Origin of the sequence: Roseomonas genomospecies 6 (assembly GCF_008365375.1) — a bacterium.
Classification (GTDB): Bacteria; Pseudomonadota; Alphaproteobacteria; order Azospirillales; family Azospirillaceae; genus Azospirillum.
Genome location: NZ_QOKW01000013.1, coordinates 55,905 through 168,332, shown reverse-complemented (window position 1 = coordinate 168,332; position 112,428 = coordinate 55,905). Strand labels below are relative to the sequence as shown.

Here is a 112,428-nt window from a genome sequence, read left to right as displayed (position 1 = left end):
CCAACAACCGGCGCGTCGCCAACCGCCCGGAGCTGGATGCGCTGATCGCCGCCATCTTCCGGACCATGGACCACGCCGAAGCCGTCCGCCGCCTGAACCGGGCGCGCACGGCCTTCGGTTCGCTGAACGAGGTGGCGGACCTGTCCACCCACGCGCAATTGCGCCGCGTCGCCGCCGGAACGCCGGGCGGGCCGGTGGAGGTGGTGGCGCCGCCGGTGCAGGTGCGGGGCCGCCCCTTCGTTTCCGGCGACGTGCCGGCGCTGGGCCAGCACACCGACACCGTCCGGCGGGAATTCTTCCAATAAGGGGGCATCATGGGCATGGACCATCTGCGCGACTGGATCGGCACATCGGAAAGCGCCGAGGACATCGCCGCCCCCGCGGCGCTGGCGGGTCTGGCCGCGACCCTCGACCACGACGCGCCGCTCTGGCCGGCGGGCGAGGTGCCGCCGCTGGGGCATTGGCTGTATTTCCTGCCGCGGGCGCCGCAACGCGACATCGCCGCGGACGGCCATCCGCGCAAGGGGGGCTTCCTGCCGCCGGTGGACCTGCCCCGCCGCATGTGGGCCGGGGGCAGCCTGACCTTTCATCGGCCCATCCGCAGCGGCGAGGCGATCACCCGCCGCTCCACCATCGACGATGTCGCGCCGAAGGAAGGCCGGTCGGGCCGGATGGTGTTCGTGAAGGTCCGGCACGAGATCGCCACCGCCGCCGGCCTCGCCGTCACCGAGTTCCACGACATCGTCTACCGGGAGGCCGCCAAGCCCGGCGAGGCCCCCGCTCCGGGCGAGCGCCCGCCCGGAGAGCCGGCGTGGCGGAGGCGCATCGTGCCCGATCCGGTGCTGCTGTTCCGCTTCTCCGCCCTGACCTTCAACGGCCACCGCATCCATTACGACCGCGACTATTGCCGCGACGTGGAGGGCTATCCGGGGCTGGTGTTCCACGGGCCGCTCAGCGCCACGATGCTGGTGGACCTGTTCCTGCGCGAGAATCCGGGGGCGCGGGTGACCGGCTTCCGCTTCCGGGCGAAACGGCCCCTGTTCGACATCCACCCGCTGACCCTGTGCGGCGCGCCGGGCGGCACCGGCGCCCGGCTGTGGGTGACCGATCACGAGGGCTTCGTCGCCATGTCCGCCGAGTTGGACGCCGAGCGGGCGTGACGGCGGCGCCGGGAAGACATAAGTCCTGGAGCCGGGCCCCCACCCAACCTCCCCCGCCTTCGGCGAGGGAGGGGCTTTTCTCAATTCCCTCTCACGACCGGAAACGCGGAGTGACGGTGATCGAGGAGGGATGGCAAGCTCCGGGCGCCCCCGGCGCGGTTCATTTCTTGACGAGCGGGCAATCGCTCTGCGACAGCGGACGGAACGCCTCCTCGGCGGGGATCGTGGCGCGTAGGTTGTAGTAGTCCCAGGGATACTTGGACTCGGAGGGCTTCTTCACCTGCATCAGGTACATCTCGCGCATGAGGCGCCCGTCCTCGCGCACCCAGCCGTCCTTCACGAAGGCGTCGTTGATCTTCATGCTCTTCAGCTTCTCCATGACCGGCCCGGCCTCGTCGGTGCCGGCGGCCTCGATGGCCTTCAGATAGGCGAGCGTGGAGGAGTAGACACCAGCCTGCCCCATGTTCGGCATGATGTTCACCCGCTCGTGGAAGCGCCGGGCGAAGGCCCGGGTCTCGTCGTCGCGGTCCCAGTAGAAGGCGGTGGTCAGATACATGCCCTGCGTCGCTTCCAGGCCGAGGGCGTGAATGTCCGTGTCGAATAGGAGAAGCCCCGCGAGCTGCTGCCCGCCCTGGGTCAGGCCGAATTCGGAGGCGGCCTTGATGGCGTTGCGCGCGTCCATGCCGGTGGTGGCGAGGCCGACGATCTTTGCTCCGGACGCCTGCGCCTGCGTCACGTAGGACGCGAAATCCAGGTTGTTCAGCGGGAAGCGCACCGCGCCCAGGACCTTGCCGCCGTTCTCCTGCACGATCTTCGCGGTGTTTTCCTCCAGCCCGTGGCCGAAGGCGAAATCGACGGTGAGGAAATACCAGGTATCGCCGCCCTGCTTGATCGTCTGCGCCCCGGTGCCCTTGGCCAGCGCATAGGCGTCGTAGGCGTAGTGGATGGTGTTGGGCGTGCATTTGTCGCCGGTCAGGCGGGTGACGGACGGGCCGTTGAAGATGGCGATGCGGTTCTTGTCGCGGACGAGGTCCGCCACAGCGAGCGCGAGGCCGGAATTCGCCACGTCCTGGATCAGGTCCACGTTCTGCGCGTCGATCCACTCGCGCACGACGGCCGAGCCGACATCCACCTTGTTCTGGTGATCGGCGGACAGCACCTCCACGGGTTTGCCCAGCACCTTGCCGCCGAAATCCTCCACCGCCATCTGCGCGGCGGCGACGGAGCCGCGGCCGCTCTGGTCGGAGAAGACGCCGGACAGGTCGGTGATGACTCCGATCCGCACCGTGTCGTTCGAGATCCTCGGTGCTGGCTGCCCGCCCTGCTGGGCCGCCGCCGGCAGCGCGCCAGCCAGCAGCAACGCGGTCCCGGCCAACAGCGCGGTGCTCATCGGACGCTTCATCGTTTCCTCCCTGGATTGCGCCGTCCCGGCGTGCCTGCGCCGAAACCCGTTGCCACACCGTCCCTCCCCGTGATCGACTCCACAACGGCGTCCGATCCGGGTCATGGGTAAAATGGGGAAAAACGATCCGTTTGCCGTGCAAATCGTTCCGATCCTCCTCCACTCGGCGGAGTTGCCAGAAACCGCAGGGGAGCGGCTGTTCTGCCCGGCCTTCGCCGGGCATCCGCCGGACCGTGCCGAGTATCTCGCCCTGCTTCCCGTGCAGGACAGCAATGGGCGCCTGCTCGCCGCCCTCGCCGAACTTGCGGAGGGCGTGCCAGAGGGCGTGCCAGAGGGCGTGTGTGTCGGCGTGCTGGCGGTGGACCCCTTCCGCCCGGCGGGTCCGTTCCTGGAATCCTTGCGCCGCGCCGGTGTGAGGGCGGTCGCCAACTTCCCGACCACCGCGCTGTTCGACGGGGAGACCGGCGAAACGCTGCGCGGCGTCGGGCTGGGCGCGGAGCGGGAAGCCTCGTTCCTGGCGCAGGCCGCCCAGGCGGGGTTCGCCGTCACCGGGTTCGCCGCTGACGCCGCGACGGGCCGGCGGCTGCGGGCGGCGGGCGCCTCGCGCCTCGTGGTGCATCCGGGTGCTGCGACCGGCGATCCGTCGCGCGACGCCGAGGCGGCGGCGAACGCCTCCATGACCGCCGCCACGCTGCGGCGGGAAGGCGGCGGCCCGGTCCTCGTCTACCGGCCCGCGGGGTTCGAGGAGCATCACGGCATCCTGGCGCGCGAGGCCGACGGGCTGGTGCTGCTGCCCAGTAAGGATCACTCCAGCAGCCCGTAGAGCCGCATCTTGTTGTAGAGCGTCTTGCGCGACAGGCCGAGGTAGCGGGCGGTTTCCCCTCGGCGGAAGCGGTGCCGCCGCAGGCCGTCCAGAATCCAGTCCCGTTCCGATTGCGTCGGCGAGCGGTCGCCGGGGGCGTCCGGACGTGGGCGGCCCGGTCTCCGACCGTCCAAAGACGGCAAAGCCTCCGCCTCGATCACGTCGCCGCCGCCGTGCAGCGCCTGTTCCACCACGGTGCGCAGTTCGCGGAGGTTGCCCGGCCAGTCGTGGGCGATGAGCAGCCGGAACGCCCGCGGCGAGAGGCGCACCGGCCCCGCCGCGAAATGCTCCACCAGCAGCGGAATGTCGTCCAGCCGCTCGCTCAGCGGCGGCAATACGATGCCCCGCCGGTCGAGCCGGCGCGCCAGTTCGGGGACGAGCGCCCCGCTGCGGGAAGCGTCCTCCAGGCCCGCCGTCGCGATCAGGATGATCCGGGCGCTGGAGCGCAGGCTTTCCTGACCGCCCCGGCGGCGGAAGCCGCCGCGCTCCAGGAAGGCCGCGAGTTCCGCCTGGGTGTCGGGCGGCAGGCGCTCCGCGTTCTCGATCACCAGCGTCGTCCCGTTCGCCGCCTCGATCCAACCGAGGCGGCGGCGCCCGCCGTCCGCCGGCTCGGCCCCGAACAGCCACCCGCCGTCCAGATGCCGCGCGTCGACCACCATCGGCGGGCGCTGGCGCTGGGGACCGCGCCCGTGCAGCAGATGCGCCACCAGCGACCGCCCGCTGCCGTCCGGCCCGGCGACCCACACCGGCCCGCCGTCCGCTCCCAGATGCTCCAGCCGCGCCCGCGCCTCCACCAGGGCGTCGGTGCGGCCCAGAAGGCCCATCCCACGCCCGCTCTGGTCGAGCCGTCGTTCCAGGCTGTCGATTCGCCGTTGCAGCGTGGAGACCAGCTTGAAGGCGGCGGTCATCTCCTCCATCGAGCTTTCGGAGGGCAGGCGGTCGATGGTCGAACCGCCGATGTAGCCGTCGGCCCGCGCCTCGCGGCAGGCCTCGTGCATGTCCTGCGGGGTGGTGATCGGCCCGCCCTCGATCACGCACAGTGCGCCGGGATGGACGGTGCGTATGGCCTTGATGAGGCCCCGCGCGCGGTTGCCGACCTGAAGCACCGTTTCGCCGCTGGGCACGCCCACGGCACCCCCGGCGTTCCACCCGATGTTGAAGCAGTACAGGTCCACCCCCGTCCGGGTGAGTGCCAGCGCCTCCTCCCGGCGGCGGAAATAGCCGATGGTGGCGAGGCCTGCGGCCCGCGCCGCCTCCAGCATGCGGACCTCGCGCGCGAAGCCCAGGCCGGTGCGCTCCAGCGCCTCGCGGAAGCGCCCGTCCACATGCGCCACGGTGGGGAAGTTCACCACCCCGGCGAAGCCCCACGCGCGCAGCCGCTCCATGAAGGGCGCCAGGTCCTCCTCCGCGATGCCCCAGGCGCTGGCGCCGAAGAAGACCGGGACGCGCGTCGCGTGGACGATCTCCGAGCAGGCGAAGTCGGCGACGAAGGCGTTGCTGTCCCGGAGCGCCAGCATGGTGGCGATGGACGACGCCCCCATGGTGCGGAAGCGCCCCGCGGCGAGCGCCAGAAGGATGTCGGCGCCGCCGCGCGCCGCCGCGCGGGCCGCAAGGCCGGTGCCGATGGCGGCCCCCACCAGCAGCGTGTGGCGGCCCGAGCAGGCGCGCCGCAGATCGTCGAGCAGGCGGTTCCGATCATGGGTCATGCCAACCATTATACCCAAGATTACCCGCTCCGCCGCAACGCTCCGGTTGTTGCGCCCCTCCGCCGGGATAAGCTTTCCGGAAAAGACGGGAAAGGGAGGCCCGGCCATGGCGGATGCGGCGCGGCGCGCGGCGACGGTCTACGTCGTCGGCTGTCACGACACCAAGGGTATGGAACTGGATTACGTGCGGGGGCTGATCGCGGCGGAGGGATTGAGCGTGTTGACCGTGGATGTGGGAACCCGCTCCCCGGAGGTTCCCGCCGACATTCCGGCGCGCGAGGTCGCGGCCTTCCACCCCGACGGGGCCGACGCGGTGCTGGGCACCGACGACCGGGGACTCGCGGTGTCGCGCATGGCGGAGGCGTTCCGGCGCTTCGTCCGGCAGCGCTCCGCCGTCGAGCACTCCGACGTCTCGGGGATGATCGGGCTGGGCGGGTCCGGGGGCACGGCCATCATCGCGCCGGGCATGCGGGAACTGCCGGTGGGAACACCCAAACTGCTGGTGTCCACCGTCGCGTCGGGCAACGTGGCGTCCTATGTGGGCGAGACCGATCTTTGCATGATGCCCTCGGTTACCGACGTGGCGGGCCTCAACCGGATTTCGCGCCGCGTGCTGGGTAACGCCGCCCATGCGATGGCCGGCATGGTGGCGCGCGCGATCCCCGCGACGGATGCCAAGCCGGCGCTCGGCCTCACCATGTTCGGCGTGACGACCCCTTGCGTCACGCAGGTGACGCGCGCGCTCGACCCCGCCTACGACTGCCTGGTCTTCCACGCCACCGGCACCGGCGGGCGGGCGATGGAGAAGCTCGTCGCCTCGGGCCTGCTCGCGGGTGTTCTGGACGTGACGACCACCGAGGTCTGCGACCTGCTGATGGGCGGCATCTTCAGCGCCGGGGAAGAGCGGCTGGACGCCGTCGCGCGGGCCGGCGTCCCCTATGTCGGGTCCTGCGGCGCGCTGGACATGGTGAATTTCGGCCCCCGCGACAGCGTGCCCGACCGCTACCGCGACCGGCTGTTCTACCTGCACAACCCACAAGTCACGCTGATGCGCACCACGGCGGACGAGAACCGGGCCATGGGCGCCTGGATCGGCCGCAAGCTGAACGCCTTCACCGGACCCGTCCGCTTCCTCATCCCCGAGGGGGGCGTGTCGGCGCTCGACGCGCCGGGCCAGCCGTTCCACGATCCCGAGGCCGACGCCGCCCTGTTCGACGCGCTGGAGCGCACCGTCGAGCAGACGGACGCGCGCCGGCTGGTCCGCCTTCCCCACCACATCAACGACCCCGCCTTCGCCGCCGCGCTCGTCCGGGCCATCCGGGACATCGCCGCGACCGGCCATGGCGCGACCCCATAAGGAGCCTTTGCCGATGCCCCGCATTCCCCGTCAGCAGATCCTCGACCGGTTCCGCGGCATGATCGCCCGCGACGAACCCATCGTCGGCGGCGGTGCCGGCACCGGCCTGTCCGCCAAATGCGAGGAGGCGGGCGGGATCGACCTGATCGTCATCTACAACTCCGGGCGCTACCGCATGGCCGGGCGCGGCTCCCTGGCCGGGCTGCTGGCCTACGGCAACGCCAACGAGATCGTCGTGGACATGGCGCGCGAGGTGCTGCCGGTGGTCCGGCACACCCCCGTGCTGGCCGGAGTCAACGGCACCGACCCCTTCATGATCCGCGATCAGTTCCTGCGGCGGCTGGCCGATCTGGGTTTCTCGGGCGTGCAGAACTTTCCCACCGTGGGGCTGATCGACGGCACCTTCCGCGCCAACCTGGAGGAGACGGGGATGAGCTACGGGCTGGAGGTGGACATGATCCGCGCCGCGCGCGGGCAGGACCTGCTGACCACGCCCTACGTCTTCTCCGAAGGGGAGGCGGAGGCGATGGCCCGCGCCGGGGCCGACATCATCGTCTGCCACCTGGGCCTGACCACCGGCGGCAGCATCGGGGCGGAGACGGCGTTGTCGCTGAAGGACTGCGTGCCGAAGATCGACGCCTGGGCGGAGGCGGCGCTTCGGGTGCGCAAGGACGTGATCGTGCTGTGCCACGGCGGCCCGATCGCGACGCCGGAGGATGCGTCCTTCATCCTGGGCGAATGCGCGGTCTGCCACGGCTTCTACGGCGCCTCCAGCATGGAGCGCCTGCCCACCGAGACCGCGCTGACCGAGCAGACGCGCCGCTTCAAGGCCATCACCAAGCAACGCTGAGGGGAGGAAAGCATGCCACGGGTCTACGTCAGCGCCGTCATCGACGCGCCCATCGGACAGGTCTGGGACAAGGCGCGGGACTTCAACGGCCACCACGCCTGGCATCCCATCATCGCGGACAGCCACATCGAGGACGGGCTGCGCAGCGACACGGTCGGGTGCGTCCGCAATTTCGGGCTCACGCCCGGCGGGCGGCTGCGCGAACAGCTCGTGTCCTTCAGCGACCGCGAGCACTTCTACACCTACACGATCCTCGAATCCCCCCTGCCGCTCACGGACTATGTCGCGACGTTCCGCCTGCACGAGGTGACGGAAGGGAACCGGACCTTCGGCGAATGGTGGGCCGACTTCGACTGCCGGCCAGAGGACCTGCCCACGTTGCGCGAGCAGGTGGGCCGGAACACCTTCGCCGCCGGGTTCCGGGCGCTGGCGGAGCTGTGCCGCGCCGGATGAAGCGGACGTGGAGGGGGCACCGGACGGCGCGCCCCTCCCTGGCCATCACTTCACGAGGGGACAGCCGCTGTCCTTCGGATCGATGTAGGCCTGCTCGCCCGGAATGGTCTTGAGGATCTTGAAGTAATCCCAGGCCCCCTTCGACTCGCCGGGGGTCTTGATCTGCGCCAGATACATGTCGTTGAAGATCCGCCCGTTGTCGGCGATCCTGGCGTTCTTCATCATCATGTCGGTGATGGGCATGCCGCGCATCTTGGCGGCCACCGTGTCGGCGTCGTCGGTGCCGGCCTCCTGCACGGCCTTCAGGTAATGCTTGACCGCCGAATAGACGCCCGCCTGGTTCATCGACGGCTTGCGCCCGGTGCGCTCCTCGAACGTCTTCGACCAGGCGCGGGTTTCGTCGTTCATGTCCCAGTAGAAGGAGTTCGCCAGCATCAGCCCCTGCGCGGTGTCGAGGCCCAGCGCGTGGATGTCGTTGACGTTCAGCAGCAGCCCCGCCAGCGTCTGCCCGCCCTGGGGGATGCCGAACTCGGCGGCCTGCTTGACCGCGTTGATGGTGTCGCCCCCGGCGTTGGCGAAGGCGACGACCTCCGCGCCCGAAGCCTGGGCCTGCAGCAGGAAGGACGAGAAGTCGGAGGTCGCCAGCGGATGGCGCACGCCGCCCTTGATGGTGCCGCCGAGCTGCTTGACGGTCTTCGCGGCCTCGGACTCCAGCGAATGGCCGAAGGCGTAATCGGCGGTGACGAAGAACCAGCTCTTCCGGCCCTGCTCGACCAGCGCGCGCGCGGTGGAGGACGCCACGGCGTGGTTGTCCCAGGTCCACAGGAAGCCGTAGGGGCTGCAATCCTTGCCCGTCAGGTCGGTGGAGCCGGGTCCGGACATCAGGAAGATGCGCTTCTTGTCCCGCGTGATGCCCTGCACGGCCAGCGCCGCGGCGGAGTTGGGCACGTCGGCGACGACGTCCACCTTCTCCACGTCGATCCACTGGCGCGCGAGGTTGGCCGCGATGTCCGCCTTGTTCTGGTGGTCGCCGACGATGATCTCGATCTTCGTGCCGTTGATGGCGTTGCCGAACTCCTCGGCGGCCAGCCGCGCGGCCACCGCCGAACCCTCGCCGTTGATGTCGGCGTAGATGCCGGAGCGGTCCGACAGCATGCCGATCTTGATGACGTTGTCCGACATCTGGGCCTGGGCCGTGCCGGACACCAGGGCGGCGCAGGCGGCGCCGGCGAGAAGGCCCGACAGAAGGATGCTGCGCATGGTTTCACTCCCTATGGTGATTGTTCTTGATGGTTGGGGCGGTCGTCCGACCCCCGAAAGCGGACTCAATGGGTCGTGTAGCCGCCGTCCACGGGGATGGCGGCGCCGGTGATCGACGCGGCGGCGTCGGAGCACAGGAAGGCGATGGCCGCCGCGACCTCCTCCGGCGGAACCAGCCGGCCCGTGGGCATCCGGTCGAGGAACACCGTCTGGAGCACCCGCTCCTCCGGCAGGCCGGTGACCTGCGCCTGCTGGGCGATCTGCTTCTCGATGATGGGGGTCAGCACGGTGCCGGGGCACACCGCGTTGCAGGTGATGCCGTGCCCGGCGACCTCGATCGCCACGGACTTGGTCAGGCCGATGACGCCGTGCTTCGCCGCGACATAGGCCGGCTTGTGCGGGGCGCCGACCATGCCGAGGACCGACGCCGTGTTGACGATGCGCCCCCAGCGGCGTTCCCGCATCGCCGGAAGGGCCGCCTTGATGGTGTGGAAGGCGGCGCTGAGATTGACCGCGAGCAGCAGGTCCCATTTGTCGTCGGGAAATTCGTGCATCGCCGCCACATGCTGCACCCCGGCGTTGTTCACCAGGATGTCGATGGGACCCAGCGCCGCCGCCGCGTCCGCCATCATGGCCCGCGCCTCGTCCGGGCGGCTGAGGTCGGCCCCCGAATAGACGACCCTCGTGCCGCTCTGCGCCGCGATTTCGGCGCACAACCGGTCGATCTCCGCACGGTCGCCGAAACCGTTGAGCATCACATGGCAGCCGCGGCCGGCGAGTTCGCGGGCGGTCGCCAGTCCGATGCCGGTGGTGGAACCGGTGATGACGGCGTTTCTGTTTCGCATCTCTGTCCCTCTGTGGGCGTTGGGGGGCGTTGGAGCGTCTTGCCGTTCAGAAGGCCACCCGGTCGGCGCCCTTGAGGGCGAGCATGGCACGCGCCTCGGCGGGGGTGGCGACCTCCAGCGACAGTTCCTCCAGAATGCGGCGGATCTTTGCCACCTGCTCCGCGCTGTTCCGGGCCAGCCGGCCCTTGCTGAGGTACAGGCTGTCCTCCAGCCCGACCCGGACGTTGCCCCCCATGACGGCGGCCATGGTCGTGAAGGGGATCTGGTGACGGCCCGCCGCCAGAACCGACCATTCGTAATCCGTGCCGAACAGCCGGTCGGCGGTCTCGCGCATGAAGAGGAGGTTGCGCTGCTCCGCGCCGATGCCGCCGAGAATGCCGAAGATCGTCTGGACGAAGAAGGGCGGCTTCACCAGCCCGCGATCCACGAAATGCGCGAGGTTGTACAGGTGCCCGACGTCGTAGCACTCGAACTCGAACCGCGTGCCGCAGCCCTCCCCCAGATGCTCCAGGATGTAGGCGATGTCGCGGAAGGTGTTGCGGAAGATGAAGTCGTCCGTGCCGCGCAGATAGGGCTCCTCCCAATCGTGCTTCCAGTCCTTGTAGCGGTCCGCCAGCGGGAAGATGCCGAAGTTCATCGAGCCCATGTTGAGGGAGCACATCTCCGGCTGGGCCTGGAGCGGAGCGGCGAGGCGCTCCTGCACCGTCATGTTCAGCGACCCGCCGGTGGTGATGTTGAGCACCGCGTCGGTCGACTGCTTGAGGCGCGGCAGGAACTGCATGAACACCGCCGGGTCCGGCGTCGGCTGGCCGGTGCGGGGATCGCGGGCGTGCAGGTGCAGGATCGCCGCTCCGGCTTCGGCGGCGCCGACTCCCTGCTCGACGATCTCGTCGGGCGTCACCGGCAGCGCGTCCGACATGGTCGGGGTGTGGATCGACCCCGTCAGCGCGCAACTGATGATGACCTTCTTCTGTGGTGCGGCCATGTGTGGGTTTCCTGTGTGTCCGGCACGAATAGGATGAGGGGGTGAGGGTCCGGCGGTCGCCCGGTCACGCGCGCTCGATGTTGTCCAGCCGCCGGAGGTGGGCGGACAGGCGTGCGTGGGTCTCGGTCCGCTGCGCGTCCGTCCAGGTCCGGAAGCCGGCGCCGGATTTCATGCCGAGCCGCCCCGACGCGACGAGGTCGCGCAACAGGGGCAGCGGTCCGGGCGTCCGGTCGAGGTCCGGCAGGACGTGCCCATGCACCGCGAGGGTCAGATCCGTGCCGACGAGGTCGGCGTTCTCCAGCGGCCCCAGAACGGCAAGGCGCCGCCCGAAGCTGGCCTTGACCACGGCGTCCACCGTCTCGGCGTCGCACACGCCGTTTTGGACGAGGGCGATCGCCTCGCGCCAGAGCGCGTGTTGCAGGCGGTTGCCGATGAAGCCGGGGACGTCCTTGCGCACATGCACCGGCATCTTGCCGACCGAGGCCAGGAGACCGATCATCGCGGCAACCGCCGCGTCGTCCGTGTCGGCGGTCTGGATCACCTCGACCAGCGGGATCTGGTAGGGCGGATTCCACCAATGGGTGCCCATGGCGCGTGACTTGTCCCGGAGCGGTTCCATGATCCGGGTGATCGGGATCACCGACGTGTTGCTCGCCAGGAGCGCATGGGGCGGTGCCACGGCCTCGACCGCCGCGAAGATCCGCTGCTTGAGCTCCAGGTCCTCCGGAACCGCCTCGATGACGACGTCCGCGTTTGCGACCGCATCATCCAGCGTTTCGCAGGGCCGAATCCGCTCCGCGGCGGCGATGTCCAAACCCAGCCCCTGGAGGTTGCGGCGGACATGATCGACGATCCCGGCCCGCCGGTCGGGATCGGGCTCCTGCACATCGACGCGGTGACCGGCGGCGGCGAAGACCTGCGCGATCCCGTGCCCCATCAGCCCGGCGCCGATGATTCCAATACGCTGGCGTGCCATGCCCTGTGCTTTCCTCCCTGAAGGGATGCGGCGTCAACGGCTGCGTGGCCGATTGTCCGTCAAGCCCATATTTTCTTGAAGCAACAATAGCAAGGGGCGTGCCAGGAGTGAAAATCGTTGCTATGGAAAGGGTTGCGCCAGCCGGGCGGGCATGTCGGCAAGCGGAATGGTCGTGATTCCGGACATCGGACCACCCCGAACCGCGCTCAGCCCGACAAATCAGGGCTTTCGCCGTGTGCGGAATTTTGACAAAGAGTGTTCAGAATATTGACAGAGCGTGGATCGACCGGGAGATGGGCCATGCCGGCGGGACGGGACGAGCACTTCGCTGCGGCGCGCGCGCTGATGGTGATGATCGACGAGATGATCGACGGCGCCATTCTGGTCGACAAGGACGCGCGCATCGTCTGGTCCAATGATAAGCATGTCTGGTTCGATGACAAGCGGAAGGCGCTGCTGGGAATCCGCTCGCTGGCCGAGGTGGTGGGGCAACCCATCGAGCGCGTCATTCCGCACAGCCAGATGCGCGACGTGGTGGAGACCGGCCGCTCCTTCCCGCTCGACATCATGCGGTATGGGGAGCACACGCTGTTGGTGAGCCGCCTGCCCCTGCGCGACGAGCGGGGGGAGATCATCGGCGCCCTCGCCTTCGCCCTGAAGAACAGCCTGACCTACCTCCGGCCCATCGCCGACCGCTTCAACAAGCTGCAATCGCGCCTCGCCCGCATGGAACAGGAACTCGCCGCCAGCCGGGTGCCGAAATACACGGTCGAGAATCTGGTCGGCTTCAGCCCCGCGATGCTCCAGGTGAAGCGGCTGGTGCGCAAGGCGGGCCAGTTCAACTCGGCGGTGCTGCTGCTGGGCGAGACGGGGACTGGAAAAGAGCTGGTGGCGCAGGCGATCCACGCGGCCTCGGACCGGGTCGACCGCCCCTTCGTCGGCGTCAACGTCGCGGCGGTTCCCGAGACTCTGCTGGAAGCGGAATTCTTCGGCGTCGCGCCGGGCGCCTACACCGGCGCCGGGCGCCAGCCGCGTCCCGGCAAATTCCAGCTCGCCCACGGCGGCACGCTGTTCCTCGACGAGATCGGCGACATGCCGTTGCCGCTCCAGGCCAAGCTGCTGCGCGTTCTGCAGGAGCGCGAGGTCGAACCGCTCGGGTCAAACCAGGTCATCAAGGTCGATGTCCGCATCATCGCCGCGACCAGCCGGCCTCTGCCGGACATGGTGCGCGGCGGGACCTTCCGGTCGGACCTCTATTACCGGCTCAACGTCTTCCCGATCCACCTGCCGGCGCTCCGCGACCGCAGGGAGGATCTGGAAATCCTCGCCTCCCTCTTCTCGGAGCGGATGGCCGTGAGCCTCGACCAGCCGATGCGCGATCTCACGCCCGCGGCGCTGGACAGTCTGCACGCGCATGATTGGCCCGGAAACGTCCGTGAACTGGCCAACGTCATCGAGCAGGTTTATGTGCGCACCGAAGGGGAACGCATCCTGGCCGAAGACTTCGCGGACATCCTGCCGGGCGCCGCGGACCACCGCCCGCCGGCGTCGGCCCGAAAGCGTCCACTCGCCGAAGCCGTGGACGCGTTGGAGCGGTCGCTCATCCTCGCCGCGCTCGACGAGGCGAAGGGCAACAAGCTCGAAGCCGCGAGGAGCCTCGGCCTGTCGCGCACCAACCTCTACGCGAAGCTGCGCAAGCACGGAATCACCGCGGAGACGGACGGGTGACCGCGCGCTCCGGCGCCGGGACGGTCACAGCAGCGTCAGTTGATCGCCGGGCGCCGGAGGGGGCCTGAAGTCGGCGCAGTTCAGATCGGCATCGCGGGCGTTCAGGCCGAGACGCTTGCAGGCCAGCTTGAAGCGTTTGGACAGCAGTTCGGCGACCGGGCCTGAGCCCTTCATGCGGGTGCCGAACCGGGATGTGTACAGTTCGCCCTCCCGGCACTGGCGCATCAGGCTCAGCACGCGGTCGGCGCGGTTGGGGGCATGCTCGCGCAGCCACTCCTCGAACAGATCGGCGATCTCCAGGGGCAGGCGCAGCAGGATGTAGTTGGCCTGGGTCGCCCCGGCCTCCGCCGCCGCGGTGAGGATCGCTTCCAGCTCGTGGTCGTTCAGCGCCGGGATCATGGGGCTCGCCAGCACGGCTACAGGCACCCCGGCGGCGGTGAGTTCCCGCATGGCGTCCAGCCGCCGGGCGGGCGTGCTGGCCCGCGGCTCCAGCCGGCGCGCCAGATCGCGGTCGAGCGTGGTGATGGACAGGGCGACGTTCAGCAGCCCCTTTTCCGCCATGGGCGCCAGTATGTCCAGGTCGCGCAGGACCAGCGCCGACTTCGTGATGATCATCACCGGCTGGTTGAAGTCGCGGCAGACCTCCAGCACCGCGCGGGTGATGCGCTGCTCCCGCTCGATGGGCTGGTAGGGATCGGTGTTGGCCCCCAGCGCCAGCGGCTGGCAGCGGTAGGACTTGGCGCGCAGCTCCGCCGCCAGAAGCTCCGCCGCCCGGGCCTTGCGGAAGATCTTCGTCTCGAAATCCAGCCCCGGCGACAGGCCGAGATAGGCGTGGGTCGGGCGGGCGAAGCAATAGACGCAGGCGTGCTCGCACCCCCGGTACGGATTCACCGACCGTTCGAAGATGACGTCGGGCGAGTTGTTCCTGGACAGGATCGAGCGGGCCGTGTCGTCGAAGACCTGCGTCGGGACGGTCTCCGTCACGGCGTCGTTCTCACCCCAGCCGTCGTCCGCCAGCACCCGCGTCTCCCGCTCGTAACGGGAGGTCGCGTTGCTGATCGCCCCCCGTCCTTTCAGGGCCTGTCGCGGGATCTCATCCATAAGGGGGAGGATACCGGCGGAATGAAGGAACGTAAAGAGAACGTTTACGCTCTTCCTGCCACTTTGAAAGGCACGAGTCCCTTGACGGCACGCCGCCGGATGCCTAGCTTTCCCGCCATGACGACGCGCCCGCACCACGCCTGCCGCTATTATACGCTGCTCCCATAGGGCGGCGCGTTCGGTCTTGACCAATTGAACCATGCCGCCGCGGACCGGCGGCATGTGCTTCGACAGATGATCTCCGGGACGCGGCCCTTCCCTTCCGGAGATTTTCGAGATGGCGACCCTCGCCGCTTCCAGTCCCTTCCAGTCCGACTTCCTGCGCGTGCTCGACGAGCGCGGATTCCTGCACCAGGGCAGCGACCTGTCGGGCCTCGACGCCCTGCTGCGCCAGGGGCCGGTCGGCGCCTACATCGGTTTCGACGCGACGGCGGACAGCCTGCATGTCGGGCATCTGATGTCGATCATGGTGCTGCGCTGGTTCCAGAAGACCGGCAACCGGCCCGTCGTGCTGATCGGCGGCGGGACCACGCGCATCGGCGATCCCAGCTTCCGCGACACCAGCCGCCCCATGCTGGACGATGCCCAGATCGCCGCCAACATGGCCGGCATCGGGCGGGCCTTCGCCCAGTACCTGTCGTTTGGCGAGAAGCCGACCGGGGCCGTCATGGTCAACAACGCCGACTGGCTGGACGAGCTGCGCTACATCCCCATGCTGCGCGACATCGGGCGGCATTTCACGGTCAACCGGATGCTGAGCTTCGATTCCGTCAAGCTGCGGCTGGACCGCGAGCAGCCGCTGACTTTCCTGGAGTTCAACTACATGATCCTCCAGGCCTTCGACTTCCTGGAGCTGTCTCGCCGCCAGGGGTGCCGGTTGCAGATGGGCGGGTCGGACCAGTGGGGCAACATCGTCAACGGGATCGAGCTGGCCCGCCGCGTGGACGGGACCGAGCTGTTCGGCCTGACCACCCCCCTGCTGACCACCGCGTCGGGCGCCAAGATGGGCAAGACGGCGGCGGGGGCGGTGTGGCTGAACGCCGACCGGCGCAGCCCGCACGACTTCTGGCAGTTCTGGCGCAACACGGAGGACGCGGACGTGGGCCGCTTCCTGCGGCTGTTCACCGAACTGCCGCTGGACGAGATCGCCCGGCTGGAAGCGCTCCAGGGGTCGGAGATCAACGAGGCCAAGAAGATCCTCGCCCATGAGGCCACCACCCTCTGCCACGGGGCGAAGGCCGCGGTCCAGGCCGGGGAAACCGCCCGCCGCGTCTTCGAGGAGGACGGAGCCGGCGGCGGTCTGCCCACGGTGGAGATCGCCCGCGCCGATCTCGCCGCCGGGGTCCGGCTGGCCGATCTGCTGGCCGCCGCCGGGCTGGCCGATTCCAAGGGGGCGGCGCGGCGGCTGATCCGCGACGGAGGCGCGCGGGTGAACGGCACCCCGGTCACCGACGAGGCGGCGCTGCTCACCCTGACGGACCTGGGCAGCGCAAACCTGGACAGCGAAGGCCGCATCCGCCTGTCCGCCGGGCGCAAGCGCCACGCGCTGGTGCAGGCCCGGTAGGCGACACCGCAGGAGCCGGGAGGAGCCGGGACGCCCTCAGCGGCGCCCGGCTTCGGCCACCACCTGCTTCAGGTGATGGGACGACACCGGCTTGTGCAGGATGGCGAAGCCGCTGCGCTGGGCCTCCACGATGCGCTCGGGGGCGGTGTCGCCGGTCAGGATGATGCTGGGGATCGGCGTCCGGCAATGGGCGTGAATGGCGCGCAGGGCCTCCGGCCCGGTCTTGCCGTTGCGCAGCCGGTAATCGGCCAGGATCACGTCGGGGCAGCGCCCGGCCTTCTCCAGCAGGCCGATCGCCTCATCCCCCGCGGTGGCGGCGATGACCTCGTAGCCCCAGCCCTCCAGCATGGCGCGCAGCCCCATCAGGATGATGACCTCGTCGTCGATCACCAGGACGAGGCGAGACCCGCCGCCCTCCGTCATGCCAACCGCGGGAACCGTCGCCGGAACGGGACGGGGAGGCTCGGCGGCGGGCACGGTGACCAGGAAGACGGAACCGTGGCCGGGCCGCGACCGCAGGGCGACGGGATGGCCGAGAAGCGCGCACAGCCGCCGCACGATGGCGAGGCCGAGGCCCAGCCCCTTCTCCCGGTCGCGCTCCGGGTTGCCGAGCTGGGTGAACTCCTCGAAGATCTCCTCCTGGCGGTCGGGCGGGATGCCGGTCCCGCTGTCGCACACGGCGAGGTGGAAGCGGCGGCGCGACCGCCGCACGCCCAGCAGCACCCCGCCCCGTTCCGTGTAGCGCAGCGCGTTGTCCAGAAGGTTGCGGACGACCCGCTCCAGCAGCATGGGGTCGCTGCGCGCGTGCAGCGAGGTCGGAACGACGCGCAGGGTCAGGCCGCGCCGCGCCGCCTCCGGCGCGTATTCGGCGGCCAGACGTTCGAGGATGGGCTGGATCGGAACGGTGGTGGACACCGGCTCCACCACCCCGGCGTCGAGCTTGGAGATGTCCAGCAACCCGTCGAGCAGGCGTTTCAACGCCTCCAGCGCCTGCTGCATGGTCTTCAGCGTGCCGTGGCCGGAACTCCCGCGGGTCTGTTCGGCCAACGCGGAGGTGAGGAAGAACAGCGACTGCACCGGCTGTCGCAGGTCGTGGCTGGCGGCGGCGAGGAAGCGCGACTTGGCCCGGTTGGCCCGCTCCGCCTGGTCCTTGGCGCGGCGCAAGGCCGACTCGGTGCGCTTGCGCTCGGTGATGTCGCGCAGGATGGCGGTGAAGAAGCGGTCGCCGCCGTCGCTCCAGGCCGACAGCGACAATTCCAGCGGAACCGTCAGGCCGTCGCGGCGGCGCCCCTCCACCTCCCGCGCGGCGCCCTCGGCCAGCCCTTCCGGCGCCAGCTTCTCCGGAAGGAGGCCGTCCGGAATGAACCGGCGCACGTCGCTGCCGACCGCATCGGCGGGGCTGTGGCCGAAGATGCGCTCCGCACCGCGGTTGAAGGTGTGCACCGTGCCGTTCGCGTCCACCAGAAGGATCGCGTCGGCGGCGGTCTCCAGCAGGGAACGGTGGCGCTCCACCGCCCGCCGGATCGCGCGTTCGTCCTGCTTGCGGCGGGTCACGTCCTGGATATAGACGGCCAGCCGGTCGCCGGTGGCGAACAGGCGCAGCGCGTGCCATTCGTCGCCGCCGTCCAGCCGGATTTCAAGTTCCTCCGGCTCACGCCGGTCGAGCGCGTCGCGCAGACGCTCCGTGAAGGGCTCCACGGCACCGGCCGGCAGCAGGCCGGCGAAGGAGCGGCCCGACAGGTCCCCGCCGTCGCCGAACAGGCGTGCGGCCCGCTCGTTGGCGAAGGTCACGCGGCCCTCGCGGTCCAACTCCACCACCGCGTCGGTGGACGCGGCGAGGATCGCGGCCATGCGGTGCTCGGCGGCGTGGGCGGCGTCGCGTGCGTGCTCCCGCGCCTGAAGCTCGTCCGCCATGGCGTCGAAGGCGCGGCCCAGCGCGCCGATTTCCGACCGGTCCTGCGGACGCCCGATCCGCGCCTCCCGGTCCCCGGCGCTCCAGCGCTCCACCACCCGCTTCAGCCGGGCCACCGGGCGCAGCACGAACAGGCGCACCCCGATCCAGGCGGCGGCCAGCGACAGCGCGGCGGCCAGCGCCAGCAGGAAGGCGCTCCGCTGCGCCGCCGCGGTGACGGGGAGCAACGCCTGCCCCCGGTCCAGCCCGACCGCCACGAACAGGTCGCGGACCTTCTGATCCACCGGGGCGTAGGCGAGTATCCGCGCCTCCCCGTCCAGGCCGGGCATTTCGGCCACGCCCTCAGACGGCGCCCGCAGCAGGCCCATCAGCGGTTCGGGAAGCGGTTGCCCCACCCGCTGGTCGCCGCCGGGGAAGTGGCCCAGCAAGGTGCCGTTGCGGTCGGCCAGCACCAGCATGGCGTTCGGCGGCAGCGGCTTTTCCGCCAGATAGTCGCGCAGCCAGCCGGCGTCCAGCGCGATCGACACCACCCCCGCCATCCGCCCCGCCGCGTCGGTGTAAGGAGCCGCGAAGGGCAGCACGGGGCGCCCGTCCAGCCGCCGCACCGCGTAATCGCCGACGACGAACCTCTGCCCGTGCAGCGCCATGCGGATGTGCGGCATGGCGGCCACCTCCAGACCGTTCATCTTGGCATCGCTGGCGCAGCGGACGGAGCCGTCGAGATCGGTCAGCGCGATGCCCTTCACCCGCGGCAGCCGGTTGCGCAGCCGGTCGAGGATGCTGGAGCACTGCTGCGGATCGGTGGCGAGCCTCGGGGCCATTTCGGCCACCGTCACCAGCACGCCGCGCATGCCTTCCACCACACGCTGCTGCTCGTCCTGGATCAGCGTCAGAAGGCGGCGGGCCTCCGTCTCGGCCTGCCGTTCGCCCGCCTCGATCGCGGTCAGGCTGTTGTGCGCCAGCAGGCCGATGGCCGGAAGGCTGGCAAGGAGAACAAGCAGGACGAGGCGTGTGAGAATGCTCATCGACAGCCCGGTGATGCGCGGCGGAAGGGGACGGCGCCCCGGGTTGGATGCAAGCCGCCCCATTCGCGGCAACGGTGCCCCGCCACCCCGCCGGCCACATCCTTACCTTGCATTTACCAAATGGACGAGCGCGCCTCAACCGACTATTTCGCATACGAATCATAACGGCGCCGGAGCACGGATCGTCCGATGCTCCGGCGCCGCGGAATCCGCGACCGTTCTCCGATCGTGGACATTCGAAGGCGCCTCAGGCCGCCTCGGCGATGACCTCGACGCTGCCGTCCAGAGCCATCAACAGCAACTCCACCTCCAGATCGGGGTGACGCGCCTTGATCTCGGTGCCGAGCGCACGGAGTTGTGCCGCGTGGACCGCGGTTTCCTTCCCCGGGTCGGACGCCACGTCCGGCCCCAGGAAGACGCGGTAGGCGCCGCAGTCGCGATGGTCCAGGACCATCACGCGCTTGATCCGGTGCAACTGCCTGGCGACCGCCACATGATCCCAGAACGCTTCGCCCCACGCCTTCTTCCGATCGGTCAAGGCGCCGAGCGATGCGCCGGCCAGAACCACATGGTCGTAATTGTCGGTCAGCCCGCGCCCGTCCATGTAGCGGGCGGTGTCGTCCACCAGCCGGTAATCCATGCAGGAGAGCAGCAGCGCCTCGACATTGCTGCCCGCACGGGCGGGGACGGGGATCAGGGGCGCCATCAGAGCGGCGCCGGCGCCCAGGCTGGCGATCTTCAGAAAGGTCCGGCGGGAATTATGCCGAGGGCTGCCGCAACAGGCCGCGCCGAAACCGTTCTCGTGTTCATGGTGAGTCTGCAAGAGTACCTCCACGCCGTTGACGCTTCGTGGGGCCGAACGCCCGTGGAGACGCGGTACATCACCGCTGGATTCGCGGCACTCCTTGCGGCGAAATCTTTCGCGAGACAGAAGCGCACAGCTTGATTACAGGAAAGTCTCGATATCCTGACGCCGCGTCTTCGGCTTTCCCCGCAAAGGCGCCAAAAAGAAAACGGGCCGTCCCCCGGTGTGGGGAACGGCCCGTTCGGCATGGTGCTGCCGGTGCATCGTTGCGGTTATCAGCCGCGGGTGCTGCCCGGTGCCCGGTCGCCGGTGGCGACCGTATCGCTGGCCGGCTTCTGCGTTCCGGCGCTGGCGCTGTGGCTGGAGGAGCACTCCGCGCTGGCGATCCCCGCCGTCAGGAGGGCGGCGAGACCGAACAGGACGGCTACCGGCTTGGCTCCATGAGACATTGGATCACCTCCTTTCAAAACTGTTGAACACCGCAACAGCATGTGAGGATGATGAAGCGCGAGTCAACGCCCTATACCGCCCGTACAGGGTGCGCCGCGAATCGGAGCGCGGGCTTCAGGCACCGGTCTCCAGGGCCTCGCGCATGGTGCGGAACAACTCCGCCTTGTCCTCGAACCCGATGCCGGGCAGGGCCGGCAGACGGACGCGCCCGTCCTCCACCGCGATGCTGTCGGCGAAGCCGCAGAAGGGCTTGAACACGTCCGGGTAGGATTCGTTGCCGCCCAGATGCAGACCGGCGGCGATGTTCAGCGACATCTGATGCCCGCCGTGCGGCACCACGCGGCGGCTGGACCAGCCGTTCTCCGCCAGCATGTCCAGCGTGCGCATGTACTCCACGAGGCCGTAACTGAGCGCGCAGTCGAATTGCAGCCAGTCGCGGTCCGGGCGCATGCCGCCGTGGCGGATCAGGTTGCGGGCGTCCTGGTGGCTGAACAGGTTCTCGCCGGTCGCCATCGGCCCGTCATAGTGGTTCGCCAGTTCGGCCTGGAGCGCGTAGTCGAGCGGGTCGCCGGCCTCCTCGTACCAGAAGAGATCGTAGGGCTTCAGCGCCTCGGCGTAGGCGACGGCGGTCTTCAGGTCGAAGCGCCCGTTGGCGTCCACGCAGAGGTTCCGCCCGTCGCCGACCACCTCCAGCACCGCTTCGATGCGGCGCAGGTCGTCCTCCAGCGAGGTGGCGCCGATCTTCATCTTCACGACCTTGTAGCCGCGGTCACGGTAGCTGCGCATCTCGTCCTGGAGCGCCTCCACCCCCTTGCCGGGGTAGTAGTAGCCGCCTGCGGCGTAGACCCACACCGACTCGTCGGCGACTCCGCCGCGGTAGCGGTCGGCCAGCAGGCGGTAGAGCGGCTTTCCGGCGATCTTCGCCACGGCGTCCCACACCGCCATGTCGATGGTGCCGACGGCGACGGACCGCTCGCCATGGCCGCCCGGCTTCTCGTTGGTCATCAGCCGCGCCCAGACCTTGAACGGGTCGAGGTTGCCGTCCGCCTCGTCGATCAGGCTGTCGGGGGTGGCCGACATCAGGCGGGGGATGAAGCGCTCCCGCATCAGGCCGCCGGCGCCGTAGCGTCCGTTGGAGTTGAAGCCGTAGCCGATCACCGGCTTGCCGTCCCGCACCACGTCGGTGATGACCGCCACGGTGGAGCAGGTCATCTGGCTGAAGTCGATGTAGGCGTTGGCGATGTCGGACTTGATGCCGACGGTCTTTTCCCGGATCTCCACGATGCGCATGGCGCCGCTTCCCCTTGGCTCTCTGTCGCTGTTCCGGACCGGACGATAGGGATGGACGGGCGCGCGCGGCCAATGCCAGTTTCAAATCGCATGATGCGCGTTCGGCATGGGCGGATGAATGGGCGGATGAACGGGCGGATGGATCGGCGATGGAACTGAACTGGCTTGAGGATTTCCTCGCCCTGGCGGAGTGCGGCAACTTCTCCCGCGCGGCGGAAGGGCGCAACCTGACCCAGCCGGCCTTCAGCCGCCGCATCCGCGCGCTGGAGGACTGGACCGGAACGCCGCTGTTCGACCGCAGCATCCAGCCGGTCGGGCTGACCGAGGCCGGGCGCCGCTTCCGCCCCTTCGCCGACGAGACGGTGCGCCGCCTGTTGCAGGGGCGGGAGGAAGCCCGGCTGGCTGGCGGGGCGGCGGCCACGGCGCTGCGCTTCGCGGCGACCCACGCGCTGTCGCTGACCTTCTTTCCGAACTGGCTGCGGATGCTGGAGGGACAGGCGCGGCTGGGCGCCATCCATCTGCTGTCCGACAGCATGCAGGCGTGCGAGCAGGTGATGATGCAGGGGCAGGCGCAGTTCCTGCTGTGCCACGCCCACGCGGCGGCGCCGTCCCGGCTGGAGGCCGGGGCCTTCCGTTCGGCGGCGGTGGGGAGCGACCGTCTGGTCCCGGTGTCGGCGCCGGACGGGACCGGCGCACCGCAGCACGCCCTGGGCGGCAGCGGAACCCCCCTGCCCCATCTGGCCTACAGCCCCGAATCCGGCATGGGACGCATCGTCACGGCGGCGCGCGGCGGCTTTCCCGGACCGGTGGCCCTGGAGACGGTCTTCACCTCGCACCTCGCCGCCGTGCTGCGCACGCTGGCGCGCGACGGGCGTGGGGTGGCATGGTTGCCGGAAAGCCTGATCGCGGAGGATTTGGCGCAGGGAACCCTGGCGCGGGCCGGCGGGCCGGAGTGGGACGTCGCGGTGGAGGTGCGCCTGTACCGCCCCCGCGCCCGCCAGAGCCCGGCGGCGGAGACCTTCTGGGCGCTCGCCGCCGGATCGGCAAATCAAGACGGGAATGAGCGGGAATGAGCGGACGGGCTGCCGCGCCATAGGCGGCGGTCTAGCCAAAGCCGACGCACCACCCCACTTCTCGAGTCATGCCGCGCGACGACAGCCAGCCCCGCTTTCCCGCCGTCCCGTCCGACCACTGGGACGGGCGCCGCTTCTTCAACCCGCACGCCGACACGGACAAGACCCCGCGCGACCTTTGGCGGCTCTACAAGGCGCGCGGCCCCCGCTGGTCCCCGCCGGAGCCGGAGCCGCACCGCCCCTTCCGCCCGGTCGCCCCGGCGCGGGGGGAGGTGGCGGTCACCTTCATCGGGCAGGCGACCTTCCTCATCCAGATCGGCGGGGCGGCCTTCCTGACCGACCCCGTCTATTCGGAGCGCGCCGGCCCCTTCGGGCGGCTGGGACCGAAGCGGGTGCGCCCGCCCGCGGTGCGGATGGAGGATTTGCCGACCATCGACGCGGTGCTGCTCAGCCACAATCACTACGATCACCTTGACGCGCCCACGCTCCGCCATCTGGCGCGGCGGCGCGGTGTGCCGCGGGTGATGACGGGGTTGGGCAATGGGCCGATGATGCGCCGCGCCGGGTTCGACGCGGTGCACGAGCTGGACTGGTGGGACAGCCTGCCCGGCCCGCACGGCACCCGCATCACCTTCGTCCCGGCACAGCACTGGTCCGCCCGCGGCCCCTTCGACCGGCGCAAGACCCTGTGGGGCGGCTTCGTCGTGGAGACGCCGGAAGCCGCCGTCTATTTCGCGGGGGACAGCGGCTATTGCCCGCATTTCCGGGAGATCGGGCGGCGGTTCGGCGCCATCGACGTGGCGCTTCTGCCCATCGGCGCCTACGAGCCGCGCTGGTTCATGGCCGCCCAGCACATGAATCCGGCGGAGGCCGTGCGGGCGCACCGTGATCTGGGGGCGCGGCAGAGCGTCGCGATGCATTTCGGAACCTTCCAACTGACGGCGGAGGGCATCGACGCCCCCGTCCAGGCGCTGCATCACGCCCTGGCCGAACAGGCGGTCGATCCCGCCCGTTTCGCCGTCCCCCGCTTCGGCGAGCCTCTGCGCTTCCGGAGAGTCTATATCTAGTGGAGAAACCGCCTTCCCCACCGACCTATGGCGCAAGAGTCGTGGACGGGATCGGCGGGCCGGGTTAACGCCTTAAGGGACAGCCCTCACCACCAACGGCGGAGACCGGCGTAAATGCAGTTGGAAATCAATGCCTTCGTCAGTTCCCTCGGCAATGAATCGGAGCATGGCCCCGAGGCGCTGGACCGGGTGCGGGACAGCATCCGGTCCCTGGCGGACACGCTCGCCGCGCTGAACCTGGGCATCGTTCTGGAAGTGCGCGACGTGCAGCGTCTGCAGACCGTCGCCCGCATCGTCCAGGCCGACGCGCCGAACCGGTAACCGTCCCCTTACCGGCGCAGCGGGCAGGCCCGGCGCGCCAGACGGGCGTTCAGATCGCCGGGCTCCACCACCGGCTCGCCCTGGCTGCGCATCACGAAGCCGAAGGTGTCCATCACGCGGTCCAGGACGATTTCCTGATCGTCCGGGCGGCGGCTGACCATCACCACGGCGTAGCCGGCGGAGCGGGCCACCGCCGGTTCGCCGCGCAAGCCCCGCACGCCCCAGCCGGCCAGCGCGGTCTTGCAGCGGAACAACTCCACCGACAGGCCGGCGCCGCCGGTCGCCCCGGCCACCACATAGCCGGCGGCCACCGCCAGCGGAGCCAGCAGCCCGTCCCAATCCAGGCAATCCTCCCGCGACAGCCACATGCCGCCGACCGAGCAGGGGGCGGCGCCGATGGCCTCGCCGATCCCGGCGCGGAAGGCGCGCAGCACCTCCACGGCTTCCGCCGCCGGCATCGGCTCCACCCGGTTTCCGTCGGGCATCAGCATCAGGCGCCCGGCCCACTCGGTGGAGGGGGGAAGCTGCTCGGTGAGGCGGGCGAGGAGGGCTTCGCGCGCCTGGGCGAAGGGAACGACCTTGGACATGGGGAGCGGGGACCAGCGGCAGGAGACGGGACCGGGGCCGGAAGGAAGCGAAAGCAGGGCCGCGTGTCAACCGGTGCGCGAGGCTTTCGCCACATTCCGGCCCCATTGTCACGGCCCTGCGTCGCTCCGGCGGGCACGGCAGGGAAAATCCAACGGGTGGTTCGATTTCCCTTGCCAGCCCCCGGAAAGGGGCTTATAAGCCGGCCTCCGTTCCGGATTAGCTCAGTCGGTAGAGCAGCGGACTGTTAATCCGCGTGTCGCTGGTTCGAGTCCAGCATCCGGAGCCATATTGCGGGTGTAGCTCAGTTGGTTAGAGCGCCGGCCTGTCACGCCGGAGGCCGCGGGTTCAAGTCCCGTCACTCGCGCCACCTTCCCTCATCGGTGGCCTCGTCTTTCTCTCCCCTTATCGCATCTCCCCTACCGCATCACGGTGATCGCAGCGGCCTCCGTCCGGCGGATCACAACCTCGTCGCCGCGCTTCACCGTTTCCAGCCCCTGCACCTCCGGCGGCACCGGGACCGTGCGAACGCGGCCCTGCGGCCCGCGCAGGGTGACCGTCCGCCTCCCCAGATCGACGGCATCGACGACCTCCGTCACCTGGGTCGTGGTCACCGCCGACGCGCGCGGCATCTCGCCGACCGCGGCGCGGTCCACGCTGCTCCGTTCGACGACGCCCGGCCCACCGCCCGGCGGCTGGGTGACGATGTTCGTCAGGCGGACATATTCGGTCTGCACCGTATCCCCCACCTTGATGCGGTCGAAGTTCCGCACCTCGTCCCCGGCGGTCACCGCCTCCTCCCGCCCGTCTGGGAATTGCAGGATCACGGTCCGCGCCGCCTTGTCGATTCCGCGGACCTTGGCGGCGGAGCGGACGTTCTCGACCATGGACAGCCGCGGCGTCGCTTCGACACCCGTGGGCGCCGCGGCGGACGGCGTCATTGACGGCGGCGTTTCGGAAGCCGGCGTGCAGCCGGCCAGAGCCGCGCCGGTCAGAAGCACCGCGAGGAAGGCACGGACTCTGCGTTGCATGGCGATCTCTCCGCGACAGGGGACAAGACAAGGAATTTTGTCGGCGACAGTACACGGGCATCCGGCACCCCCGGCACGGCGGCGGGCGTAAGTTACCGTAATCGGGCCGGGCCAGTGGGGCGGGTTGGAACGGTAACTAACCCCGCCGGACCGCTTTGCGGCGCCGGCCTCCGCTAAGCTGCTTTCCTGCGACGGACGCCCCGGTGAAGGACGCCCCTGTGAAGGACGAGGACCAGCGACAGGAGAGCGCCATGCCATCCACGCGCCCGCACCACAGCGCCCGGAGTTCCCTGCCCCGGAACTCCTTGCCCCGGAACTCCTTGCCCCGGAACTGCTTGCGCGGTCCGGCCCTGCTCCTCGTCGCGGCGCTGATGCTGAACGCTCCGGCGGCCTGCGCGCAGCCGGTGTCGCAAGGCTCCGGCGCGGCCGCCGCCACGGACGGCGGAACCCCGCTGACGGCGGCGCAGTTGCAGACTCTGGTGGGCCGCGTCGCGCTCTACCCGGACGACCTTCTGGCCCTCGTCCTGCCCGCCGCCACCCAGCCGCTTCAGATCGTGGAGGCGCAGCGCTTCCTCGACAAGCGCAGCACCGACCCGAAGCTGACCCCGCCCAAGAAGTGGGACCCCAGCGTGGTCGCCCTGCTGAACTATCCCGACGTCGTCCGCCTGATGAACGACGACCTCGACTGGACACAGCAGCTCGGCGAGGCGGTGGTGCGCCAGCAGGAGGACGTGATGGCCGCGGTGCAGAGCTTCCGCCGCGCCGCACGGGACGCCGGGAATCTGGCGTCGGACGAGAAGCGCGTCGTGACCACGGAGACGATCACGGAGAAGGAGACCATCGTCGTGCGCTCCGCCGACCCGGAGGTGGTCTACGTGCCCAGCTACAACCCGACGACGGTCGTCTACGCGACGGCCCCCGGCGCGCCGCCGCCCTACTACTATTCTCCGCCCTACCCCTACTATTACAGCCCGGCGGCCACCTTCTTCACCGGGGCGGTGTTCGGTACGGCGTTGGGCTATGCGCTGTCCTGGAACGACAACGGCATCTACCGCGGGGACGTGAACGTCAACCGCAACGTCAACATCAACAATCAGAACCTGAACACCCGCATGAACCGCGTGTCGCAGAACAGCGAGAACCGCTGGCGGGCCAACAACACCGAGATCGGACGGCAGGAGGTCCGCCGCACCCAGGCGGCGGCGGGCGGACGGGCGGTGAACGCGCCGGTCAACTCCGCGCAGATCCGGCAGGGGCTGTCGCAGACGCCGAACCAAGGCGCGCGCCTGGATCAGCAGCGCGGCGATCTGCAACGCGCCGACCGCCCCCGAGCCGAGCAACCGCGTGTCGATCAACAACGCGCCGACCAACGGCGTGCCGATCAGCCGCGCGCCTCCGGCCTCGGCGACACCTCCACCCAGCGGTCGGCGGACCGGCGGACCGGCACCATGGACCGTCCCGATCCGGGGAGCGGCCGCAACGCCTTCTCCAGCATCGACCAGGGATCGCTCGCCAGCCGCCAGAGCCAGCGTGGGCACCAGAGCCTCGCCAGCTCCGGCCGGGCGGGCGGCTTCGGAGGCGGCGGGGGCGGCTTCAGCGGTGGAGGCCGGGGCGGCGGCGGGGGTGGCTTCCGCCGGTGACCGCGCGAATGAGGAAGGACGACGCACGATGCGAAAAGCTGACCTGTTCCGGGCGGTTTCCGCCGGCCTGCTCGCCGCCGTCCTGACGCTCGGCGGTGCCTGGGCGCAGACGGACCCAGCGCAGACGGACCTGTCACGAACTGACTTGGACCGCCGCAGCTTCGCCACGCCGGAAGCGGCGGCGGAGGCGCTGCGGACGGCGCTGACCGCCGACGACACGGCGGAGCTTCTGGCCATCTTCGGTCCGGAAAGCGCGGAGATCATCGACGGGCCGGACCCGGCCAGCGCCCGCATCGTCCGCCGGCAGGCGGCGAAGGCGGCGGCGGAGGGCATGATCCTGCACCGGCACGGCCCTGCGGACGCGCCGGATGGCGCGGAGCTGGTCATCGGCCGCGACGAATGGCCCTTCCCGATCCCGTTGCTGCGGACCGCCCAGGGCTGGATCTTCGACACGGAGGCCGGGGCGGACGAGATCTACGCGCGCCGCATCGGCGCCGACGAGTTGGACGCCATCGCCGCCCTGCGCGCCATGGTGCGGGCGCAGCAGGATTATGCGGCCCGGCACAAGAAGCGCGTCTACGCCCGCTACATCCAGAGCACGGCGGGCCGCAGCGACGGGCTGTGGTGGGACGCCGAGACGGCGAAGAAGGCGGGGCAGAGCCCGCTGTCCGCCTTCGTCGAGAAGCAGAAGGCCTTCCTGGAGGGCCGCCAGCCCGGCGACCCCTACCGTGGCTACACCTTCCGCATGCTGACCGCGCAGGGACCGGGCGCACCGGGCGGCGAGCGGAGCTTCTCCGCCAAGGACCCTCTGGCCGAGGACCATCTGGAGGGCGGCTTCGCCATCCTCGCCTGGCCCGCCGATTACGGGCAAAGCGGCATCATGACCTTCCAGGCCGGGCCGGACGGGCGCATCTGGCAGAAGGACCTGGGCGAGGACACCGAAGCCCTGGCCCAGACGATCTGGGCCTTCGACCCCTCCGACGGCTGGGAGCCGGTGAAGGAGCCCTGAGGCACCCGGCCCCCAGAGGCACCCGGTCAGGGTCGGATGCGCTGCCGGATGGCGGCGAACTCCTGCCGGTCGAGCGTGGAATCGTGGTTGGTGTCCGCAATGCGGAACGCCTCGTCGATGACCGTGATGAATTCCAGGCTGTCGATCCGCCCGTCCGGCCCGGCGGCTTCGGCGAAGACCTCGGGCCGCAGCGGCGTTTCGTCCGGCGTCAGCACGAGGTCGCGGTTGCGGTCCCAGACATAGAAGACCAGGATCTTGTTGTTCTGGAACTCCGCGTTCGAAATCCGCCCGTCGTGGTTCTCGTCGAACAGATCGAACACGTCGGCCCCCTGCCCCGTCCGGTCCGGCATCTCGGCGGCCATAACAGGTGCGGCAAGGGTTGCGAGGAGGATGGCGACCGGACCGGTGCTGCGGAACATGCTGTTGCTCCCGCTTCGTCGATGGTTCGCGCAACCATGCCGTCAAGGAAGGGGGCCGGCGCAGGTACCGTACCGAAACATACCGGCTGCGGCGTCAGAACTTGAACACCGCCTCCAGCCCGACGAAGCGGATCGTCTCCGAAGGTCCGGTATCCTCGCGGAAAGAGCCGGGCCGGAACAGCGAGTAGGACAGCAGCCCTTCGACCGTACGGCCCGTGGCACCGCCTTATGAAGCCTTTTCCGCACCGTGCTCCAGCGCCAGGAGATGCGACACCCGCGGCGGTCCGTCGCCGCGGTGGAAGACCAGCGCCTCCTTCTGCACATCCGCGTCGGCGTTCGACACGCGGCGGTGCTGGCGCTGGTGCTCCGCCCAGGATTCCACGAAGAACCACTCCAGCACCCGTTCCGGATCGCCGGAATCCTGGCTGACGCCCCAGGCGTAGGCGCCGTCCCGCCGCCGCGCCTCCGACAGGCGGAGGAGTGCGGCGTGGAAGGCGGGCTGGTCGGCGGCCACCACCCGGTACTCGATGGTGATCAGCACCGGGCCTCGGTCGTTGCGCACCGGTTCGGCGGTCAGCGGCTCCGGCCAATGGTTGGACGGGGTGAGGTCGGCCTCGCCCTCCGGCAGCGGCACGGCGCGGGAGAGGACCGCCACGGCGAGCAGCCCGGCGGCGCTGACCCACAGCGTGGCGGGCACGCCGATCCCGTCGGCCAGCGCGCCCCAGCCGAGGCTGCCCGCCGTCAGGGCGCCGTTGAAGACCGTCAGGTACAGCGCCAGACCGCGCCCGCGCACCCAGTTGGGCAGGATGGCCTGCGTCGTGGCGCTCAGCGTCGTCAGGACGGCGATCCAGGCCGCCCCGGCGGCCAGCAGGACCGGCAGCGCCAGCCAGCGCGGCGGGGCCAGCGCCAGGATGCCCATCACGACGGCGGTGACCAGCGCCGCCGCAAGCATGAGGCCATCCGCGCCCAGACGCTCGCGGACGCGCGGCAGGACGATCGCTCCGCCGATGGCCCCCGCCCCCACGGCGCCCAGCAGCAGCCCGTAGAAGCCCGGCCCGCCGCCCAGGATCGGCCCGGCCACGATGGGCAGCAAGGCCCACAGGGCGCTGGCGCAGGCGAAGAACAGCCCGGCGCGCAGGAAGACGCGGTGCAACTCCCGGCTGGCGCGGGCGTAGCGCAGCCCGGCGCGGAGCGCACCGCCGAACTGCTCCGACAGCGCGTCGCGGGTGTCTGGGGTGCGCCGCCACCACAGCAGGGCGGCCACCACGATGACGTAGGAGGTCACGTCCACGGCGTAGGTGGCGGCGGCCCCCGCGGCGGCCAGGATCGCACCGCCCGCCGCAGGGCCGATGGCGCGGGCGATGTTGATGCCCAGGCTGTTCAGCGCCACGGCGCCCTTCAGTTCGCCGCGGGGCACCAACTCCGGCACGATGGACTGCCAGACCGGCGCCATCAGCGCCGCCCCGACCCCACCCAGGAAGGTCAGCCCGGCGATGGAGGCCACGGTGGCGACCCCCAGCGCCGCCTGGATCATCAGCGCGGCGCTGACGCAGGCCAGCAGGCACTGGATGACGATCAGCATCCGCCGCCGGTCCATGATGTCGGACAGCACCCCCGCCGGGATCGCCAGCAGGAAGATCGGCAGCGACCCCGCCGCCTGGATCAGCGCGACGGTGGAAGGCGATCCCGACAGGTCGAGCACCAGCCACGCGCTCGCCACGTCGCGCATGAAGGTGCCGACGTTGCCCAGCACCGCCGCCACCCACAGAACGGCGAACAGGCGGTTGCGCAGAGGCGCGAAGGCGCCGGTGCGCCGCGTTTTGGGTGGCGGCGTGGCGCCGGGGGACGGAACGGCGTCGGCGGTCATGTCCTGCGCGTCCCCCCTCACACCGCCCAGCAGCCGCAGCCGAACACGCCCCAAAAGCTCCGCGCGTCCGCCGTGGGCACATCGGCGCCCAGCGCCGCCGCGTGGTCGTGTCCGTGCACGGCGCAGCCGGAATGGCATCCGCACTCCGCGGCCTGCTTTTGCGCGGCCTTGGGATCGCGGTGATAGCCGCCGACCGTGGCGACCGGCGACCAGTCGGGCATCGGCTTGGGCAGCGGCGGGGCGAGGCTGCCGTAATCGCCCTCTCCATGCACAACCGCGCCGCCCAGCAGGGTCAGGACGGAGCGGATGTGGGGGATGCGGTCCTCCGGCACGGTCATGCAGTCGTCGCTGAGCAGCGCCGCGTCGGCGAGTTGCCCGGCTTCGATCCGGCCCTTCTTCCCCTGTTCGTTGGAGAACCAGGTGTTGGCCTCCGTCCACAGGCGCAGCGCGGTCTCGCGGTCCAACCGGTTCGCCATGGGATAGAGCGACAGCCCGCCCACCGTCTTGCCGGTGATCAGCCAGGACAGCGAGACCCAGGGGTTGTAGCTGGCGACACGGGTGGCGTCCGTCCCGGCACCCACCGGCACCCCGGCGGCCAGCATCTTCGCGATGGGCGGCGTGGCCTCCGCCGCCTTGGCGCCGTAGCGCTCCACGAAATACTCGCCCTGATAGGCCATGCGGTGCTGCACGGCGATGCCGCCGCCGAGGGCCGCGATGCGGTCGATGTTGCGCTCGCTGATCGTCTCCGCATGGTCGAAGAACCAGTTCAGCCCTTGCAGCGGGATGTCCCGGTTGACCTTCTCGAACACGTCCAGCGCCCGCCCGATGGTCTCGTCGTAGGTGGCGTGCAGCCGCCAGGGCCAGCGCCGCTCGGCCAGCAGGCGCACCACCGGCTCCAGGTCCGTTTCCATGTTGGGCGGCATCTCGGGGCGGGCGACGCGGAAGTCCTCGAAGTCGGCGGCGGAATAGACCAGCATCTCGCCCGCCCCGTTCAGGCGGTAGCGGTCGTCGCCGTCGCCCGGCTTGACCTTGTCCGACCAAGTGGCGAAGTCCCGCAACTCCTCCTTCGGCTTCTGGGTGAACAGGTTGTAGGCGATGCGCAGCGTCATCTCGCCGTCGGCGTGCAGCTTCTCGATGATCGCGTAGTCTTCGGGATAGTTCTGGAAGCCGCCGCCCGCGTCGATCACGCTGGTCACGCCCAGACTGTTCAGCTCCCGCATGAAATGGCGGGTGGAGTTGACCTGATACTCCTCCGGCAGCTTCGGCCCCTTGGCGAGGGTGGAGTACAGGATCATCGCATTGGGCAGGGCCAGCAGCAGGCCGGTCGGGTTGCCCGCCGCGTCGCGCTGGATCTCGCCGCCCGGCGGGTTCGGCGTGTCCTTGCCGTAGCCCACCGCCCGCAACGCCGCCCCGTTCAGCAGCGCGCGGTCGTAGAGGTGCAGGATGAAGACCGGCGTGTCGGGGGCGGCGGCGTTGAGTTCCTCCAGCGTCGGCAGGCGCTTCTCGGCGAACTGGTGCTCGGTGAAGCCGCCGACGACGCGCACCCATTGCGGAGCCGGCGTGCGGGCCACCTGGGCGCGCAGCATCGCCATGGCGTCGGCCAGCGTCGGCACGCCGTCCCAGCGCAGCTCCATGGTGTAGTTCAGGCCGCCGCGGATGACGTGGATGTGGCTGTCGATCAGGCCGGGGATCAGGCGGCGCCCCTTGGCGTCGATCACCGCGGCATCGGGAGCCACGGCGGCGCGCACTTCGGCCTCCCGCCCCACGGCGAGGAAGCGCCCGTCGCGGATCGCCACGGCGTCGGCCTGCGGGTTGGTGCGGTCGAGGGTCGTGATCCGGGCGTTGACGATCAGAAGGTCGGAAGACGGCATGGCGGCACTCCCAAGGCGGGACATCAGGGGCGAGGCGAGCAGCGTGGCGGCGGCGGTACCGGCGATGGCGCCGCGCCGTCCGATCCCGGTCATGCCCGGCCTCGCGGCGCGGCATCCGGCGCCGGCTGGTTTGCGGCGCCCGCGTCCGGCGCGGCGGCGGTACCGGCCTGCGGCCCCAGGATGTGGCGGGCGCAATCGTTCTGGATGAAGGCCAGAACCGGCTGCCCGGCAAGCAGCCGCTTGACCACCGGCACGGCCTGTTCCCCGACCAGCATGCCGAGCAGACCGATCAGGGCGATGGTGGGCGGTGCGGGGGAGCGGACGCCGAGCAGCGCGTAGAGAATGCCGACCAGGACACCGGCGCCGAGGGAAAGCAGATAGGGCATCATGGCAAACCCGTCCTTCGTCCGGATAGGCGGAAAGGGCGGACCGCCCCGGGGAGGGTGCGGGGCCGGTCCGCCGCGACGCCGAAGGTCAGGCGGCGGCGCTGTGGCCGCCTTCCGACGCGCCGAACATCGTCTTGGCGTAGATGATGCCCAGACCGTAGGAGCCGCCGTACTTCCTGGCGATGCCGGTGGTCAGCTCGTAGGTTTCGCCGCGCGCCCAGTCGCGCTGGAGTTCCAGCATGTACTGGAGCGCGGTCATCGGGCGCACGCCGGCCTGGACCATGCGCTCCATGGCGCGCTCGTGCGCCTCCGCCGACACGTCGCCGCAGGCGTCGGCGATGACGTAGACCTCGAACCCCTGGTCGATGGCCGACAGGGTCGGCCCGACGATGCAGACCGAGGTCCACAGCCCGCAGAAGACCAGCCGGGTCTTGCCCAGCGCGTTCACCCGCCTGATGACGTTCGCGTCCTCCCAGGTGTTCATGGAGGTGCGGTCGGTGATCTCCGCCTCCAGGAAGGCCTCGGTGATCTCGGAGAAGATCGGGCCGGAGAAGCTCTTCTCCGCGACCGTGGTCAGGATCGTGGCGACGCCGAAGCCGGCGGCGGCGTGGGCGACCAGGGCGGTGTTGGTGCGCAGGGTCGTGGCGTCGATGGAATGGGTCGCGAAGGCCATTTGCGACTGATGGTCGATCATGATCAGCGCGTGGTCCTTCGGCGACACCAGGGTCTTGCCCGGAGTCGCGGTTGCGGTGATGGTCATGTCTCGTCCTCTTCTTTTTTGGGCGTCGGCGATCGGTCCAACGATGGAGCGAAGCATCGGCCAGGGACGGAGGGCCGCGACATTGAACTTGCGTTTGCCAGCGCTATACCTTGGTATATCAGGCCAAGGCGCCGCCCGACGCCGGTGCCGGACAGGGTAAAGGGAACGATGACCCGACGGCCGGTCGAGCGACGGTGATGCGCACGAGCGATTCTTCCGGACTTCATCAGCCAGGAGACCAGCGCCAGGGAGACCAGCGGTTTCTTCTGGCGACCCTGCCGCCCGGGGCGGGGCAGACGCGGCTTGCCGCCGGCACGGTGCTGGGGCTGCTGGCCGCGCTTGCCGCCGCGGCTCCCTTCGCCCGCCTGCCGCTGGACGGAACGGCGGTCCTGCTGCCCGCCTACGCCACCGCGGTCCTGCTGACGGAGCTGATGACCGCCGTCCTGCTGTTCGCCCTCTACGCCACGCAGCGCACGCCGGCCCTGCTGGCGCTCGCCGCCGGCTATCTGGTCACGGCGCTGCTGATCGTTCCCTGGGCGCTGACCTTCCCCGGAGTCTTCGCGCCGACCGGTCTGCTCGGCGCCGGGATGCAGAGCACCGCCGTCGTGGCCGCAGGGCGCCGCATCGGCCTGCCGCTGTTCTTCCTGATCTACGCGCTTCTGAAGGCCGCGGAGAGCGGCCCGCGCGAGGCGCACCGCCCGGCCCTGCCCGCCATCGCGGGAACCATGGCGCTGGCGGCGGGGCTGGCCGGAGGCCTCATGGTCCTGGCGCTCGCCGGGGACGCCGTGCTGCCGCGGTTGATGGCCGACACCATGCGGGAAGCGCCGCTGTGGCGGGTCGTCCCGGTGACGGCCCTGGCGCTCTGCGCCGCCGCGCTGGCCGTCCTGTGGCGGCAGCAGCGCTCTGTCCTGGATCTCTGGCTGATGGTCGTGCTGACCGCCTGGGCCATCGAGACCTGCCTGCTGAGCTTCATCAGCGGAGGGCGGTTCAGCGCCGGCTGGTGGTCGGGACGGATCTTCGGGCTGGCCGCCTCCAGCGTGGTCCTGCTGGTGCTGTTGGCGGAGATGACGACGCTGTACGGGCGGCTGGTCCGCTCGGTCGCGGCGGAGCGGCGGGTGCGCGACGCGCGGCTGGCCAGCCTGGAAGCGCTCTCCGCCTCCATCGCGCACGAGGTCAACCAGCCGCTGGCGAGCATGGTCACCAACGCGGGCGCGGGGCTGCGCTGGCTGGACCGCCCGTCGCCCGATCTGGTGGAGGCGCGGGCCGCGCTGAGGCGCATCTCCGACGACGGGCACCGCGCCGCCCGGGTGATCGCCTGCATCCGCGCCACCTTCCGCAAGGCCCCACCAGAGCGCCGCCGGCTGGACGTCAACGGCGTGATCCAGAGCGCGCTGGACCGCACGGAAGGCGAACGGCGGCTGAACCGGATCGCGCTGCGCACCGACCTTCAGCAGCGCCTGCCGCCGGTGAACGGCAGCCCGGTGCAGTTGGAACAGGTGCTTCTGAACCTGATCGCCAACGCCGACGACGCCATGAGCACCGTCACCGACCGTCCCCGCGTGCTGAGCATCCGCTCGCGCCGCCACGGTGCCGCGGACATCCTGGTGTCGGTGGAGGACACCGGCACCGGCCTGCAGGCGGACCATGGAGAACGGCTGTTCGAACCCTTCTTCACCACCAAGGAGCATGGTATCGGCATGGGCCTGACGATCTGCCGGTCGATCGTGGAGGCGCATGGCGGGCGGCTGTGGGGAGACGCCAACCACCCGCAGGGCGCCGCCTTCCGCTTCACGCTTCCCGCCGACGACGAACCGGAGCGTCCGGCGGCGGAGGCCGTCCTGGAGCGCCCTCCCCTGGAGCGGACGCCCCTGGAGCGAATGCAATGACCGACCGCGGCTTCGTCACCGAGGGCGCGCCCTTCGTCGCCATCATCGACGACGATCCGTCCATCCGGGAATCGCTGGTCAGCCTGCTGCGCTCCGTCGGCCTGGCCGCCCTGCCCTTCGCCTCGGCTCAGGAATTCCTTCAGCACCGCCTGCCCGACGCGCCGGGCTGCCTCGTGCTGGACGTGCGGCTGCCCGGCCAGAGCGGGCTGGAGTTCCAGCGGGAGCTGACCGGAGCGGGCATCCATCTGCCGGTCGTCTTCATCACCGGCCACGGCGACATTCCCATGTCGGTGACGGCGATGAAGGCCGGCGCCATCGAGTTCCTGGCCAAGCCCTTCCGCGACCAGGACCTGATCGACGCCGTCCACACCGGCATCGAGCGCGACCGCGGCCGCCGCCGCGCGCTGGACGCCCTGTCCGACCTGCACGGGCGTTTCCGAAGCCTGACCCCGCGCGAGCGGGAAGTGATGCGGCTGGTCGTCGCGGGGCAGCTCAACAAGCAGATCGCCGCCGAACTGAGCCTCAGCGAAATCACCGTGAAGGTCCACCGCGCCAACGTGATGCGCAAGATGCAGGCGAAATCCCTGCCCCATCTGGTGCGCCTCGCCGACAAGGCGGCGCCCGGCGGCGACTCCTGACCGCCGCCCCCGGAGTTCGTGAAAGACAGCGTGCCGTCCTTGTCGGCCCCCCGCGCTCCGGTTTCCGTCATTCTTCGGAACCGCGGGAATGCGCGGTCGCCGGCACGCCGGCCAGCACGCCGGCCAGCACGCCGGGAAGAATGCGTTCCAGCGACAACCGGTCGAACGCCCACTCCCGATGGGCGGCCCGCAGCCTCTCGCGGCGATCCGGGTCGTCCCGCAGCGCCGCCAACCGTTGCACGGCTTCCTCCCCGTCGCCGAAGGTCAGATCGGCCTCGAGGGGGCCGAACAGCGGGCCGCTGCCGGCGTGCCGCCAACTCACCAGCAGCCCGTCGCGCTTCAGGATCTCCAGGGTGCGCGGAAAGATGGCCGTGTCGTAGGCGAGGCTTCCGAAATCCAGGCAGGCCGCAGCCTCGTGATAGAGGGTGCGCGGGTGCGGGGACACCGGGTGCGCCGCGATGCCATGCCGGTCCCAGCCATCCCCCCACAGGGCGAAGGTCTCACCGAAGGCGTCGCGCAGGGCGGTGGCGAAGCGCCGGCGATTCTCCACCGCGAAGACCGCGGCGAAGGCCCGGTTGAAGCCCAGCGTCCAGGCCGGGTCGGCGGACGGCCCGGCCAGCCCGCACAGATCCATGGCCGCCGTCCGGTGCAGCGCCGGCTGCGCGCGCATCGCCTCGGCGACGGACTCGGCGGCGCGCAGGACGGAGGGTTCGGCGGGCTCCGCCGGAGAGCAGCCCTGCCCGAGATAGACGAAGCGTCCGGCGACCCGTGGCCTCTCGTCCCGGTCCCCGGCCTCCCCCGTCATGGCACGGTAGGGGTAGCGGACCAGCCCGGGCTCGGCCTGCGACATCCAGCGCTTGTAGAGATGCACCATGCCGCCGCTGTCCCGCAATGCGCAGATCCAGGGATGCACCCCCAGCGGGGCGTGGAACACCCGCGTCAGGCCCAGCCGCCCGCACTGTTCCGCCACGCCGGGGCACATGCACCACATCCGGACATTCTGGCGCGCCATCCAGCGGTCCGCCTCCGCCACCGCGGCGGGGGTGGCGGCGCCGATCTCCTCCAGCGGGTGCTTCAGGCAGATGTGGACGAGCGCGGGGCGCTTCCCGAAGGACGCCACGTAGGCGGTCAGCATCTCCACCGTGTCGCGCGGAATCTCGAACAGGTTCAGCGCCAGAATGGCGTCGATGGGCCGGTCGATCACCTCCTGCGAGATGTCGGGAAGCGCCAGCACCGACTCATGGCCCAACGCGATCAGGGCGGCGTGGATGGACCAGAGGATTTCCGACGTTCCCTGACCGCAGAGGAGAACGCGCATCGCCGCCTCTCACGCCCTCTGGCGGTACAGGGCCACGGCCTCGTCCAGCAGGGCGGCGAGGCGGGTGGCGTCGCCGCCCTCCCCCTGGACCGCCGCGAAGCGGGCACGGGCGGCGGCGCGGGCCTGCTCCAACCGCTCCGGAGAGGCCGCCAGCGCCGCGGCGCGCGCGACGAAGGCGTCCTCCTCCGCCACCAGGAAGTCCGGGCCGGCGACGCTCGCCACGTCGCCGCCGGGAAAGGACAGGATCGGCACGCCCGCGGCCAGCGCCTGCGCGGCGCTTGCCCCGCCGCCGGTGCGGCGCGGGTTCAGGCAGAGGCCGCACAGCCCCAGCAGCCCGTCCATCCGCTCCACCCAGCCCAGGCAACGCAGCCGCCCGGCGTGGCGGGAGGCGGCGATCCGCCCGGACAGCGCCCCGGCGTCCCCGGCGAACAGGACGACGGCGCTCGGGATCGCGTCGAGAAGCCGCTCCAGGAGGGAGAGGAAATCCGCCCCCACCTCCGCGTCCAGGCGGTTGCCGATCACCACGCAGGGAAAGGCATCCTCGGGAATGCCGAAATCCGCGCGCACGGCGGAGGGGGCGCCTTCGTCCCGGCGCAGCGACAGGCCCAGCCGGAAGGGCCGCCACGCGCGGGCGAAGCGTCCCCCTTCCGGCGGCGGGGTGGTCCCGCCGAAGTCCAGCGCGATGTCGGCCAGCGAGACGGGCGTTCCCGTGGTCGTCGGGATGCACAGCAGCGGGCGCGCCGCCCACAGCAGGTCGGCCAGCAGCACCGAACCGCCGAAGCCGATCACCACGTCCGGGTCGAACGCCTCGACCGCCGCCAGGAACCCCGTCAGCTTGCCCGCCGTCAGCCCCGGCTCGACCGAGGAGACGAGGCGGAAGCGCCGGTCCTCGAAGGCGATGAGCTGTTCGCCGTTCAACTGCGCCTCGATGGCCGCGGCGAAGGGCGGCACGAAGGGGCTGTGGTAGCGGTCCGGCATCATGTTGGTGTTGAGGATCAGCACCTCCCGCCCGGCGCCGCCCTGCAGCAGCGCCGCCTGCCGCAGCAGGTCGCGCGAGGGCTGGTGGTAGGCCGACAGGAGCTGGTTCGTGACCATCACCACCCGTCCGGTGTCCGGCGCCCCGGCGGGCCGGCGGGCCGGGCGCAGGTCCAGGCGCCGCGCCACCTCGCCCAGGAAGCGTTCGTAGAAGGGGAAGAGGCGGGCCGTGAAGAAATCGGGCATGGTCGCCGCGTCCATGCGCGTCAGGAAGATCTGGCGCTGCATGGACCAGTAGATCTGGTTGACGCCCTCCAGCGGCGCCAGATCCAGCACATTCTCCACCATGTCCAGGATGCGGGCGAAGCGCCGCAGGTCGCCGGAGATGTGGGCCAGCGCGGATTCCCGCAGGATCGGATCGGCCCCGGCTGCCGCCGCGTCCAGCGCGGCCATCAGCGCCGGGTCGGCGCCCAGCCCCGCGGCCCGCGCTTCCTCGCACAGGTCGGTGATGGCCTTCAGATCCTCCCCCGTGCCCGCGGGCCCGCACAGGCGCGCCGCGACCTCCCGGAGGAGGCTGGACATGCGGCTGGAGTCGTTCGGCATGACGGTGCTCCGGATCGGACGGGGAGCGGAAGCGGCGGAAGGGTCGGCGGGCTGCCTCCGCGTGCGCCCATCTCCTTTTAGGAGTGTGGTCCATCGCCGTCAATTCATCGCATGCGGGAGAGGGCGACGGGACCGATCGTCCGATGGTAGAAATATTTCAATATTTCAAAGATTTGCAGCGCCTCCCAATGAAGACGGGCGTCCTTTGCATCTTCCGGAAGGGCGGGGCATCGTTTATCGTTGGGGTTCGGTGGGCACGGGGCCTATCCATCTGGGAAATAAACAAAGCCGTTTCTTGGGGGAGTAGAGCTTGCGGACGCTCGTCGCCGTGGCCGGTGAACTGCGCAGGCACAGCCGCAGTGTTATCGTCCGTCTTATGCTGTTCGGCCTAGCCCTGGTCTTGATTGGCGCGGTCGCGCGCATTGCGGTCCTGTCCTCCTTTCTGGAAGGCAAGATCAAGGACCTGACCTCGGCGCAGCAACTTTCGATTGCCTCCTACGTCGCGCATGACATCGACGAAAAGATCAAGGCGCGGCTCGACCTGTTGCGCCGCACCGCCGACAACCTCCCGCCGGCGCTGCTCGGCGATCCCGCGGCTCTGCGGGACTGGCTGAAGCGGCACCAGGACATCGCGCCTTTGTTCTCCCGCGGGCTGATCCTGGTGAAGCCGGACGGGCGCGGGATCATCGCCGGCTATCCGGAACACCCCGGACTGCCGAACCTCGACCTGACGGGCCGGGACTGGTTCCGGGCGGCGCTGGCGACCCGCGACCCGGTGATCGGACGGCCCGCCCGCGCCGCCACGGACGGGGTGCCCATGATCGTCATGGCGATGGCCGTCACCGATGCCGCCGGTACGCCGCGCGGGGTCCTCGCCGGGGCCACCGACCTCTCCTCGCCCGGCTTCCTCAATCTGGTCCAGGGCAACCGGATCGGGCGCAGCGGCGGCTTCCTGCTGGTCTCCCCCGGCGACCGGCTGTTCGTGTCGGCCAGCGACCATGACATGATCCTGACCTCCACCCCGCCGGAAGGGGTGAACCCCCTGCACGACCGGGCCATGGCCGGCTACCGCGGCACCGGCATCACCGTCAACGCGGCGGGGGTGGAGGAGCTGTCGGCCATGGTGACGGTCCCGACGCCGGGCTGGTTCCTGGTCGCCCGGCTGCCCACGGCGGAGGCGTTCGAAGGGGTGCGGGACCTGCGGACCTTCATCGTCACCAACAGCCTGCTGATCGCCACCGTCGCCACGCTGGTGCTCTATTTCGGGATGCGCCGCTTCTTCCGCCCGTTGACCGACGCGGCGCGGCGGATGCACCAGATGGCCGACGGCCATGTGACGCTGTCGCCCCTGCCGGTCCACCGCATGGACGAGGTTGGGGAACTGGCGCAGGGCTTCAACTATCTGCTGGGCAAGCTGCGGGAGCAGGAGGCGGCCCTGCGGGCGAACGAGGCGCGCATGGCCCATATGGCCCACCACGACGCCCTGACCGGCCTGCCGAACCGCGTCCTGTTCCACGAGCGGCTGCAACAGGCCATCGACCGCGCGGAGCGCGGCGGCACCCTCTTCGCGCTTCTCTACATCGATCTGGACGGCTTCAAGCCGATCAACGACACCCACGGCCACAGCCGGGGGGACGAGGTGCTGCGCGTGGTGGCGCGCCGGCTATCCGGCCTGCTGCGCCGATCCGACCTGATCGCCCGCATCGGCGGCGACGAGTTCGCCGTCATCCTGGAGGTGGACGTGACCCGCGCCGGGGCGGAGATCGTAGCCGGCAAGTGCCGGACGGCGCTGGAGGAGCCCATCACGATCGACGGGCTGCGGTTGCCGCTCGCCCTGTCGATCGGCGTCGCGGTCTATCCGGAGGACGGGCGGGATTCCCAGCAGCTCATCGCCCACGCCGATCAGGCCATGTACGCGGTCAAGAGAAGCGCAGCCCGCGTCTCCGCCTTGTAGTCCCGCCCGCCCGGCGCCCTGCCGGGATCAGGGCTTCGCCGGAGCGGCCGCGCCCTTCGCCTCCCCCTTGGCATCGCCCTTGGCCGCGGGGGCGGGCGCCCGGGCGGAGCGGTCCAGATTGGCCTGCGCGGTCTTCGCCGCCCCGCTGTCCGGCGCGTTGCGGACGATCTGCCCCCAATCCTCCCGCGCGCCGGCCAGATTGCCGGCCTGCGCCTTGATGTTGGCGCGCAGAAGCAGGGCGTCGGGATCGCCGGGCCGCAATTCCAGCGCGCGGTCGATGTCCGCGACGGCCTGCCGGTCGTTGGCCAGCGCCTTGTGGGCGGCGGCGCGGTAGAGATAGGCCTCGGGCCGGCGCGGGTCCTTTTTCAGCGCCGCGTCCAGGTCGGCCACGGCGTCCCAGAAGCGTTCCGCCTCCGCCCGCGCGATGGCGCGGTCGATCAGCAGATCCACGTCGTCCGGCTGGAGCGCCAGCGCGCGGCTGTAGGCCCGCTCCGCCCGCGCGTTGTCCCCGGCGCGCAGCCACGCCCAGCCGGCCCGCCCCAGGATCGAGGCCCCGGCCTTCGGATCGTCCTTGCCCAGCACGGGCGCCAACTCCTCCAGCCGCGCCCCGGCGGTGGTGAAGTCGCCCTTGTGGAACAGCGCCAGCGCCTGGCACAGCCGCGCATGGTCGCCGCCGCCGCGGTTCAGCCAGGTTTGCGCGCTTTCCAGCGCCTCGGCCGGGCGCTTTTCGGCCAGCGTCAGGCAGGCCTGGAACTCCCGGTTGTGGTCGATGGCGGGAGCGGCCGAGGCGGGAATGGAGAAGGCCGTGCCGGTCGCGAGAAGCGCCAGCGCGGCCGCGATGAGGTAAGCGTTGCGTCGGTTCATGGCGGCCTTACACTCCGTCATTGCCGCTTCCGACGCAAGGACCCCGCAAGACATGGCCTCACCCCGTCTGTTCGTCTTCGGCCTGGGCTTCACCGCCCGCGTGTTCGCCGACCGGCTGAAGGCCGAGGGTTGGCGGATCGCCGCCACCTGCCGCGGCGAGGACAAGCGCGCCGCCCTGGAGGCGCAGGGAATCGAAGCCTTCCTGTTCGACCGGGGCCGCCCGCTGGAGGACGCCCGCACAGCACTCGACGGCACCACCCATCTGCTGGTCAGCGTGCCGCCGGACGGGCGGGGCGACCCGGTGCTGGACCAGCACGCCGCGGATCTGGCCGACCTGCGGACGCTGGATTGGGCCGGCTATCTCTCCACCACCGGGGTCTACGGAGACACCAAGGGGGAGTGGGTGGGCGAGGCGGCATGGCTGCGCCCCACCGGCGACCGGCAGAAGCGCCGCGTCGAGGCGGAACGCGGCTGGCTGAACCTGTACCGGCAGTACGGCGTCCCGGTTCACGTCTTCCGGCTGGCCGGAATCTACGGGCCGGGGCGCAGCGCGCTGGACAACGTGCGCGACGGCACCGCCCGGCGGGTGGACAAGCCCGGGCAGGTGTTCAGCCGCATCCATGTGGAGGACATCGCGGCGACGCTCCGCGCCTCGATGGACAAGCCGACGCTGGGCGCCGTCTACAACGTCGCCGACGACCTGCCCTCCCCCTCGCACGAGGTGGTGAGCTACGCCTGCGGCCTGCTGGGTGTGGAGCCGCCGCCCCTGGTGCCGTTCGAGGAGGCCGGCCTGTCGCCGATGGCCGCCAGCTTCTACGCCGACTGCCGTCGGGTGAAGAACGACCGGATCAAGCGCCAGTTGGGGGTGGAATTGAAGTACCCCGACTACCGCGCCGGTCTGGACGCGCAGTTCGCGGCTGAATTCGCGACGGAAAACGGGAGTTCGTGAGGGCTCCCCGCTCATCGGCATCCTCGATCATGCCATTCGATGCGGAATGCTCAAGGCTAGGCTGGCATCCGGCTCCGCGGTGCGGCATAACCGGCCCATGAAGCAGATCGACACCAGCATCGCGATCGACGCGAGTCCCGCCATCGTGTGGGGCGTCCTTGCCGATTTCGCCGCGTACCCAAGCTGGAACCCCTTCATCACGCGCATCGAGGGGATCGCCGGGGCCGGCGAACGCCTGACCATTCGCGTCGTACCGCCCGGGCAGAAGGGCATGGCGTTTCGTCCCCTTGTCCTTGTTGCCGAGCCCGAGCGCCAACTGCGGTGGAAGGGCCGCCTGATCGTCCCCGGACTGTTCGACGGCGAGCACATCTTCCGCATCGAGCCCGTTGCCGACGGTGTCCGTTTCCATCACTCGGAGCGGTTCACCGGCCTGCTTCCCCGCATGATGCCTGCGTCATCGTTCGAAGCCGTACGCAAAGGGTTCGAGGCGATGAACGGCGCGTTGAAGCAGCGGGCCGAGGCCCGCAGGCAGCACTGATCCGCACCGTCGGGTCATCGCAGGCCGCGCCGGAGAGTCTCCGCGAGGCGAATCGGCCCCCGCGCCGCTTCCGCCGCAATCCCCCTACGGCGGTGCCCCGCGGGGGCGTCACGGACCTCCGGACGGGCCGGAATCGTCCTTTCCGGCGACCGCGGCCCCCTCCCGAACGAATTTGGTTCGGCAAATCCGACGTTGTGGTATCATGCGCGCCCGTTCCGGCCCGTTGGACTGTGGCCGGACCGGCATGGGTACGCCTGCAAACCGCACAAAAACACGACCTGCCGAGACGACGACCAGCATGAACATCATCATCGAACGCGCCGCCCTTCTCCGGTCCCTTGGTCATGTGCAGAGCGTGGTGGAGCGCAGGAACACCATTCCGATCCTGTCCAACGTTCTGTTGCGGGCGAATGACGGCGAGTTGTCGCTGGCCGCCACCGACATGGACCTGGAGATCGTCGAAACGGTCCCGGCCACGGTGACCCGCGCGGGCGGCACCACCGCCCCGGCCCACACGCTGTACGACATCGTGCGCAAGCTGCCCGACGGCAGCCAGGTGGAGCTGGACATCGGCGGCGACGGCACGATTCTGACGCTGCGCGCGGGCCGGTCGCAGTTCAAGCTGTCCTGCCTGCCGGTCGAGGATTTCCCGCAGCTTTCCGGCGGCGACCTGCCGCACCGTTTCGATCTGACGGCGGGCGACCTGCGGGCGCTGGTGGACCGCACCCGCTTCGCCATTTCGACCGAAGAGACGCGCTATTACCTGAACGGCATCTATCTGCACGCCGCCAAGGCCAAGGCGGGCGGGTCCGAGCTGCCGGTGCTGCGCGCCGTGGCGACCGACGGCCACCGTCTGGCGCGGGTCGAGATGCCGCTGCCGGAAGGCGCCGCCGGCATCCCAGGCGTGATCGTTCCGCGCAAGACCGTGAACGAGATCCGCAAGCTGATCGACGAGGCCGCCGACCGCATCGAGCTGTCGCTGTCGGACAACAAGATCCGCTTCGCCTTCGATTCGGTGGTGGTGACCTCCAAGCTGATCGACGGCACCTTCCCGGATTACGAGCGGGTGATCCCGGTCGGCAACGACAAGACCATGGAGGTGGACGCCAAGCTGTTCGCCGCTGCCGTGGACCGCGTCGCCACCATCTCCACCGAGAAGAGCCGGGCGGTGAAGCTGTCGCTGACCCGCGGCACGCTGACCCTGTCCGCCACCAGCCCCGAAGCCGGCAGCGCCACGGAGGAGTTGGAGGTCAATTACCAGGAAGGCCCCCTGGAAATCGGCTTCAACTCTCGCTATCTGCTTGATATCACGCAGCAGATCGAGGGCGAGGGCGCGCGCTTCTCGTTGGCCGACGCCGCATCGCCGACCATCGTGCGCGACGTTGCCGACTCCACGGCCCTTTACGTGTTGATGCCGATGCGTGTGTGACCGGTCCCGACGGATCGGCGCTTTTCGGGCCGACGCTCCCAGGACCCCGTCTTCGTGGGGTGCGGTGGCCCGGTTCCCGCATCCCGGATCGGACGCTTTGCTCGAAGCCAGACAGACCTTCACTCCTTCCGCCTTTCCCGCGGACACACCCGCCGCCCTGGCGGTGACGCGCCTGACCCTGACCCGCTTCCGCGGCTATGACGGCGCGCGCCTGGAGCCCGACCGCCGCCCGGTGGTGCTGACCGGGCCGAACGGCGCCGGAAAGACAAACCTGCTGGAGGCCGTCAGCTTCCTTGCCCCCGGACGCGGCCTGCGCGGCGCCAAGCTGTCGGAGGTGGAGCGGATCGGGCCATCCTCCGGCGCGGGTTCCTCCGGCACCGGCTGGGCCGTCGCCGCCGTGCTGGACACCCCCACCGGCCCCGTGGAGATCGGCACGGGCCGCGAGATCGGCATCCAGGCGGCGTCCGGAGCCGAGCGCGACCGCCGCGTCGTCCGGGTGGACGGCCACCCGGCCAAGGGCCAGACCGTGCTCGCCGAGCATGTCGCCATTGTCTGGCTGACCCCGCAGATGGACCGGCTGTTCCTGGAAGGCTCCAGCGGGCGCCGCCGCTTCCTCGACCGTCTGGTCTTCGGATTCGACCCCGCCCACGCCGGTCGGCTCAGCCGCTACGAGCACGCCCTGCGCGAGCGCGCCCGCCTGCTGCGCGAGGGGCACCGCGGCTGGAACGGCGACGAGGGCTGGCTGAGCGGGCTGGAGGACCAGATGGCGACCACCGGAGTCGCCGTGGCCGCCGCCCGCCGCGACGTGGTGCAACGGCTGCGCGCCGCCTGCGGGCGGGCCGTCGGACCCTTCCCCGGCGCCGACCTGTCGGTGCAGGGCACGGTGGAACGCTGGCTCGACGAAGGCCCGGCCCTGGCCGCCGAGGACGCGCTGCGCCGTTCCCTGCGCGACAGCCGGCGGGCCGATTCGGACAGCGGCGGCGCCACGCTGGGGCCGCACAAGAGCGACCTCGCGGTGCGCCATGCCCAGAAGGACATGCCGGCGGCGCTGTGCTCCACCGGGGAGCAGAAGGCGCTGCTGATCGCCATCATGCTGGCCAACGCCCGCCTTTTGGCGGCGGAGCGCGGGGCCGCCCCGCTGCTGCTGCTGGACGAGGTGGCCGCCCATCTGGACCCGCAGCGGCGCGAGGCGCTGTTCGACGAGATCCTGGCGCTGGGCGCCCAGGCCTGGATGACCGGCACCGACGACGCCGTCTTCGGACCGCTGGGCGGCGCCGCCAAACGCTTCCACATCGAGGATGCGACCGTGACTCCGGCCTAGCCCCCGAAAAAGGGCAGAAATGCCCAGAAAATCGCATACCGAAGAACGGTATTCCGCCGAAACGCAACGCAGTCTGCTATAGTCGCACCATGGCACAGGAAGCACTGAAGAACGACCTCCCGCAGCAGGATTACGGCGCGGAATCGATCACCGTCTTGCGCGGGCTGGACGCCGTGCGCAAACGTCCGGGCATGTACATCGGCGATACCGATGACGGCTCCGGCCTGCACCACATGGTCTACGAGGTCGTGGACAACGCGATCGACGAGGCGCTGGCCGGCTACTGCGACGCGGTCGTGGTGCAGCTCAACGCCGACGGATCGGTCACGGTGCGCGACAACGGGCGCGGCATCCCCACCGACATCCACCCCGAAGAGGGCGTGTCGGCGGCGGAGGTCGTGATGACCCAGCTCCACGCCGGCGGCAAGTTCAACCAGAACTCCTACAAGGTGTCGGGCGGCCTGCACGGCGTGGGCGTGTCGGTGGTGAACGCCCTGTCGGAGACGCTGGATCTGCGCATCTGGCGCAACGGGCGCGAATGGTTCATGCGCTTCCGCCACGGTGTCGCCGACGAGCGGCTGGCCGACGTCGGCCCAGCTCCGATGGTGGATGACGGCAATGGTGGGCAGAAGCTGCTCTCCGGGACCGAGGTCACCTTCCTGCCGTCGAAGGACACCTTCACCAACACCGAATTCGATTTCGCGACGCTGGAGCACCGGCTGCGCGAACTGGCCTTCCTGAACTCCGGCGTGCGGCTGGTGCTGACTGACGCCCGCGGGGTGGAGCCGAAGGTGCAGAACCTGCATTACGAAGGCGGGTTGGAAGCCTTCGTGAACTGGCTGGACCGTTCCAAGGTGCCTCTGCACAAGCCGGCCATCTCCATCAAGGCGGAGCGCCCGACCGAACATGGCGGCGTGGTCACCGTGGAATGCTCGCTCCAGTGGAACGACAGCTACCACGAGACGACTCTCTGCTTCACCAACAACATCCCCCAGAAGGATGGCGGCACCCACCTCGCCGGCTTCCGCGCGGCGCTGACGCGGGCGATCAACAACTACGCCAACGAGTCGGGCATCGCGAAGAAGGAGAAGGTCAACCTCTCCGGCGACGACGCGCGCGAGGGGCTGACCTGCGTGCTGTCGGTGAAGGTGCCCGACCCGAAATTCTCCAGCCAGACCAAGGACAAGCTGGTCTCCTCCGAAGTCCGCCCGGTGGTCGAGGCGGTGGTGGGCGAATGCCTCGCCCAGTATTTCGAGGAGCATCCGGCGGACGCCAAGCGCGTCGTCCAGAAGGTGGTCGAGGCCGCCGCGGCCCGTGAGGCCGCCCGCAAGGCGCGCGAACTGACCCGCCGCAAGGGTGCGCTCGACATCGCGTCCCTGCCCGGCAAGCTGGCCGACTGCCAGGAGCGCGACCCGGCGCTGTCCGAACTCTTCATCGTGGAGGGCGATTCGGCGGGCGGCTCGGCCAAGCAGGGCCGGTCGCGCCAGTTCCAGGCCATCCTGCCGCTGCGCGGCAAGATCCTGAACGTGGAGCGGGCGCGCTTCGACAAGATGCTGTCCTCGGCGGAGATCGGCACGCTGATCGCGGCGCTGGGCACCGGCATCGGGCGCGACGAGTTCAACCCGGACAAGACGCGCTATCACAAGATCATCATCATGACCGACGCGGACGTGGACGGCAGCCACATCCGCACGCTGTTGCTGACCTTCTTCTTCCGCCAGATGCCGGAACTGATCGAGCGCGGCTATCTCTACATCGCCCAGCCGCCGCTCTACCGCATCAAGCGCGGCAACGCGAAGGAGCGGTACCTGAAGGACGACCGGGCGCTGGAGGAGTATCTGATCGAGGCGGCGCTGAGCGACCTGTCCGTGCGGCCCGCCGACGGCTCCCTGCTGATCGGCGACCCGCTGCGCGAACTGGTCGAGCAGGCCCGCAGCGCCCGCCTTCACATCGAGACGCTGGTCCGCAAGGCCGGCAGCCTGTCGGTGGTGGAATCGGCGGCGGTGAGCGGCGCCCTGTCGGTCGCCCTGGCCCAGGACTCCGCCCTGGCGCAGCGGGCGGCGGAGACGGTGGCCGCCCGTCTGAACGCGCTGGACGTGGAAGGCGGCTGGCGCGGCGAGAGCCTGCCCCAGGGCGGCTATTCGCTTGTGCGGACGCGCCGCGGCGTGACCCACCGCCATCATCTGGACGCCGACCTTCTGAAGAGCGCCGAAGCCCGCAAGCTGGACGCCATCGCGGCGGACCTGAAGCGCGCCTACGCCGATCCGGGCCGCGCCTTTGAAAAGCAGAAGGAAAGCCGCAGCCTGACCGGCCCCGTCGCCCTGTTCGACACGGTGATGGAGTTGGGCCGCCGCGGCGTGACGATCCAGCGCTACAAGGGCCTTGGCGAGATGAACCCCGACCAGCTCTGGGAAACCACGCTGGACCCGGTCAAGCGCTCGCTGCTGCAGGTGAAGGTCAACCACGCCGACCAGGCGGAGGAGGTCTTCTCCACCCTGATGGGCGACATCGTCGAACCACGCCGCGAGTTCATCCAGGAGAACGCCCTGAAGGTCGCAAACCTGGACGTGTGACCGTGGTTGTTGTCGCCTGACGCATAATCTGCGAATTGTGACACATAAAGTGTGAACGGGCGGGGCCGAAAGGCTCCGCCCGTTTTCTATGTTCCACGCCCCGCCCCTCGGTTGTTTGGGGCGACCGCTCCGGGCCGTTCCTCAGCGCGGTGCTTCCCCAGCATCAGGCGGCGAGACGCTCTCAACGCCTTCTCGGCGGAGAGCAAACGTTCTCTGGACCGGTCGAGAAGGCGCTGTCTCCGCTCCAGCGTCTCCCGGACTGCCGACTGCAAAGCAACGATTTGCTCCAGGGTCTCCATGCCCCGTCAACAGGCGGTTCCGGCAACCCGCTTCGGCGGGCCGAACGGAGTATTCGAAAAGAGCAGGAGGAGGCAAGCGGGACGGGGCCGCTCCGGTGGTTGCGGCGAGCGTCGAAGGGGGTCCTTCCTTCGATAGGGGGTGGCAGCCCGATTCCCTGGCTGGCGGGAGGCGGACAAGGCCGGTAGGGTGACCGCTCATTGCAGCGGGCCCGCGGCCGGCCCGAGCGAACCAAGCTCCGACAGAGGAGTGGGCCGCCCATTTCTTCACGTTCGCGCCGAACCTCAGGCCAAACGTCAATCGGCCCCGTCGCGCATCAGATCGCCCAGCTTGGCGAGCAGGTAGTCCAGATCCTCCGCCGCCAGATCCTCGTACTGGGTCAGGATTCGCTCGATCACCCGGCGGCGGTGGCGTTCGATGTCGTGCGCCTCGCCGTCGTAAGGCGTTTCCTTCAGCACGTCGAGCGCGATCCGGCAGGCGGGCAAAAGGGCCGGCGGCTGCTTCGCCTTGTCGTAGATGGATTTCAGCCCCAGCCGCCCGGCGTCATGAATCAGCAGGCGGGCGTTGGTGAGCGGCACGTTCGCCAGATGGGACAGAGCCGTCTCGAAAAAGGCCGCATCCCCCATGCACAGCGCCCGCACCAGCAGCGAGGGGGTCAGCCGCCCGCTGCGCGACAATTGCGCGACCAGCCGTTCCAGCGCGCCCTCGTCGCTTTCCCCCGTGAAGAGGGACACGGTGGCGCGTTCGCGGCTTTGCAGGATCAGATCGGCGGCAACCTTGGCCGGAAGATCGTGGTTGGTCACCAGATGCTGTTGCAGCTTTTCCGAGACCAGGGCGACCAGCCGTTCGGCGATGGTGATCGGCAGGCGGGCCCGCTGGACCAGCGGTTCCTGCACGGCTTCGCTGTCGGCGAAGCGCTCGATGACGCGGTTGAGCGTGCGCTCGCCCAGATCGGCGCCTTCGTTGGCGATCAGAGCCGCCACGGCCCCTTCCGATGCCGTGTCGATCAGCGCATCGGCGACGCTGGCCGACAGGGCCGGCCGCTGCGCGATGGCGGTGTGCTTGGCGTCCGTGCCCGTCCGCACGATCTCCACGAGATCGGCGTCGGTCAGCACGGTGGACACGCTGAGGACCGGGATCGCCACCGCCTCCACGTCGCGCGCCAGCATCAGAGCGACATCGCGCGGCAGCGCCGGGTTGGCCTTGAGATTTTCGGCCAGCGATTGGCGCACGCGCACCACCGCGTCGCGGGCCATGAAGCGGATGATGTCCTCGGCGAGCTTGCGTTCGCTGTCCGACAAGGCGGGGGCGGAAAACTGCTTGGCAACCTTGACCGCCAGTTCGGAGCGGCTGTTCGGAGACGGGTCCGACAGCAGCCTGGCAACGTCGTCCTTGGTGAGTTGGTCGCTCAGTTGGTCGCTCATGGGTCCCGGACCCTTTCCTGCCCTGCCTCGCCCCCCGTGCGCCGGTGCCGTGCATCAGAGGGAGCGAATGTATTCAGGTCATGATCGGACCAAAGCATTGAGCCTTTGTTAACGACGATTTCCGCCAAAGGGCGGGGTCCGGCGCCGCCCGGCCCTCACCACCAGCCGCGCCGATGATGAGGGTGGTGGGGGCGGCCGTGATGACGGCCACGATGACCGTAGGAAGGGGGGACATGGACGACGGGCGGGCCGTAATGGCGGTAGTGCGGACGCTCGTAATACCCATACCCATAGGAACGGTGCCCGTACCCATAGACGGGGCCGGGCGTCCCGGCGGCGACGTAGCAGCCGGACAGCAGAAGGACGGACAGGACAAGAAGGGACAGCGAGCGGAGCGTCATCGTGGGCGTTCCCGTGCCAGGATTCCCGGCCCGGTGGGCGGGCCGTACTGACGGGATGAACGCCCGCAGCAGGGAAATTATTCCGCCCCAAATGACGCCGCCGGCGGTCAGCGCCGGGCGCGTCGCCCCTGCTTCTTCGGAGCGCCTTCGGGGATGCCGCGGCCCTGCCGGGCGGAGCTGATGCCGATGCTGCCCGGCTGCTCCAGCCCGAGGTCCATCGCCTCCAGCCGGCGGAGTTCGTCGCGCAGGCGGGCGGCCTCCTCGAACTCCAGATCGGCGGCGGCGGCCTTCATGCGCTTCTCCATGTCGGCCATGACGGACTTCAGATTGTGGCCGACCAGCTCCGTCGCGTTCAGGCCGGTCTTGACGGTGACGTGGTCGCCGCGCTCGTACACGCTCTCCAGGATGTCGCCGATGGCCTTCTTCACGGATTCCGGCGTGATGCCGTGCTCCAGGTTGTACGCCTGCTGCTTCTCGCGGCGGCGGGCCGTCTCGTCGATGGCGTACTGCATGCTGCCGGTGATCCTGTCGGCGTAGAGGATCGCCCGGCCCTCGACGTTTCGCGCGGCGCGCCCGATGGTCTGGATCAGCGAGGTCTTGGAGCGCAGATAGCCTTCCTTGTCCGCGTCCAGGATGGCGACCAGCGAGCATTCGGGGATGTCCAGACCCTCGCGCAGCAGGTTGATGCCGACCAGCACGTCGTAGGCGCCCAGCCGCAGGTCGCGGATGATCTCGATGCGCTCCAGCGTTTCCACGTCGGAGTGGATGTAGCGCACGCGCAGCCCCGCCTCGTGCATGTATTCGGTCAGCGCCTCCGCCATCTTCTTGGTCAGGGTGGTGACGAGCACGCGGTTGCCCCTCGCGACCACCTCCTTGCACTCGTGGATCAGGTCGTCCACCTGGGTTTCGGTGGGGCGGACGATGACTTCCGGGTCGATCAGGCCGGTCGGGCGGACCACCTGTTCGGCGAAGACGCCGCCGGTGCGCTCCATTTCCCACGGGCCGGGGGTGGCCGAGACGAAGACCGTCTGCGGGCGCATGCCCTCCCACTCCTCGAACTTCAGGGGGCGGTTGTCCATGGCGCTGGGCAGGCGGAAGCCGTATTCCGACAGCGTTTCCTTGCGCATCCGGTCGCCGCGGTACATGCCGCCGATCTGCGGCACCATGACGTGGCTCTCGTCCACGATCAGCAGCGCGTCGCCCGGCAGATACTCGAACAGCGTCGGCGGCGGTTCGCCCGGCGCGCGGCCCGTCAGATAGCGGGAGTAGTTCTCGATGCCGGCGCAGGCGCCGGTGGCGGCCATCATCTCGATGTCGAAGGTCGTGCGCTGCTCCAGCCGCTGCGCCTCCAGCAACTTGCCCTGGGCGTTGAACTCCTCCAGCCGGACCTTCAACTCGCGCTTGATCTGCTCGATGGCCTGATTGAGCGTCGGCTTGGGCGTCACATAGTGGCTGTTGGGGTAGATGCGCACGGCCTCAAGGGATGCGACCTTCTCGCCGGTCAGGGGGTCGATCTCGTGGATGCCCTCGATCTCGTCGCCGAACAGCGAGATGCGCCACGCCCGATCCTCCATGTGGGCCGGGAACAGTTCCACCGTGTCGCCGCGCACCCGGAACAGGCCACGCCCGAAGGCCGCGTCGTTGCGCTTGTACTGAAGCTCGGTCAGCTTGCGCAGCAGGTCGGGCTGGGCGATCACCTCCCCCTTGCGCAGGTCGACGGTCATTTCCGAATAGGTCTCGACCGAGCCGATACCATAGATGCAGGACACCGACGCGACGATGATGACGTCGTCCCGCTCCAGCAGGGACCGCGTGGCGGCGTGGCGCATGCGGTCGATCTGCTCGTTGATCGAGGATTCCTTCTCGATGAAGGTGTCGGTGCGCGGAACATAGGCTTCCGGCTGGTAGTAATCGTAGTAGGAGACGAAGTATTCCACCGCGTTGTTCGGGAAGAAGGACTTCATCTCTCCATAGAGCTGCGCCGCCAGCGTCTTGTTCGGGGCGAGCACCAGGGTCGGGCGCTGCACATGCTGGATGACGTGCGCCATGGTGAAGGTCTTACCGGACCCCGTGACGCCCAGCAGCACCTGGTCCTTCTCCCCCGCGCGCAGTCCCGCGGTCAGTTCCCCGATGGCCCGCGGCTGGTCGCCGGAGGGGGTGTAGTCGGACACCAGTTCGAACTTCTTGCCCGCCTCCAGCTTGGGCAGGGACTTCTGCGGGAGGGCGGTCAGGACGGGATGGGACATGCGGGTGCGCTCGCGCCAGGGGTACGGAACGGGAACCGAGTATATGGCCCACCCCACCCCCGCTGTCGAGCGTGGGCTTGTCCGGAGTGTTTGCTGACGCTTGCTCCCTCCCCCGCTGCGCAGGGGAGGGAGAGCGAAGGCTCCCTGTTACCCGCGCACCAGCGCGTCGTAGTCCTTCACCAGCGTCTCGCAGACGGGGCCCGGCGTGAAGCGGTAATCGCCGATCTGACCGACCGGGGTGACCTCCGCGGCGGTGCCGGTCAGGAAGACTTCCTGGGTGTTCGCCAGCTCTTCCGGCTGGATGTGGCGTTCGATCACCTCGATGCCGCGGGTCTTGGCGAGGTCGATCACCGTGCGGCGGGTGATGCCGTCCAGGAAGCAGTCGGGCTTCGGGGTGTGGATCTTGCCGTCCATCACCAGGAACAGGTTCGCCCCGGTCGCCTCGGCCAGATAGCCGCGGTAGTCGAGCATCAGCGCGTCCTGATAGCCCTCCGCCTCCGCCGCGTGCTTGGAGAGCGTGCAGATCATGTAGAGGCCCGCCGCCTTCGACGCGGTGGGGGCGGTGTCCGGGGCCGGGCGGCGCCAGGGCGCCCAGGTCAGCTTGATGCCGGCCATCTTGGCCTCGGGGCTGAAATAGCTCGGCCACTGCCAGACGGCGATGGCGACGTGGATGCGGCTGGACTGCGCGGCCACGCCCATCATCTCGCTGCCGCGCCACGCCACCGGGCGGACATAGGCGTCGGTGAAGCCCATCGCCTTCACCGTCTCGTTCGTCGCCGCGTCGATCTCCGCCACCGTATAGGGAAGCTCGAAGCCCAGGATGCGGGCGGAGGCGGCCAGACGCTCGCTGTGCTCGGTCAGCTTGAAGACCTTGCCGTTGTAGACGCGCTCGCCCTCGAACACGCAGCTCGCGTAATGCAGGCCGTGCGACAGGACGTGCAGATTCGCTTCGCGCCACGGCACCAGCGCGCCGTCGTACCAGATCACGCCGTCGCGGTCGTCGAAGGGAAGGATGGACATGGCGGTTCCTACCTCGGTCTTTGGCCCGTTGCTCGGGGCTTGGAATGGAATTGTCGAAAGCCGCCCTTGTTTCGCGGCCTTTGTTCGTTTATGTCTGTCTTATTGACCCATTTGTAACGAATCTCACAGATCACGTCAACATGGCTGACATAAAGGCGGGCGTGAACCAGCTTTTCCTGCGCGAAGAGGAACTTCGCACGGGCATGGAGCTGCTGTTCTACGCCTATCGGGAATTCACCGCGGAGCCGGACGAGATCCTGGCGCAGATCGGCTTCGGCCGGGCGCACCACCGCGTCATCTATTTCGTCGGGCGTTACCCGAGGATCACCGTGTCGGAGCTTCTGGCGATCCTGAAGATCACCAAGCAGAGCCTGTCGCGCGTTCTGGGGGAACTGGTCCGGCAGGAATTCATCCAGCAGCAGACGGGCGTGCGGGACCGGCGGCAGCGTCTGCTGGAACTGACCGAAAAGGGCGTGGAGCTGGAACGCCAGCTTTCCGAAACGCAGCGGCAGCGGATCGCCCGCGCCTACCGCATGGCCGGGGCGGAAGCCGTGGAGGGCTTCCGCAAGGTGATGCTGGGCATGATGGACGAGGAGGACCGGGTGAAGTTCGCGCCCCCGGTGCCGGCCCGGCTCGCCGCCGTGAAGCGGTAGGAACCGGGCCGGAAACCGGTCGTCACCCCCCGGTCAACTCAATCCTTGGCCGGAGTCGGGGCCGGTTCCGCGGCGGCGGGAGCCGCATCCGTCGGCGGGGTGCCGGCGGCGCCCTCCGCCCCGTCCTTGCCCGCGGCGTTCGCGGCGCCGCGGCGGCGGAAGGAGGTGCGCTTGTACACCACGCTGTCGGAGGACCCCGGCGGGCATTGAACGATTTTGCCCCCCTTCGCAAGAAACTCGCGGGTCATGGAGTCGAGATCATTCCGATCCGCGCTGCGGTTATCGGATGCCATGCATGCCTCCTGTGATCGTCATCGTGCCCCATGGCACCATCCGGGCGATCCCGGTGGTTCATGGAGCATGCGTTTCTTTTGTGAAGCGGCCGTTGCAGGATTGGGGGAAACCGACCCCTGAATGAGCGGCTCCGATAGGAATCGGAGCTGAAAATTACGCCTCCTTCAGGTTGGCCGCGGCGCTCTTGCCCTTCTTGGGATCGCGCTGGAGTTCGTAGGACAGCTTCTGGCCTTCATGAATGTTGATCCCCGAGCGTTCCACGGCGGAGATGTGGACGAACACGTCATCCGTGCCGTCGTCCGGCTGGATGAAGCCGTAGCCCTTGGTGGTGTTGAACCATTTCACGGTTCCAGTAGCCATCTGGTGGTTCCTTGAACGAGGTTGTCCACGGCGCTCCCGCCGCGGGTTCGCATCAAATCGCCGATGGGAAGGACCAGACGCAGCGACCTGCAAGCGGACCGTAGACCCAAAGAAATTCGACCCTTCCTACATGGGGATGGAAAGGCCCGGATGCAACCCGAGCCCTTCGCCCAAAGCCCTGCGCGCCCGATCCGTTCCGCGGCATTTGGCTCTTTCGGAAGAATGGACCCTGCCCTTCGGCGGAGTTGTCCAGGGCTTGTTGCTTAGCCCATAGTTTCGCCGCTTCGATTTTTTTGACTTGTATTTCCCTGAAGGAGCCGGAGGCATGCAGCGCGCCCATCTGGTGGCCGCTTTCCTGACCTTTGCCGCCCTGTGCGTCGGCGTGTCCACCATGTCGGCGTCGCGCGACCGCCACGTCACGCTGGAACAGGCCCTCCGCGAGTTCTCCGCCACCGCCCATCTCCTGGACGAGCACGCCAGCCGTGCCATCGAATCGGGAGACGCCCAATTGGGCCTGCTGCTGGACGCGCTCGAACGGTGGGACCGACGCGATCCCGCCGAAGGGCAGCGCATCCAGGCCGCCATGCGCGCCCGCACGGAACGCCTGCCCCAGATCGGCGGTGTCTGGGTGCTCGACGCGCAGGGCCGGCTGCTGCTGGACAGCGCGGAACACCCGGCCCCGCCGCGCGACCTGTCCGGACGGGATTACGCACAGGCCCATATGGCCGCCCGGCAGGGACCGCCGCCGGGCCTGCATGTCGGTTCCCGCCTGCGCGGTCCCAGCATCAGCCAGGAACGCTTCACCATCAGCCGCGCCCTGCGCGACGAGGAGGGAAACCTGCTGGCCATCGCGGTGGTGGGCATCCAGAGCGCCTACTTCTCACGGCTGTACGGCGAGGCCGGCTGGGGCGAGAATGCCCGGCTGGCCCTGTTCACCGGAGACCGGGAGAAGCTGGTGGAATGGCCGCCGGACAGCGCCGTCACCCCGCCCACCGCCGCCTGGCCCCAGCCCTGGGACCCGCCCGACAGCCCGGCGGTGGTCGAGGGCGCGCAGATCATCGCGGCGCGGATGCTGACCGGCCTGCCGGTCGTCGTGGTGGCAAGCCGCCCCCTGTCCGAAGTGCTGGCGCCCTGGCGGGAGCGCGCCCTGTGGACCGCGGCGATCAGCGGCGGCATCCTGGCCGGCGCGTCCCTGCTCTTCGTGCTCGCCTTGGGCGGCGCCCGGCGGGAGGAGATGGTCAGGGCCGAGCTGCTGCGCGCGAACCAGGGCCTGGACGAGCGCGTCCGGCTGCGCACGGCCGAGCTGGAACAGGCCCTGCGCAGCGCCGAGACGGCCAGCCTCGCCAAGATGAAGGTGCTGGCGACCGTCAGCCACGACCTGCGCCAGCCGTTGCAGGGGCTGGCCGCCTTCCATGAACTGCTGCTGAAGGAAGCGCCCAATCCGACGCTCCAGCAATTGGGCGCCATGGCCTCCGCCTCGCTCCAGGCGGGACAGCGGCTGCTCGACGATCTTCTGACCCTGTCGCGGCTGGAGGCCGGGGTGGTGCCGGTCAAGGTCGATGCCTTCCCCCTCGCTCCGCTGCTGGAACAGCTTGCCGCCGAGTTGCGGGCGGAGGCCGAGGGCAAGGGCCTGCGGCTGACCGTGGTGCCGACCGGCGCCTGGGTGCGCAGCGATCCCGCTCGGCTTCAGCCGATCTTGCGCAACCTGCTGTCCAACGCCGTCAAATACACGGCGGAAGGCGGTGTGGTGGTCGGGGCGCGTCCCCGCGGCGACACGGTGCGGGTGGAGGTCTGGGACAGCGGCCAGGGCATCGCCAAGGCCGAGCTGGGCACGATCTGGGAGGAGTTCTACCAGATCGGCAACCCTGCCCGCGACGGGTCGCGCGGCGCCGGCCTGGGCCTGTCCATCGTCGACCGCACGGCGCGCCTGCTCGGCCACCCGCTGGACGTCCGGTCGCGGGTCGGGCGCGGGTCCGTCTTCGCGGTCACCCTGCCGCGCGTGCCCGCCCCCGCCCGTCCGCAACCTTCCGCGGAGCCTCAAGCGGCATTGTCCCATATGGGTGCGGCCCAAGCGGAGGAACCGGCGCGCCCCGTCCGCCCCGCCGGGCGTCTTGCCGGACGGCAGGTGCTGGTGATCGAGGACGATCCCCTGCAGCGCAACTCCTTGACCTTGCTTCTGGAACAGGCCGGGGCCGGGGTGATGGCGGCGGACTGTTTCGATTCCGCCCTCGCCTCCGCCCAGGCGACGCTTCAGGCGCCCTCGGCGATTCTCAGCGATTACCGGCTGCCCGGCGGGACGGACGGGCTGGTCGGCATCCAGACCCTTCGCAGCGTTCTGGGGCGGGACGTTCCCGCGATCCTGCTGACCGGGGAACTGTCCGCCGACCTCGTGCGCGCCGCCAAGGCCGCGGGCTGCCTCGTGCTGACCAAACCCGCCCAGCCCAACCGCATCCTGTCCACCCTGGCGGAACTGACCGCGGGCGCCGACGCCGTGGCCTGACCGGCGCGCTTCCCTTGGTGCGTGGAGCGCGGTTGGGCTACAGTCGCGCCATGACCGAAGAAGACCAGCCCCATATCCTGGTTGTCGATGACGACACCCGCCTGCGCGAACTGCTGCGCAAGTATCTCGCCGGCAACGGCTTCCTGGTGAGCACCGCGAAGGACGCCGCGGAGGCGCGGGCCAAGCTGGCCGGGCTGGCCTTCGACCTGCTGGTGCTCGACATCATGATGCCGGGCGAGACCGGGCTGGAGCTGACCGAGTCGCTGCGGCGGGAACGCGACCTGCCCATCCTTCTGCTGACCGCGCGGGGCGAGCCGGACGACCGCATCGCCGGGCTGGAGGCCGGGGCCGACGACTACCTTGCCAAGCCCTTCAACCCGCGCGAACTCCTGCTCCGCATCAATTCGATCCTGCGCCGTCAGGCCAGCCGCCCGGCGGACCCGGCGCCGCCGCAGCCGGTGAAGCTCGGCCCGATGATCTATCTGCCCGACCGCGACGAGCTGCGGGCGGGCGAGGAGGTGATCCGCCTGACCACGGCGGAGGCCGGGCTGCTGCGCGTTCTGGCCGCCTCCCCCGGCACCATCTTCTCGCGCGAGGAGTTGACGGAGCGCAGCAAGGTCGCCGGCAACGCCCGCACCATCGACGTCCAGGTGACCCGCCTGCGCCGCAAGATCGAACCCGACCCGCGGGAGCCGCGCTACCTCCACACGGTGCGCGGCGAAGGCTACGTGTTGAGGCCGGACCCGTAACCGGGTACCGCCGGAGGACCAGGGACATGACCACCGACACCGCCGCCGGACCGATGCCGCTGCCGCGCCGGGAAAAGACGGGGCTGCTGAAGCGGTTCCTGCCCCGGACGCTGTTCGGGCGCTCGCTGCTCATCATCGTGACGCCGGTCATCCTGGCGCAGGCGGTGGCGACCTGGATCTTCTACGACCGGCATTGGGATACCATGACGAACCGGCTGGCCTTCGCGGTGGCCGGCGACATCGCCATGGTCATCGGTATGCTGGAGCACGACCCGACTCCGGAAGGCCGCAACTGGACGCTGGCCGCCACCGCCCGCAGCACCGACCTGATCGTGACGCTGGAACCCGGCAGCACCCTGCCCGAAAACCCGCCGAAACTGCGCGGCATGCTGGAGAACACGCTCAGCAAGGCGCTGCACGAACGGGTGCGGCGGCCCTTCGCCATCAACACCCGCATCACCCGCGAATGGTACGAGATCCGCGTGCAGATGCCCGACGGCGTGCTGTCGGTGATGTCGCCGGAACGCCGCCTGTTCAGCCCGACCAGCTACATCTTCATCCTGTGGATGGTCGGCTCGGCCCTGGTGCTGTTCACCGTCGCCATCATCTTCATGCGCAACCAGATCCGCCCCATCAAGCGGCTGGCCGCGGCGGCGGACGCGCTGGGCAAGGGCCGCGACGTGCGCAACTTCAAGCCGGAAGGCGCCACCGAGGTGCGTCAGGCCGCCGTCGCCTTCATGCGCATGCGCGAGCGCATCCAGCGCCAGATCACCCAGCGGACGGAGATGCTGGCCGGCGTCAGCCACGACCTGCGCACGCCGCTGACCCGCATGAAGCTGGCGCTGGACATGATGGGCGACGGGCCGGAGGTCGAGGAGCTTCTGACCGACGTCACCGAAATGGAAACGATGATCGAAGGCTATCTGGCCTTCGCCCGCGGCGAGGGGACGGAGGCCGTGCAGCCGACCGACCTGTCGCGCATCCTGAACGAGGTCGTGTCCGGCGTCCGCCGCGAGGGCGCGGAGGTTTCCCTGGTGGCGCCGGACGGGCTGACCATGCCCCTGCGTCCCAACGCCACCCGCCGCTGCCTCGCCAACCTTCTGTCCAACGCCCGGCGCCACGGCGACCGCATCTGGGTGCGGGCGGAACGGGAGGACGGCTTCATCGACATCCTGGTGGACGACGACGGGCCGGGCATTCCGCAGGCGTCCCGTGACGACGTGTTCAAGCCCTTCTTCCGCCTGGACAGCTCCCGCAACCAGGCGACGGGCGGGGCCGGGCTGGGGCTGACCATCGCCCGCGACGTCGCGCGCAGCCACGGCGGCGACATCACGCTCAGCGACAGCCCGTACGGTGGCCTGCGCGTGCTGATCCGCCTGCCGGTGTGAGTTTCCAGGTGTGAGTTTCGCAAGGGAGGCCGCCGCCATGACCGTCAGTCCGGACGAAACCCGTCTCATGGACGTGCTGCAAGGCGGGCGCTGCTTCTATTGCGGGGAACCGGTGGGGGCCAAGGCGACCTTCGACCATCTGATTCCGCTGGCCTACGGCGGCATCGACGAGGCACAGAACGTCGTGCTGGCGCATCGGCGGTGCAACCAGCGCAAGGCCGACCGCCTGCCCACGGCGGAGGAGATCGAACGATTCGTCACCCAGCGCCGCCGCAGCCGTCTGGGCATCTGGCCGCCCCTGCTGGCGCTTCTGGATGCGGAGCCCGGCGACGAATGGATGACCATCGCCAGCGCCATCGCCGGGGTGAGGGCCGGATCGGGGGCCGGATCGAGGCGGCCGTGACAGTGCTCCGGCTCGTCCGGGCTTACGCCTGTCCGACGTTCTGGCCGGCGCTGCGCCCGCGGCGTCCGCGCACGGCGGCCGGATCGATCTCCGCGACATCCTCGCCAAGGCCCGGACCGCCGGCGCTGTCCGCCTGGTTGGCGCAGCGCTCGGCAAGCTCCCGAATCGCCCCGCGGACCTGAGGATCGCGGATGTTCTGGAAGTAGCGGGCGAGCATGAGCGCCTCGCGGGAGCGCAGCGTGCCCTCCGTTTCCTCCGTCTGCGGCCCGGCGGTTCCCGCTTCCTGGGCGGCGTGACGCTCCTCCAGCCCTTCGAAGAAGACGGAGACCGGAACGCGGAAGAACTGCGCCAGCTTGAACAGCCGGCTGGCCGACACCCGGTTGAAACCACGCTCGTATTTTTGAAGCTGCTGGAACGTCAGCCCCAAAGCCGACGCAACATCGCTCTGGCTCAGCCCGGCGAGCATGCGCAATTCGCGCAGGCGCTGCCCGACGAACACATCGACCTCATTGAGGCCTTCCTTCTTTTCGCGTCCACGTTTTTTCACAGCGTTCCCCCATCTGTAAGGGTGGCAAAGCCCGCTGTCGCGCGAAGCAACATTCGGATTTGCGTTGGAAAGATTCCGACGTGCTTGTGCCACGATCTTTTTGGCATCTGCCAAGCGACCATTGCAACTCAGCTATGACGTCGGCGGTGCAAAGTCAACCACCGTTGCCGCATTTACTACCTACTTCCCAACAAGCCCTAGAAAGAGAATGGTTATATGCGCGAGCATTATTCCTTCTTTCGAGGTAATTTTAAATTGCTTGCGCTGATTACGTTCCGCCGCCTGCGCCTTTACGGCGAGACCGACTCCCTACCCTCACCCCGTGGGCGGCGCGGAAGCGTTGCAGGCGCGCATCGGTAGGCACATTTTGCCGGTCACTGGGCAATATCTGCCCAGGAATTAACACTCTCTTCATCAAGACGGCCCAGCATGCGCCACGAGGCAGAGCCCGGCGCGGTTTTTGCAAACTCGATTTTTTGCGTCTGCGAAATCAAGAACTTCCCGGGCAACCGCCGGGCCATCCGATCGGGGACCAGCGCGTGAACAACCTCCTGCAGACCTTGCGCAACCTGGGTCCCGCGCGCCTTGCCGCGATCGGCGGCGTCGGCCTGCTGATGATCGGATTCTTCGTCTATCTGATGACCCGCCTCTCCACCCCGGAGATGGAGCTTCTCTATTCGGAACTCCAGCCCACCGAGGCCGCGGCCATCGCCAAGAAGCTGGAGGAGGCGAAGGTCCCCTTCACGGTGGACAAGACCGGGACGAAGATCATGGTCGCCGCCGAGCATGTGGGACCGACCCGCATGAGGATGGCCGCCGCCGGCCTGCCGTCGGGCGGGTCCATCGGATACGAGCTGTTCGACAAGGGCGAGGGCTTCGGCGCCACCAGCTTCATGCAGAACATCAACCACCTGCGCGCCCTGGAAGGCGAGATGGCGCGCACGGTGCAGACCCTGAACGGCGTGCAGAACGCCCGCGTCCATCTGGTCCTGCCCAAGCGCGAGATGTTCGCGCGCCAGCAGAACCCGGCGACGGCCAGCATCTTCCTGAAGCTGCGCCCCGGCGCCCAACTGTCGCGCGAGAACATCCAGGCGATCCAGCACCTGATCGCCGCCTCCGTGCCGAACCTGGACCCCAGCCGCATCTCCATCGTGGACGACAAGGGCACGCTGCTCGCCCGCGGCACCGGCAACGACAGCGCGGACGCCATGCTGGCCTCGGCGGAGGAGAAGAAGGTCGCCTACGAGAGCCGCATCGCCCGCATCATCGAGGATCTGCTGGGCCGCACCGTCGGCTACGGCAAGGTGCGGGCGGAGGTGTCGGCGGACCTCGACTTCGACCGGATCACCACCCAGTCGGAAATCTTCGATCCGGAAAGCCAGGTCGTCCGCTCCACCCAGACGGTGACCGAGGCGAACGAGAGCAGCGACCGCGACCCGCTGTCGCCGGTCACCGTGGACCAGAACCTGCCGACCGCGCAGTCGGGCAACAACGCCGGCCCGATCTCGCAGAACAAGCAGAACCGCAGCGAAGAGACGATCAACTACGAGATCAGCCGCACCACCAAGAACCATGTCCGCGAGAGCGGGCAGGTGCGCCGCCTGTCGGTCGCGGTTCTGGTGGACGGCACCTACAGCCTGCCCAAGGACGGCAACCCGGCGGCCTACCAGCCGCGGTCGGAGCAGGAGCTGGAAAGCATCAAGGCGCTGGTCCGCTCCGCCGTCGGCCTGGACGCGGTGCGCGGCGACACGCTGGAAGTCGTCAACATGCGTTTCTGGTCGCCGGAAGACGACATCCAGAAGCCGGAGGAACTCTTTCTCGGCATGACCAAGGACGATCTGTTCCGCATCGCGGAGATGGTCGTGCTGGGCATCGTCGCCGTCCTCATCATCCTGCTGGTCATCCGCCCGCTGATCACCCGCGCCTTCGAGAAGGCCGACCAGCAGGAGGAGGACGACATGGACCGCCTGCTGGCCGACCAGAGCGGCATGCCCGCGGCGCTGGCGGCGCCGACCGGCGCGCTGGCCCAGGATCTGGCGCTGGAGGCCGCCCAGGCCGACGAGGAGCTGGAGCAGATGATCGACATCAACCGCGTCGAAGGCCGCGTCCGCGCCTCCTCGCTGCGCAAGGTGGGCGAGATCGTGGAGAAGCATCCGGAGGAAGCGGTGTCGATCCTGCGCAACTGGCTGTATCAGGAGAGCTGACGCGATGAGTTCGGTCCGCAAATTCCTGTTCGACGAGTCCTTCGACGTGGACGCCCCGCCGCGCAAGTCCTATCAGGCCGACGACGACTATTTCGACAGCATCCCCGAGCCGGACCCGCTGCCGGAGCCCGAACCGGAACCGGAGCCCGAACCGCCCCCGCCCGTGTTCGGGGAGGCCGATCTGGCCGCCGCCCGCGCCGAAGGCTATGCGGAGGGCGAGACCGCCGGCAAGTCGACGGGCTACGGCAAGGGCTTCGTGGACGGCAACAACGCCGGCCGCAAGGAGGGCTATGAGAACGCCCGGACCGAGATCGAGGCCACCGTCCAGGCCCGCATCGCCAACGCCCTGGAGACCATCGGCAACGGCGTGCAGCATCTCCTGAACGAGCATTACGCCACCAGCGCGCAGCGGGCCGACCAGCCCGTGCACATCGCGATGGCCATCGTCCGCAAGCTGATGCCGGAGCTGGCGCGGCGCGGCGGGCTGATGGAGGTGGAGGGGCTGGTGCGTTCCTGCCTGACCGACCTGATCGACGAGCCGCGCCTCGTGGTCCGGGTCGCCGACGACACGGTGGACGCGGTGCGCGAGCATCTGGACCAGGTGATCGGGGCGCGCGGCTTCGGCGCGAAGCTGATGGTCGTGGGCGACTCCGGCCTGGCGCCGGGAAGCTGCCGGATCGAATGGGCCGAAGGCGGGGTGGAACGCGACACCGCCGGCCTGCTCGCCCAGATCGAACGGCGCATGGCGGGCCTGCTGGAGGCTCCGCCGCCGGGCTGACGCCGGGGTGGCGGAAGGTTTTGAGGATTTAGGGGTTTCCGGAGATTTCGATGACCAAGGACAGCTTCTCCCTCGACGAGTTGGACAACGGCGGCCGCGGCGACGTCGCGGAGTACGAGACCGGCCTGGGTCCAGCCAAGGATCTGGAAGCGGTCTACGACATTCCCGTCCAGATCTCCGCCGTGCTCGGCAAATCGACCATGCAGGTCAGCCAGTTGCTGAAGCTCGGGCGCGGCGCGGTGGTGGAGTTGGACCGCAAGGTCGGCGAGGCCATCGACATCTACGTGAACAACCGTCTGGTCGCCCGCGGCGAGGTCGTGGTGGTGGAAGACCGGCTGGGCATAACCATGACCGAAATCATCAAGTCGGACCGCGGATGAGCCTCACACGAGACAGCGCTGAATCGTCCCGCCGGGGCGGGCGTTCCGCCCGGCCGCGGGGCGGGGTGGACGTGGCTACTCTGGTCGGTCTGTCCGCCGCCGCCGTGGTCATCTTCGTCGCCATGGCGTCGGGCGGGGCCTTGCGCGCCTTCATCGACCCGCCGTCGCTCATCATCGTGCTGGGCGGCACGCTGGCGGTCACCACCGCCTCCTTCTCGCTGGGCGACGTGGCCATCGCGTGGCGCGACGCCGGTGCGGTGCTGATCCACCGCACCCACGACCCGCGCGGGGTGGCCCGGCAGGTGCTCCTGCTGGCCGAGGCCGCCCGCCGCGCGCCGGAGACGCTGCGCAACGTCCTGCCGGAGTTGCGGCACGAGTCCTTCCTGCACCGCTCCGTCACGCTGGTGGCGGAGGGGCTGCCGCCCGACGACATCGAGCGGATGCTGATCGGCGAGGTCGAGGCGTCCGGCGCCGGCCGGGTCAAGAGCGCCGGCGTCCTGCGCCGCGCGTCGGAGGTGGCGCCGGCCATGGGCCTGATCGGCACGCTGGTCGGCCTCGTCCAGATGCTGGGCAGCCTGAACGACCCGTCCAGCATCGGCCCGGCCATGGCGCTGGCCCTGCTGACCACCTTCTACGGGGCGGTGCTGGGCAACGTCGCGCTGGCCCCGCTGGCCGCCAAGGTGGAGCGGGCGGCGGAGGAAGACGCGCTCGTCAAGACTCTCTACACCATCGGCGCGGTATCCATCGCGCGTCAGGAAAATCCGCGGCGTCTGGAGATGCTCCTGAACGCCGTTCTCCCGCCTGGAAAGCGGATTCAGTACTTCGACCGGGACTCCGACCGGGGTTCTCCGAGGGGAGCGTAAGATGCGTCTGCTGATCGTTGGAACGTTGGAAGGGTACATCACCGCCGCCGGCAAGATCGCCATGCAGCGCGGGGCGAAGGTGTCCCACACCGACAGCATCGAGGGAGCGCTCAACGCCCTGCGCGCGGCGGCGGGTGCCGACCTCGTGATGATCGACGTCAAACTCGACATCGCGACCTTCATCGAAAGCCTGAAGGCGGAGCGGATCACCATCCCGGTGGTGGCCTGCGGCATCGGCACCGACGCGGCGGCGGCGGTGAAGGCGATCCGCGCGGGTGCGAAGGAATACATCCCCCTGCCCCCCGACGCGGAGCTGATCGCCGCCGTCCTGGAAGCGGTGGCGGAGGAAAGCCACGCCATCGTCTGCCAGGACCCGGCCATGCTGGCGACCCTGCGGATGGCGGATCAGGTGGCGCCCAGCGACGCCTCGGTCCTCATCACGGGCGAGAGCGGCACCGGCAAGGAGCTGATGGCCCGCTACATCCACCGCAAGAGCCGGCGTTCCGACGCGCCGTTCGTCGCGGTGAACTGCGCGGCCATTCCGGAAAACCTGCTGGAATCGGAACTGTTCGGCCACGAGAAGGGCGCCTTCACCGGCGCCGTCGCGCGCCGGCTGGGCAAGTTCGAGGAGGCCAACGGCGGCACCCTGCTGCTGGACGAGCTGTCGGAGATGCACCCGCGCCTCCAGGCCAAGCTGCTGCGCGCCATCCAGGAGAAGGAGATCGACCGGATCGGCTCGTCCCAGCCGGTGAAGGTCAACGTGCGCCTGCTCGCCACCTCCAACCGCAACCTGGAGAACGAGGTCCGCAGCGGCAATTTCCGCGAGGACCTGTATTTCCGGCTGAACGTCTTCAGCGTCGCCATTCCGTCCTTGCGCGAGCGGCCCGCCGACATCCCGATGATCGCCGATCACTTCCTGAAGAAGTACGCGCAGGCCAACGGAGTGGGCGAGAAGCGGCTGTCGGACGACGCCATGACGATGCTGCGCAACCACCACTGGCGCGGCAACGTGCGCGAGCTGGAAAACACCATGCACCGCGCCGTCCTGCTCTCCAAATCGGAGACGGTCGGGCCGGAATCGATCCTGCTGACCAGCCAGATGCTGGCACCGGAAGGTTCGGCCCAGGCGTCGATCCCCACCAACTCGCCGGTCGCCAACCCCTTCGCCGGGCCGGGCGGCAGCGTCCCCGCGGCGCCGCGCGGCTACGCCCCGCCCCCCCAAGGCACTCCCGGCTATCCGACCTCCTACGCGCCGCCTCCGGGCCACGCCGCGGGGGCCGCGGCCTACGGCAACGCCGGTGCGGCGTCCGGCGCGCCAGCCGTGCAGGGCCTCGTCGGACGCACGGTGGCGGAGGTCGAGCGCGACCTGATCATCGGCACGCTCTCCCACTGCCTGGGCAACCGCACCCACGCGGCGAACATCCTCGGCATCTCCATCCGCACGCTGCGCAACAAGTTGAAGCAGTACAGCGAGGAGGGCGTGCCGGTGCCGCCGCCGGGTTCCGAGGAACGGGCGGCCATCTGATCCGCTGATCGGCAGGAAGGCGGAGGAGCGGCGGCATGGCACTGACCGAACACAATCCCGGACCGCGGGCGGGCGGCGGCAACATGGCCGCGCTGACCGACATGGTTGCCGTCGCGAAGAAGGCGCTGAAACGCGGCGACCTCGCGATGGCGGCCGGCATCATGCTGATCGTCGTCGGGCTGATCCTGCCGCTTCCGCCGATGCTGCTCGACATGATGCTCGGGCTGAACGTCACCATCTCGATCCTGATCCTGATGGTGGTGCTGTTCATCGAAAAACCGCTGGAGCTGTCGGCCTACCCGACCATCCTTCTCATCACCACGCTGCTGCGCCTGTCGCTGAACATGGCGTCCACCCGCCTGATCCTGACGCAGGGGCATGAGGGCACGGCGGCGGCGGGCCATGTGATCGAGGCCTTCGCGGGCTTCGTCATGGGCGGCGACTTCATCATCGGCGTGATCGTCTACGCGATCCTGACGATCGTGAACTTCAAGGTCATCACCGCCGGTTCGGGCCGCATCGCCGAAGTGGCGGCGCGATTCACCCTGGACGCCATGCCCGGCAAGCAGATGGCGATCGACGCCGACCTGTCCGCGGGCATGATCGACGAGACCACCGCCCGCGCCAAGCGCAAGGAGCTGGAGGACGAAAGCGCCTTCTTCGGCTCCATGGACGGTGCGTCGAAGTTCGTGAAGGGCGACGCGGTCGCCGGCCTGATGATCATGTTCATCAACATCATCGGCGGCGTGTCGCTGGCGGTCCTGCGCTACGACATGCCGGTCCTGCAGGCGCTGGACACCTTCACGAAGCTGACCATCGGCGACGGCCTCGTCTCGCAGATCCCGGCGCTGGTCATCTCCATCTCCGCCGGCTTCCTGGTGTCGAAGGCCGGCACCGGCGGCTCCACCGACAAGGCGGTGGTCGGGCAGCTCACCAACCATGTCAGCGCGCTGGGCCTGTCGGCGGGCGCTATGACCCTGCTGGCCCTGATGCCGGGCATGCCGGTGCTGCCCTTCCTGCCGGTGATCGCCGCCGTCGGAGCCGCCGCCTACTACCTGCCGAAGATGCGCGCCAAGAAGGAGGCGGAGGAGGCGGAGGCCGCCGCCGCGGAGGCCGCGGGCCTGGGTCCCGGCGGCGCACCGGCCCCGGTGGCCGACGAGCCGATCTCCACGGCGCTGGCCATCGACCTGATCCGGCTGGAGCTGGGCTACGGCCTGCTGTCGCTGATCAACCAGCCGCAGGCGGGAAGCCACCGGCTGACCGACCAGATCAAGGGGCTGCGCCGCCAGATCGCGGGCGAGGTCGGATTCGTCATGCCAGCGGTGCGCATCCAGGACAACCTCCAGCTTCCGCCCAACGCCTACATCATCCGGATCAAGGAGATCGAGGCGGGGCGCGGCGACATCCGCCCGAACATGCTTCTGGTCATGGACCCGCGCGGCGAGGCCATGAGCCTGCCCGGCGAGCAAACGGTGGAGCCGACCTTCGGCCTGCCGGCCATCTGGATCGAGCCGGGCTACCGCGAGGAGGCGCTGTTCAAGGGCTACACGGTGGTCGATCCGTCCACGGTCATCACCACGCACCTGACGGAACTCATCAAGGACAACATGCCGGAGCTGCTGTCCTTCACCGAGACCCAGAAGCTGCTGGACGAGCTGGACAAGGAACACCAGAAACTGATCGCCGACGTGGTGCCGGCGCAGATCACTGTGGGCGGATTGCAACGGGTGTTGCAGAACCTGCTTGCAGAACGGGTTTCGGTACGCGATCTTGCAACGATTCTGGAGGGCGTTTCTGAAGCGGCAAGCCAGACCCGCAGCATCACGCAGATCACCGAACATGTGCGCACGCGCCTGGCGCGGCAGATCTGCGACGCGAACATCAACGAGATGGGTGTCATCCCGCTTGTCACCCTGTCGCCCGAATGGGAGCAGGCGTTCGCGGAATCGCTGGTGGGCGACGGCGACGACCGGCAACTGACGATGGCGCCGAGCCGGCTTCAGCAATTCATCACTTCGGTCCGCCAAACCTTCGAGCGACACGCCATGATGGGCGAGACCCCCGTCCTGTTGACCAGCCCCCTGATCCGTCCCTTCGTCCGCTCCATCGTCGAGCGGTTCCGGCCGGCCACCGTGGTGATGTCGCAGAACGAGATCCACCCCAAGGCGCGGATCAAGACCCTGGGGCAGATCTGATGCAGGCCATGACGAACCAGTGTGACGGGCGGGAGGCGAGCCGATGCGGCTGAAGTCCTTCCACGCCAAGTCCATGTCCGAAGCCATGCGCATGGTCCGCCAGACGCTGGGCGACGATGCCATCATCGTCGCCACGCGCGAGGAGGAAGGCGGCGGCGTGCGCGTGACCGCGGCGGTGGAGGACGACGATCTGCTGATGGCGCAGTCCCGACCGGCCCAGCCCGCCAAGGCCGCGCGCCCCATGGTGATGGTCGAGGAGGAGCCGGAGATCGACGTGGGCGAGGTGGTGGCCGACGTGCTGCACCGCCACGGCGTTCCCGCCGCACTCGCCGAACAGCTCATCGACGCCGCCGCCGGGCTGGACACCGACGACCCGGCCCTGGCGCTGGGCGCCGCGCTGGACTCTATGTTCACCTTCAGCCCGCTTCAGGACCGGCGCGGCGGCAACAAGCCGCTGATCCTGGTCGGCCCGCCGGGCAGCGGCAAGACGCTGGTGGTCGCCAAGCTGGCCGCGCAGGCGGTGTTCCGCAAACGCTCGGTCGGCGTGATCACCACCGACACGGTGCGCGCGGGCGGCATGGAACAGTTGGCCGCCTTCACGCGTCTGATGAAAATCAAGCTGGCGACGGTGGAGGACCCCGACGCGCTCGCCGGAGCGTTCGAGGTCAGCCGCGGCGCCGATGTTCTCCTGGTGGATACCGCCGGGCGCAACCCCTACAACCGGGAAGACATGGCCGATCTGAAGGCCCTGCTGTCCGCCGGCGTGGCGGAGCCGATCCTCGTGCTTCCCGCCGGGCTGGACGCCATGGAAGCCGCCGACATGGCCCAGTCCTTCAAGGCGCTGGGCGTGCGGCGGATGCTCATCACCCGGCTGGACATGGCGCGCCGCCTGGGCAGTCTTCTGGGCACCGCGCACCGCGCGCGGATGGCCTTCTGCAACGCCAGCGTTTCTTCCAAGGTGGCCGAGGGGCTGACACCGCTGAACCCGGTGGCCTTCGCCCGCCTGATGATGCCCGCCGAGGACAAGGCGGCGCGCAACCGGCCCAAACCGGCGGCCCCCGCCAAGACCAAAGCCGTTCGTTCTTCGTCGAGGACCATTCCATGACCGATCCGGTGTTTCCGGCCGCCCTCAAGAACGTTCACCCGCTGCGCGGCGCCAACGTCATCGCCGTGGCCAGCGGAAAGGGCGGCGTCGGCAAGACGTGGTTCTCGATCACGCTCGCCCACGCGCTGACCAAGATGGGCAAGAACTCGCTTCTGTTCGACGGCGATCTGGGTCTTGCCAACGTCGACATCCAGCTCGGCTTCCAGCCGAAGAACGATCTGGGCGCGGTCATCAACGGCGACGTGACGCTGGGCCGCGCGGCCCAACGCTACACCGAAGGCGGCTTCGACATCATCGCGGGCCGCTCCGGGTCCGGCACGCTCGCCCAGTTGCCGAGCCAGCGCCTGTCCGGCCTGCGCAACGACCTGATGGAGCTGGCACGCAAGTACGACTGCGTCATCATGGACATGGGAGCGGGCGTGGACCGCACGGTGCGCACCCTGTCCGGCCCCGCCGGGACGACGCTGGTGGTGACGACGGACGAGCCGACCTCGCTGACCGACGCCTACGCCTTCATCAAGCTGACCCACGCCACCAACCCCGCCGCCGACCTGCGCGTGGTGGTGAACATGGCGCAGAGCGTGAAGGACGGGGAGCGCACCTACGGCACCATCCTGAAGGCCTGCCAGAACTTCCTGAAATACAAGCCCGCGCTGGCCGGCATCATCCGCCGCGACCTGAAGGTGCGCGACGCCATCCGCAACCAGTCGCCGCTGCTGACCCGCTCGCCCTCCTCCGACGCCGCGCGGGACGTGCTGGCCATCGCCCAGCGGCTTCTGAACGGCCAGTAAGGCCGGGGATGGGGGGCGCCCTTCCACCCCCGGTCGCCGGAACGGCCGCCGCCCCGGCGGCGGCTACAGCCGCGCCCGCGCCGGTGGCGGTCGCCGAGGGCACGGTCAAGGCCCTGCCGGAGCGGTTGCGGGACATCGCCCGCCCGGTGGTGCTGACGGGGACCGTCGTCGGCACCACGCCGGACGGGCTGGCCCGCGTGCGCACCCAGGCGGGGGACGTGCTTCTGCAAACCCCGACGCCGCTGCCCGCCGACAAGCCGGTGACGCTTCAGATCACCCCGGCGCAGGTGCTGCTGGGGCAGGCGCCGGCCGATCCCAACGCGGGTTCCCCGGCCCAGAATCTCGCGGCGAAGGTTCTGGTGCTCACCCAGGGCACGCCGGCCACCTCCGCGCCGGGTCCGGTGAAGACCGGTCCGGCCCCGACGCCCGCCGCGCAGCCCCAGGGTTCCGCAACGCCCGCGGTGATCCTTCCCAGCCCAGGGGCCGCCCCGCCGCCGACCGGACCGGCGGGCCAGCCGCTTCCGCTCCTGCTGCCGGGGACCATCGTGCCGGCGCTGGTCATCGCCGCGGCGCCGAAGGCCCCGCCCCCGCCCGGTGCCGCCCCCACCCTGCCCGGCCAGACCGCCGCGCCGGCTCTCCCGGCGGGCGGAACGCCGGCGGCACCCCTCCCCGCCGCGGACGGAAGCCCGGCCCCGACGCCGTCCGGCCAGCCCACCGCTCCCGCCGCCGCTCCGCAAACCCCGCCCGCCCCCGCACCGTCCGTCACGGCGCCGCTCCCCGGCAAGCCGATGCTCGACGCCAAGGTGGAGCTTGGCGGCGATGCCGCGCACCCCGGCGGGGACACCCCGGCGCCGGCCTCGCCACCCTTGTCATCTACCCCGTCCAAGCCCGTGGCGGAACCGGCCCTGACCCAGGGCGGCACCGTCGCTCTGAAGATCCTGGCCGTCACGCCCCCGCCCGACCAGCCCCAGGCAGCCCCTCCGGACGAGGATGCCCGCCCACCGGACGAGCGGAGCGCCGGCAATCCGCCCCGCAAGGAGTCCGCTACGCCTCAGCCCGGTCCGGCGGTGCCCGCATCGCCACAACCGGCCCCACCCCGCCCCGCCGCAGCCCCCGCCGCCGCACCGGCAGCCTCCGGCGCTTCCCCACCGCTTCCGGAGGCTCCCGACGGGCCGGTCCTGAAGGGCACGGTGGCCGGGAGCACGCCGCAGGGGCAGCCGATCCTGGCCACGCCGCAGGGCATGCTGGCGCTGAACGTCCAGGCGAGCCTGCCGCAGGGAAGCACCGTCACCGCCGCCGTGACCGACCCGGCCCGGGCGCTTCAGACCGCCGCCCCGCCGCTCGCCACGGAACCCGGCCCGCCGAGCGAGCGCGACTGGCCCGCCATGCGCCATCTTCTGACCGCTCTGGCGGGGGTGGACCGAGCCGCGGCGCAGGCGCTGATCGGAACCGTCGTGCCGCAGCCGAACCGCAAGCTGGGTGCGGCGCTGAGCTTCTTCCTGTCGGCGATCCGCGGCGGCGACGCCCGCGGCTGGCTGGGCGAGGAGGCGGCGTCCGCCCTGGAGAAATCCGGCCAGGGAAGTCTGCTGTCGCAGCTTGAGCGCGAGTTCCGCGGCCTCCAGCAACAGGCGGGCGACCCGCTGCCCGGCGACTGGCGCCCCTACACTCTGCCCATGCTGGACGCCAACGGCCTGATGCCCCTCAAGCTGCACATCCACCCCATCGACCCGGAAGAGGACGGCAAGAAAGGCCGGAAGGGCGGCGACAAGGGCAGCCGGTTCCTGCTGGACCTGGACCTCAGCCGCCTTGGCCCGATGCAGCTCGACGGGCTGGTGCAGCCCAACCGGTTCGACCTGATCCTGCGCAGCCACACCCCGCTGGCACCCGAAATCCGGCTCGACCTGATCCAGATTTTCGCGGACAGCCTCCGCGCCGTGGGGTACATCGGCGGCCTGTCCTTCCAGTCCGGCGCCAAATGCTGGGTCAAGCTGACCCGTGCCGGGGCCGGCGGGAACAGCTACACCGCCTGAAGACCGCCTGAAGACCCCGAATCCGTGCCCGGAACCCCATGCACCGCCGCGAGCTGCTGACCACCACCGCCAACCCCGATGCCCGCCACGACTATCTCGTGGAACTGTCCGGGGAGCCGGCGCCGGGCACCCGACTGACCCTGCGCTACGTGCCGGACCGCCTGATCGCGAAGCCGGACGGGTTCGCCGCCTATCTGGCCTCCGCCCCGACGGACGGAACGCTGGAAGGGCTGGCGCTGTCCACGCTGGACGACGTCAACAACGAACTGGTCCCCCGATGGGCGGAGGTGACGGCGGAGCGCTCTTCGCCCGTTCCGCACCGCGTGCTGGTCGAGGACCGGCAGCCCAACTGGGACAACCCCCACCTGTTCAGCCGCATGAAGCGGATCTGACGAGCGCAATCAGGACTCGACGCCGTTCTCTTCCTGCTGGCGGCGGCGGAAACCGACGAGCGCGGTCTCGTCCAGCATGTTGGCTTCCTTGCGCTTCAGCTTGTCCTTCTCGCGCTTCAGCCGTTCCTCCTCGGCCAGCTCATAGCGCTTCAGCTCCTGAAAGGCCTCGGCCATCTCGTCAGTGGCGACGGCGATCTGGCCTTCCACCTGCCCCATGGACTGGGTCAGGCGCTTGCCGCGCTCCATCGCCGCCTGGATGTAGTTGCTGTAGGTGAAGGAGTATTCGACGTTGCCGCGGGCGGTTTCCCGCTCCGCCGCGACCTCCTCCTTCAGCCGGTCGATCTCGGCCTGGAGGCGGTCGGCGAGGTTCTGCAATTCCGCCAGCGCCCGGCGCTTCTCGTCGAGCTTCCATTTCTGGAGGCGGATGATGGTCTTCAGACTGCTCATTCTTGCGGCGGCCACTGTTCAATGCCGAAGATGGCGGCGAGCTGGGCGTAGCTGTTGTCGAGGTCGGTCGCCTCGCGCTTGCCCTGCTTCAGGAACGCCTCCAGCGCCGGCTGGAAATGGATGGCCTCGTCCACCTGCGGGTCGGTGCCCTTGCGGTAGGCGCCCAGGCGGATCATTTCCGCCATGTTGTCGTAGGACGACATCAGCCGCCGCGCGTGGTTCACCAGCTCGTTCTCCATGGGGGAGTTGCAGCCGGGCATGGTGCGCGACACGCTGCGCAGGATGTTGATGGCCGGGTAGCGCCCGCGCTCGCCGATCTGGCGTTCCAGGACGATGTGGCCGTCCAGGATGCCGCGCACGGCGTCGGCGATGGGTTCGTTGTGGTCGTCGCCTTCCACCAGCACGGTGAACAGGCCGGTGATCGAGCCCGATCCGCTCAGGCCCGGCCCGGCGCGCTCCAGCAGGCGCGGCAGTTCGGCGAAGACGGTGGGGGGATAGCCCTTGGTGGTCGGCGGTTCGCCCGCCGACAGGCCGATCTCGCGCTGGGCCATCGCGAAGCGGGTCACGCTGTCCATCATGCACAGCACGTTGCAGCCGGCGTCGCGGAAAGCCTCCGCGACGGCCAGCGTCATGTAGGCGGCCTGACGGCGCATCAGCGGCGCCTCGTCGGAGGTGGCGCAGACCACGATGCTGCGCGACAGGCCCTCCTCCCCCAGATCCTCGGTGATGAATTCCTGAAGCTCGCGCCCGCGTTCGCCGATCAGCCCGATCACCGCGACCTCGGCGGCGGAGAAGCGGGCGAGCATCGACATCACCGACGACTTGCCGACGCCGGAACCGGCGAAGATGCCCATGCGCTGGCCGCGGCAGCAGGTGAGGAAGGCGTTGATGGCGCGGATGCCCAGGTCCAGCTTCTCCCCCACGCGGGCGCGCGAATGGGCGGGCGGCGGGTGGTTGCGGATGGGAACGCCGTAGGTGCCCTTGGGCAGCGGCCCCTTGCCGTCCACCGGCTCGCCCAGCGCGTTGATGACGCGGCCCAGCCACGCTTCGGTCGGGAAGACCATGGGCTGGCTGTCCGACACCAGCGCGCGGCAGCCCAGCCCCACCCCGTCGATGGTGCCGAAGGGCATCAGCAGCGCGCGGCCCTGGCGGAAGCCGACCACCTCGCAGGGGACCTGCCGCCCGTCGCGGGATTCCACGATGCAGCGCCCGCCCACCGACAGCTCCTTCTCGATCCCGCCAACCTCGACCAGCAGGCCGAGCACGGCGGTGACCCGGCCGAACCGGCTGGAGCCGGCGACGGAATCGATTTCCTGAAGGATGCGGGCGACGTCGGCGGGCACGGTCTTGCGGTTTCGCGAACGGGAGCGGGAACGGGTCGGGTGAACCGGGAGCCGGCGGCGCAATTTGCAATGGGCACGGATTCCGCCGCCATGCCGCCCGCGTCATGCTCGTCCAAAACTATTAACGTTAAATGAAGTGCCATGCCTCTGGCGTTAAGCTGAATCGTCTGTTAACCTGTGTAAACAGTCGAACGGATCTGTTAAGGGAATCCGTTGAGAGACTGCGGACAAGCAACGCCGCTTCGGAAGCCAGAAACGCGCCATCTAACGTCGGGATATCGCCATGAGGGTTCTGCTGGTCGAAGACGATTCCTCCACGGCCAAGAGCATCGAGCTGATGCTCCAGTCGGAAGGCTACATCGTCGATTCTACCGACCTCGGTGAGGATGGGCTCGAAATCGGCAAGCTGTACGATTACGACATCATCATCCTCGATCTGATGCTGCCGGACATCGACGGGTACGAGGTTCTGCGACGCCTGCGCGCCGCCCGCGTCACCACGCCGATCCTGATCCTGTCGGGCCTGTCGGAACTGGACCACAAGATCAAGGGGCTGGGCTTCGGGGCCGACGACTATCTGACCAAGCCCTTCGACAAGCGCGAGCTGATCGCCCGCATCCAGGCCATCGTCCGCCGGTCCAAGGGCCATTCGGACAGCATCATCCGCACCGGCCGCCTGACCGTGAACCTGGACACCCGCACGGTGGAGGTGGACAACCAGCCGCTCCACCTGACCGGCAAGGAATACGGCATCCTGGAGCTGCTGTCGCTGCGCAAGGGCACGACCCTGACCAAGGAGATGTTCCTGAACCATCTCTACGGCGGCATGGACGAGCCGGAACTGAAGATCATCGACGTCTTCGTCTGCAAGCTGCGCAAGAAGCTGGCCGCGGCGACCCAGGGCGACAACTACATCGAGACGGTCTGGGGCCGCGGCTATGTGCTGCGCGACCCGCACGAGGACGCCTCCCCGATCCCGCGCGTCCCCCATCAGGCCCAGCAGGCGGCGGGCTGACGACGGCTCGCCGGTGCCGGAAGCGGCAGGCTTTCAGATCACCGCGCCTTCGAACCAGTGGCGGCCCTTGCGGTCTTCCACCTCGATGACCCAGACATCGGGGTCGTAGCGGGTCTGGCGGGCGATGTAGGCGTCCGCCGTCGCCTCGTCCACCGGATCGGCGCCGGTGCCGCGCGACCAGCGCAGCCGTTCCTCGTCGCGCACCTGCACCAGCACGTCGAAGGTCCGGTCCAGCCGGTTCAGTTTCAGAATGACCGTGCCCCGGCTGGGATCGCCCTTGCGCAGCACCATCATCGTGACGCCCTCCGCGTCGGCGGCGCGGATGTGCGCCATGACCCAGAGATGCGTCGGCAACCGGTCGTCCATGGAAATCCTCGATCACTGATCCTGGGGGCTCGCCTTCGACAAGGCCCCGGTGTAGACAACGGGCATGGCGACACTCCTGGACGTTCTCGACGCCGCCGTCAACCACCACATGGCCGGGCGCCTCGCCGAGGCGGAGCACGATTACCGGCTCGTGCTGGCCGTGGAGCCGGCGCAGCCCGACGCCCTGCATCTGCTCGGCGTGGCGGAGGCGCAACGCGGCGCCCATGCGGCGGCGTCGCTGCTGATCGTCCGGTCGCTGCGGCTCCGTCCCGACGCGGCGCAGCCCTGGGCCAATCTCGGCGGAGCCCTGCGCGCCCAGGGCGAGGCGGAGCGGGCGGACGCCGCCCTGGTTCGCGCCCTGGCCCTGGACCCGGCGCTGCCGGACGCGCTGACGAACCTGGGCGCGGCGCGCCACACGCTGGCCGACTACCCCTCCGCGCTGGACTGGCTTGAGCGCGCGGCGAGGCTGCGGCCCGGCCATCCGGACACGCTGCTCAACCGGGGCGTGGTGCTGCGCGACGCGCGGCGCTTCGCGGAGTCCGACGCCTGTCTGGACGCCCTTCTGGACGCCCGGCCCGACCATGCGGAGGCGCATCTGGCGCGCGCCGTCAGCCGGCTGGTGCGGGGCGACCTGCGGAGCGGATGGGAGGCGTTCGAGTGGCGCCCGCGCCGTCTGCCCGCCCCGCCCTGGACCGGAGAGCCGCTGGAGGGGCGGCGCATCCTTCTGCACGCCGAGCAGGGATTCGGCGACACCATCCAGTTCGCCCGCTACGCCCCGCTGGTGGCCCGCGCCGGTGGGCGCGTGATCCTGGACGTGCACCCGCTGCAACACCGCCTGCTGCGCTCGCTGGGGCCGGACATCCAGGTGCTGGTGCGCGGCCCGGCCCCGGCGCCGCACGACGTCCATTGCCCGTTGATGAGCCTGCCGCGCGCCTTCGGCACCGATCTGGCGAGCATCCCCGCCCCGCCCTCCTACCTCTCCGCCGAACCCGACGAGACGGCACGCTGGGGCCGCCGCATCGCCGATGTTGAAACGGGAATGAGCGGCGGGCCGCGCGTCGGCCTCGTCTGGGCGGGCAACCCGAAGCACCGCAACGACCGCAACCGCTCCATTCCCGTGGACCGGCTGGCCCCGCTCCTCGCGCTTCCTGGCCTGCGCCTGTTCAGCCTACAGACCGGCGACGCACACACGACACTGCCCGCCGCCCTGCCCGACCTGACCGTGGGCATCCGCGATTTCGCCGACAGCGCGGCCATCCTGGCGAACCTGGACCTCGTCATCGCAGTGGACACGGCGACGATCCATCTGGCCGGCGCGCTCGGCGTTCCCGCCTGGCTGCTGCTGCCCTACGCGCCGGACTGGCGCTGGCTGCTCGACCGCGCCGACAGCCCCTGGTACCCGTCGCTTCGCCTGTTCCGCCAGCCCCGCCCCGGCGACTGGGACAGCGTCCTGTACGCCGTCGCCACGGCGCTGAAGCGGTTCGCCGCCGATCGATCGGCTCAATTGGCGCCGCAGAAGCAGTCGTAGGGATCGCCCCAGGCCGGGCCCCGCCCCGCCGGCAGCGCGGGAAGCTCCGCCGTCGGCAGGGTGGCGTTGAAGGCGGCCACGTCGAAGGGCCGCGGGTCCGGCGGGTCGAAGCGGAGCGGCATGCCGCCCAGCGCGTGCCCCAACAGGGCGGCCCCCAGCAACGGCACCAGAAGTTGCTCCATGCGCTCCAAGGCGTCCTCCCCCGGTGGCCTCGCCGCCGGTGCGCATTCCCGTTTTCGTCCCCTTGTTCTACCGCAGCCCCCGCCCGGCCAAGCCCTGTCCTTAGGTCATACCGGGTGCATACCGGAGGGACGGGAGCTTTCTTCCCTCCCCCCGCGCGGGGCGCTAGGCCAATTTTTCCCAGCGAGCGGCAAAAAGGGGGCCGCCCCGGTCCGCCCGAAGCCTTTCCCATGGAAATCAGCGCGTTGGCCCTGCCCAGGCAGTTGGCATCGTCCTTGCTTATCCCAATGGCAACGATCAATGCCCCTTCCGTGTGGAGATCCCTGGCCATGAGCATCTTCGGTTCGATGACCACCGCCGTCCTCGGCCTGAGCGCGCAGTCGAAGGCCCTCGGTCACATCTCTGACAACATCGCCAACGCCTCGACGGTCGGCTACAAGCGGGTCAACACGGCCTTCGAGACGCTGGTTCTCCAATCCAACGAGCGGTTGCACGCTCCGGGCGGCGTCACGGCGGCGCCCGTCTTCATGAACAACATCCAGGGCAACCTGACCCAGGTGCAGAGCCCGACCAACGCCGCCATCCAGGGCCAGGGCTTCTTCAGCGTGTCCAAGCTCAGCCGCGGCCTGACCGGCCCCGGCCAGCAGGGCGAGACGGTGCAGACCCAGACCGGCACGCTCAACGCCGACAACGTCTATTACACCCGCGTCGGCGACTTCGAACTGGACAAGAACCGCTATCTGGTGAACAGCGCCGGCTTCGCGCTGAACGGCTGGATCGTGGACGACACCACCGGGCAGTTGTCGAAGGACGTGGTGCAGCCGCTCCAGGTCAACACGATGACCGACAAGCCGCAGGCGACCAACAGCATCACGCTGGGCGCCAACCTGCCGGCCACGCCGAAACCCGGCGAGGCGATCCCGCCGTCCAGCATCCAGGTCTACGACACGCAGGGCAACGCGCGGACCGTCCAGTTCAACTGGCGTCAGGACGGCGCCAACAACTGGCGCCTGGGCATCGACGCGCCGGGCAGCTCCATGCAGCCCGTCGCCGGCACCTTCGCCGGCGGCGCCGCCGACATGAAGACCGGCGGGGCGGTGGCCGGCGTCACTCCGGTGGCCCAGGAAAGCAACGTTCTGGTGAACGGCACGACCTCCATTCCGAAGTCGTCGGTGACCATCAGCGGCCGGACCAACTACTATCCGAGCGACGCCCTGAATCCGAGCGGCTCCTCGCAGGATAACCTGCGCGTCGGCGACAGATACAGCCTGACCGTGAACGGTGCCGTGGTGGCGTCCGTGGAGCTGGTCATTCCTCCGCTGAACCCGCTGTTCCCCGAACAACGCGACATCGCCAGCTTCACGTCCTTCGCCGACATCGCGAACGATCTGGCCGGCCAGATCAACGCCATGACGCCCGCCCCCTACTCGGCCAAGATCGACCCGGGCGATGCGCGCAAGATCCTGGTCGAGACGCTGGACGGTGCGCCGGTCCAGGTCAGCGGCCTGTTCACCAACGCCAGCCCGCAGCTCAGCACGATCAGCGGCCCGTCCACCAACCCGACCGGCACGGCGGCCCCCGGCAATCACCAGCAGAGCACCTTCACCTTCTCCAACGCCACCGTGGACGTCGGCGACGAGTTCCGGATCACCGTGGCCGGACAGGAATTCCGGGTGCGGGTGACCACCAACAACGACACCGGCACGCCCACGACGGGCGTGACCAACATGAGCATCGGCAACGTCTACAGCCTTGCGCCCCCCACCGGCATCGACGCCATCGTGGCCCGCATGAGCGCCCTCATCAACGCGAAGCTTCCGGCCATCGGCGTCACCGCGGCCATCGGCACGGCGGCCACCGGTGCCGCCACGGGCAGCGCCGCGAACCAGCTCGTTCTTGACGGCACCGCGGGTGTGCCCACCTTCAGCTCGTCCTATCGCGTCGTCAACGCGGATTCCCGCAAGAACGACATCAAGTCCACGAGCCCGGCCACCTACACCCCCGCCACGATATCGACCCTGCAGCTTCCTGCGCCCGGCGTCATGGAAAGCACCCTGGTCACCTTCCCCAGCGCGGCCACCCTGCATGTGCCCGACCAATATTCGGTCACGGTCCTGAACCAGACCTTCACGACCACCGTCAAGTACAACAACATCAACAATCTGAAGGACATGGACGGGGTCCTGAAGGACCTCCGGGACCAGATCAACAGCGCCGGCCTGGCCGTCGGCGCGAGCATCACCCCGGCCGGCGCCCTGCAGCTCGACGGCACGGTGGCGAACACCGCCCTGGGCATCAGCGGGAACAAGCTGGAGATCGAGGGGACGGACAACGTCCGCGTCGGCGACACCTACACCATCAGCGTGGACAACGTTCCCTACAGCGTGTCGGTGACGGCGGACAACGTGCTGACCATGGGCGACTACGGCGGCATCGCCGACGCGCTGGCGGCGAAGATCAACTCCGCCCGGCCGCAGGCGCCGGTGATCGCGACGGTCGTCAACTCCGAAGTGAAGCTGACCGCCCGCAATCCCGGCACGCCCTTCAAGGTGAATCAGGAGTACACGTCGGGCGCCGCCTCCAACAACCAGAAGACCGGCCCGACCAAGAGCGAGCCGACGGAAACCCGCGGCCAGCGGCAGGAGTTCTCGTTCCCGCAGACCCAGATCGACATCGGCGACACCTACACGGTGACGGTGGACGGCACGCCCATCTCGGTGAAGGTGGACAAGTCCAACTACAGCAGCCTCGAAGACATTTCCGGCGTGCTGCAGCAACTGGCCAACAAGATCAATTCCGAAAACCTGAACGTCACCGCCACGGCGACGGGCGGGCGCCTGAGCATCACCCACAACACCCCGTCCACCGGCCGGTTCGAGGCGACGGCGAACATCGATAACGCGACCGGCAGCTCCGGCACGCTGAACATCGGCGCCGGCGGCGTCGCCAACGTCGAGGGCGTGCGCCAGAAGCAGTCGGTGACGCTGACCGGCTCGCCCGGCGACAAGGACGCGGAATACACGGTGACCATCAACGGGTCGCCCGTGACCTACCGCACCACCGGCGCCGAGACGTCGATGGAGACCATCGCGGCCAACCTGGCGAACATGATCAACAAGAACACCTCGCTGCCGGTGACGGCCAGCGCCGAAGGCGCGGTGCTGAACGTGGTCGCCAAGACCCAGACCGGCACCGCCGCCGATCAGTTCGCGCTGGAAACCTACGCCACCGCCGGCACCACGCCCGCCCACATCCAACTGAGCTTCGGCACCGAACCGGAGAATGTCGGCACCATCACCAGCATCAGCACGGCAAAGGTCGGCACCGGCACGGCGGTGACCTCCGCCAACCAGACGGTGGGGGCGGACGCCAACGTCACCTTCACCGTTGACTATGGCTTCGGCCCGCAGCAGATCACGCTCAACGTCGGCCAGATCGGCAAGTCGGGCGGCGTGACCCAGTATGCCGGCTCAGAGATCAACGTCACCCAGCTCGTCCAGGACGGCGCCTCACGCGGTCAGTTCAAGGAGGTGGTCTACGGCGACAACGGCGACGTGATCGTGAACTACGACAACGGCCGCAGCCGCGTCATCGGGCGCATCCCGGTGGTCACCTTCAACAACCCCAACGCGCTCCAGCGCGAGGCGGGCGGCGTCTACATCGAGACGGAGGACGGCGGGCGTCCGAACTTCAACGATCCGGACACCAACGGAGCCGGCGCGGTGATCGCCAACAGCGTGGAATCGTCCAACGTGGACATCGCGGACGAGTTCACCAAGCTGATCGTCACGCAGCGCACCTACTCCGCCAACACCAAGATCGTCACGACCTCCGACGAGATGCTTCAGGAAGTCCTCGGACTGAAGCGCTAAGCGCGGTCCCGATCCGGCGGGCGGCCCTGTGATCCGCCGCCCGCCCGGCCAACTCCCGGCCGCCTTCCCCGCAGACGAAAGGTCCAACGGCCATGTCCCTCTTCGGCGCCCTCGGCAGCGCGACGGCCAGCCTCCGTGCGGTCCAGGCCCAGGTGAAGCTGGTCTCGGACAACGTCGCCCGCGCCGACGATCCCACCCGCACCCGGCACACCGTGTCGAACGTGCTGGACTCCAACGGGTTCGTCCTCACCTCCCAGTACCGCCGCGAGGTCGATTCCGCCCTGCTCAGCCAGGTGCAGGACCTGACCGCGCGCGAGGGCTCGTCGGCCACCAAGTCGTCCTACATGCAGAAGCTGGGCGACATGCTGCGCACGACCAGCGGCAAGCCGCAGTTGAACCAGTATGCCGAAGCCTTCCAGACCGCCTGGAAGGCCCTGGAAACCTCGCCGGAAAGCGAGGTCGCGCAGTACCAGCTCGTCCAGGCCGCCGACACCTTCGCGCGCGAGATCAACCGCGTGTCCCAGGGTGTGGAGGACATGGACCGGGAGATCCAGGGCGATCTCAGCCAGTCGGTCGGCGAGGTGAACCGGCTGCTGAAGGAGATCGAGAGCATCAACAACAACATCGTCTCGCTGCAGGGCTACGGCTCCGCCGGCAACGAGGTGGCCGACAAGCGCGACGGGCTGATCCGGGAGCTGAGCACCTACGTCGGCGTGCGCACGGTGGCACGCCCGGACGGCCGCATGGCCGTCTTCACCCCCACGGGGCTGGCGCTGGTGGACAGCCAGGCGGCAAATCTTTCCTATGACGGCGGCAATATCAACCTGACGGTGGGCAATCAAGTCACCAACGTCATCCAGCACCTGAAGGAAGGAAAGGTCGCCGCGCTGATGAATCTGCGGGCCGACGGGTCCGCCGCGACCCCGCCCCAGGCGGCCAGCGCCGACCCGACCACCGAGGTGATCCGCAAGCTGCGGTCGCAGCTCGACGCCTACGCGCAGATGTTCACCGGTTCGACCAAGCCGGGCGAGCCCACCAGCTTCCGCGACGCCTACGATCAGGCGAAGACGGTGGCGGGCGAGGAACCGACCCAGTTCTTCATGGGCAACGACCGCTTCACCATCCGGGTGAACGAGAACCTGTTGGACAACAGCAAGAAGATCAAGGCCTCCGCCATCAAGGACGTGGTCACGGCGCTCGGCGCCACGGGCCGCAGCTTCCAGGCCGACGGGCTGAAGCTGGAGGGCGCGTCCTTCAGCAGCATCACCAGCAACATCACCGGGGGCTGGATGTCCGCGGCCAAGACCGCGCTGGACAAGACCGCGCTGGACAAGGACTCCCGCCAGATCCTGGAAGAGCGCTATCACGCGACGACCGGCGTCAACATCGACGAGGAGATCGCGAACCTGCAACAGCTTCAGACCTCCTACGCCGCGTCGGCACGGGTCATGCAAGTGGCCAACACGATGTTTGACGCGCTGGAGGCGATCGTCCGATGAGCTCCATCACTCAGGTCAGCAGCTACGCCAAGTATCTGGGCTTGGTCCGCAATCTGACGAATGGCCAGAACAGGGTCGACACGCTCTCGGAGCAGTTGACCACCGGCAAGAAGTCGACCGACCTGAACGCCTACGGGGCCGAGACGCAGAAGCTGCTGGCCCTGCGCGCGGAACTGACGCAGCGCGACGCCTACATCCAGAACATCAACACCGCCGCGCCGCGCGTGAAGGCGACCGACACGGTGCTGAACAGCCTGGAGAAGCTGGCCACGGACTGGCAGAGCAGCAACCTGATGCCGTTCCAGCCGGGACCGCCCAGCGTCACCTCCGCCTTCAACAGCAACCCGGAGGCGCTGAAGCTGTCGGTCAACGCCGACAAGTCCACCTTCACGCAGAACGCCCGCTACACCGTAACCTCCGTCCCGTCGACGGACGGCGTCAACGGGTCGTACGACGTGACGGTGACGGACGGGCTGGGCGGCAAGACCACCCGCACCATCAACCTGAAGACCGTTCCGCCCAGCGACGGCGGCGGCTACAACTTCAAGATCGCCGGCGGTCCCGGCGAAGGCGCGGTTCTGAACCTGAATTTCGACCAGCTCACCGCGGCGTCCAGCAGCACCTTCTCGGTGAGCTGGCCGCAGGCCAACGACATGCGCGACCGTGTCGAGGGCGCGCTGCGCGACATCCAGCAGCTTCTGAACGAGCAGTTCGGCGACCGCTACCTGTTCGCCGGGTCCCGTTACGGCACGGAACCGGTGGGCGACCTGCTGGCCCAGCCGCAGTCCACCCGCGTGACGCTGAACGGGTCGATGGTCAACCCCGAGGACTATTTCGAGGTGACGATCGACGGCAAGGCCTTCGGATATCAGGTCCAGCCGAACGATCCGAAGACCGTGACCTTCGTCGCCAACACGCTGAACAGCCTGATCCAGTCGGCCAACCCGAAGCTGCCGATCATCGCCGCCGCGTCCAACGGCGTCATCTCGCTGATCGGCGAGGACCCGAGCCACACGTTCGACGTGAAGGCGCGCGTCCAGAACTCGATGAACGTCGACAACGCGATCACGTCGCCCGCGACCACCCAGAGGACTCTCGGCACCGGGGTGCATCAGTTCGACAGCTTCACGCTGACCGGCGACGAGGTGGACATCGGCGACACCTACGAGATCAACATCACCGTCGGCGACCCGGACGATCCCTTCAACCGCAAATATTACACGGAGCATCCGGACGAGCCGGAGGACCTGCCGGTCTACCAGCAATACACGGTCCGCTACACGGTCACCGAGAAAGACTACAACAACGGCGTCACCAACGTGTCGGAGGTGGCCGCCAAGCTGCGCACCGAGCTTGGGAATACCAGCCCGGTGCCGCCGGTGTCTCCGACCAAAAATCCCGACGACCCAATCGCCCCCATCGATGGTCCGACCATCTGGTTGAAAAGCAACAACCCGATGGACCCGAGCCATCCGTCGCGCGTGCAGCAGTTCACCACCTCGGTCCGCGCGATCAACGGCCAGATCGACAACACCATCTCGGTGGCGACCCTTCCGTCGCAGGCGGACGCCCTGACCGATGTGCCCTATGTGGACCCGCCGGATCTGCCCTTCTACGATTCCGAGTACATGTCGAAACGGAAGAACGCCAAGGCGTGGGAAAAGGCCGCGGTCACCATCGACGACGGCCAGACGCTGACTTACGGCGTCACCAGCGACGACCGCGCCTTCCAGAAGCTGATCTCCGCTTTCCGCATGGCCCACGTCGCCGCGTCGAACCCCGGCAAGTACGAGGAGTACATCACCAAGTCGCGGGAGCTGATGGCTCAGGCCAAGGACGAGGTTCGGTCGGTCCATTCCAAGGTGGCCTCCGACCTCGCCACTCTGGAGGAGAAGAAGACCGCCCACACCAGCGCGTCAGCCACGGTGGTGGAACGCATCGCCGGCATCGAGGGCATCGACGAGACCGAGGTGGCGGCGCGCCTGCGCACCTCCATGAACGCCCTGGAGGCCGCCTACACGGTCGCCGGCCAGCGCCAGAAGCTGTCGCTCCTGAACTACATCGCTTGAGGGAGCCGCTGTCGAAACAGAAAGGCCGGCGCCCCGAAGGGCGCCGGCCTTTCTGTTTGGTGTTCGCGGATCTCAGATCGAAATGCGAAGCGACTGGCGCGGCGGCTGGCCGTCCGGCGCCGGGACCTGTGGCGCCATCGGCGGACGCGCCGCGGCCTGGGAAGCGGCGGCCGGCACCGGCTGGCCCTGGGCGGGAGCGTCGGGACGGGCGGTCAGGCCGCTGGCCACAGACCGGTTGATGCTGATGAGCGTATCCAGCTTCGACACGTCAAGGTCGACCAAGCGGGCGACCGTCTCGCGGTCCACCAGAAGCGACAGGGCGGCGATGTTGGTCCGCACCTCCGGCGGATGACCGCAATCCTCTTCGGTCATCGCGGCCTGAAAGATCGTCCAAAGGCGCTGGTTCAGTTGCAAGGCGGCGCGGAGCGCGTCCTCGTTCACCGGGCTGCGCCCGGCGTCGATCAGGCGGCGTGATGCCTCCGCCAATGCCCAAGCCTCGACATCGCGGGGATTATCCGAGGTCGGCTTGTTTGCGTAGGTCGGTGTCGGCTTCATTCCAAACCCTCGGGGACTGGCCATCGGACAATGCTCTGCGGAATCAAGTCCAGGCGACGAGGATTGTCAGCCATCCGCATAGCGTTGTCAACTTTAGGGACCTGCTTCGGATGATTTGCAAGGATTTGTCACGACTTCACGGCATTCCGGCGTTACAGGTGCGAGCAGTTCGCCGACCGCCTGTTCGACCGCCTCCACGGGTATGCCGTCCATCAGGCCGGTGGCTTGCGGATCGGCCTTCTGACGGGCCAGAAGCTCGGACCGCGGGACCCGGCTGATGACCGTCCGCGCCGCCATGCCCCAGGGGCCGTAGGTCTCCGGAAAGCCCGGCCCGAACAGACCGACGGTCGGCGTGCCGGCGGCGGCGGCGATGTGCATCAGCCCGGAATCGTTGCCGACATAGAGCGCCGCCCGGCGCACGCAGGCCGCCGCGGCCATGGGGTCGGTGCGCCCGGTCAGGTCGATGGCCCGGCTGCCCAGCGCGTCCAGCACGGGGCGGGCGCGCTCCCGCTCCGGACCCGCGGCCAGGACGGCCACGCGCAGGCCGGACAGCCGCCCGCCGGGACCGGTCAGCCGCGTTGCAAGATCGGCGAAGCGGTCCGCCGGCCATTCCTTGCCGGTCCAGTTCGCGGTCGGCCCGATCGCCAGGAACGGCTCCGCGCCGCCGGGCAGCAGCCGGTCCGCCTCGGCCTCCGCCGCCGCGTCGATCCACAGGCGGGGGGACGGCGGCGGGGACAGGCCCAGCACCCGCCCGATCTCCTCCACCTTGTGAAGGTGCGGGGCACGCGCGTGGAAGAAGCGGCGCTTCGCCAGGACGAGACGGCCCACCGCGGAATTGCGCAGGTCCACCACCATGTCCCAGCGCGTTCCGACGCAGGCCCGCCACAGGTCGAACCAGTGCCGCGCCCAGGCGCGCTTCGGCATGGGGATCAGCCGCTCCAGCCCCGGGACGGAGCGGAACAGGGGCGCCGGCAGCGGACCGCAGGCGATGGTCAGGGCGGCGTCGGGGTGCCGTTCGCGCAGATGGGCGAGCAGGCCGGTGGAGAGAACCGCATCGCCCAGGCGGTTGGAGGTGATGAACAGAATGCGCAAGATCCGGCCCGCCCTTCTCAACCCGCCGCCGCTTCGCCGCCGGGCGGCACGCGCCGCCGCAGGTTGCGCGACAGAATCCAGGCCGCCGGGACCAGGGCCGCGAGCGGCAGCACATACATCAGCGGGACCAGAACGATCACCTTGGCGGCCAGGCTGGTCAGGCCGAGCACCGCCGCCTGGATGGTCATCACCACCAGAACCGCCGTGGTCACGCGCACTGACTGGCCGCGCCGGTTGAACTCGCCGGACAGGAGACAGGCCAGCGCCACCATGGTGTAGGCCAGCGCCAACAGCGGCGAGGACAGGCGGTGATGCAGCTCCGCCAACAGATCCCGCATCATCTTGGGGTCCGCCGCCAACTGCGGGGACGGGTGGAGAAGCTCGTCGGTGGAGCGTTCGCGGGCGTCCGGATAACGTTCTCCGCTGGCGCTGCTCAGCACCTTCAGGTCCACCGCGTAGCGTTCGAAGAAGAGCTGGGACAGGCGGTTGGTCTTGCGGTCCAGCTCCTGCCGGTTGCCGTTGTAGACGACGAAGCGCGCGCCTTCCGACCCGGTCAGCATCACCGCCCGCTCGCCCATGATGGTGACCGGCTTTTCCGGCACGCGCCCGTCATGGATGATCACGTTGTGCAGGTTTGCATCGCTGTCGCGCTCGCGAACGAAGACGCTGAAGCGGTCGCCCACCTCGTTGAAGACGCCTTCGCGCAGGAAGAGCTGCGAATAGTCGCTGCGCACGGCGTATTCCATGCGCACCAGCTCCTGGTGGGCGGCGGGCGTCAGCCAGATGTTCAGCACATAGACGACCACCGTCACGCACGCGGCCAGCAGCATCGCGGGCGCCGCCAGCGCGAAGGGTCCGACGCCGGCGGCGCGCATCACCACCAGCTCGCTGTCGGTGGCCAGCCGGTTGTAGGTGAACAGCACCGCCCCGACCAGCGCCAGCGGCAGCACGATGCCGAGGAAGGTCGGCACCGTCAGGATGAGAAGCCACAGGAACACCCGCATCGGCGCCCCGGCTTCCACCACCATCTCGATCAGCCGCAGAGACTGGCTCAGCCAGATCGTCAAGGTCAGGCCGGCCGTGGAGTACAGAAGGGCGATCAGAAGATTGCGGAAGAGATAGCGTTGCAGTCGGTTCATGTGCTTGCGTCACGGGGAAAGCCCGGCGAGAAGCTGACGGGCTCGGGCGTCCGGGTCAAGTGCTGATCTGGCCGATGACCCGGCGCGCCGATCTTTTGCCCGCCGCTTCCCCGCGAAGCGTCACGGATCAGGCCGTGCGCACCGCCGACAGGAACACCTCCACCTTGCTGCGCAGCCCGTCCGCCTGATCGGACAGCGATCCCGCGGCCTCCAGCACGTTGCGGGCGGCGGCGCCGGTGTCGTTGGCGGCGCGGTTCACGTCGGCGATGTTGGATGTGACGTCGTGCGTGCCGACGGCGGCCTGCTGGATGTTGCGGGCGATCTCCCGCGTCGCCGCCTGCTGCTGCTCCACCGCCGCGGCGATGGTCGAGGCGACCTCGCTGATTCGCCCGATGGTGCCCATCACGTCGCCGATGCAGGACACCGCCCCCTCGGTCTCGTTGCGGACGGAGGCGATCTTCGCGGCGATCTCGTCGGTGGCGCGGGTGGTCTGATCGGCCAGCGCCTTCACTTCCGCCGCCACCACGGCGAAGCCCTTGCCCATCTCCCCGGCCCGCGCCGCCTCGATGGTGGCGTTCAGCGCCAGAAGCCGGGTCTGGGACGCCACCTGGGTGATGAGGTCGATCACCGCGACGATCTCCGCCGATGCGGTGGCGAGGCTGCGCATGGCCTGATCGGCGCGCTCGGCCTTGTGCACCGCCTCGTCGGCGATGGCCGTGCTGCTGGCGACCTGACGCCCGATCTCCTGGACGGAGGCGGCCAGTTCCTCCGTCGCGGTGGCGACGGTCTGCACGTTGGCGCTGGCCTGTTCCGACGCGCCGGCCACCGTGACCGACTGGCGGGAGGTCTGCTCCGCCGTGGCGGCGAGCTGGCTGGCCGTCGCCTTCATCTGCACGGCGGCGGCGGAGACGGTGCCGAGCACGGCGCCCGCCTCGCGGTCGAAGCGGCCGGTCAGCTCCTCGATGGCGCGGGCGCGGCGGGCGCGGGACTCCTGCTCCGCCTGCTCGCGCTCCGCGGCCTCGCGCGCGGCGATCATGTTGTCCTTGAAGACCAGCACGGCCTTGGCCATCTGCCCGATCTCGTCGCCCCGCCCGGTGGCCGGGACATGGGTCGCGGAGTCGCCGTCGGCCAGCCGCCGCATCGCCTCCGTCATGGCGGCCAGGGGCCGCACGATGGAACGCGAGGTCAGCAAGACCGCCGCCACCGCGATCAGCAGGCCCAGCGTCAGCAGCACCGCCTGCACCATCACCAGTTGGTCGGCGGCGCGGGTCATCCCCTCCGTGTCGGCTTGCAGCAGGGCGCGCTGGCGCGGGATCATACCGCTGGCGCTGTCCGACCGGGCGTCGCCCACCAGCAGGCTCATGACCTGATTGGCGCGCGGGATCGCGTCGTCGTTCAGGGAGTTCAACGCCCCCATCTGGTCGCCGATGGTGCCCAGCGATTCGGCCATGTCCTGGTCGCGGCGCAGATCGCTGAGGAGCGGCTTCACCGTGTCCCAGATGGCCCGCACCTGCGGGTCGGTCCAACGGGCCGACAGACCGTCCATCTCCTGGCGCAAGGCGTCGATGCGGTCCCAGGCGAGGTTGCGTTCCTGCTTCAGGTCCTCGCGGTTGGTCAGCAGGTAGCCCTGCATGGCCGCGTTGGTGGCGGTGACCGCCGTGACGATGCCCTGCCCGGCCAGCGCCGTCGGCATGCGGACGTCAGCCACGAAACGGCTGAGCGCCTTGCCGTTTTCGGTCAGGAGCAGGCCGGTGCCGACCGTCACCACCAGCACCGCGATCACCGCGGCGAAGCCGATGGCCAGCCGCCGGCCAATCCGCAGATTGCCGAATGCCTTCATTCGTTCCTCCCGTGCAACGCCCTTTCCGGACGCTTCTTTTTCGACCGGACGTTGTTGTCCCGGCCGTTGCCCTAGCTTGGAAGGAATGATGGACCAACAAACATTAAGGGAGTGTTTCCGCCGATCGGAAGTCTTGCGTGTTCCGGCACATCCTGTTGCCGCAAGGCGGTCAGATGTCCTCGGCGCCCAGGTAGGATTCGATCACCTTGGGGTTCGCGACAACCTCGGCGGGCAGGCCATCGGCGATCTTCTCCCCATGGTCCAGAACGACGACCTGGTCGGACAGGGCCATCACGGCGCGCATCACATGCTCGATCATCAGGATCGTCATGCCCTCGCGCCGGTTCAGGTCGCGCAGCACCTCGACCATGCGGTCCACCTCGGTGGGACGCAGACCGGCCAGCACTTCGTCCAGAAGCAGCAGGATCGGGCGGGTGGCGAGCGCGCGGGCGACCTCCAGACGCTTGCGGTCCGGCAGGGTCAGGCTGCGCGCCGGGCGGGCGGCCTGATCGGCCAGCCCCAGCCGGTCCAGCACCGTCCGGGCGTGGTCGCGCGCCGCCGCCACCGACCGTTCGCGGGCCAGCGCGCCGACGACCACGTTCTCCTCGACCGACAACTGCCCGAAGGGCTTGACGATCTGGAAGGTCCGCCCGATGCCGGCGGCGCAGACGCGGTTGGGCTTCAGCCCGGTGATCGGCGCGCCCTTCAGATGCACCCGCCCCTCGTCCGGCGGAAAGACGCCGGCGATCAGGTTGAAGGTGGTGGTCTTGCCGGCGCCGTTCGGCCCGATCAGCGCGACGATCCGGCCCTCCGGAACGGAGAAGCCGACGTTGGAAACGGCCTTCAGCCCGCGGAACCGCTTGGACAGGCCCTCGACCTCCAGAAGCGCCGCCATCACGCGTCCTCCCCCGGGCGGCGGACGAGGCCCAGCCGGTCGGCCAGCCACGGCCACACCCCGTCCGGGCGGTAGACGACGATCACCACCAGCGCCACCCCGTAGAACAACTGCTTCAGGCCCGGCAGGTCGAAGCCGGTCACCTCGATCAGGAAGGTCAGCAGCTCGCCCAGCGGGGTCAGGATGAAGGCCCCCAGGATCGGCCCGATCAGCGTCCCGATGCCGCCGACGATGGCCGGCAGGATGATCTCGATGGAGCGGCCCATGGAGAACACCTGCTCCGGAAACAGGTTGTTGAAGTAGAAGGCCTGGAACACACCGCCCAGCGCCGTCATGGCGGACGACAGGGCCACCGCCGCGATGCGCGCGCGGAACAGGTCCACGCCGACCGCCTCCGCCGCCTCCGGCTCCTCGCGCACGGCCAGCCACTGATAGCCGAGACGGCTGTGCAGCAGCACCCGCGACAGGGCCAGCGCGGCCAGGACCAGCGCCAGGATCACGTAGTAGAACAGCTCCGGCGAGCCGCGCAGGTTCAGCAGGTCGTTGCCGGCGTCGCCCGCCACCGGCAGGAAGAAGCCGCCCGAGCCGCCGAACCATTGCAGATGGTCGAAGCCGATGCGCGCGACCTCCGCGAAGGCGATGGTCAGCAGCGCGAAATGCACGCCGCGCACCCCGAAGCGGAAGCCCAGGAAGCCGATGAAGCAGCCCGCCGCCGTCGCCGCCAGCATCGCCACCCACATCCCCGCCCAGGGACCGATTCCGAAATGGACGAACAGCGCCGCGCTGGCGTAGGCCCCCAACCCGACATAGAGCGCGTGGCCCAGCGACAGCAGGCCGGAGAAGCCCATCATCACGTTCCACGCCTGCCCGACATAGGCGAACCACAGGACCGTGGTCAGCACCGACAGGACGTAGCGGTCGGCGATCATCGGCGCCACCAGCAGGAGCACCGCCGCCAGAAGGAGAAGGAGGGTTCCGCGCCCCGTCACGACCGTTTCCCCAGAAGGCCCTGCGGGCGCAGAAGCAACACCACGATCAGCACACCATAGCTGAAGAGGGATTTGAGCGAGGGGTCCAGCAGGAAGCCGGCCATCGCCTCCGACAGGCCGATCAGCATGCCGCCCAGCAGGGCGCCGGGCAGGCTGCCCAGCCCCCCGACGATGACGATGATGAAGCTCAGCAGCGTGTATTCCGGCGCCAGTTGCGGGCGGGAATCGACCAGCAGCGTCATCAGCGCCCCGGCGATGCCCACCACCCCGGCGCCGATGCCGAAGGTCAGCGCATACAGCCCGTCGATGTTCAGCCCGACGACGCGGGCGCCCAGCGGGTTGTCGGCGCAGGCGCGGATGGCCTTGCCGGTGCGGCTGAAGCGGAAGAAGGCGAACAGGGCCGCCGCCACCACGATCGCCCCGGCCCCGGCGCGCAGCCGCACCGCGTCGAGCAGCAGCGGCCCGATCTCCACCGTGTCGAAGCTGTAGGGCACCATGACGTTGCGCGAATCCGGCCCGAACAGCATCAGCATGGCGTTCAGGATGATCGTCGCGATGCCCAGCAGCAGGATGAACTGCATGTGCTCGGGCCGCTCCACGAAGCGGTTGACCAGCCCGCGTTGCAGCACCCAGCCGAAGGCGAACAGCACCGCCGCGACGACGGGAGCCGCTAGGACGGGGTCGAGCCCGAGGACGCCGGCCAGCAGAACGGCGCCGTACATGCCGGCAACCATCATCTCGCCGTGCGCGAAATTGACCACGCGCACCACGCCGAAGATGACCGACAGGCCGAGCGCCGCCAGCCCGTAGACCAGCCCGGTCAGCAAACCCGACGCGGCGATGTTCAGATAATAGTCAAAAGGCATGCGCGATTCGCCCTTGGCGGAGCCACGGATGGGCAACGGAGCCCCGGAATGGCCAACGGAGCCCCGGATGGCCAAGCCCGAGCGGCGTAGCAGTCCTTCGTAGTCGTGGCAAGTTCCCTGTTGCGGGTTGCGGTGCGGATCATCGGCGCTTCGCCTCCTCCAGGCGCGTCGCCAGGGCGTCGCGCAGGCAGGCGCCCGCCGCCGCCGCGACCGCCGGGTCCTCCTCCATGCCGCGGCGGACCCAGCAGCGGGCGGTGATGCGGTCGTCGAAGCGGCGCTCCTCCTGGATCAGCGCGTAGGCCGCGGCGTCGCGGCGGTCCGCCGGCAAGGCGGCGAGGTGGCTTTGGTGCAGCCCGCGCGCCCGCCCGTCCAGCGCCGCCAGTTCCGGCACCGTGCAGATCATCCGGCGCAGCGGCGCGCTGGCGGTGGCGCAGCGGGGGTCGGGCAGGATGGGAAGCGGCGGCGGCGCAACCCTGGGCACTGCCGGTGGCGGGAGCGGCGCCGCGACGGCAACCGCGACCGGGGACTCCGGCGGCGGAACGGAGGCCGCCCCGGTCACGACTCGGACCGGTGTCCCGACCGGAACCGCGTCGAACAAGGCGGCGATGTCGGCGGGAAGCATGCGGAAGCAGCCGCCGCTGGCCCGGCGGCCCACCGAATCCGGCTCGTTGGTGCCGTGAATGGCGATGGCCGTCCAGCCAAGGTCGAGCGCGAAGGCGCCCAGCGGGTTGGACGGTCCCGGCGGCACCGCGGCGGGCAGAGAGGGCCGTTCCCGCCGCTGGTTGGCGGTGGGGTGCCAGGTCGGGTTGCGCCGCTTGCGCACGACCCGGCTGTCCCCCAGCGGAATCGCCACGCCGGGCCGCCCGATGGCGACCGGGAAGGAGCGCGGCGGGCGGCCGTCCTCCAGCAGATGGAGACGGCGCTCCGTCAGGCTGATGACGATTCGCAGGGGCGGGGTGGCTTCGTTGACGGTGGCCGTGTCCTGCGCGCGGACGGCGCCGGGCGAAAGAAGCGCCAGCGCAATCGCCAGGGTTGCCGTCGGGACGAGATGCCACAAGAATGTCGCGGTGCGCTGCATGGGAAAAGTTCAGCGCATCCGCCCTAAAAGCGCGTAAACATGCCGTCAGGGACCAAGCAGCAGGAACGCCGACCATGGACACCATCGAACAGACGCTGGCCGTCGCGACCGAACACCACCGCGCCGGCCGCACCACGGAGGCGGAACGCCTGTACCGGGAGGTGCTGGCGGCGTCGCCCGGCCATCCGGACGCGCTGCACCTGCTCGGCGTCGTCGCGCTGCAAGGGGGGCGTCCGGCGGAGGCGGTGGACCTGATCGGACAGGCGGTGGCCGGGGACCCCACCTCGCCGTTGCTGCACGCCAACCTGGGCCACGCCCTGCACGCCACCGGCCAGACCCGCGATGCGGCCCTGAGCTTCGCCCGCGCCCTGACCCTGCTGACCAACCAGGGCGAAGGCTGGGGCAACGTCAGCGCGCTGGCCGGGCTGATCCGCCGCTACGACGACGAGACGCGCCGCGCCGCCGCGGCGGAGGTCGACGCGGGATACGCCATGGGCGACGTGATGCGCCGCCACTCGCTGCTGTTCCTGCTCGACGGCGACATCGCGCATTACGAATCGCTGACCGGCGCCGTCCTGGAAGACCCGATGCGCTTCACCGTGCCGTCGATTCATTACGCCTTCTGGGGCATGGCGATGCAGCTCTTCCAGGGCGCCGCGCGCACCGGCGATGCCGGCGCGTTCCACGCCGGAAGCTTCACGGACTATTACCGCCTGATGGTGGACGAGACGGCGCTGCGCTATCACCTGCGCCGCCGCATGAAGCGCGCCACGCCGCGCGGCGAGGTGAAGCGGATCGCGCTGATCACCAACCAGATGCTGGGCGCCGGCCATCAGCCGACCGCGGACGCCTTCGACTTCGCCCGCCGTCTCCAGGACGAGTTCGGGCGCGAGGTGGTCATCATCAACCCCAACGCCATGGCGATCACCGGCGAGAACGGCTTCGTCCCGGAGTACGCCTACAACATCACAGAGGAGTATGAGGGGGAGCAGGTCATCGCCGCCTTCGGCGCGCGGGTCCGCATGGTCTCCTTCCCGCAGAAGCGCTTCGACGAGGAGAAGGTGAACGCCATCGTCGATTACGTGGACGGCTTCGACCCCGACGTCATCGTCGCCTTCGGCGGTTCCAACGTGGTGGCCGACCTGTTCTCCGGCGCCCGCCCGGTGATCTGCCTGCCGACCTCCTCGGGCCTTCCGCTGTCCATGGGCCGTCTGGTGCTGGGCTATGGCGAGTCCGACACCGCAGAGGGCTGGCCGGCGGACATGGCGGAGCGTTTCCGCCCCTTCTCCTTCGGTTGGACCCTGCCGCCCGCCGGGCCGGAGCGCAGCCGCGCCGATTTCGGGCTTCCGGAAGACGGGCCGCTGTTCATCCTGGTCGGCAACCGCCTGGACCAGGAGGCCGGACCGGACTTCCTGGCGCTGGCCGACTCGCTGCTCGACCGCCTGCCCGACGCCCGGATCGCCGTCGCGGGCGGCGTGGAAACCCTGCCGCAACGGATCGCCGCCCTGCGCAACGCGGGCCGTGTCCATGCGCTGGGCGACGTGGAGGACGTGCGGGCGCTGCACCGCCTCGCCACCGCCTATCTGAACCCGCGCCGCCAGGGCGGCGGCGGCAGTGCGGCCTTCGCCCTGGCCGACGGGGTTCCGGTGGTGACCTTCGCGGCGGGCGACGTGGCGAACGTGGCCGGGCCGGCCTTCACCGTGGCCGACGACGCGGCCTTCCTGGAGCGCGCCGCCGCCCTGGCGGGCGATGCGGCCCTCCGCGACCGGCAGTCAACCGAGGCCCGCGCCCGCTTCGCCGCGGCCGGCGACCGCCGCGCGTCGGTGGAACGGCTGCTGGCCTACGGCTTGGAAGCCCAGACGGTGTAAGAGAAAAAGGCGGGGACGCCGGCACATCGCCGGCATTCCCGCCTTTCGGACTCCTTCCCACACCAAGGGACGCGACGTGTATGGTTAGGGCCAGCGTCCCGTCTTCTCGCACTCCTGAGCGTCGTTTGCCGCTCTGATGCGACAGAAACTTCCAGCACTGCCCGTCTCGCACAGGCGCGTCGCCTCGTGATACATGCGCGTGCAATAATTATCCTGTGCCGGCTTGGAATTGTCCTGTGCCGGTTTGGGGCCAACTTTCTTCGCACCGCCTAGGAACGCTCGCACATTGGCGTCGGACGTAAGCTGGGCAGCCGTCTCTCCATTGTTGTTTCGTGCTCGTTGATCGGCGCCGCGTCCGGCCAGATATTGCACGCTTTTCAGATTGCCTTTCCAAGCGGCAACCATCAGCAGCGTCCATCCATCGCTGTTTCGGGCGTTTATATCCAAACCCGCATCGAGAAGCCGCGCCAACTCATCCTGCTGGTTGTACTCGATCGCCCAGCGGGCTTCCGTCCAGGCTTTCGCCGGATCGAATGTCGGCATTCCACCGCCACCGCCACCGCCGCCGCCGCCGCCGCCGGCAGCCATCGTTTCGGTCAGCATCCGCTTGATCTGAGCGGAGCTGGTAACGTCGAACGCCGTCTTGCCGTAGTTCGTCTTGATTGTGGGGTCAGCCCCACGGTTGAGCAACAGGCGCACAAAGGCGGGCTTGCCCTGCTCGGCTGCGATGTGCAGCAGGGTCCAGCCGTCACTGTTCTGGGTGTTGATATCAACGCCTTGCTCAAGAAGAGCGATCAGGCTCCGGTCGTCCTTCTGCCACATTGCGGCGTTGAGCGCACCGTACAGGTCATCCCAATCATCGGCATACGCAGGCGCACTGTTGAGTACAATCGCCGACAGAACGGCAATTACCAGGAATTTCATCGCGCCACCTTGGAGATATTGTAAATTTGTCAAATGAAACAACATGGCCTACTTAGACTGCGCGCTGTCCAAGGCGGCTTGTGTGATCGTTTCCATGGCGCGAACACACGAAAGTGGGCATCCGCTGCGGCAGCAGAACACCAGAGTATGAAAAGAAAGTGCGTTCTGTCAACCTGCCGGGGTGACAGCAAAACATCACGCAACGCTGAGTTCTGAAAACCGCCCCCCAACCCTCTCCCCGGCGGGGAGAGGGGAACAGGGGCTTGCTCAGGTGCGCTTGCCCCAGCCCGGTGCCGGGAAGACGGGGTCCATCTCCGCGGAGCCCTTGGGCAGGACGACGGTCGGGCGCAGGTTGCGGTTCTGAACGCAGGCCGAGACGAGCTGCGTGTTCTGCCCCTTCTCGTCGAAGGTGATGGCCGGGCCGACCATCATCTTGTCCTTCAGGTTGGTCTGGCGCAGCGCCTCCAGCAGGGTGGCCGGCTCCGCCGTGCCGGCGCGCTTGAAGGCGTCGGCGGCGACCAGGATGGCCTCCAGCGTGAAGGCGACGTTGAAGGCGTAGCCCTCGAACCGGTCGTTCGGATACTGCTTCTTGAAAGCGGCCTCGACGCGCTTGGTCAGTTCCGCCTTGGGGTCGTACCAGGGCAGGTTGGTGATGGCGTAGTCGGCGTACTTGCCCAGCACCTTGTAGAACTGCTCGTCATACAGGCCGGGCGAGCCGGGGGAGACGATGCCCTTGGGCTCCCACCGCTGCTTGACCATCTCGCGCACCATCATGATGGCGTCGTTGGCGCGGGTGGTGACGATGGCGAGTTCGGCGCCGGTCGCCTTGGCCTTGGCCACCTCGACCGCGAGATCCTGCGCCTTCGGGTCGTAGGAGATGGTGTCCACGATGCCGAAGGGCATGTCCAGCTTCGGGAACAGGGCGTCCATCGCCTGCTTGTTCGCCATGCCGAAGGTGTCGTTGGCGTGCAGGAACACCGCCGTCTTCGGGGTCACGCCGCTGGCCGCGAACAGGTCCTTCATCAGCGCCAGCCCGTTGGTGACGAGCATGGTGGAGGTCGGGAAGTTGCGGAAAACGGTCTTGTAGCCCTGCTCGGTCAGGCGGTCGGCGGCGGCGATGTTCATCACCAGCGGGATGCCCCGCTGCTCGCAGACCTGCGCCGCCGCCGCGGTCTGGCCGCTGTCGAAGGCGCCGACGATGACGTTCGCGCCGTCGTTGATGAGCTTCTCGGCGCGGGAGCGGGCGACGTCCACGTTCGATTCGGTGTCGGCGGACAGGATCTCGACCTTGTAGCCGAGTTCGCTGAGGATGGCCGGGGCGATCTCCGCGCCGCGCTGGCACGCCTGGCCCGCCTGGGCCAGCAGGCCGGAGCGGGGCAGCAGCACGCCCACCTTCAGCACCGTCCCCTGCGCGAAGGCCGGAGCCCGCCCGAAGGCGGCGAGCGCACCCGCCGACAGGGCGACCGAGGCCGCGGCGGTGCCGAACTGACGGCGGGTGAGTCCTCCCATGGACCCATTCTTGCTGATGCGATGATCGTTCATTATCGGGTGTTTCCCTGAGGCATGGTCCTGGAGCGGATGATTTCCCCGCACGGGCCTTTGTGTCAAAGTGGAATCCACCATAAGGCGACGCACGGACCCACGGACCCCACCGAATGGCGACCATCGACGAGGCGCTGGCCATCGCGCTCGACCATCTCAAGGCCGGGCGGCGGGCGGAAGCGGCGGAACTGTACGGGCGAATCCTCGACGCCGCCCCCGACAATCCGGAGGCTCTGCACCGGCTGGGCCTCCTGGCGGCGCTGGACGGCGACCGGGAGCGCGGGATGGCGATGATCGCCCGCTCGGTGGAGTTGGACGGCGGGGACGCCGACGCGCTGTTCAACCTGGGCGCCCTGCTCCACGTCGCGGTGCGGACGGAGGAGGCCATCGCCGCCTACCGCCGCGCGCTGGCGCTGCGCCCAGACTTCCCCGACGCCGAATACCATCTGAGCGAGGCGTTGCAGGCCATCGGGCGCATCGGGGAGGCGCTGGACGTGCTGGACCCGCTGCTCGCCCGCCACCCGCATTTCGTCCCCGGCTGGCGGCAGAAGGGCGACATCGAGGCCGATCTGGGCCGCCCCGGCGCCGCCGTGTCCTTCTACGAGATGGCCCTCGCCATCGACCCGCGGGACGACGGGGCGCGGGAGCGGCTGACGGTGCAGGCGGCGGCCTACCGCGCCCGCCGCGCGATCCTCGACGGGGCCGGGCCGGACGGGCGGCTGGACCTGCGCGACGTCACGATGCTGGTTCCCTTCCGCGCCGACAGCGACGACCGCAAGCGCAACCTGCGCTGGATCGTCTCCTTCCTGCTGAAACACGCCGACACCACGATCCTGATCGGGGAGGACAAGGCGGGACCGAGCGATGTGGCGGACGCGCTGGGGCCGGAGCTTGCCGCCCGCTGCCGGCATCTGCACCTGACCGGCAACGACACGCCCTTCACCCACAAGGCCCACCTCATCAACCGCATGGTGGAGGCGGCGGAGACTCCCATCGTCGCCCTGCACGACACCGACATCGTGGTCGATCCCGTGCAATACGCCCTGGCCCGCGATGCGGTGCGCGGCGGGGCGGCCATGGCCTTCCCCTACAACGGGCTGTTCTTCTGGATTCTCGGGCGGGAGGTCCACCGGTTCGGACACACCCTGTCGGCGGCGCCGCTGAACGCGGTCTGCCCGCGCTTCCCCCTGATGCACCGCAATTCGCCCGGCGGGGGGGCCTTCTTCGACCGGGCGGCGCTGCTGGAGGCCGGCGGCTACAACGAGCGGTTCGTCTCCTGGGGCTATGAGGACGACGAGATCGTGGAGCGGCTGCGCCGGCTGGGCCTGCGGGTGGAGCGGGTGCCCGGGCCGCTGTACCATCTGGAGCACGCGCGGCCCGAGAACTCCACCGACCGAAACCCCTTCATCGCCGCCAACAAGACGGAGTTGGAGCGCATCCAGGCCATGGACGCCGACGCGCTGCGCGCCGAGATCGCCGCCGGGGGCCTGCGTCGCCCGCTGTTTTCCAGCGCCGGATGACTCAGCGCGCCTTTTCCGCAGCAAACTGGTCGAATGCCTCCGTCGCCATGGCGGCGTACATCACTGACGGGCCGGCGCCCATGTAGATCGCCATGCCCAAGGTCTCCATCACCTCCTCCCGGCTCGCCCCGTGCTGGACGGCGGCCTGGGCGTGGAAGGCGACGCAGGCGTCGCAGCGGGTCGCCACGCCGATGGCCAGCGCGATCAGCTCCTTCGTCTTGGTGTCCAGCGCCTTGGCCTCCAGCGCCGCCTTGGCGATGGCGGAGAACCCCTTCATCACCTCCGGGGCGCCGCCGCGCAGATCCCGCACCGCACCGGACATGTCCTTCGCCATCTGCGGCCAATCCTTCACCATGATCTCATCCCCTTTAATTTAGATATCTCTAATCTAAGGGGCGCACGATCCATTGCAAAGGGGAATGGGGAGCAACCCTGCCCCGCGCGCTGTTTCGGTCTGGCAACCTCCCACCGTCCCCGGACCGGTCATGCCCCTGCGCCCCGCGCCGACCCTTGCCGACAAGGAACCCTTCGACATCGACGAGGCGTTCCGGCGCCTGCGCCAAGCGGTGGCCGGACGCCCGAAGGCCGCCATGTTCGCCCTGCGTGACCGCGGCTACGGCAGCCCCTTCGAGCAGTTGGTCGGCAGCCTGATCTCCGCCCGCACCAGGGACGAGACGACGATGGTGGTGTGCGAAAGGCTGTTCGCGGTGGCGCGCACGCCGGAGCAGATGGCCGCCCTGACGCCGGAGGAACTGACGCGCCTTCTCGACGGCGCAACCTTCCCGGAACCGAAGGCCCGCGACATCCGGGCGCTGTCCCGCCGGATCATCACGGAACATGGCGGGATGGTGCCCGACACGCCGGACGCCCTGATGGCCTTCCATGGAGTCGGCCCGAAGATCGCGGCGCTGACCCTTGCCATCGGATTCGGCATTCCGGCGGTGGCGGTGGACGTGCATGTGCACCGGATCGTCAACCGCTGGGGCTTCGTCGCCGCCCCGACGCCGGAGCGCACCATGGTTGCCCTGATGGAGCTTTTGCCCCGCCCCTATTGGGTGGAGATCAACGAGCGGCTGGTGCCCTTCGGCAAATGGATCTGCACCGGCGACCGCCCGCGCTGCTCCACCTGCCTTCTTCTGTCCATGTGCCGGCAGGTGGGGGTGACGACCCATCGTTGAGACGGCTCATCGGCGGCCCATCTCCAGCTTTGATGCAGATCATCGCGCGGCTTCGCGGGATTGCGTCCCTTTCACGGCAACAGCCGTGTCCAAGGAAGACCGCCGATGATCCTCTACGCCCTGCGCTGCGCCTGCGGCCACGAATTCGAACAGTGGTTCAGGAACATGGCCGATTACGACACCCGGAAGTCCGCCGGCCTGCCCTGCCCGTCCTGCGGCGGGACCGAGGTGTCCAAGGCGATCATGGCGCCGAGCGTCGGCTCGTCCAAGCCGTCCCCGGCGCCGATGCACCCCTGCAACCCGTCCGGCTGCGGCAACACCATGTGCCCGATGTCCCAGATGGCCTGAGTCCCAATAGCCTGACGCGGGCCGGGCCTACCGGCGTCCGCGCCCGCCGCTGGTGAGCGGCGGCAGGGCGCCGGTCGTCAGCTCCTCCCGGCGCCGCGCGCCGCCGAAGCTCGGCTCCCGGCGCTGGTCGCGCGGTCCGTCGTCGCGCGGCGCCGGTTTCGGAGCGCCCGCGCGCCCGCTGCGCCACCATGCGAAGCCGATGCCGAGCACCGTCGTCCCGATCACGCCCATCACACCGTAGCGGACGCCGTTGGTCGCCCAGCCGGGCATCATCGAACCGCTGCCCGCCGCCGGTTCCACCACCGGAACCGGCTGTCCGGACGGGGTGGTCGCGGTGACGCTCGCCCGCGGGGCCGCCTGCGGCACCGGCCCCTGGGAGGACGCCGCGGCGGACGGCGCCGGAGCCGATGGAGCGGGGGCGCTGGACGGGGCACCGGAAGAATGGCTGCCTGAGGAATGGCTGGCGGTCGCGGGCGGACCGGCGCTGAACTGCGCGCCGCCACCGACGCTGCCCGCCCCGCTGTCGATCCGCTGGGTGGGCGCGGCGCGGGGAACCACCTCGCGCTGAGGCTCGCGCGGTGCCTGGCCGGGACCGCCGCCGCCGACCTTCTGCTGGGCGAGGTTGCCCACGGTCGGCGGGGCCTTGCCCTCCCGCTCGCCCATCATCTTGGCGATGGTCGCCTTGTCGAGCTGGTTGGTCACCGGCAGCCCGTGGGCGGCCTGATACTTGCCGAGCGCGGCCTTGGTTTCAGGATGCATCTGGCCGTTGGCGCGCCCGCCGATGTTGTAGCCCTTGTCCTTCAGAATGGTCTGGGCCCATTGGATGTCCGCCGTCGATTGCGCCCGCGCCGGGACGCTCGCCAGCAGACCAGCCGCCAGAACCGGCACCACCACAGCCAACGCGACCGCGCGGCGCGCGCGGTGCGAACCACCCGTCATGACCATTCTCCGTCCGTGACGCCGACACTATTGCCGAAGCGCAACCGTGTTACCAGATTGCGGCGGATTTCCGGGCGCGATTTTTGTGCGCCTGCGTTGCATCGGCATCAGTCCGTTCCCTCCTTGGCCGCATCCGTAAGGGAACGCCCATCTCCCCATCCGCCGACCGACGCCCCCGCAAAAACGTGGTATGCTTCCGGCAGGCGCTTTGCGGGAGGCCGTGGCATGGCGAGTTTGAGACACTGTGTGCTGGCGGGCGCGACGCTGCTGCTGGCCGCCTGCGGCAGCACCCCCACCTATCGGGAATGGACGGCGACGGAAACCACGGCGACCGCCGCCTACGACGAATGCATCGAGCAGGTGGACACCACCATGCGCCTGCGCGGCTACCCCTACCGCCCATTGCCGGAGACTCCGCAGTTCCGCTACCGCAAGGAAATCTTCGCCCTGTGCATGCGCCGCAAGGGCTACACGGCGGAGGATTGAACCCTCACGGCCCCGGCAGGCCGTAGCGCAGATAAAGCACGCCCCCGATCAGCACCCCGGCCAGCACCACCGCCGTGTAGAAGCGCAGGGGCAGCGGCACCTTTTCCCGTCTCCTCGCCCCCTTGGCCGCAGCCTTCGGCACCGGCCTCGACGGGGCAGGCTTCCGCTTCCCGGCCGGCCCCGCCTGATTGGGGTCGTGCAGTTCGATGAGCTTCCAGTTGAACTCCATCCCCTCGCCGCCCGCGTCGGCGTTGTGGTCGAGCTGGATCAGGCGGAAATAGGCGCGCGGGTTCACCCGCACCATCAGGTTGAAGCGGGCGCGGGCGTGGTCCAGGTCCTCCCCGACCTCCAGCGTCTTCCAGCCCTTGCCGCGCGCCTTCTGGATGGCGAAGCGGGTCGGCTGGCCGGCGGAAACGGGCGCCATGATCGCGGTCCCCCCCCTTAGACGGAGGTCGGAACGCCCTTCTTCCGGATCACGTCGGCGTACCAGTGGTAGCTGGCCTTGGGGCGGCGCTCCAGGGTCTTGCGGTCCACCTCGATCAGGCCGAAGCGGTGCCGGTAGCCCTCCGCCCACTCGAAATTGTCCAGCAGACTCCAGACGAACCAGCCCCGCAGGTCCACACCTTCCTCCAGCGCCTGATGACCGGCCAGCATGTGGCGGCGCAGGTAGCTGATGCGGTCCTTGTCCTGAACGAAGCCGTTCGGCCCGGTCTGTTCGGGATAGGCCGCCCCGTTCTCCATCACATAGACGGGCGGGTTGCCGTATTCCTGCTTCAGTTCGATCAGGATCTCGGCGATGCCATCCGGCTCGACCGGCCAGCCCATGCCCGTCGTCGGCGTGCCCTCCGGCGGGGAGCCGTAGCCGGTGACGAACAGGCCCGCCGGGTCCGGCTGCTGGTGCATGCGGCTGTAATAGTTGATGCCCAGGAAATCGATGGGCTGGCGGATCGCCTCCAGGTCGGCGGCCTTCACCAACGGGGCGAATCCGTCGCGCAGGAGTTCCGGGTAGGCGCCCTTCAGCAGCGGGTCCAGGCAGGCGCGGTTCCACACCGCGTCCCACATCAGCGAGGCGCCGTAATTGGCGTCCAGCCCGCCGACCGGCCAGACGGGCTGGAGCGACAGCACGGTGCCGAGCTGCCACCCCTTGCCGCCGCCCGCCGCCCGCAGCGCCTTCAGCGCCATGCCCTGGGCCAGATTCTGGTGGTGGATCGCCTTGAAATAGTTGGCCTTCCCGGTCAGCCCCGGCGCGTGCCCACCCAGCCCGTGGCCGAAGATGGCGTGCACGGACGGCTCGTTCAGCATGGTCCAGTGCTTCGCCCGGTCGCCGATCCGCGCGGCGACGATCTGGGCGTAGTCGGTGAACCAGCCCGCGATGTCCCGGTTGGTCCAGCCGCCGCGGTCCTGGAGCGCCTGGGGCAGGTCCCAATGGTAGAGGCACGGCCAGGGCGCGATTCCCTTCGCCAGAAGCGCGTCGGTCAGCCGGTCGTAGAAGTCCAGCCCCTCGGGGTTGGGGGCGCCGGTGCCGGTGGGCTGGATGCGCGGCCAGGCGACGGAGAAGCGGTAGGCGTTCATCCCCGCCTTCGCCATCAGGTCCACATCCTCGGCGTAGCGGTTGTAGTGGTCGCAGGCCACGTCGCCGGTGTCGCCGTTCGCCACCTTCCCATAGGCGTGGCTGAAGCTGTCCCACACGCTGGGTCCCCGCCCGCCCGCGGTCACCGCCCCCTCGATCTGGTAGGAGGAGGTGGAGGCGCCCCAGACGAACCGGTCCGGAAAGGCGGCAAGCGCTTCCGACGGCTGGGCCACCGCGGCGCGGCGCGTGGTCAGAAAGGCTCCGGCCGAGGCCACAAGCCCGGTGGCCGCCGCCGCCTTCAGGAAACTCCGCCGCCGCATACCGAATTCCTCTCGCCGTCCGGGTCGTTCGCGACAATGTAAGATGACCGGGCGTCAGCGCAACAGGCGGCTCGCATCGGAATGCCGCCGAATCCCGATCCGCCGGGATAGGCGCAAGCTGGACCGTGGGGTATGATGACGCCATGAACGGACTTTTCGCGTTTCTCCTGATCCTCGCGCTCGGCCTCGTCGTGGCCTCGCTGTTCTCCGGGCTGTTCTTCATGGCGCGCGGCGGCCAGGGCGATTCGCGCAAATCGAACAAGGCGATGCGGATGCGCGTGGCGCTCCAGGGCGCGGCGCTGGTGCTGTTCCTGCTCGCCATTCTGACCCACGGGTAAGGGACACCGGCACGAATCATGGTCAAGCTGACGCGCATCTACACCCGCGGCGGGGACCGCGGCCAGACCTCGCTGGGGGACGGGCGCCGCGTGCCCAAGCACGACGCGCGCGTCGCCGCCTACGGCACGGTGGACGAGGCGAACGCCGTCATCGGGCTGGTCCGCCTGCACACCGTCGGCCAGCCGGAGATCGACGCGATGCTGGCGCGCGTCCAGAACGACCTGTTCGATCTGGGCGCCGACCTCTGCACGCCGGAGGCGGAGGACCCGCCCTACCCGCCGCTGCGAATCCTGGAGTCGCAGGTGGACCGGCTGGAGGCGGAGATCGACGCGATGAACGCGGATCTCGCCCCCCTGACCTCCTTCATCCTGCCCGGCGGCTCCCCCGCCGCGGCGCATCTGCATCTGGCCCGCACGGTGGTGCGGCGCGCCGAGCGGCTGATGACCGAACTGGCGGAGACGGAAGCGATCAACCCGGCGGCGGTGAAATACGCCAACCGCCTGTCCGACCACCTGTTCGTGCTGAGCCGGAAGCTGAACGCGGACGGAGCGGCGGACGTGCTGTGGGTGCCGGGCGCAAACCGTTGATGCGGCACCGCCTCCTTCGCGCCTGCGGCGTAGGCGGCGTTGACAGCCAAAACGTCAACTCCTATGGTCGCAGCGCTGTCACAAGCTGCCCGATTCGGCGCCAGCGGCGAAGATGCGCCTGCATAATTGAAGAAAAGGGTGGGATATGAAGGTCCTCGTCCCGGTCAAGCGGGTGGTCGATTACAACGTCAAGATCCGCGTCAAGGCGGACGGTTCCGGCGTTGAGACCGCCAACGTGAAGATGAGCATGAACCCCTTCGACGAGATCGCCGTCGAAGAGGCCGTCCGCCTGAAGGAAGCCGGCAAGGCGACCGAGGTCATCGTGGTCTCCGTCGGCCCGACCGCCGCGCAGGAAACGCTGCGCACCGCGCTCGCCATGGGCGCCGACCGCGGCATCCTGGTGCAGACCGATGCCGAGACGCAGCCGCTGGCCGTCGCCAAGGTGCTGAAGGCCCTGGTCGAGAAGGAAGGCCCGACGCTGGTCATCCTGGGCAAGCAGGCGATCGACGACGACTGCAACCAGACCGGCCAGATGCTCGCGGCCCTGCTGGGCTGGCCGCAGGGCACCTTCGCCTCGAAGGTCGTGGCCGGCGAGGGCGCCGTGACGGTGACCCGCGAGATCGACGGCGGCCTGGAGACGGTGGAGCTGAAGCTCCCCGCGGTGGTGACGGCGGACCTGCGCCTGAACGAGCCGCGCTACGCCTCGCTGCCCAACATCATGAAGGCGAAGAAGAAGCCCATCGAGACGCTGGCGCCCGACGCGCTGGGCGTGGACGTGGCGCCGCGCCTGACCACGCTGAAGGTGGCCGAGCCGCCCAAGCGCAAGGCCGGCGTGAAGGTCGCCGACGTGGCCGCCCTGGTGGACAAGCTGAAGAACGAAGCGCGGGTGATCTGACATGGCCATTCTCGTCATTGCCGAACACGACAACGCCGCGCTGAAGGCCGCCACGCTGAACGCGGTCAGCGCCGCCGCCAAGATCGGTGGCGACGTCCATGTCCTGGTCGCCGGCCAGGGCGCCCAGGCCGTGGCCGACGCGGCCTCCAAGATCGCCGGCGTCTCCAAGGTGCTGCTGGCCGACGACGCGGCTTACGCCCACCCGCTGCCGGAGAACGTCGCCCCGCTGGTCGTCGGCCTCGCCAAGGGCTACGGCCATGTGCTGGCCGCCGCCTCGTCGGAAGGCAAGAACCTCCTGCCGCGCGTCGCCGCGCTGCTGGACGTCGCCGCCATCTCCGACATCACCGGCGTGGTCTACGCCGACACCTTCGAGCGGCCCATCTACGCCGGCAACGCCATCGCCACCGTGAAGTCCGCCGACCCGATCAAGGTCGTCACGGTCCGCACCACCGCCTTCGAGGCGGCGGCGGCCACCGGCGGCTCGGCCACGGTGGAGAACGTCGCCGGGACGGGCGACGCCGGGTCGGCCAAGTTCGTCGGCCAGGAGCTGACGAAGTCGGAGCGTCCGGAGCTGACCCAGGCCAAGATCGTCGTGTCCGGCGGACGCGGCATGCAGTCGGGCGAGAACTTCAAGCTCCTCGAAGCGCTGGCGGACAAGCTGGGTGCCGCGGTCGGCGCCAGCCGCGCGGCGGTCGATGCGGGCTTCGTCCCCAACGACTATCAGGTCGGCCAGACCGGCAAGATCGTGGCGCCCGAGCTGTACATCGCCGTCGGCATTTCCGGTGCCATCCAGCACCTCGCCGGCATGAAGGACAGCAAGGTCATCGTCGCGATCAACAAGGACGAGGAAGCGCCCATCTTCCAGGTGGCGGACTATGGTCTGGTCGCCGACCTGTTCAAGGCGGTGCCGGAACTGACGGCCGAGCTGGACAAGGCGTAACCGGCCGGTCCTCTTCCTAGCAGAGACACGCGGGCCAAAGACAAGCGGGAAAGCTCATATGTCCACGATCAAGAAGATTGGCGTCATCGGTGCCGGCCAGATGGGCAGCGGCATCGCCCACGTCTGCTCGCAGGCGGGGTACGAGGTCGTCATCTCCGACATCAGCGCGGAAATTCTGCAAAAGTCGGTGGCCGCGATCTCCAAGAACATGGACCGTCAGGTTCAGAAGGGGAAGCTGACGGAGGCCGACAAGGCGGCGGCGATCGCCCGCATCTCCACCGGCAGCGACCTGTCCGTGTTCCACGACGCCGATCTGGTGGTCGAGGCGGCGACGGAGAACGAAGCGCTGAAGCGCGAGATCTTCAAGAAGCTGGTCCCGAACCTGAAGCCCGAGGCGCTGATCGCGACGAACACCTCGTCGATCTCGATCACCCGCCTCGCGGCCTCGACCGACCGCCCGTCGAAGTTCATGGGCATGCATTTCATGAACCCGGTGCCGGTGATGCAGCTCGTCGAGCTGATCCGCGGCATCGCGACGGACGAGGCCACCTTCAACGCCATCAGCGAGTTGACGGCGAACATCGGCAAGACCGCGGCGGTGGCCGAGGACTTCCCGGCCTTCATCGTCAACCGCATCCTGCTGCCGATGATCAACGAGGCGGTCTACACCCTCTATGAGGGCGTGGGCGGCGTCCATGCCATCGACACCGCGCTGAAGCTGGGCGCCAACCACCCGATGGGTCCGCTGGAACTGGCGGACTTCATCGGCCTGGACACCTGTCTGGCGGTCATGCAGGTCCTCTACGAGGGTCTGGCCGACAGCAAGTACCGCCCCTGCCCGCTGCTGGTGAAGTATGTCGAGGCCGGCTGGGTTGGCCGCAAGGTCGGCCGCGGTTTCTACGACTACTCCAAGAACCCGCCGGTCCCGACCCGCTGACGCGGCGGTTCCCTGCGGAGCTTGCAACGACGCCCGTCCCGGGAAACCGGGGCGGGTTTCGTGCGTTTGCGGAACCGCTGCGCTCGCGCTCTGTTCGTCCCGCAGGGGAGTCGGGTCGAACAGCGGAAAGGACGGGGGCAATGCGGCGCAGCTTCCTGACGGCGATGCTTCTGGCCTGCCTGTCCGGCCCGGTCCTGGCGCAGGCACCGGGCTCCGCTCCCGCCTCTCCCTCCACCCTGTCCCGGCAGGAACGCAACTTCATCGCCGAGGCGCTGGCCGACGGCATGGCCGAGCAGACGCTGGGGAAGCTGGCCCAGGACCGCGCGGAAACCGAGCCGGTCCGCCGCTTCGCCCGCCGCATGGCCGATGACCACGGGCTGAAGACCGACCGGCTGGCCGGCATGGCGCTGCGCCACGGCATCCCCATCCCGCGCGAACTGAACCTGTCCGCCCGCGCCCACATGTCCAGCCTGCGCGACACGCCGGAGGGCGCCTTCGACCGCCGCTACATGGCTGCGGAGGAGGAAACCCACGCCCGCGCCATCAAACTGTACGAGGCCCAGGCCGAACACGGCGGCGAGACGGGCGACTTCGCCCGCGAGTCCTTGCCGATGCTGCACAGTCATTTCGAAGAGGCGCGCGCCATCATGGCCGAACTCGCGCGCCGCCCGGCCCCGCCGCAGACCCAGGCCCCGCCGGGGGATATGCCGCTGGGAACGTCCGGGTCGTCGGAGTGATGCAAATTCCTAAAGTCCCCTCGCCCCCCTGGGGAGAGGGTTAGGGTGAGGGGGCGCCCGTATGGGCGTCCACGCTCTGCAACGAACCGGCGTGGCCGGCCTCCGGCCGCCCCCTCATCCCGACCTTCTCCCCAGAGGGGAGAAGGAGCGTGCAGAGCATCACCCCCCCGTCCGCACCACCCCACCGCGACTGTCCCGCGCCGGGCCGCCGCCGTTGCCCATATGCTTGCGCAGGAAGGCGACGACCTCCGGCGAGTCCCACTCCACGGCGCCTTCGATGCGCCCAATCTCCCGCCCCTCCTGGTCCACCATCAGGGTGGTCGGCAGGCCGCGCAGCTTCAGCGTCTGCATCGAGGCGCTCGACGGATCGAGATAGAGGGCGAGGTTCTTCACGCCGGTCCGCTGGTAGAAGGGCTGCACCTGATCCTTGCCGCCGCGGTCCACCGACAGCGCCACCACCTGGAAGCCCGGCCCGCCCAACTGCGCCTGGAGGCGGTCGAGCGCCGGCATCTCCTTCACGCAGGGCGCGCACCATGTCGCCCACAGGTTCAGCAGGACCAGACGGTCCTTGAACTCCGTCAGGTCCACCCGGCGCCCCTCCCCGTCCAGGAAGGTCAGCTCCGGCACCGCCTTCAGCGGCTCCATGTAGCGGAACTTGTCCAGACCCACCGCGGTCACGCCGGGGGCGGGCTGGTCCAGCGTCAGCACGGCGGGCGGCGGCGGGGCCGACGGCCCGGCCAGCGCCATCCACAGCCCGGCGCCGCCCAGGGTCACACAAAAGATTGCGGTGGCCGCCAAAGTCCGCATACTCACGCTTCCCGTCCTCCCACCCGTATTGTGTCCGCCATGAGCGCCGAACAGCCCAAGCCGAATCCTCAAGACCGCATCTCCGCCCCGGCCGCCAGCCAGATGTGGGGTGGCCGCTTCGCCCGCGGTCCCGCCGCCATCATGGAGAAGATCAACGCCTCCATCGGCTTCGACAAGCGGCTGGCCGACCAGGACATCGCCGGGTCGAAGGCCCACGCCGCCATGCTGGCGCGCCAGGGCATCATAACCCAGGCCGACGCCGATGCCATCCGCGATGGGCTGGACCGGGTCAAGGAAGAGATCGACTCCGGAGCCTTCACCTTCAAGGTGGAACTGGAGGACATCCACATGAACGTGGAGGCCCGGCTGGCCGAACTGATCGGCGAACCGGCCAAGCGCCTGCACACCGGGCGGTCGCGCAACGACCAGGTGGCGACCGATTTCAAGCTGTGGGTGCGCGACGCGCTGGACCGCGCCGACCAGGGGCTGAAGGCGCTCCAGGCCGCGCTGATCGATCTGGCGGAGAAGCACACCGACACGGTGATGCCGGGCTTCACCCACCTCCAGGCCGCCCAGCCGGTCAGCTTCGGCCACCATCTGCTGGCCTATGTGGAGATGTTCGGGCGCGACCGGGGCCGCTTGCGCGACGCCCGCGCGCGGCTGAACGAGTGCCCGCTGGGCTCCGCCGCGCTGGCCGGCACGCCCTACCCCATCGACCGCTTCATGACGGCGGAGGCGCTGGGCTTCGACCGGCCCACCGCCAACTCGCTGGACGCCGTGTCCGACCGCGACTTCGCGCTGGAGTATCTGGCCGCCGCCAGCATCTGCGGCATGCACCTCTCCCGCTTCGCGGAGGAGATCGTGCTGTGGTGCTCCGCCCAGTTCCGCTTCATCAGGCTGACGGACGCCTTCACCACCGGCTCCTCCATCATGCCGCAGAAGAAGAACCCGGACGCGGCGGAGCTGGTGCGCGCCAAGGCCGGGCGCGTCATCGGCAGCCTGAACAGCCTGCTGGTCGCCATGAAGGGCCTGCCGCTGGCCTATTCCAAGGACATGCAGGAGGACAAGGAGCCGGTCTTCGAGGCCGACGACACGCTGGCGCTGTGCATCGCCGCCATGGAAGGCATGGTGCGCGACATGCAGCCGAACGTGCCGGCGCTGCGCGAGGCGACCGACCGCGGCTTCCTCAACGCCACCGATCTGGCCGACTGGCTGGTGCGGGAGCTGAACATCCCCTTCCGCGAGGCGCACCACATCACCGGGCGCGCCGTGAAGGCGGCGGAGGACAAGCGCGTCGGCCTGACCGGCCTGACGCTGGAGGAGCTTCAGGCCATCGAGCCGCGGATCACCGAATCCGTCTTCCCGGCGCTGAGCATCGAGGCGTCGCTGGACAGCCGGCGCAGCTTCGGCGGCGCCTCCCCCATCCGTGTGCGTGAGGCGGTGGCGGCGGCGCGGGAGCGTTTTCTGTGAGGCGCCCGCTGCTGATCCTGGCGACCGCCGCCGTGGCGCTGACCCTGGCCGGCTGCGGCAAGAAGCCCAGCTTCGTCGATCCCCCGCAGGGCAAGGAAGCCGACAAGTTCCCCAGCCCCTATCCGAACCCGAAGACCGACCCCAAGCCCGGTCAGCCGTCCTCCGGAGTCCGCTTCCCATGAGCGCCTTCGCCTACCGCAACGGCGTGATGCACGCCGAATCCGTCCCGCTGTCGAAGATCGCGGCGGAAGTCGGCACGCCCTTCTACTGCTATTCCACGGCGGCGCTGGAGGCGCATTACAGCGCCTATGCCGGGGCCTTCGCGGGGCAGGACGCCGACGTCTGCTACGCGGTGAAGGCCAACTCCAACCTCGCCGTCATCCGCGCCTTCGCCCGCCTGGGGGCCGGCGCCGACGTGGTGTCGGGCGGCGAGATGCAGCGCGCTCTGGCCGGAGGCATTCCCGCCGGCAAGATCATCTTCTCCGGCGTCGGCAAGACGCGCGAGGAGATGCGCGCCGCCCTGGAGGCCGGAATCCACCAGATCAACGTGGAATCCATCCCGGAGGTCGAAGCCCTGTCGGAGGTGGCGGTCAGCATGGGAGTCACCGCGCCCATCGCCTTCCGCGTGAATCCGGACGTGGACGCCAAGACCCACGCCAAGATCGCCACCGGCAAGAAGGAGAACAAGTTCGGCGTCGATTACGACCACGCGCGGGAGGTCTACGCGCAGGCCGCCCGGCTGCCGGGCATCAAGCCGGTGGCCATCGCGGTCCATATCGGGTCGCAGTTGACCGACCTCGCTCCCTTCCGCGCCGCCTACGAGCGGGTGGCGGCCCTGCTCCACGTCCTGCGGGAGGACGGGCACGACATCACCCGCCTCGACCTCGGCGGCGGG

The 112,428-nt window shown here is 69.3% G+C and carries 102 protein-coding genes and 2 tRNA genes (2 of these 104 running past the window's edge); 57 read left to right on the top strand and 47 right to left on the bottom strand.

Annotated features, from left to right (window positions below; all coding sequences use genetic code 11):
* Positions 1-305, top strand: partial view of a CaiB/BaiF CoA transferase family protein gene (locus DS843_RS17610; RefSeq protein WP_149470162.1) — the final stretch only. It extends 820 nt beyond the left edge of the window; only the last 305 of its 1,125 coding nucleotides appear in the window; the start codon falls outside the window, past its left edge; its stop codon occupies positions 303-305.
* Between the two features lie 9 nt (positions 306-314).
* The gene (locus DS843_RS17605) at positions 315-1,160 is read left to right on the top strand and encodes an HTD2 family dehydratase (RefSeq protein ID WP_353618363.1); all 846 of its coding nucleotides are present in this window, start codon (positions 315-317) and stop codon (positions 1,158-1,160) included.
* A gap of 160 nt (positions 1,161-1,320) precedes the next feature.
* On the opposite strand, the gene DS843_RS17600 is transcribed toward DS843_RS17605, so the two are convergent.
* The gene (locus DS843_RS17600) at positions 1,321-2,562 is read right to left on the bottom strand and encodes an ABC transporter substrate-binding protein (RefSeq protein ID WP_286192158.1); all 1,242 of its coding nucleotides are present in this window, start codon (positions 2,560-2,562) and stop codon (positions 1,321-1,323) included.
* A gap of 136 nt (positions 2,563-2,698) precedes the next feature.
* Between DS843_RS17600 and DS843_RS17595 the strand changes: the two genes are divergently transcribed.
* A complete protein-coding gene (locus tag DS843_RS17595; protein WP_167525354.1) occupies positions 2,699-3,385 on the top strand; it encodes a phosphoenolpyruvate hydrolase family protein in 687 nt (228 codons plus the stop codon).
* Here the strand turns inward: DS843_RS17595 and DS843_RS17590 are convergent.
* Entirely contained in the window at positions 3,367-5,130 is a 1,764-nt protein-coding gene (locus DS843_RS17590) for a phosphoenolpyruvate hydrolase family protein (protein WP_167525353.1), read from the bottom strand. The genes DS843_RS17595 and DS843_RS17590 overlap by 19 nt on opposite strands.
* Positions 5,131-5,236: 106 nt before the next feature.
* Here DS843_RS17590 and DS843_RS17585 point away from each other — a divergent pair, with 106 nt between their 5' ends.
* Genes DS843_RS17585 through DS843_RS17575 form a run of 3 tightly spaced genes read left to right on the top strand, consistent with a single transcriptional unit; the run spans position 5,237 to position 7,790 of the window.
* Entirely contained in the window at positions 5,237-6,487 is a 1,251-nt protein-coding gene (locus tag DS843_RS17585) for a Tm-1-like ATP-binding domain-containing protein (RefSeq protein ID WP_149470159.1), read from the top strand.
* A 13-nt stretch (positions 6,488-6,500) separates the two neighbouring features.
* Positions 6,501-7,337, top strand: coding sequence for a phosphoenolpyruvate hydrolase family protein (locus DS843_RS17580; RefSeq protein ID WP_149470158.1), 837 nt, complete (start codon positions 6,501-6,503; stop codon positions 7,335-7,337).
* A 12-nt stretch (positions 7,338-7,349) separates the two neighbouring features.
* Entirely contained in the window at positions 7,350-7,790 is a 441-nt protein-coding gene (locus DS843_RS17575; protein ID WP_149470157.1) for an SRPBCC family protein, read from the top strand.
* Positions 7,791-7,835: 45 nt separating this feature from the next.
* Here DS843_RS17575 and DS843_RS17570 read toward each other — a convergent pair whose 3' ends face one another.
* The 4 genes from DS843_RS17570 to DS843_RS17555 all read right to left on the bottom strand — a co-directional run bounded on the left by DS843_RS17570 (position 7,836) and on the right by DS843_RS17555 (position 11,856).
* Positions 7,836-9,050 carry an ABC transporter substrate-binding protein gene (locus tag DS843_RS17570; protein ID WP_149470156.1) on the bottom strand — a complete coding sequence of 405 codons (1,215 nt, stop codon included), beginning with the start codon at positions 9,048-9,050 and terminating at the stop codon, positions 7,836-7,838.
* Positions 9,051-9,115: 65 nt separating this feature from the next.
* Entirely contained in the window at positions 9,116-9,895 is a 780-nt protein-coding gene (locus DS843_RS17565; protein ID WP_149470155.1) for a 3-hydroxybutyrate dehydrogenase, read from the bottom strand.
* A 46-nt stretch (positions 9,896-9,941) separates the two neighbouring features.
* A complete protein-coding gene (gene kce, locus DS843_RS17560) occupies positions 9,942-10,880 on the bottom strand; it encodes a 3,5-dioxohexanoate:acetyl-CoA acetone transferase (protein ID WP_149470154.1) in 939 nt (312 codons plus the stop codon).
* Positions 10,881-10,944: 64 nt separating this feature from the next.
* Positions 10,945-11,856 (bottom strand): 3-hydroxyacyl-CoA dehydrogenase family protein, encoded by a 912-nt coding sequence (locus tag DS843_RS17555; protein WP_149470153.1) that lies wholly within the window; start codon positions 11,854-11,856, stop codon positions 10,945-10,947.
* 300 nt (positions 11,857-12,156) lie between these two features.
* On the opposite strand from DS843_RS17555, the gene DS843_RS17550 reads away from it, so the two are divergent.
* Entirely contained in the window at positions 12,157-13,584 is a 1,428-nt protein-coding gene (locus DS843_RS17550; protein ID WP_149470152.1) for a sigma-54 interaction domain-containing protein, read from the top strand.
* A 24-nt stretch (positions 13,585-13,608) separates the two neighbouring features.
* Here the strand turns inward: DS843_RS17550 and DS843_RS17545 are convergent, their stop codons facing one another.
* The gene (locus tag DS843_RS17545; RefSeq protein ID WP_149470151.1) at positions 13,609-14,685 is read right to left on the bottom strand and encodes a PA0069 family radical SAM protein; all 1,077 of its coding nucleotides are present in this window, start codon (positions 14,683-14,685) and stop codon (positions 13,609-13,611) included.
* A gap of 277 nt (positions 14,686-14,962) precedes the next feature.
* Here DS843_RS17545 and tyrS point away from each other — a divergent pair, with 277 nt between their 5' ends.
* Complete coding sequence (gene tyrS, locus DS843_RS17540) at positions 14,963-16,249, top strand: tyrosine--tRNA ligase (protein ID WP_149470150.1); 1,287 nt, start codon at positions 14,963-14,965, stop codon at positions 16,247-16,249.
* Positions 16,250-16,285: 36 nt separating this feature from the next.
* Here the strand turns inward: tyrS and DS843_RS17535 are convergent, their stop codons facing one another.
* From DS843_RS17535 to DS843_RS17520, 4 genes are all read right to left on the bottom strand, one after another.
* A complete protein-coding gene (locus DS843_RS17535; RefSeq protein ID WP_149470149.1) occupies positions 16,286-19,186 on the bottom strand; it encodes a PAS domain S-box protein in 2,901 nt (966 codons plus the stop codon).
* A gap of 247 nt (positions 19,187-19,433) precedes the next feature.
* Positions 19,434-20,009, bottom strand: a complete 576-nt coding sequence (locus DS843_RS17530) for a carbonic anhydrase (RefSeq protein WP_149470148.1) — start codon at positions 20,007-20,009, stop codon at positions 19,434-19,436.
* A gap of 257 nt (positions 20,010-20,266) precedes the next feature.
* Positions 20,267-20,440: a hypothetical protein gene (locus DS843_RS31255; protein ID WP_167525352.1), complete on the bottom strand. Its 174-nt coding sequence runs from the start codon at positions 20,438-20,440 to the stop codon at positions 20,267-20,269.
* Between the two features lie 115 nt (positions 20,441-20,555).
* Complete coding sequence (locus DS843_RS17520) at positions 20,556-21,731, bottom strand: mandelate racemase/muconate lactonizing enzyme family protein (RefSeq protein WP_149470146.1); 1,176 nt, start codon at positions 21,729-21,731, stop codon at positions 20,556-20,558.
* Between the two features lie 149 nt (positions 21,732-21,880).
* On the opposite strand from DS843_RS17520, the gene DS843_RS17515 reads away from it, so the two are divergent.
* The 3 genes from DS843_RS17515 to DS843_RS17505 all read left to right on the top strand — a co-directional run bounded on the left by DS843_RS17515 (position 21,881) and on the right by DS843_RS17505 (position 24,192).
* A complete protein-coding gene (locus DS843_RS17515; protein ID WP_149470145.1) occupies positions 21,881-22,804 on the top strand; it encodes a LysR family transcriptional regulator in 924 nt (307 codons plus the stop codon).
* Positions 22,805-22,872: 68 nt separating this feature from the next.
* Positions 22,873-23,871 carry an MBL fold metallo-hydrolase gene (locus DS843_RS17510; RefSeq protein ID WP_149470144.1) on the top strand — a complete coding sequence of 333 codons (999 nt, stop codon included), beginning with the start codon at positions 22,873-22,875 and terminating at the stop codon, positions 23,869-23,871.
* 114 nt (positions 23,872-23,985) lie between these two features.
* On the top strand, positions 23,986-24,192 hold the full coding sequence (locus tag DS843_RS17505) for a hypothetical protein (protein ID WP_149470143.1): 207 nt from the start codon (positions 23,986-23,988) through the stop codon (positions 24,190-24,192).
* Positions 24,193-24,200: 8 nt separating this feature from the next.
* Here DS843_RS17505 and DS843_RS17500 read toward each other — a convergent pair whose 3' ends face one another.
* Positions 24,201-24,779: a hypothetical protein gene (locus DS843_RS17500; RefSeq protein WP_149470142.1), complete on the bottom strand. Its 579-nt coding sequence runs from the start codon at positions 24,777-24,779 to the stop codon at positions 24,201-24,203.
* Between the two features lie 211 nt (positions 24,780-24,990).
* Between DS843_RS17500 and DS843_RS17495 the strand changes: the two genes are divergently transcribed.
* Positions 24,991-25,066, top strand: a tRNA-Asn gene (locus DS843_RS17495).
* Between the two features lie 4 nt (positions 25,067-25,070).
* Positions 25,071-25,147 (top strand) — tRNA-Asp (locus DS843_RS17490).
* Positions 25,148-25,196: 49 nt separating this feature from the next.
* On the opposite strand, the gene DS843_RS17485 is transcribed toward DS843_RS17490, so the two are convergent.
* Complete coding sequence (locus DS843_RS17485; RefSeq protein ID WP_149470141.1) at positions 25,197-25,808, bottom strand: hypothetical protein; 612 nt, start codon at positions 25,806-25,808, stop codon at positions 25,197-25,199.
* A gap of 251 nt (positions 25,809-26,059) precedes the next feature.
* On the opposite strand from DS843_RS17485, the gene DS843_RS17480 reads away from it, so the two are divergent.
* Both DS843_RS17480 and DS843_RS17470 read left to right on the top strand, forming a co-directional pair.
* A complete protein-coding gene (locus DS843_RS17480; protein ID WP_286192156.1) occupies positions 26,060-27,448 on the top strand; it encodes a DUF3300 domain-containing protein in 1,389 nt (462 codons plus the stop codon).
* Positions 27,449-27,476: 28 nt separating this feature from the next.
* The gene (locus DS843_RS17470; protein ID WP_149470140.1) at positions 27,477-28,457 is read left to right on the top strand and encodes a DUF2950 family protein; all 981 of its coding nucleotides are present in this window, start codon (positions 27,477-27,479) and stop codon (positions 28,455-28,457) included.
* A gap of 26 nt (positions 28,458-28,483) precedes the next feature.
* On the opposite strand, the gene DS843_RS17465 is transcribed toward DS843_RS17470, so the two are convergent.
* The 5 genes from DS843_RS17465 to DS843_RS17445 all read right to left on the bottom strand — a co-directional run bounded on the left by DS843_RS17465 (position 28,484) and on the right by DS843_RS17445 (position 33,760).
* Positions 28,484-28,876, bottom strand: coding sequence for an EF-hand domain-containing protein (locus DS843_RS17465; RefSeq protein WP_149470139.1), 393 nt, complete (start codon positions 28,874-28,876; stop codon positions 28,484-28,486).
* A 226-nt stretch (positions 28,877-29,102) separates the two neighbouring features.
* Positions 29,103-30,743 (bottom strand): MFS transporter, encoded by a 1,641-nt coding sequence (locus DS843_RS17460; protein ID WP_149470138.1) that lies wholly within the window; start codon positions 30,741-30,743, stop codon positions 29,103-29,105.
* Positions 30,744-30,760: 17 nt separating this feature from the next.
* Positions 30,761-32,707: an amidohydrolase gene (locus tag DS843_RS17455; protein ID WP_149470137.1), complete on the bottom strand. Its 1,947-nt coding sequence runs from the start codon at positions 32,705-32,707 to the stop codon at positions 30,761-30,763.
* Complete coding sequence (locus DS843_RS17450) at positions 32,704-33,003, bottom strand: XapX domain-containing protein (protein ID WP_149470136.1); 300 nt, start codon at positions 33,001-33,003, stop codon at positions 32,704-32,706. The genes DS843_RS17455 and DS843_RS17450 overlap by 4 nt, the downstream gene beginning before the upstream one ends.
* A gap of 85 nt (positions 33,004-33,088) precedes the next feature.
* A complete protein-coding gene (locus DS843_RS17445; RefSeq protein ID WP_149470135.1) occupies positions 33,089-33,760 on the bottom strand; it encodes a hydrolase in 672 nt (223 codons plus the stop codon).
* A 197-nt stretch (positions 33,761-33,957) separates the two neighbouring features.
* Here DS843_RS17445 and DS843_RS17440 point away from each other — a divergent pair, with 197 nt between their 5' ends.
* Both DS843_RS17440 and DS843_RS17435 read left to right on the top strand, forming a co-directional pair.
* Complete coding sequence (locus tag DS843_RS17440; protein ID WP_149470134.1) at positions 33,958-35,646, top strand: MASE4 domain-containing protein; 1,689 nt, start codon at positions 33,958-33,960, stop codon at positions 35,644-35,646.
* Positions 35,643-36,284 carry a response regulator transcription factor gene (locus DS843_RS17435; RefSeq protein WP_149470133.1) on the top strand — a complete coding sequence of 214 codons (642 nt, stop codon included), beginning with the start codon at positions 35,643-35,645 and terminating at the stop codon, positions 36,282-36,284. The genes DS843_RS17440 and DS843_RS17435 overlap by 4 nt, the downstream gene beginning before the upstream one ends.
* Before the next feature lie 67 nt (positions 36,285-36,351).
* Here the strand turns inward: DS843_RS17435 and DS843_RS17430 are convergent, their stop codons facing one another.
* Both DS843_RS17430 and DS843_RS17425 read right to left on the bottom strand, forming a co-directional pair.
* Entirely contained in the window at positions 36,352-37,602 is a 1,251-nt protein-coding gene (locus DS843_RS17430) for a glycosyltransferase family protein (RefSeq protein ID WP_149470132.1), read from the bottom strand.
* Between the two features lie 9 nt (positions 37,603-37,611).
* Positions 37,612-39,180: a glycosyltransferase gene (locus DS843_RS17425; RefSeq protein ID WP_149470131.1), complete on the bottom strand. Its 1,569-nt coding sequence runs from the start codon at positions 39,178-39,180 to the stop codon at positions 37,612-37,614.
* 310 nt (positions 39,181-39,490) lie between these two features.
* On the opposite strand from DS843_RS17425, the gene DS843_RS17420 reads away from it, so the two are divergent.
* Entirely contained in the window at positions 39,491-41,134 is a 1,644-nt protein-coding gene (locus tag DS843_RS17420; protein WP_286192155.1) for a bifunctional diguanylate cyclase/phosphodiesterase, read from the top strand.
* A gap of 27 nt (positions 41,135-41,161) precedes the next feature.
* Here the strand turns inward: DS843_RS17420 and DS843_RS17415 are convergent, their stop codons facing one another.
* Complete coding sequence (locus DS843_RS17415) at positions 41,162-41,998, bottom strand: tetratricopeptide repeat protein (protein ID WP_286192154.1); 837 nt, start codon at positions 41,996-41,998, stop codon at positions 41,162-41,164.
* 52 nt (positions 41,999-42,050) lie between these two features.
* On the opposite strand from DS843_RS17415, the gene DS843_RS17410 reads away from it, so the two are divergent.
* From DS843_RS17410 to gyrB, 5 genes are all read left to right on the top strand, one after another.
* Complete coding sequence (locus DS843_RS17410) at positions 42,051-42,947, top strand: SDR family oxidoreductase (protein WP_149470129.1); 897 nt, start codon at positions 42,051-42,053, stop codon at positions 42,945-42,947.
* A 97-nt stretch (positions 42,948-43,044) separates the two neighbouring features.
* Entirely contained in the window at positions 43,045-43,485 is a 441-nt protein-coding gene (locus DS843_RS17405; RefSeq protein WP_149470128.1) for an SRPBCC domain-containing protein, read from the top strand.
* Positions 43,486-43,783: 298 nt separating this feature from the next.
* Positions 43,784-44,914 carry a DNA polymerase III subunit beta gene (gene dnaN, locus DS843_RS17400; RefSeq protein WP_149470127.1) on the top strand — a complete coding sequence of 377 codons (1,131 nt, stop codon included), beginning with the start codon at positions 43,784-43,786 and terminating at the stop codon, positions 44,912-44,914.
* 97 nt (positions 44,915-45,011) lie between these two features.
* On the top strand, positions 45,012-46,235 hold the full coding sequence (recF, locus tag DS843_RS17395) for a DNA replication/repair protein RecF (protein ID WP_286192153.1): 1,224 nt from the start codon (positions 45,012-45,014) through the stop codon (positions 46,233-46,235).
* Positions 46,236-46,324: 89 nt separating this feature from the next.
* Complete coding sequence (gene gyrB / locus DS843_RS17390; protein WP_149470126.1) at positions 46,325-48,808, top strand: DNA topoisomerase (ATP-hydrolyzing) subunit B; 2,484 nt, start codon at positions 46,325-46,327, stop codon at positions 48,806-48,808.
* Between the two features lie 593 nt (positions 48,809-49,401).
* Here the strand turns inward: gyrB and spbR are convergent.
* The 4 genes from spbR to DS843_RS17370 form a co-directional block, all read right to left on the bottom strand.
* Positions 49,402-50,529: a SpbR family protein gene (gene spbR, locus DS843_RS17385; RefSeq protein WP_149470125.1), complete on the bottom strand. Its 1,128-nt coding sequence runs from the start codon at positions 50,527-50,529 to the stop codon at positions 49,402-49,404.
* A gap of 155 nt (positions 50,530-50,684) precedes the next feature.
* Complete coding sequence (locus tag DS843_RS17380; RefSeq protein ID WP_149470124.1) at positions 50,685-50,930, bottom strand: neuropeptide-like protein 29; 246 nt, start codon at positions 50,928-50,930, stop codon at positions 50,685-50,687.
* 107 nt (positions 50,931-51,037) lie between these two features.
* Positions 51,038-53,176 carry an excinuclease ABC subunit UvrB gene (uvrB, locus tag DS843_RS17375; protein WP_149470123.1) on the bottom strand — a complete coding sequence of 713 codons (2,139 nt, stop codon included), beginning with the start codon at positions 53,174-53,176 and terminating at the stop codon, positions 51,038-51,040.
* Positions 53,177-53,323: 147 nt separating this feature from the next.
* Positions 53,324-54,196 carry a branched-chain amino acid aminotransferase gene (locus tag DS843_RS17370; protein ID WP_149470122.1) on the bottom strand — a complete coding sequence of 291 codons (873 nt, stop codon included), beginning with the start codon at positions 54,194-54,196 and terminating at the stop codon, positions 53,324-53,326.
* Between the two features lie 140 nt (positions 54,197-54,336).
* On the opposite strand from DS843_RS17370, the gene DS843_RS17365 reads away from it, so the two are divergent.
* The gene (locus DS843_RS17365) at positions 54,337-54,849 is read left to right on the top strand and encodes a MarR family winged helix-turn-helix transcriptional regulator (RefSeq protein ID WP_145672527.1); all 513 of its coding nucleotides are present in this window, start codon (positions 54,337-54,339) and stop codon (positions 54,847-54,849) included.
* Between the two features lie 38 nt (positions 54,850-54,887).
* Here the strand turns inward: DS843_RS17365 and DS843_RS17360 are convergent, their stop codons facing one another.
* Both DS843_RS17360 and DS843_RS17355 read right to left on the bottom strand, forming a co-directional pair.
* The gene (locus tag DS843_RS17360) at positions 54,888-55,142 is read right to left on the bottom strand and encodes a hypothetical protein (RefSeq protein ID WP_149470121.1); all 255 of its coding nucleotides are present in this window, start codon (positions 55,140-55,142) and stop codon (positions 54,888-54,890) included.
* 154 nt (positions 55,143-55,296) lie between these two features.
* Entirely contained in the window at positions 55,297-55,503 is a 207-nt protein-coding gene (locus DS843_RS17355) for a cold-shock protein (protein ID WP_149470120.1), read from the bottom strand.
* Positions 55,504-55,828: 325 nt separating this feature from the next.
* Here DS843_RS17355 and DS843_RS17350 point away from each other — a divergent pair, with 325 nt between their 5' ends.
* From DS843_RS17350 to DS843_RS17335, 4 genes are read left to right on the top strand one after another with little or no spacing between them, the layout of a single operon-like run.
* Positions 55,829-58,003 (top strand): hybrid sensor histidine kinase/response regulator, encoded by a 2,175-nt coding sequence (locus DS843_RS17350; RefSeq protein WP_149470119.1) that lies wholly within the window; start codon positions 55,829-55,831, stop codon positions 58,001-58,003.
* 50 nt (positions 58,004-58,053) lie between these two features.
* Positions 58,054-58,752: a response regulator gene (locus tag DS843_RS17345; RefSeq protein WP_149470118.1), complete on the top strand. Its 699-nt coding sequence runs from the start codon at positions 58,054-58,056 to the stop codon at positions 58,750-58,752.
* Between the two features lie 26 nt (positions 58,753-58,778).
* Positions 58,779-60,140 (top strand): ATP-binding protein, encoded by a 1,362-nt coding sequence (locus DS843_RS17340; RefSeq protein ID WP_149470117.1) that lies wholly within the window; start codon positions 58,779-58,781, stop codon positions 60,138-60,140.
* 37 nt (positions 60,141-60,177) lie between these two features.
* Positions 60,178-60,543: an HNH endonuclease gene (locus DS843_RS17335; RefSeq protein ID WP_149470116.1), complete on the top strand. Its 366-nt coding sequence runs from the start codon at positions 60,178-60,180 to the stop codon at positions 60,541-60,543.
* Positions 60,544-60,565: 22 nt separating this feature from the next.
* Here the strand turns inward: DS843_RS17335 and DS843_RS17330 are convergent, their stop codons facing one another.
* Entirely contained in the window at positions 60,566-61,042 is a 477-nt protein-coding gene (locus DS843_RS17330) for a helix-turn-helix domain-containing protein (RefSeq protein WP_353618361.1), read from the bottom strand.
* Between the two features lie 587 nt (positions 61,043-61,629).
* On the opposite strand from DS843_RS17330, the gene fliF reads away from it, so the two are divergent.
* The 10 genes from fliF (at position 61,630) to DS843_RS17280 (ending at position 73,353) form a co-directional block, all read left to right on the top strand.
* The gene (gene fliF, locus DS843_RS17325) at positions 61,630-63,294 is read left to right on the top strand and encodes a flagellar basal-body MS-ring/collar protein FliF (RefSeq protein ID WP_149470115.1); all 1,665 of its coding nucleotides are present in this window, start codon (positions 61,630-61,632) and stop codon (positions 63,292-63,294) included.
* A 4-nt stretch (positions 63,295-63,298) separates the two neighbouring features.
* A complete protein-coding gene (locus DS843_RS17320; RefSeq protein WP_149470114.1) occupies positions 63,299-64,072 on the top strand; it encodes a FliH/SctL family protein in 774 nt (257 codons plus the stop codon).
* A 50-nt stretch (positions 64,073-64,122) separates the two neighbouring features.
* A complete protein-coding gene (fliN, locus tag DS843_RS17315; RefSeq protein WP_149470113.1) occupies positions 64,123-64,452 on the top strand; it encodes a flagellar motor switch protein FliN in 330 nt (109 codons plus the stop codon).
* Positions 64,453-64,523: 71 nt separating this feature from the next.
* On the top strand, positions 64,524-65,315 hold the full coding sequence (locus DS843_RS17310; protein ID WP_286192152.1) for a motility protein A: 792 nt from the start codon (positions 64,524-64,526) through the stop codon (positions 65,313-65,315).
* A 1-nt stretch (position 65,316) separates the two neighbouring features.
* Positions 65,317-66,840 (top strand): sigma-54-dependent transcriptional regulator, encoded by a 1,524-nt coding sequence (locus tag DS843_RS17305; protein ID WP_149470111.1) that lies wholly within the window; start codon positions 65,317-65,319, stop codon positions 66,838-66,840.
* Between the two features lie 35 nt (positions 66,841-66,875).
* Positions 66,876-69,035 (top strand): flagellar biosynthesis protein FlhA, encoded by a 2,160-nt coding sequence (gene flhA, locus DS843_RS17300; protein ID WP_149470110.1) that lies wholly within the window; start codon positions 66,876-66,878, stop codon positions 69,033-69,035.
* Positions 69,036-69,078: 43 nt separating this feature from the next.
* A complete protein-coding gene (locus DS843_RS17295) occupies positions 69,079-70,140 on the top strand; it encodes a flagellar biosynthesis protein FlhF (RefSeq protein ID WP_149470109.1) in 1,062 nt (353 codons plus the stop codon).
* Positions 70,137-70,931 (top strand): MinD/ParA family protein, encoded by a 795-nt coding sequence (locus DS843_RS17290; protein WP_149470108.1) that lies wholly within the window; start codon positions 70,137-70,139, stop codon positions 70,929-70,931. Before DS843_RS17295 ends, DS843_RS17290 begins: the two co-directional genes overlap by 4 nt.
* An 8-nt stretch (positions 70,932-70,939) precedes the next feature.
* Complete coding sequence (locus DS843_RS17285) at positions 70,940-72,961, top strand: hypothetical protein (protein ID WP_286192151.1); 2,022 nt, start codon at positions 70,940-70,942, stop codon at positions 72,959-72,961.
* Positions 72,962-72,999: 38 nt separating this feature from the next.
* Positions 73,000-73,353, top strand: coding sequence for a hypothetical protein (locus tag DS843_RS17280; protein WP_149470107.1), 354 nt, complete (start codon positions 73,000-73,002; stop codon positions 73,351-73,353).
* Positions 73,354-73,362: 9 nt separating this feature from the next.
* On the opposite strand, the gene DS843_RS17275 is transcribed toward DS843_RS17280, so the two are convergent.
* Together DS843_RS17275 and fliI are read right to left on the bottom strand one after the other, a co-directional pair.
* Positions 73,363-73,800, bottom strand: coding sequence for a flagellar export protein FliJ (locus DS843_RS17275; RefSeq protein WP_149470106.1), 438 nt, complete (start codon positions 73,798-73,800; stop codon positions 73,363-73,365).
* Positions 73,797-75,143: a flagellar protein export ATPase FliI gene (fliI, locus tag DS843_RS17270; RefSeq protein ID WP_149470105.1), complete on the bottom strand. Its 1,347-nt coding sequence runs from the start codon at positions 75,141-75,143 to the stop codon at positions 73,797-73,799. Before fliI ends, DS843_RS17275 begins: the two co-directional genes overlap by 4 nt.
* Before the next feature lie 283 nt (positions 75,144-75,426).
* Between fliI and ctrA the strand changes: the two genes are divergently transcribed.
* Positions 75,427-76,158, top strand: coding sequence for a response regulator transcription factor CtrA (ctrA, locus tag DS843_RS17265; RefSeq protein ID WP_149470104.1), 732 nt, complete (start codon positions 75,427-75,429; stop codon positions 76,156-76,158).
* Between the two features lie 33 nt (positions 76,159-76,191).
* Here the strand turns inward: ctrA and DS843_RS17260 are convergent, their stop codons facing one another.
* Entirely contained in the window at positions 76,192-76,524 is a 333-nt protein-coding gene (locus DS843_RS17260; RefSeq protein ID WP_149470103.1) for a DUF1491 family protein, read from the bottom strand.
* A gap of 64 nt (positions 76,525-76,588) precedes the next feature.
* On the opposite strand from DS843_RS17260, the gene DS843_RS17255 reads away from it, so the two are divergent.
* Positions 76,589-78,052 (top strand): tetratricopeptide repeat protein, encoded by a 1,464-nt coding sequence (locus DS843_RS17255; RefSeq protein WP_208852264.1) that lies wholly within the window; start codon positions 76,589-76,591, stop codon positions 78,050-78,052.
* On the opposite strand, the gene DS843_RS17250 is transcribed toward DS843_RS17255, so the two are convergent.
* Entirely contained in the window at positions 78,025-78,234 is a 210-nt protein-coding gene (locus tag DS843_RS17250) for a hypothetical protein (protein WP_286192150.1), read from the bottom strand. The genes DS843_RS17255 and DS843_RS17250 overlap by 28 nt on opposite strands.
* Before the next feature lie 327 nt (positions 78,235-78,561).
* Between DS843_RS17250 and DS843_RS17245 the strand changes: the two genes are divergently transcribed.
* The 3 genes from DS843_RS17245 (at position 78,562) to DS843_RS17235 (ending at position 85,672) form a co-directional block, all read left to right on the top strand.
* The gene (locus tag DS843_RS17245; RefSeq protein WP_149470101.1) at positions 78,562-82,104 is read left to right on the top strand and encodes a flagellar hook-basal body complex protein; all 3,543 of its coding nucleotides are present in this window, start codon (positions 78,562-78,564) and stop codon (positions 82,102-82,104) included.
* A gap of 92 nt (positions 82,105-82,196) precedes the next feature.
* Positions 82,197-83,603, top strand: coding sequence for a flagellar hook-associated protein FlgK (gene flgK / locus DS843_RS17240; protein ID WP_149470100.1), 1,407 nt, complete (start codon positions 82,197-82,199; stop codon positions 83,601-83,603).
* The gene (locus tag DS843_RS17235) at positions 83,600-85,672 is read left to right on the top strand and encodes a hypothetical protein (RefSeq protein WP_149470099.1); all 2,073 of its coding nucleotides are present in this window, start codon (positions 83,600-83,602) and stop codon (positions 85,670-85,672) included. The genes flgK and DS843_RS17235 overlap by 4 nt, the downstream gene beginning before the upstream one ends.
* A gap of 72 nt (positions 85,673-85,744) precedes the next feature.
* On the opposite strand, the gene DS843_RS17230 is transcribed toward DS843_RS17235, so the two are convergent.
* The 8 genes from DS843_RS17230 to DS843_RS17195 form a co-directional block, all read right to left on the bottom strand.
* Positions 85,745-86,227, bottom strand: coding sequence for a flagellar biosynthesis regulator FlaF (locus tag DS843_RS17230; RefSeq protein WP_149470098.1), 483 nt, complete (start codon positions 86,225-86,227; stop codon positions 85,745-85,747).
* 93 nt (positions 86,228-86,320) lie between these two features.
* On the bottom strand, positions 86,321-87,319 hold the full coding sequence (locus tag DS843_RS17225) for a glycosyltransferase family 9 protein (protein ID WP_149470097.1): 999 nt from the start codon (positions 87,317-87,319) through the stop codon (positions 86,321-86,323).
* A gap of 17 nt (positions 87,320-87,336) precedes the next feature.
* A complete protein-coding gene (lptF, locus tag DS843_RS17220; protein ID WP_149470096.1) occupies positions 87,337-88,458 on the bottom strand; it encodes an LPS export ABC transporter permease LptF in 1,122 nt (373 codons plus the stop codon).
* 127 nt (positions 88,459-88,585) lie between these two features.
* Positions 88,586-90,298 (bottom strand): methyl-accepting chemotaxis protein, encoded by a 1,713-nt coding sequence (locus tag DS843_RS17215; protein WP_149470095.1) that lies wholly within the window; start codon positions 90,296-90,298, stop codon positions 88,586-88,588.
* A 169-nt stretch (positions 90,299-90,467) separates the two neighbouring features.
* Positions 90,468-91,193: an ABC transporter ATP-binding protein gene (locus DS843_RS17210; RefSeq protein WP_149470094.1), complete on the bottom strand. Its 726-nt coding sequence runs from the start codon at positions 91,191-91,193 to the stop codon at positions 90,468-90,470.
* Positions 91,193-92,182 (bottom strand): branched-chain amino acid ABC transporter permease, encoded by a 990-nt coding sequence (locus tag DS843_RS17205; RefSeq protein WP_149470093.1) that lies wholly within the window; start codon positions 92,180-92,182, stop codon positions 91,193-91,195. Before DS843_RS17205 ends, DS843_RS17210 begins: the two co-directional genes overlap by 1 nt.
* On the bottom strand, positions 92,179-93,048 hold the full coding sequence (locus tag DS843_RS17200; protein ID WP_149470092.1) for a branched-chain amino acid ABC transporter permease: 870 nt from the start codon (positions 93,046-93,048) through the stop codon (positions 92,179-92,181). The genes DS843_RS17205 and DS843_RS17200 overlap by 4 nt, the downstream gene beginning before the upstream one ends.
* A gap of 139 nt (positions 93,049-93,187) precedes the next feature.
* The gene (locus DS843_RS17195; RefSeq protein WP_149470091.1) at positions 93,188-94,126 is read right to left on the bottom strand and encodes a L,D-transpeptidase; all 939 of its coding nucleotides are present in this window, start codon (positions 94,124-94,126) and stop codon (positions 93,188-93,190) included.
* A 74-nt stretch (positions 94,127-94,200) separates the two neighbouring features.
* On the opposite strand from DS843_RS17195, the gene DS843_RS17190 reads away from it, so the two are divergent.
* Positions 94,201-95,994, top strand: a complete 1,794-nt coding sequence (locus tag DS843_RS17190) for a tetratricopeptide repeat protein (protein WP_149470090.1) — start codon at positions 94,201-94,203, stop codon at positions 95,992-95,994.
* Between the two features lie 84 nt (positions 95,995-96,078).
* Here DS843_RS17190 and DS843_RS17185 read toward each other — a convergent pair whose 3' ends face one another.
* Positions 96,079-96,963, bottom strand: coding sequence for an ankyrin repeat domain-containing protein (locus DS843_RS17185; RefSeq protein WP_149470089.1), 885 nt, complete (start codon positions 96,961-96,963; stop codon positions 96,079-96,081).
* A gap of 222 nt (positions 96,964-97,185) precedes the next feature.
* The gene (locus tag DS843_RS17180) at positions 97,186-98,427 is read right to left on the bottom strand and encodes an ABC transporter substrate-binding protein (RefSeq protein WP_286192149.1); all 1,242 of its coding nucleotides are present in this window, start codon (positions 98,425-98,427) and stop codon (positions 97,186-97,188) included.
* A gap of 146 nt (positions 98,428-98,573) precedes the next feature.
* Between DS843_RS17180 and DS843_RS17175 the strand changes: the two genes are divergently transcribed.
* Positions 98,574-99,980, top strand: a complete 1,407-nt coding sequence (locus DS843_RS17175; protein WP_149470087.1) for a tetratricopeptide repeat protein — start codon at positions 98,574-98,576, stop codon at positions 99,978-99,980.
* Between the two features lies 1 nt (position 99,981).
* On the opposite strand, the gene DS843_RS17170 is transcribed toward DS843_RS17175, so the two are convergent.
* Positions 99,982-100,335 (bottom strand): carboxymuconolactone decarboxylase family protein, encoded by a 354-nt coding sequence (locus DS843_RS17170; RefSeq protein ID WP_149470086.1) that lies wholly within the window; start codon positions 100,333-100,335, stop codon positions 99,982-99,984.
* A 130-nt stretch (positions 100,336-100,465) separates the two neighbouring features.
* Here DS843_RS17170 and DS843_RS17165 point away from each other — a divergent pair, with 130 nt between their 5' ends.
* Both DS843_RS17165 and DS843_RS17160 read left to right on the top strand, forming a co-directional pair.
* Positions 100,466-101,158: an endonuclease III domain-containing protein gene (locus DS843_RS17165; protein WP_149470085.1), complete on the top strand. Its 693-nt coding sequence runs from the start codon at positions 100,466-100,468 to the stop codon at positions 101,156-101,158.
* A gap of 105 nt (positions 101,159-101,263) precedes the next feature.
* Entirely contained in the window at positions 101,264-101,506 is a 243-nt protein-coding gene (locus tag DS843_RS17160; protein ID WP_149470084.1) for a DUF1178 family protein, read from the top strand.
* Positions 101,507-101,533: 27 nt separating this feature from the next.
* Here the strand turns inward: DS843_RS17160 and DS843_RS17155 are convergent, their stop codons facing one another.
* Positions 101,534-102,445, bottom strand: a complete 912-nt coding sequence (locus tag DS843_RS17155; RefSeq protein WP_149470083.1) for a peptidoglycan-binding domain-containing protein — start codon at positions 102,443-102,445, stop codon at positions 101,534-101,536.
* 225 nt (positions 102,446-102,670) lie between these two features.
* Between DS843_RS17155 and DS843_RS17150 the strand changes: the two genes are divergently transcribed.
* Positions 102,671-102,931 (top strand): hypothetical protein, encoded by a 261-nt coding sequence (locus DS843_RS17150; RefSeq protein ID WP_149470082.1) that lies wholly within the window; start codon positions 102,671-102,673, stop codon positions 102,929-102,931.
* Between the two features lie 4 nt (positions 102,932-102,935).
* On the opposite strand, the gene DS843_RS17145 is transcribed toward DS843_RS17150, so the two are convergent.
* A complete protein-coding gene (locus DS843_RS17145) occupies positions 102,936-103,355 on the bottom strand; it encodes a hypothetical protein (protein WP_149470081.1) in 420 nt (139 codons plus the stop codon).
* A 17-nt stretch (positions 103,356-103,372) separates the two neighbouring features.
* On the bottom strand, positions 103,373-104,821 hold the full coding sequence (locus DS843_RS17140) for a GH1 family beta-glucosidase (protein ID WP_149470080.1): 1,449 nt from the start codon (positions 104,819-104,821) through the stop codon (positions 103,373-103,375).
* Positions 104,822-104,964: 143 nt separating this feature from the next.
* Here DS843_RS17140 and DS843_RS17135 point away from each other — a divergent pair, with 143 nt between their 5' ends.
* The 6 genes from DS843_RS17135 (at position 104,965) to DS843_RS17110 (ending at position 109,256) form a co-directional block, all read left to right on the top strand.
* Entirely contained in the window at positions 104,965-105,159 is a 195-nt protein-coding gene (locus DS843_RS17135) for a twin transmembrane helix small protein (protein ID WP_149470079.1), read from the top strand.
* Positions 105,160-105,177: 18 nt separating this feature from the next.
* On the top strand, positions 105,178-105,747 hold the full coding sequence (locus DS843_RS17130) for a cob(I)yrinic acid a,c-diamide adenosyltransferase (RefSeq protein WP_149470078.1): 570 nt from the start codon (positions 105,178-105,180) through the stop codon (positions 105,745-105,747).
* A 145-nt stretch (positions 105,748-105,892) separates the two neighbouring features.
* Entirely contained in the window at positions 105,893-106,642 is a 750-nt protein-coding gene (locus tag DS843_RS17125; protein WP_149470077.1) for an electron transfer flavoprotein subunit beta/FixA family protein, read from the top strand.
* Between the two features lies 1 nt (position 106,643).
* Positions 106,644-107,582, top strand: a complete 939-nt coding sequence (locus DS843_RS17120; protein WP_149470076.1) for an electron transfer flavoprotein subunit alpha/FixB family protein — start codon at positions 106,644-106,646, stop codon at positions 107,580-107,582.
* Between the two features lie 58 nt (positions 107,583-107,640).
* Entirely contained in the window at positions 107,641-108,519 is an 879-nt protein-coding gene (locus DS843_RS17115; RefSeq protein ID WP_149470075.1) for a 3-hydroxybutyryl-CoA dehydrogenase, read from the top strand.
* Between the two features lie 140 nt (positions 108,520-108,659).
* Positions 108,660-109,256, top strand: coding sequence for a DUF4142 domain-containing protein (locus tag DS843_RS17110; RefSeq protein ID WP_149470074.1), 597 nt, complete (start codon positions 108,660-108,662; stop codon positions 109,254-109,256).
* Between the two features lie 159 nt (positions 109,257-109,415).
* Here the strand turns inward: DS843_RS17110 and DS843_RS17105 are convergent, their stop codons facing one another.
* On the bottom strand, positions 109,416-110,063 hold the full coding sequence (locus DS843_RS17105; RefSeq protein ID WP_149470176.1) for a TlpA family protein disulfide reductase: 648 nt from the start codon (positions 110,061-110,063) through the stop codon (positions 109,416-109,418).
* Between the two features lie 39 nt (positions 110,064-110,102).
* Here DS843_RS17105 and argH point away from each other — a divergent pair, with 39 nt between their 5' ends.
* The 3 genes in view from argH to lysA are tightly spaced (each overlapping or abutting the next) and all read left to right on the top strand, a layout consistent with a single transcriptional unit that may run on beyond the window.
* Positions 110,103-111,533 (top strand): argininosuccinate lyase, encoded by a 1,431-nt coding sequence (gene argH, locus DS843_RS17100; RefSeq protein ID WP_149470073.1) that lies wholly within the window; start codon positions 110,103-110,105, stop codon positions 111,531-111,533.
* Entirely contained in the window at positions 111,530-111,715 is a 186-nt protein-coding gene (locus DS843_RS17095; protein ID WP_149470072.1) for a hypothetical protein, read from the top strand. Before argH ends, DS843_RS17095 begins: the two co-directional genes overlap by 4 nt.
* Positions 111,712-112,428, top strand: partial view of a diaminopimelate decarboxylase gene (lysA, locus tag DS843_RS17090; RefSeq protein ID WP_149470071.1) — the 5' portion only. Its footprint extends 549 nt past the window's final position; 717 of the gene's 1,266 nt are visible here — the first part of the coding sequence; its start codon is at positions 111,712-111,714; its stop codon lies beyond the right edge, outside the window. Before DS843_RS17095 ends, lysA begins: the two co-directional genes overlap by 4 nt.

Bases quoted from the DNA above. Each gene is read 5' to 3' on its own strand.
- DS843_RS17605 (WP_353618363.1), top strand. From the start codon at position 315: ATGGGCATGGACCATCTGCGCGACTGGATCGGCACATCGGAAAGCGCC.
- DS843_RS17600 (WP_286192158.1), bottom strand. From the start codon at position 2,562: ATGAAGCGTCCGATGAGCACCGCGCTGTTGGCCGGGACCGCGTTGCTG.
- DS843_RS17590 (WP_167525353.1), bottom strand. From the start codon at position 5,130: ATGACCCATGATCGGAACCGCCTGCTCGACGATCTGCGGCGCGCCTGC.
- DS843_RS17585 (WP_149470159.1), top strand. From the start codon at position 5,237: ATGGCGGATGCGGCGCGGCGCGCGGCGACGGTCTACGTCGTCGGCTGT.
- DS843_RS17580 (WP_149470158.1), top strand. From the start codon at position 6,501: ATGCCCCGCATTCCCCGTCAGCAGATCCTCGACCGGTTCCGCGGCATG.
- DS843_RS17575 (WP_149470157.1), top strand. From the start codon at position 7,350: ATGCCACGGGTCTACGTCAGCGCCGTCATCGACGCGCCCATCGGACAG.
- DS843_RS17570 (WP_149470156.1), bottom strand. From the start codon at position 9,050: ATGCGCAGCATCCTTCTGTCGGGCCTTCTCGCCGGCGCCGCCTGCGCC.
- DS843_RS17565 (WP_149470155.1), bottom strand. From the start codon at position 9,895: ATGCGAAACAGAAACGCCGTCATCACCGGTTCCACCACCGGCATCGGA.
- kce (WP_149470154.1), bottom strand. From the start codon at position 10,880: ATGGCCGCACCACAGAAGAAGGTCATCATCAGTTGCGCGCTGACGGGG.
- DS843_RS17555 (WP_149470153.1), bottom strand. From the start codon at position 11,856: ATGGCACGCCAGCGTATTGGAATCATCGGCGCCGGGCTGATGGGGCAC.
- DS843_RS17550 (WP_149470152.1), top strand. From the start codon at position 12,157: ATGCCGGCGGGACGGGACGAGCACTTCGCTGCGGCGCGCGCGCTGATG.
- DS843_RS17545 (WP_149470151.1), bottom strand. From the start codon at position 14,685: ATGGATGAGATCCCGCGACAGGCCCTGAAAGGACGGGGGGCGATCAGC.
- tyrS (WP_149470150.1), top strand. From the start codon at position 14,963: ATGGCGACCCTCGCCGCTTCCAGTCCCTTCCAGTCCGACTTCCTGCGC.
- DS843_RS17535 (WP_149470149.1), bottom strand. From the start codon at position 19,186: ATGAGCATTCTCACACGCCTCGTCCTGCTTGTTCTCCTTGCCAGCCTT.
- DS843_RS31255 (WP_167525352.1), bottom strand. From the start codon at position 20,440: ATGTCTCATGGAGCCAAGCCGGTAGCCGTCCTGTTCGGTCTCGCCGCC.
- DS843_RS17520 (WP_149470146.1), bottom strand. From the start codon at position 21,731: ATGCGCATCGTGGAGATCCGGGAAAAGACCGTCGGCATCAAGTCCGAC.
- DS843_RS17515 (WP_149470145.1), top strand. From the start codon at position 21,881: ATGGAACTGAACTGGCTTGAGGATTTCCTCGCCCTGGCGGAGTGCGGC.
- DS843_RS17510 (WP_149470144.1), top strand. From the start codon at position 22,873: ATGCCGCGCGACGACAGCCAGCCCCGCTTTCCCGCCGTCCCGTCCGAC.
- DS843_RS17505 (WP_149470143.1), top strand. From the start codon at position 23,986: ATGCAGTTGGAAATCAATGCCTTCGTCAGTTCCCTCGGCAATGAATCG.
- DS843_RS17500 (WP_149470142.1), bottom strand. From the start codon at position 24,779: ATGTCCAAGGTCGTTCCCTTCGCCCAGGCGCGCGAAGCCCTCCTCGCC.
- DS843_RS17485 (WP_149470141.1), bottom strand. From the start codon at position 25,808: ATGCAACGCAGAGTCCGTGCCTTCCTCGCGGTGCTTCTGACCGGCGCG.
- DS843_RS17480 (WP_286192156.1), top strand. From the start codon at position 26,060: ATGCCATCCACGCGCCCGCACCACAGCGCCCGGAGTTCCCTGCCCCGG.
- DS843_RS17470 (WP_149470140.1), top strand. From the start codon at position 27,477: ATGCGAAAAGCTGACCTGTTCCGGGCGGTTTCCGCCGGCCTGCTCGCC.
- DS843_RS17465 (WP_149470139.1), bottom strand. From the start codon at position 28,876: ATGTTCCGCAGCACCGGTCCGGTCGCCATCCTCCTCGCAACCCTTGCC.
- DS843_RS17460 (WP_149470138.1), bottom strand. From the start codon at position 30,743: ATGACCGCCGACGCCGTTCCGTCCCCCGGCGCCACGCCGCCACCCAAA.
- DS843_RS17455 (WP_149470137.1), bottom strand. From the start codon at position 32,707: ATGACCGGGATCGGACGGCGCGGCGCCATCGCCGGTACCGCCGCCGCC.
- DS843_RS17450 (WP_149470136.1), bottom strand. From the start codon at position 33,003: ATGATGCCCTATCTGCTTTCCCTCGGCGCCGGTGTCCTGGTCGGCATT.
- DS843_RS17445 (WP_149470135.1), bottom strand. From the start codon at position 33,760: ATGACCATCACCGCAACCGCGACTCCGGGCAAGACCCTGGTGTCGCCG.
- DS843_RS17440 (WP_149470134.1), top strand. From the start codon at position 33,958: ATGCGCACGAGCGATTCTTCCGGACTTCATCAGCCAGGAGACCAGCGC.
- DS843_RS17435 (WP_149470133.1), top strand. From the start codon at position 35,643: ATGACCGACCGCGGCTTCGTCACCGAGGGCGCGCCCTTCGTCGCCATC.
- DS843_RS17430 (WP_149470132.1), bottom strand. From the start codon at position 37,602: ATGCGCGTTCTCCTCTGCGGTCAGGGAACGTCGGAAATCCTCTGGTCC.
- DS843_RS17425 (WP_149470131.1), bottom strand. From the start codon at position 39,180: ATGCCGAACGACTCCAGCCGCATGTCCAGCCTCCTCCGGGAGGTCGCG.
- DS843_RS17415 (WP_286192154.1), bottom strand. From the start codon at position 41,998: ATGAACCGACGCAACGCTTACCTCATCGCGGCCGCGCTGGCGCTTCTC.
- DS843_RS17410 (WP_149470129.1), top strand. From the start codon at position 42,051: ATGGCCTCACCCCGTCTGTTCGTCTTCGGCCTGGGCTTCACCGCCCGC.
- DS843_RS17405 (WP_149470128.1), top strand. From the start codon at position 43,045: ATGAAGCAGATCGACACCAGCATCGCGATCGACGCGAGTCCCGCCATC.
- dnaN (WP_149470127.1), top strand. From the start codon at position 43,784: ATGAACATCATCATCGAACGCGCCGCCCTTCTCCGGTCCCTTGGTCAT.
- gyrB (WP_149470126.1), top strand. From the start codon at position 46,325: ATGGCACAGGAAGCACTGAAGAACGACCTCCCGCAGCAGGATTACGGC.
- spbR (WP_149470125.1), bottom strand. From the start codon at position 50,529: ATGAGCGACCAACTGAGCGACCAACTCACCAAGGACGACGTTGCCAGG.
- DS843_RS17380 (WP_149470124.1), bottom strand. From the start codon at position 50,930: ATGACGCTCCGCTCGCTGTCCCTTCTTGTCCTGTCCGTCCTTCTGCTG.
- uvrB (WP_149470123.1), bottom strand. From the start codon at position 53,176: ATGTCCCATCCCGTCCTGACCGCCCTCCCGCAGAAGTCCCTGCCCAAG.
- DS843_RS17370 (WP_149470122.1), bottom strand. From the start codon at position 54,196: ATGTCCATCCTTCCCTTCGACGACCGCGACGGCGTGATCTGGTACGAC.
- DS843_RS17365 (WP_145672527.1), top strand. From the start codon at position 54,337: ATGGCTGACATAAAGGCGGGCGTGAACCAGCTTTTCCTGCGCGAAGAG.
- DS843_RS17360 (WP_149470121.1), bottom strand. From the start codon at position 55,142: ATGGCATCCGATAACCGCAGCGCGGATCGGAATGATCTCGACTCCATG.
- DS843_RS17355 (WP_149470120.1), bottom strand. From the start codon at position 55,503: ATGGCTACTGGAACCGTGAAATGGTTCAACACCACCAAGGGCTACGGC.
- DS843_RS17350 (WP_149470119.1), top strand. From the start codon at position 55,829: ATGCAGCGCGCCCATCTGGTGGCCGCTTTCCTGACCTTTGCCGCCCTG.
- DS843_RS17345 (WP_149470118.1), top strand. From the start codon at position 58,054: ATGACCGAAGAAGACCAGCCCCATATCCTGGTTGTCGATGACGACACC.
- DS843_RS17340 (WP_149470117.1), top strand. From the start codon at position 58,779: ATGACCACCGACACCGCCGCCGGACCGATGCCGCTGCCGCGCCGGGAA.
- DS843_RS17335 (WP_149470116.1), top strand. From the start codon at position 60,178: ATGACCGTCAGTCCGGACGAAACCCGTCTCATGGACGTGCTGCAAGGC.
- DS843_RS17320 (WP_149470114.1), top strand. From the start codon at position 63,299: ATGAGTTCGGTCCGCAAATTCCTGTTCGACGAGTCCTTCGACGTGGAC.
- fliN (WP_149470113.1), top strand. From the start codon at position 64,123: ATGACCAAGGACAGCTTCTCCCTCGACGAGTTGGACAACGGCGGCCGC.
- DS843_RS17305 (WP_149470111.1), top strand. From the start codon at position 65,317: ATGCGTCTGCTGATCGTTGGAACGTTGGAAGGGTACATCACCGCCGCC.
- flhA (WP_149470110.1), top strand. From the start codon at position 66,876: ATGGCACTGACCGAACACAATCCCGGACCGCGGGCGGGCGGCGGCAAC.
- DS843_RS17295 (WP_149470109.1), top strand. From the start codon at position 69,079: ATGCGGCTGAAGTCCTTCCACGCCAAGTCCATGTCCGAAGCCATGCGC.
- DS843_RS17290 (WP_149470108.1), top strand. From the start codon at position 70,137: ATGACCGATCCGGTGTTTCCGGCCGCCCTCAAGAACGTTCACCCGCTG.
- DS843_RS17285 (WP_286192151.1), top strand. From the start codon at position 70,940: ATGGGGGGCGCCCTTCCACCCCCGGTCGCCGGAACGGCCGCCGCCCCG.
- DS843_RS17280 (WP_149470107.1), top strand. From the start codon at position 73,000: ATGCACCGCCGCGAGCTGCTGACCACCACCGCCAACCCCGATGCCCGC.
- DS843_RS17275 (WP_149470106.1), bottom strand. From the start codon at position 73,800: ATGAGCAGTCTGAAGACCATCATCCGCCTCCAGAAATGGAAGCTCGAC.
- ctrA (WP_149470104.1), top strand. From the start codon at position 75,427: ATGAGGGTTCTGCTGGTCGAAGACGATTCCTCCACGGCCAAGAGCATC.
- DS843_RS17260 (WP_149470103.1), bottom strand. From the start codon at position 76,524: ATGGACGACCGGTTGCCGACGCATCTCTGGGTCATGGCGCACATCCGC.
- DS843_RS17255 (WP_208852264.1), top strand. From the start codon at position 76,589: ATGGCGACACTCCTGGACGTTCTCGACGCCGCCGTCAACCACCACATG.
- DS843_RS17250 (WP_286192150.1), bottom strand. From the start codon at position 78,234: ATGGAGCAACTTCTGGTGCCGTTGCTGGGGGCCGCCCTGTTGGGGCAC.
- DS843_RS17245 (WP_149470101.1), top strand. From the start codon at position 78,562: ATGAGCATCTTCGGTTCGATGACCACCGCCGTCCTCGGCCTGAGCGCG.
- flgK (WP_149470100.1), top strand. From the start codon at position 82,197: ATGTCCCTCTTCGGCGCCCTCGGCAGCGCGACGGCCAGCCTCCGTGCG.
- DS843_RS17235 (WP_149470099.1), top strand. From the start codon at position 83,600: ATGAGCTCCATCACTCAGGTCAGCAGCTACGCCAAGTATCTGGGCTTG.
- DS843_RS17230 (WP_149470098.1), bottom strand. From the start codon at position 86,227: ATGAAGCCGACACCGACCTACGCAAACAAGCCGACCTCGGATAATCCC.
- lptF (WP_149470096.1), bottom strand. From the start codon at position 88,458: ATGAACCGACTGCAACGCTATCTCTTCCGCAATCTTCTGATCGCCCTT.
- DS843_RS17215 (WP_149470095.1), bottom strand. From the start codon at position 90,298: ATGAAGGCATTCGGCAATCTGCGGATTGGCCGGCGGCTGGCCATCGGC.
- DS843_RS17210 (WP_149470094.1), bottom strand. From the start codon at position 91,193: ATGGCGGCGCTTCTGGAGGTCGAGGGCCTGTCCAAGCGGTTCCGCGGG.
- DS843_RS17200 (WP_149470092.1), bottom strand. From the start codon at position 93,048: ATGCCTTTTGACTATTATCTGAACATCGCCGCGTCGGGTTTGCTGACC.
- DS843_RS17195 (WP_149470091.1), bottom strand. From the start codon at position 94,126: ATGCAGCGCACCGCGACATTCTTGTGGCATCTCGTCCCGACGGCAACC.
- DS843_RS17190 (WP_149470090.1), top strand. From the start codon at position 94,201: ATGGACACCATCGAACAGACGCTGGCCGTCGCGACCGAACACCACCGC.
- DS843_RS17185 (WP_149470089.1), bottom strand. From the start codon at position 96,963: ATGTTGTTTCATTTGACAAATTTACAATATCTCCAAGGTGGCGCGATG.
- DS843_RS17180 (WP_286192149.1), bottom strand. From the start codon at position 98,427: ATGGGAGGACTCACCCGCCGTCAGTTCGGCACCGCCGCGGCCTCGGTC.
- DS843_RS17175 (WP_149470087.1), top strand. From the start codon at position 98,574: ATGGCGACCATCGACGAGGCGCTGGCCATCGCGCTCGACCATCTCAAG.
- DS843_RS17170 (WP_149470086.1), bottom strand. From the start codon at position 100,335: ATGGTGAAGGATTGGCCGCAGATGGCGAAGGACATGTCCGGTGCGGTG.
- DS843_RS17165 (WP_149470085.1), top strand. From the start codon at position 100,466: ATGCCCCTGCGCCCCGCGCCGACCCTTGCCGACAAGGAACCCTTCGAC.
- DS843_RS17160 (WP_149470084.1), top strand. From the start codon at position 101,264: ATGATCCTCTACGCCCTGCGCTGCGCCTGCGGCCACGAATTCGAACAG.
- DS843_RS17155 (WP_149470083.1), bottom strand. From the start codon at position 102,445: ATGACGGGTGGTTCGCACCGCGCGCGCCGCGCGGTCGCGTTGGCTGTG.
- DS843_RS17150 (WP_149470082.1), top strand. From the start codon at position 102,671: ATGGCGAGTTTGAGACACTGTGTGCTGGCGGGCGCGACGCTGCTGCTG.
- DS843_RS17145 (WP_149470081.1), bottom strand. From the start codon at position 103,355: ATGGCGCCCGTTTCCGCCGGCCAGCCGACCCGCTTCGCCATCCAGAAG.
- DS843_RS17140 (WP_149470080.1), bottom strand. From the start codon at position 104,821: ATGCGGCGGCGGAGTTTCCTGAAGGCGGCGGCGGCCACCGGGCTTGTG.
- DS843_RS17135 (WP_149470079.1), top strand. From the start codon at position 104,965: ATGAACGGACTTTTCGCGTTTCTCCTGATCCTCGCGCTCGGCCTCGTC.
- DS843_RS17130 (WP_149470078.1), top strand. From the start codon at position 105,178: ATGGTCAAGCTGACGCGCATCTACACCCGCGGCGGGGACCGCGGCCAG.
- DS843_RS17125 (WP_149470077.1), top strand. From the start codon at position 105,893: ATGAAGGTCCTCGTCCCGGTCAAGCGGGTGGTCGATTACAACGTCAAG.
- DS843_RS17120 (WP_149470076.1), top strand. From the start codon at position 106,644: ATGGCCATTCTCGTCATTGCCGAACACGACAACGCCGCGCTGAAGGCC.
- DS843_RS17115 (WP_149470075.1), top strand. From the start codon at position 107,641: ATGTCCACGATCAAGAAGATTGGCGTCATCGGTGCCGGCCAGATGGGC.
- DS843_RS17110 (WP_149470074.1), top strand. From the start codon at position 108,660: ATGCGGCGCAGCTTCCTGACGGCGATGCTTCTGGCCTGCCTGTCCGGC.
- DS843_RS17105 (WP_149470176.1), bottom strand. From the start codon at position 110,063: ATGCGGACTTTGGCGGCCACCGCAATCTTTTGTGTGACCCTGGGCGGC.
- argH (WP_149470073.1), top strand. From the start codon at position 110,103: ATGAGCGCCGAACAGCCCAAGCCGAATCCTCAAGACCGCATCTCCGCC.